Here is a 115,343-nt window from a genome sequence, read left to right on the forward strand (position 1 = left end):
GATGGGTGAGGCCGCCGGACGGGGCGTCCAGTGTCTTGCCGTAGCGCCGCACCAGCCGCTCGGACTCCGCCCGGCCGACCAGTGCCCGTACGGCGAGTTCCTCCGGGTCCGCGGCGCCCGGTGAGCGCAGGCCCGGTCGGGCGGCGACGAGGGGGGCGAGCCGGGGATCGTCGCCGAGCCGTTCGTCGACGGCGTAGGGGTCGGCGTCGAGATCGAAGAGCCGCCGCAGTCGCTGGACGGCGGTGGTCAGGTCGCGGTGGTCGGTGAGGTGCAGACGGGCGTCGAGCCAGCCGCCGGGGTGGGCGGGAGGCGCGGTTCTCAGGGCGCCGGGGCGTTCGTCGACGGCGACGATTCCGGTGCCGTAGGGGAGGCGGAGGGTCCGGCGGTAGGTGCGGCGGCCGGGGGTGCCGACGATCTCCTCTATGCCGGGGACGGCCTCGTGTGCGAGCAGGTCGAAGGCGGCGGCGGACTGGTACGGGCCCCGGTGCGCGAGCCGCAACGGGATGCCGGCGGACGGTCCGGTCCCCTTCGCCGGTGCCTTGGACGCGTGAGGCGTCTTCGCCGTCCGCAGCTCGCTCGGGGTCGACGCGTACACGGCGCGGATCGTGTCGTTGAACTGGCGCACGCTGGCGAACCCGGCGGCGAACGCCACCTCCGTGATCGGCAGGTCGGTGGTCTGTACCAACACCCGTGCGGTGTGCGCCCGTTGGGCCCGCGCGAGGGCGACCGGCCCGGCGCCGAGTTCGGCGGTGAGCTGCCGCTGGACCTGCCGCGCGCTGTATCCGAGCCGTACGGCGAGCCCGGCGACGCCCTCGCGGTCCACCACGCCGTCGCCGATCAGCCGCATGGCGCGGCCCACGACGTCGGCGCGCGCGTTCCACTCGGCCGAGCCCGGCACGGCGTCCGGGCGGCACCGCCGGCAGGCCCGGAACCCCGAGCCCTGCGCGGCGGCGGCCGTCGCGAAGAACCGCACGTTGCGGCGCTTGGGCGTCACGGCCGGGCAGCTGGGCCGGCAGTAGATCCCGGTCGTGGCGACCCCGAAGAAGAACTCCCCGTCGAACCGGGCATCCCGGCTCCGCACGGCTTCGTACCTGGTGTCTTCGTCCATCACGCTGTCCAGTCTCCGCCATCCCCGGGGGTGGGGCTGGCGGAAATCGGACGGGGCGTTCACGCGGTGCCGGGCCGGGCCGCCGGCAGGCGACGCGGCCAAGGCTCTAGGCCCAGCGCCCCCGTTTCGCCTCCATCGCCGCCTTGCCCTCCGCTCCCCTCCGCTTCCAGTCGCGGCGCAGCTCGGCGCGGGCCCGGGCGTCGGTCTTGGCGACGATCCGCTGGTTCTCGCGCATGAGCTTGCGGTAGCTGTCGAGCCGGCGTTCGGGGAGTTCACCGGAATCGACGGCGGCGAGCACCGCGCAGCCCGGTTCGGCGACGTGGGCACAGTCGTGGAACCGGCACCGTCCGGCCAGTTCCTCGATCTCGGCGAAGACCTGTCCGACCCCGGTCTCCGCGTCCCACAGCCCGACACCGCGCAGCCCGGGCGTGTCGATCAGTACCCCGCCGCCGGGCAGGGCGAGCAGGTTGCGCGTGGTGGTCGTATGACGGCCCTTGCCGTCCACGTCACGCGTGGCCTGCACCTCCATCGCGTCCCTGCCGATCAGCGCGTTCGCGAGCGTCGACTTGCCCGCACCGGACTGCCCGAGCAGCACGGACGTACCACCGGCGGCGACCGCCGCGAGCACATCGATCCCGTCCCCGGTGGCAGCACTGACGGCCAGCACCGGCACGCCCGGCGCCGTCGTCTCCACGTCCTTGACGAGATACGACAACGTCACCGCGTCCGGCACGAGATCGGCCTTGGTCAGCACGACCACGGGGCGGGCACCGGACTCCCACGCGAGCGCGAGAAACCGTTCGATACGGCCGAGGTCGAGATCCCCGGTCAGTGGTACGGCGACGATCGCGTGGTCGACGTTGGCCGCGAGGATCTGCCCCTCGGACCGCTTGGAGGAGGTGGAGCGCACGAAGGCGGTACGGCGCGGCAGATACGTCCGTACGTAACGCGGGTTGCCTTCGGGATCGACGGCGGCCCAGTCGCCCGTGCACACGACCTTCATCGGATCGCGCGGGACGACGAACTCGGTGTCGGCACGGACGGTACCGAACGGGGTGATGACGTCGCACAGGCCGCGGTCAACTCGTACGACACGGCCGGGCAGGAGACCCTGCTCGGCGAACGGGACGAACTCGGCCTCCCAGTCCGCGTCCCAGCCGTACGGCACGAGGGGATGCAGGGACGACGAGGACGAACCCGGGAGAGAAGAGAAAGACAAGGGGTGACCCTTCACAAGGGTGGCCCCGGCACCGCACACACAGGCACGGGAAGAAGAGAGAGGTCAGCCGGAGACCACGGGAGTGGACTTGATGAACTTCCGGATGCGGGCAGCGCCCATCTCAACGACAGCCATCGGTCACACCTCCCCTACGCACTCAACCGACAGCGGCGACCTACCGGCCACCACTGGGACGAGAAGAAACCTAGTCTCCGACTCCCCCGGAGCGCCAACCATTATTCGACGAGGATCCCGGCAGCACCTCAAGCCGCGAGGTGGACACTGTCCTTGCCACCTTCCGCCCGTCCGACAACATCGATCACAGGTTTCCGACAGCTGACTTCGATGCCCGAGCCGAGCCCGTGAGCCCCTTCGGAACGCAGCGGCGACGCCTTCCTGCCGGACGTCAGTCCCTGCCCGCCCTGGCCCACCTGCGGTGCGGTGACACTTACGCCCAGCTCGCCGCACCTCAAGTCCTGGCGGATCTTCCGTCACGCCGGCTACAGCTCGAACGCGCGAGCCCTGGACGGGTGGTCCGGGGCTCGTCGTGTGCGGTGGCCGCGTGGCACGAGGCCTCACATCTCGGGTTCGCCCACGGGGTCCAGGGCGTAGGTGACTCTTTCTCCGACCCGCACCGCGGCCTCGATCATTCTCTGGCGCTCGTCCCCCACGTAGAGGTCGGCGCAGGCGCTGATCGCCGGGTACAGCTCCGACAGGAGGAGAGCGACCGATTTCGGGATGCCCTCGGATGTCCGCCACTGATACCCGAACTGGTCGATCTGCCTGCACAGCTCGTCCAGCGCAAGCTGATCAAACCCGTCGTTCAGGCGCAGGGGACCGACGAACGCCTCAGCCGCATCGTCAAGTTGCGACAGGAGTTCCTCATGCACTGGATCATTCCTCACCTTCGACCAATCCGACTATGGCGTTCGGGTTTGTGTATCTCTCAACCGAGGCCTCTTGCGATGATCACGCATTGCTGAGCGAACGAAATCCCTTCAGGGAACTCGCCCTGTTTTCCGGGTTGGTGAGGTCGACCAGCCGCGCCTCGACTTTGTCACCGTCGACGATAGAGACCCGCTGACCGGGCTGGTGCCACATTCTTGGCGAACAGCCCCTCCGCCGGATCCTCGTCGGGGCGCAGATTTCTGGCCCAGATTCCGGCAGCTGCCGCCGAAGGGCCACCACGCAGAACGTCTTTGAATGACTCTCCCGACGAATCCGACCTAGTCATCGGGAAATACCCGAAGTCGGTGGAGTTGTTCGCGTCGGACCGGCTCTCGGGACAGGCGCCGCAGGCCTCGTCGCAGAAGACCTCCCAGAACGCCTCACTCGCCAGGTGGATTCCGTTACGGGCATCCCACATGTCGTTGGAGTCCGTCATCCGGTTCTGCTTGTCGACCATGTGGAGCGCATCGAGCCATGTGCATTTTGCCTCTGCGTCGAACTGGCGCGGCGGGACCGGAGCTATCGTGACCGGATCGCTCGACCGGTGTCAGATCCTCAGCCCGCACGCCTCTCCCCCGTCCCCGAGCCGTGTCGCCCTGTACGTACCCGCGCGGAGGCGGGGGCGAGAACCGAACGGGCGCTACCGGCTCGGGAGTTGAGGTGATCAGTCCCCCTCTACTACGTAACTCCCCTGTGACGCCTACCAGTTGATCCCGGCCAGCAGGAAGGGCTCGTTCTCTGGAGCCTCTTTGCGTGCTCGCAGGGCCCGTTCGGCGGGTGCGCCGGCCGGTACGCGCAGCGGAGGTTCGGGGTGTTCGATCGTGGCGGCCACTGTCGCGGCCACGTCCTCCGGGGTGACGAGTTCACCGCGGAGCGCGGGCAGTGCCTCGTAGAGCGGGGTGTAGGGGTCGTTCTCGCCGAGGAACACCCGGGCACGCTCGCCACCGCCCGAGGAGACCGCGCCGGGCTGCACAATGCTCACCTTGATTCCGAAGTGACCCGTCTCGATGGTGAGCGTCTCGGCGAGCGCCTCCAACGCCCATTTGCTGGCGCCGTAGGGGCCGATCATGGGCAGCACCATGCGTCCCTGGATGCTGGAGACGAAGACGAGACGGCCAGCCTTTCGTTCGCGCATGGCGGGCAGCACGGCCTGGGCCACCCGTAGCGCGCCCAGGGTGTTGACCTGGAAGAGTCGTTCGACCTCCGCGAGCGGGACGCTCTCCAGGGGTGCGCGCACGGTTTCACCGGCGTTGCTGACCAGGACGTCGATCTCGCCGGCGCCCCGGACGGCCCGGTCGACGCTTTCCTGGTCGGTGACGTCGAGGCGAAGGCGCTGATCGACGGGGAGGTCGGCCAGCGTTTCCGGGCGGCGGGCGGTGGCGATCACTCGGTGACCCCGGCCCGCCAGCGCGACGGCGACGGCTCGACCGATGCCTTGGGACGCGCCGGTGATGAGCACGGACGACATGGTGGACCTCGACTTTCGTGGGTGACGGCTTTTGCGAGTGGCGGCTTTTGCGGGCGGCGGAATCGCGGGGCTGGCCTTCTCGGATGCCAGCTTTCGCGGGCGCTGGCTTTCGTGCGTGCCGGTGACGGGGCCGCGCCGATCGCCTGGCGGCCCGGTGGCGGTCGGCTCAGGCGGCGGCTTTGTCGCCGACGAGGTTGCCTCGCATGAGCCACGTCGGGCCTTCGGCATAGGCGCCGGCCTCGGCGAAGAACGCGCCGAAGTACGGGCCGGTGGCGTGCGCGTTGAACGCCTCGACGTCCGCGTAGACCTCGTTCAGGTAGAAGACGTCAGGGTTCTCCTCGTCGGCGATGACCTCGAACCGATGCGAGCCGGGCTCGTTCGCGAGGGAGTCGCGAGCGGTCCGGTGGGCCGCCCGAACGAAGTCGTCGCGGTGTTCCGGCTGGACGGTGAAGGAAACCAGGAACTGGTACATGCGGTGCTCTCCTCAAGATCAAAGGCCGGAAGTCGACACAGTTGGTTCGGTCGACACGACCAGCCCGGTCAGTTCAGTGACTGAACCAGCCCTGGTGGACACCGTAGCACTGGCAGTTCAGTGAGTGAACTGCCACTGGTAGGATCGGTGGCATGACCCTCCCCAACACCTACGCGGACGGGAACTGCCCCCTCGCGCGAACGCTGGAGGTCGTAGGCGAGCGCTGGACGCTGCTGATCGTCCGCGACGCGTTCTACGGCGTACGGAGGTTCGGCGACTTCGCCACCCAGCTCGGGATTCCGCGAGCCGTCCTCACCAACCGACTGAAGGCGCTGACGCAGGAGGGCGTGCTCACCCGCGAGGACGACGGAGCCGGCCGGGTCGAGTACCGGCTGACGGACAAGGGCCTCGCGCTGTGGCCGGCCGTGTACGCCCTGATGAACTGGGGCGAGGCCTTCTATTCGCCGCACGGGGCCAAGCGCGTCCTCCGTCACGACCTGGACGGAGGCCTTCTCGCCCCGGACGGACGCTGCCGGGACTGCGGTTCGGCCGTGCCGGTCCCGGAGATCCGGATCGAACCGGGGCCCGGCTTCCACGCGGCAGGCCACGACGACGATCCCGTCTCCAGCGCGATCAACACACCCCGACGACTCCTCGACCCGATCGTGCCGGCCCACACACCCGGCTGATACGGCGGAGCCGGCGCCGTGCCGGCCAAGACCGGGAGCGCCCGGTCTCGGCGACCACCGTGACCGCGACGACCCTCATCACGGCCGGAACCGGCACCCTGGCCTTCATCGCCCTGCGCCGCCGCCGCACCCGGACCTGACACCCGTGCCCTGACCGCGCTCACCACAACGGCCTGCCCACGCATGCTCCCCGGCCCCCGGCCCCCGTCAAGTCTGCCCCCGACTCTGCCTCCACGGACTTCCCACCCCCGACCACCCATCAGGTAAGAGGGAAGAGCACCCGTAACAGGCAAGGGCACCCGCCGACCAAAGGGGAACCGCACATGCGCATCCAGGGAGAGAACCGCCCGAGCGGTGACCGTACCGGCGGACGCTCCGCGGCTCGGCCCGCGGCCCGGCCCGCCGCCGCCCTGCCCCCGCTCAGCACGCTCCAACAGGCCGCCGGGAACGCCGCGGTGACCCGTGCGATCCAGCGGGCCCGGGACGAGCGGCGCGGCGAGGAGCAGCACGGTGGGCCGGAGGCGCGTGCCGCCGAGAGGGCCGTGCCGGTGCAGCGGCGGGCCTCCGTCGTCGATGCCGTCGGCTCCCCTGGACGTCCCCTGGAGCCCCGCATCCTTCAACGGGCCGAGCAGGCCTACGACATGGACTTCGGTCATGTGCGCGTGCACGACGACCCCGTCGCCCAGCGCTCGGCCGAGGAGCTCGGCGCCCTGGCCTACACCACCGGTTCGCACATCGTGCTCGGTGGCGGCCGCGTCGGGGACGAGGTGATGTACGAAGAGGTCGACCACGTACGGCAGCAGGCGCTGGGGCCCGTGCCCGGCACCGACAACGGGCGGGGCGAGAAGGTCTCCCACCCGGACGACCCGTTCGAGAGGAGCGCCGGCGCCAACGGCCGGAAACTGGCCCGGGGTTCCGCTCCCGACCTGTCGCTGCCCGGGGCCGCCTCACCCGGTGGGGCGGTGCAGCGCAGCACGGCCGGCGACCTCCCCGTCCAGCGGGCGGACCGGCCCGGCCCCTCGACCACGCCCCCGCCCCGCACCGCCACGACCCCGCCCCCGGCCTCGCCCTCACCCCCGATCGCGGCCTCGCCCCCGGCCATCGCCCGGCTCGCGCGGCTGCTCGTCGGCGGTGAGGCGGCGATCCGGAACAAGGACGTACGGGAAGTCATCCACCGGCGGGTACGCGGTGGTCCGAGCTTCACGGACCAGGAGCTGGAGGCGATCAAGGCCGTGGAGTCCGAGGACCCCAAGTGGCTGAAGACCGTGGGGATTTGTACCACCACCGAGGCCGACGCCTACATCAAGGCCGGCGATTTCCACAACTGGCTCCAGCAGCCCGAGGGCAAACGCCTCCTCGTGGCCACCCTGCGCTGGCACCAGAGCGTCGAGGAACGCGGCCAGGGGAACTCACCGGACAAGCCCAGCCGCTCGGACTACCAGCTCGGCCGCCACATGGCCATGCACGGCAAGGACACCCCGCCGTCCGAGAAGGACCGGCTCACGGGGGAACGGAACGACCAGATCTTCGAGACCTTCGTGAAGACCATGCTCCCTCCGGGCATCAGCGACGACGTAGAGGACGCGGGCAAGCACCGGGAGCGGGTCGAGCGCGGCACCGAGGTGCTGACCAAGATCTTCCTGATCCTGAAGGAGGGGCTGAAGGTCTTCAACCCGGAGACCGGCATGCACGAGGACTTCAAGGACGACATCGCCCACGCCCTGGCCTACGGCGGACGCGTCAACATCCGGATTCCCCAACTGGCCGACGGCCAGCACGGATACGAGCTGCCGCAGTGGCTCCACATCACCAAGGAGGACCGGCGGCCCTGGGAGCCCAAGTCGGCGCCCGAGAAGCCGGTGTCGCGGCGCCTGTTCGCCACGCATCACCTGGACATCGGCGCCAACGACCAGGCGGACGGAACGCGGGGCGAGTTCGTGGAGAAGGGCGAGTTCGGGGCCACCCTGCAGAACTGGGTCGATCCCCACACCCACCTCTACGGCCTGCCCTTGGCCACCGGAGGCATGGGCAACACCGACTACCACGGCGACACCATTCTCCCGAACGAGTCGTACGGCCACATGTTCATGGGGTACAAGCCCCCGACCAGCAAGCGCGACGGGGGACTTCAGGTCGGTCTGGAGACCGCCGGGCCCGGCGGCAGGACCCCCGACGGCTACGAACACGGCATCACGAGCAGCGAGAAGAACAACAACCCCGTGAGCCAGTTCGGCGGGCACAAGGACGACAAGCCGGGCGGTAACGCCCCCCTCAGCGCGAGCCAACGCCACGTCGACCTGGAGCAGTTCGGCGACTGGGTACAGAAGCTGAAGAACCTGGAGACGGACTGGAAAGCCGAACTGGCCAAGGCCAAGACGGATGAGGAACGGGCGGCCCTGTACCGGGACTTGATCGGCACGCGTACTAACGCCGGTTCCTGAAGGGGGGGGATTCGCCTGCGGTCGTCACCCGCCCGGAGAACGTGCAGGTGCGGGTGACAGCCCATCCGGAAGGATCGGGGGCGTACCGACCTACTCGCAGGCCGCCCCGTTGAGCGTGAAGCCGTACGGCGCCGAGTTCTTGCTGTTGTCCCATGTCCCGAGGAAGCCGAAGGTGAAGCTGCCGTCCGCGGCGACGTTCTTGTTGTAGTCGGCGGCGGTCGCGGTGACCCGGGAGCCGTCCTGGGCGACGCTCGCGTCCCACATCTGGGTGACCTGCTGGCCGTCGCGGTAGGACCAGGCGACGCGCCAGGTGTCGAGGGCCTTGGTGGTGGTGACGGTGATGGCGGCCTGGAAGCCGTCGGGCCATTGGTTGACGAGGTCGTACGTGACGTCGCAGCTCGCCGGCGTGGTCGTACCCGGACCTGAACCCGAACTCGTCGTCGGGCCAGGTGAGTTGCCCGCCGTGGCGGAGGCGGTGCCCTGGGGTTCCGTGTCGGGGTTCTTGTCCCCGGGGTCGGTCGCCGTACTGCTCGCGGTGGGCCGGGTGGACGGCGAGGGCGTGCCGGACGGATGGGCGCCGACGGACGACAGGGTGGGGGCGGGATCCCCGACCGGCCGGCTGTCCGCGTCGTCGCTGGCCGCGTTGTCGTGCCCGGAGCCGCCCATCGGCATCATCGACACCCCGAGCGCCACCAGCGACAACAGGACGGCCGCGGCGAGCAGTCCGTTGCGCACGAGACGCGCCTTGCTCGCGCCCTCCTTCGGCTCCCCGGCCTCGAGTTCGGCCACGGGACGCCCCGCGCCCAGCCGTACCTCGGCGGCCCGGCGGCGTCGTTCCAGATAGGCGAGGCCGCCCCAGCCGATCACCCCGCCGGCGAGGGCCGCGGGCAGTCCGCCGCCGGCCAGTCGCAGGCAGGCGGCCGCTTCCGCGCACTGCACGCAGGTGGCGAGGTGCCGGGAGAGGTCCTCGGGGGTGTCGGCGGCCGGCGAACGGGTCACCGCGTCCAGCAGCCGGGCGTAGCTGCGGCACTCCGCGGCCATCGGTGTGTCGAGGTGGTTGCGGTGGCAGCGGTCCCTGAACAGGCCCCGTACCTGGGCGAGTTCGCCGGAGACGACCGCCGGGTCGAGGCCGAGCCGGCGGGCCACGACGGGCAGCGGCAGCGCCTCCACCTCGGCCAGCCACAGCAGCGCCGCGTCCGCCTCCTGCAGATCCCGCAGCCCGCGCAGGGCGATCGGACGCTGCAACGGCATGCCGTGGTAGCGGGCCGCCTTCTCCGAGTTGAGCCACAGCCGCAGGTCCGGGTCGAGCCGGTGCCCCCGCCCGGCGAACTCCCACGCGGCCGCCGTGGTCCGTACGGCGGTCAGCAGCAGCGGTATCACCGGCAGCACCCGACGGGCCGGGCCGCGCATCGGGCCGGACCCGGCGGAGCGGGCCTCCTGGATGCCAAGTGCGAAGGCCTCGCCGGCCAGTTCGGTGGCCGGGTCGGCTCCGGACGTGCACAGGTCGGCGTAGGACAGCACAGCGTCCCAGCTCTCGGTGAACAGCGCTGCCTCAGCGGCGTCCTGAGGAGTCGGCAGGTCGGGCATGGGTCTCCTGCATCCACGAATGACGGCCAACTAGCTCTGACAGTAAGCAAGTTGGAGGGGGGCTGCCTCGTGACAGGGCCAGAGCCTTTCACGCGTCCCACACAACTGACAAGCCACGTATTCAATTACGGTGACTGTCAGTCGCCTCTATGCAGTTGTACGTGTCCGAGCCTCTCCCGGCTCACCTGTCACAGGAGTTGGCCACACCGTTACCTTACAAAGGCGCGGGCTCCTCGGCGGGCTCGACGGGGAGACTGTCCATGAAAGAGCTGACGGAGAAGACCGCGCGGCCGGGGCCCGGTTCGCCGTATCCGGGCGGGGACTTGAGGCCGAAGTCCTCCATCGTCGCGCGGTAGGCCTGCAGCAGACGGATGTGGTACTCCAGCGGAGCGCCCTGCGGATTGGCCTTGCCCAGCGGGGTGGTGGGCTCCGGGCACCAGGTGGTGAAGCGGGGCGTGATGCCCTGCGACATGAAGAAGCGCAGCCCCTCGGTCGTCGACGCGATCGCCTCGTCGACGGTCTTGAAGCCGAACGGCTCCGCCATCTCCACGCCGGCCACGAAGTTGGGGATCACGTTGCGCGCGCCGAAGATCTCCGCGGAGTCGAGAATCCGCTTGTGCCACTCGTCGCGGCCGACGTAGCGCTCCTTGCCCGGGCAGTGCAGCTTGAACAGATACTCGTCCCACACCTCGTAGTTGGGGTGGTAGATCTGCACGCCGTAGTCCTTGAACCGCTGCACGTCGTCCTTGGGCAGCGCCTGGGCCACGACCTTGCCGATCCAGCGGCCCGGGAAGCGTTCCTCGATGGCCTTGGCGTAGTGGCCGTAGAAGTCGGCCTCGTCGCGCCCGGCGACCGTCTTGGTGATCGCGCCGCCGGTGAGGGTGTAGGCGGTGGACACCTTCGCGGTGTCGTACCGGTCGATGATCTCCAGGGCTTCGAGGACTTCTTCCACATCCTTGACGCCCGTGTACGGCCGCCCGGCGGCCTTGTGCTGGCGCCAGTTGTGGTTGATGTCGCAGTACTGGCACTCCTCCTTCGCGCCGAAGTACTGGCACACACGGAAGACGGTCAGGTAGATCAGGTAGCCCCACTGGATGGTCGGGGCCACCTCCATGACGGACTTCCCGTTGGCGAGCTTGTGCCGGTAGTACTCCGGCATCGGCGGCACACCGACGTTCGCGATCCGCTTCCCGTCGAGGTACAGCCCGAGGACCCCGTCCTCGTCGGAGGCCACGCGGTACGGCGACGCCGGGTTCACCCGCACGGAGACGACGGTCCGCCGCAGGTCGTACGGCCCACCGGTGAGGATGATCTCCTCGGGCGGACGCCTGAGCGCGGCCTCGCCGAGCTCCGGCAGGGTGCCGTGGTCGAAGGAGAAGATGAAGTACGACTTCGGCTTGACGTCACCGCCCTCGTTGTCGCTGAGCGCGGACGGGTCGAAGGCGACACCCCCGCGCAGCAGGTCCTCCTTGAAGACGGCCTCCCGCGGCACATCCGGAAAGCGCTCCATCAGATCCTCGACCAGCGCGGTACGGCTGCCCATCCCGTATCTCCTCCCGGCTCAGGCGCCCTGCTCAGGCGTACGACTCCTCACGGTATGCCCCCGGCGGTTGAGCGGGGGGAGCGGGGGGTTCGGTGTGGTGCGGGGTGGACGGGCTGGGGGTGGGGTGGACGAGCCGGGGTGGGGTGGACGGGTCGGGGGTGGGAAGCTCGGGTTGTTTGCGGGGTGCGGGTGCGTTGTGGCTGGGTGCGCAGTTCCCCGCGCCCCTGAGGGCATGGGGGTGGGCGGCGTTGGGGCAGGTCAGGCCGGAGCGGTGCAGGCCGGTCAGGTCGGCCCAGGCAAGCAGGCCGAAGCGGGTCGGAGCGGAGCAGTCGAGCCGGGGCGGGGCGCGCCAGGTCGGCCGGGGCCGAGCCGTGAGATCGGGCTGGGTCGGCAATACGTCCCCGGCGGCACCGCCCCGTAGCGGCGCGGGAGAACTACCCGCCCGCGAGCGCCACACGCGCGGAAGCCTCGCACGCCCAGGAGCACCGCACGCGCGGGCAGAGATCACTGCCGGGTCAGCCCTGTCTGGTCCCCTCGCGGTGTGCGATGTGGTTTGGGATCGGGATGCCCGGGGGTAGCACGGGGTCCGGTACGGGGGCGCCCCAGGTCGAGGTCAGCGGTAGCGTTCCCGCCCACACGGCGAGCTCCGCGTCGGGGCCGTCTCCGTCGTCGGGGCCACCGGTGCGGATCTTGACCGACGCCTCGTCGAGGGAGAGGGCGAGCAGGGTGGTGGCCGCGAGTTCCTTGCGGGTCGGCTGCCTGGCGTACGACCACTGCCCCGGCGTCGCGTGTTCGGTGAGGCGGCGCAGGCCGGCCAGCTTCTCCTCCGGGTCGGTGACCTTGCGGGGCACCCCGTGGATCATCGCGCTGCGGTAGTTCACCCCGTGCTCGAAGACCGACCGGGCCAGCACCAGCCCGTCGACATGCGTGACGGTGACGCACACGGGATCACCGCCCGTGAGGCTGCGACTCGCGACGGACCCGTGGAAGTACAGCTGCCGCCCGTCCCTCCCGTACACCGTGGGTACGACGACCGGCCGCCCCTCGATCACGACCCCCAGGTGACAGACGAACCCGGCGTCGAGGATCGCGTCCAGGTCCGCACGGTCGAGGCTGCCCTGTTCGGCGAGGCGACGGTGCCGGGTGCGGTCGGTCTGCGCGAGACGGTCGGTCATATCGCCGGACACTACCGATGTCGCACAAAAAAGGCCACATCTTTGTCGAATACCGCACACGAACGGCATCAGCGCAACGAAATCCGAAATTCTGCGTGACTGGTGGCGCGATGGGCCGGCCTCGGCCGAGCGTCCGCCGGGTGCTGATCGTCACCGTCGGCGGCCGCCGCCATGACACCGATACGCAGGCACAACCGCCGCCGACTTATGCTGCGGCAGCAGCAGGAGTCCTCCGCGTCGGGCTGATCCACGCCCCGCCGTGGCGCACCGACCCCTGGGGCAGGACACGCGAACGCACGCTCCCGGAGGGACGACAGGCATGACGGAGACGGTCACCAACTGGGCCGGCAACATCACCTACGCGGCGAAGGAACTCCACCGCCCGCGCACACTCGACGCCCTCAGGACCCTCGTGGCCGAGAGCGCGCGGGTACGGGTGCTGGGCAGCGGTCACTCCTTCAACGAGATCGCCGAACCGGGCCCCGACGGCACCCTGCTGTCGATCGCCGCCCTGCCGCCCGAGTTCGACGTGGACACGACGGCCCGGACGGTACGGGTGTCGGGCGGCGTCCGGTACGCGGAGCTGGCCCGCCGGGTGGACGAGCACGGGCTCGCGCTGCCCAACATGGCGTCCCTGCCGCACATTTCGGTCGCCGGCTCGGTGGCGACCGGCACGCACGGTTCGGGCGTCGGCAACGGCTCGCTCGCGGCGGCCGTCCGCGAGGTCGAGATCGTGACGGCGGACAGTTCCACGGTCACCATCGCACGCGGCGACGACCGCTTCGACGGCGCCGTGACCTCCCTCGGCGCGCTCGGCGTCGTCACTTCCCTCACCCTCGACCTGGAGCCGGCCTTCGAGGTCGAGCAGCACGTCTTCACCGAACTCCCGCTCGCCGGGCTGGACTTCGAGACGGTGGCGGCGTCGGCGTACAGCGTGAGTCTGTTCACCGACTGGCGGGAGCCGGGCTTTAGGCAGGTGTGGCTGAAGCGGCGTACCGACCAGCCGGCGCCCGACTTCCCGTGGGCCGCGCCCGCGACCGTGGCGCTGCACCCGGTGCCGGGGATGCCCGCGGTCAACACCACCGAGCAACTCGGGGTGGCGGGGCCGTGGCACGAGCGACTGCCGCACTTCCGGGCGGAGTTCACGCCGAGCAGCGGGGCGGAGCTCCAGTCGGAGTACCTGCTGCCGCGGTCGGCCGCGCTCGACGCGCTGCATGCGGTCGACGGCATCCGGGAGACGGTCGCCGGTGTGCTCCAGACCTGCGAGGTGCGGACGGTCGCCGCCGACGCGCAGTGGCTGAGCCCCTCGTACGGGCGGGACACGGTCGCCCTGCACTTCACCTGGATCGAGGACACGGAGACGGTGCTGCCCGTGGTGCGACGGCTGGAGGCGGCGCTGGACGCCTTCGACGCGCGGCCGCACTGGGGCAAGGTGTTCACCACTCCGGCCCAGGTGCTGCGCGGACGCTATCCGCGGCTCGGCGACTTCGCGGCGCTGGCGCGGGACCTCGACCCGGAGGGCACCTTCACCAACGCCTTCGTCCGGGACGTGCTCGGCGACTGAGCGGGGGCCGACCCCGTGACCGAGCGGGTGGCCGACTTTGTACAGCCCCTTTCCTAACCCCTTGTCGAACGTCGCCCGCTGCCCATAGCCTTGCGCCGCGCCGGTGCCGTCGTGCCTCGGCATGACGCAAGGGGGAAGGGATGGCGACCGCTCCGGCCAAGCGCACGTCACGCGACATCCGTACCGCGAACCGCTACGAGGTGCTGCGCCAGATCATCGCCGAATCGCCCACCTCCCGGCAGGAGTTGGCCGCCGCCACCGGGCTGAGCCTGGCCACGGTGGCCACCCTCGTCGGTGAGCTGCTCGACCTCCGCATGATCACCGAGGTCGGTTTCGAGGACTCGGCGGGGGGCCGCCCCCGCGGTCTCGTGGCGGTCAACGCGTCGGGGGGCGCGCTGATCGGCGTCGACATCGCGGAGACCTACGTCCATGTCGAACTCTTCGACCTGGGACTGAACGTGCTGGCCCGCGCCGACGAGGACATGCGCCCCGGCGAGAGCCTGCCGGAGCAGGTGGTCAGCCATGTGGCCGCCGCCGTCGGCGCGGTGGTCGCGCAGGCCGGCATCGAGGGCGCCCGGGTGCTGGGCGTCGGGGTGAGCGTGCCGGGGCAGGTGGACCGCGACACCGGGATCTCGGAGTACGCGCCCAACTGGGACTGGCACGACGTGCCGTTGCTCGCCCTGCTGTCCGAAGTCATCGCCTACCCCTTGTACTTGGACAATCCGTTGCGCGCCTGCGCGGTCGCCGAGATGTGGTTCGGGGCGGCGCGTGGGCGCGGGGACGCGGTGGTGGTCAACCTCGGCACCGGCGTCGGCGCGGGGCTCGCGCTCGGCGGGGCGCTGTACCGGGGGGTGAGCAACAGCGCCGGCGAGTGGGGTCACACGACGCTCGTCCTGGACGGGCGGCTGTGCCGCTGCGGCAACCACGGCTGTGTGGAGGCGTACGTCGGCGCCCCCGGAATCATGCTGAACCTAAGGGAGTTGAGCGCGGACAGCCCGCTGCTGCACCCCGAGGACCAGACGGCCACCATCGACGCCCTGGCCCGCGGCACGGACGCGAACGACCCCGTGGCTCTCAAGGTGGTGCGGGAGACGGCCCGTTACATCGGCGCGGGCATCGCCAACCTGGTCAACATCCTCAACCCCGAAGTCGTCGTGCTCAGCAGCTGGGTCGCCCGCACGCTCGGCGAACCCCTGTTGCACGAGGTGCGCGAGGCCGTCCAACGGCACGCGCTCAGGCGGCCGTTCGCCGCCACCCAGATCGTCCTCTCCCCCATTCTCACCGACCCGGCGTGCCTGGGCGCGGCGACGTTCGCGCTGGAAGGGGCACTCCAGTCGGTCGGGCAGAGGGCAGGCAAGAAGATCACAAGGAGCCGTATCGCACCACCTTCATGACGACGGAAGGGATGCACGTGACTCACCCCCACCCCAGGAGAACGATCCTCGCGACAGCGGCAGCCGCGCTGGCTGTCACCGGGGCCCTCCTCTCCGCGCCGCCCGCGAACGCCGACGGCGTCGCACCGGCCGAAGTCTCCCCCCACGCGGCCCAGACCATCGACAACATCGGCGCGTCCGGCGCCTGGTGGGTCAACGACCTCCAGCACTTCAAGCCCGCCGTCCAGGCCAGGGTGGCCCAACTCCTGTTCTCCTCCAAGGGGTTGGACCTCTCCTCGTACCGCTACAACATCGGCGGTGGCGGTACGGCGGTCACCACCCCGGCCCGCGCGGCCCAGGACTTCCTCAACGCCGACGGCACGTATGACTGGAGCAAGGACAAGGGCGGCCGGACGTTCCTCCGGTACGCCGCGAAGTACGGCGTGCGGGATCTGATCGGCTTCGTCAACAGCGCGCCCGCGCAGTGGACGACCAACGGGCAGAGCTGCGGCGGGCAGTTGAAGCCGGAGAACGAGGGCGACTACGCGAAGTACGTCGCCGACGTCACCGCGCACTTCGCCAGGCAGGGCGCGGCGTTCGACTACATCAGCCCCTTCAACGAGCCGAACAACGATTTCGGCGACTGCGGCCAGGAGGGCATGCAGGTCACCGTCGACCAACGCGACGACATCGTGCGGGCGTTGGGCGCCGAGCAGAAGGCCCGGCACCAGCGGACGAGCATCATCGCCGACGAGTCGAGCAGCACGGTCAGCTTCTCCGCGGAGGTCCCGCAGTGGATCTCGCAGCCGGACACCGCCCAGTACGTGTCGAAGCTGGCGCACCACACGTACAACAACCCGAACGACGGCCAGTTGGGCAACGTCTACGAGACGGCGAAGACGGTCGGCAAGCCCTCCTGGGCCACCGAGATCTGCTGCTTCGGCAAGGGCGGCACGGGCTGGAACCAGGAGTACGACCCGACCATCGACAACGCCCTGCTGATGTCCCGGATCATCTACAAGGACTTCGCGACCTCGCACGACTCGGCGTTCCAGTGGTGGGTGGCCCTCGCGAGCGGCTACGGCACGGACCCGGCCACGCGCAACGACGTCGGCTGGAACGACGGGTTGATCTACTACGACCCCGACTACGCGACGAACGGCAACCAGGCGCTGTACTTCACGAAGCGGTACTACGCGCTCGGCCAGTACAGCAAGTTCGTCACACCGGGCTCGGTCGCGCACAACGTGACGGGCGCGCCGAGCGGTGTCGAGGTGAGCTCGTACGACCGGGACGGCAAGTGGGTCGTCGTGGTCAACAACCAGAACACGACGGACACTTCGCTGAACCTGCACTTCAACAGCAGGGTTCCGGTGCGGGCGGCGCAAGCGGTCCGCACCTCGGCCACGGAGAACTGGGCGAAGGTCGCGAAGCCGGACGTGAGCGGCTCCACGGTGTCCGCGACCCTCGCGGCCCGCTCGATCACGACGTACGTCCTCGACCAGAAGGACCGTAAGGGACACGGGAGTTCGACCGCCGTCACCGGCGCCCTCCAGGGCAAGCAGTCCGGCAAGTGCCTGACGGCGGACGTCTCGGGGGCCGCGCTCGGCACCTGCACCGGCGGGGCCGGACAGGCGTGGTCGTACGACGCGAAGGGCGGCCTGAAGAGTGCCAACGGGTATCTGACGGTGGGGAGTTCGGGGCTGACGACGGCCGCCGACTTCACGGGTGATCCCGGCCAGCGATGGCTGCTGAACGGCAACGGCCAGATCCTCAGCGAGGCGTCGGGCAAGTGCCTCGACGTGAGCGGGCAGGCGACCGCGGACGGCAGCAGGGTGATCCTCTACAGCTGCAACGGCGGGGCCAACGAGGCCTGGTCAAAGGTGTAATGACCACCTGAACGCGTGGTGCGGGCCGCCTCGGCGGCGGTCCGCACCTTCGTCACGTCCGGTATGCCGAACGCCACGCAACGCTTCGAACAGACTTCGTCCAACCCCTTGCCGAAGGCTTAGGCGAAGGTTAACGTCCCGCTCCGCACCTCGATTTGAGCCACCGGCCACCACTCAGCCGTGGAGCCGTGGAGCCGCAGCCGCGCGAGAGACAAGGACGTCACCATGTCGGCAATGAGCAACAGCAACCTGTCCCGCCGATCGATATTCCGGGCAGCCGCGGGGATGGCCGCGGCCGGCACGCTGGCCGCCTGCGGCGGCAACAACGGGCGGGGCGGGGGCTCCGGTTCGGGCACGAACCTCGTCCAGTACTTCCACGCCTACGGCGAGGCCGGGACGGAACAAGCGATCAAGCGGTACGCGAAGGCGTACTCCAAGGCCGACGTGACCACGAACTGGATCACCGGCAACAACTTCGAGGCCAAGCTCTTCTCGTCCCTGCTCACCAAGCAGGCGCCCGACGTCTTCGAGTTCCACCCGCAGCTGCAGTTGGTCAAGAGCGGTCAGGTGGCCGACCTGAGCGACATCATCGACCCGGTCAAGGACGACTTCAACCCGGCCGACATCAAGTCGCACACGGTCGACGGCAAGATCTACGGGATCCGGATGATCGACGACCCGCAGTTCTTCTACTACCGCAAGTCGATGCTGGAGAAGGCCAAGGTCGACGTGCCGACCACGCTCGACGAGCTGCTGGAGGCCGCCGCCAAGCTCACCACCTCCAAGGTCAAGGGCGTCTTCCTCGGCAACGACTTCACCGCGATCCAGAACCCCATCATCTGGTCCGCCGGCGCCGACACCATCGACGCGAACAACAAGATCGCGTACCACACGGACGGGGTCGTCCAGGGCCTCAAGCAGCTCCGCCAGCTCTTCACCAGCGGTCACGTGCTCCTCGACGCCCCGACCGACTTCTGGGACCCGTCCTCGCTCGACCAGGGCCTGTGCGCCATCCAGTGGGGCGGTATGTGGTCCATGCCGGTCATGCAGAAGGCACTCGGCGACGACCTGGGCATCTTCCCCTTCCCCAGCATCGGCAGCAGCGGCAAGCAGTCGGTCTACAACGGCGGCTGGTCGATGTTCGTCAACGCCAAGGGCGAGAACGTCGAGGCGGCCAAGGCGTACGTCAAGTGGCTGTGGATCGAGCAGAAGAAGTACCAGGAGGACTGGGCGACCTCCTACGGCTTCCACATCCCGCCGCGCACCTCGATCGCCAACTCGGCCACCAAGCTCAAGTCCGGCCTGCCCGCGGAGGGCGTGAAGCTCTTCACCGACTACGGCCACTTCGACAACATCGCCTACGACCAGACGATGCAGACCGCGTTCGCCGACGTGATCGCGAACTCCGTCCGCAAGAACGGCAACCCGGAGGCCGCGCTCGACGCCTGCGACAAGAAGGTCGACGTCGAGCTCAAGAAGCTGTTCGGATAGGCCGGCGGACGGAACAGGACATGTCGACCACCACCACGCGCGGGGTCGCCCAGCCCGCCCCGGCCAAGGCCTCCCAGGCCCGGCCGCGGCGGGGCCTGCGGTCCAGCGCCACCCTGAACTTCTGGCTCTTCACCGGCCCGTTCCTCATCGGCCTGGTGATCTTCGTCTTCGTCCCCATCGGATGGAGCATCTGGCTCAGCTTCTTCGACGCCCGCTACACCGTCACGCCGAGCCATTTCATCGGCTTCGACAACTACAAGCAGATCCTGACCAACAGCAACTTCCCTGAATCGCTGCTGACGTTCACGGTGTTCGCCGCGTTCATCGTGCCGACCACGTGGGCGCTGTCGCTGGGTCTGGCCCTGCTGGTGAACCAACTCCGGTTCATGCGGGCGTTCTTCCGGTCGGTGTTCTTCCTGCCGACCGCCGTCTCGTACGTCGCCGCCGCGCTGATCTGGAAGATGTCCATCTTCAGCGGCGTGCGCTTCGGCCTGATGAACACCGTCCTCGGCTGGTTCGGTGTCGACAACATCGCCTATCTGGCGAACCCGAGCCCGCCCTGGTACTGGCTGGTCATCGTGACCCTGCGCCTGTGGATCCAGGCCGGCTTCTACATGATCCTGTTCCTGGCGGCGCTCCAGAACATCCCGGCCGAGCTGTACGAGGCCGCCGCCATCGACGGCGCCAAGCGGGGCTGGCAGACCTTCCGGTACATCACGCTGCCCCAACTCCGCGCCACCTCCACGGCGGTGGTTCTGCTGCTGCTCGTTGCCGCGTACCAGGCGTTCGACGAGTTCTTCAACATCATCGGAACCAAGGCGACTTGGGCCCAGACCCCGCTCATGGAGCTCTACAAGACGGCTCTCGGCAGCAGCCAGGACTACGGCGCCGGCAGCGCGGGCGCGGTCATCCTGTCCCTGCTGATCTGCATCGTCACCCTCGCCCAGGGCAAGATCATGGGCTTCGGAAGGGGGGAGGAGTCCAAGTGACCAGCACCGCACCACAGTTGGACAAGAAGCGGAAGAAGCGCGGCGGCATCCTCGGCAACTCGGGCCTGTACGTCGCCGTCGGCATCGCCGCCCTGCTCTTCCTGCTCCCCTTCTACCTGATCGTCCGCAACGCCCTCTCCACGGACCAGGAGATCACCGGCGAGAACTGGAAGCTGCTCCCCTCCTTCCAGTGGGGCAACATCTCCGAGCTGTTCGACGACCAGACCGTCCAGTTCGGCCGCTCCCTGTGGAACTCGACGGTCGTCGCCGTCCTGATGACCGTCGGCACCCTCCTGGTGTGCTCGCTGGCCGGCTACGGCCTGGCCCGCATCCCGTACAAGCACTCCAACAAGGTCTTCTACGTCGTCCTGGCGACGCTGATGGTCCCCACAGCCGTCACCTTCGTGCCGAGTTTCGTCCTCGTCTCGTCCCTCGGCTGGGTCGACACCTACCGGGGTCTCATCATCCCGGGCCTCTTCAGTGGTTTCACCTGCTTCCTCTTCCGGCAGTACTTCCTGGGGTTCCCCAAGGAGTTGGAGGAGGCGGCACGCGTGGACGGGCTCGGCTACTGGGGCGCGTACTGGCGGATCGTCGTACCCAACTCGCTGAACTTCTTCGCGGCGATCGCCACGATCACCTTCATCAGCGGCTGGAACGCCTTCCTCTGGCCACTGGTCATCGGCCAGGACCCGAACTCCTGGACCGTGCAGATCGCGCTGTCGTCGTTCATGACGAACCAGACCGTCAACTTCCATCTCATCTTCATGGCCACCGCAGTTTCCATCCTGCCCCTGGTCTTCGTGTTCCTCTTCCTCCAGCGCTGGCTGGTCCAGGGCATCGCGCAGACCGGCATCAAGGGTTGACACCCGCATCTCACGACCTGGAGACCGATGACTTCCAGCACCGCCGCCGACTACATCGAGGACGTCTCCCCGGGCAGCGGAGCCCTCCCGCCCCGCGCCCGTTACGCGTCCTCGGACGCGAAGTCACTGTCACTGAACGGCAGTTGGCGCCTCCGTGTGTCGGCGACGGCCGACGCCGAGGACGACTCGTTCGCCGAGGAGGGCTACGACGCCGGGGACTGGGCCGAGGTCACGGTCCCCGGCCACTGGGTCCTCCAGGGGCACGGCTCCCCCATCTACACCAACCACCTCTACCCCTTCCCGGTCGACCCGCCCCGCGTCCCGACCGAGAACCCGACCGGCGACCACCTCCACACCTTCGACCTGCCGTCCGAGTGGCCCTCGGACGGCGGGGCCGTGCTGCGCTTCGACGGGGTCGAGTCCTGCGCCCGCGTCTGGCTGAACGGCACGGACATCGGCGAGTTCAAGGGGTCGAGACTGCCGCACGAGTTCGCCGTCGGGCACCTGCTGAAGCCCTCCGGCAACGTGCTCGCCGTCCGCGTCCACCAGTGGTCCGCGGGCTCGTACCTGGAGGACCAGGACCAGTGGTGGCTGCCCGGCATCTTCCGTGACGTCACCCTGCTGCACCGCCCGCCGGGCAGCGCCCTCGACTTCTTCGTGCACGCCTCCTACGACCACACCAGTGGCGCGGGCACCCTGCGTGTCGACTCCGACGTCGACGGCCGCGTCACCGTGCCCGCCCTGGACATCGATGTCGCGACGGGCGAACCGGTCACCGTGCCGGTGGAGGCGTGGACGGCCGAAACCCCGTACCTGTACGAGGGGTTGCTCACCACCGAGGGCGAACGCGTCCCCCTCCGCGTCGGCTTCCGGACCGTCGAACTCTCCGACGGCCTGATCAAGGTCAACGGGAAGGCGATCCTCTTCAAGGGCGTCAACCGCCACGAATGGCACCCGGAGAAGGGCCGCGCCCTCGACCTGGAGACCATGCGCGAGGACGTGCTGCTGATGAAGCGGCACAACATCAACGCGGTCCGCACCTCGCACTATCCACCGCACCCCGACTTCCTGGATCTGTGCGACGAGTACGGCCTCTGGGTCATCGACGAGTGCGACCTGGAGACCCACGGTTTCACCGAACAGGCCTGGCGCGACAACCCCGTTGACGACGACCGCTGGACCCCCGCCCTGCTGGACCGCGCGGCCCGCATGGTCGAGCGCGACAAGAACCACCCCTCCATCGTCATCTGGTCGCTGGGCAACGAGGCCGGTACCGGTCGCGGTCTGACGGCCATGTCCGAGTGGATCCACGCCCGCGACTCGTCCCGCCTCGTGCACTACGAGGGCGACATCGACTGCCGTGACACGGACGTCTATTCACGGATGTACGCCGACCACGCCGAGGTCGAGCGCATCGCCCAGGGCCTGGACGGCGGCACCCACAAACGCCGCCAACTCCCCTTCATCCTCTGCGAGTACGCCCACGCGATGGGCAACGGCCCCGGCGGACTCGCCGACTACCAGCGCCTCTTCGAGACCTACGACCGGCTCCAGGGCGGTTTCGTCTGGGAGTGGATCGACCACGGCATCAAGGACGAGCGCTTCGGCTTCGCGTACGGCGGCGACTTCGGCGAGGAGCTGCACGACGGGAACTTCGTCTGCGACGGCCTGGTCTTCCCGGACCGCACGCCCTCCCCCGGCCTGATCGAGTACAAGAAGGTGATCGAGCCGGTCCGGATCACCGGCGACGGCGCGGACGGCACCGTGCGCATCACCAACGCGTACGACTTCACCGGCCTGTCCGCCCTGGCCTTCGCCTGGTCGTACCAAGTGGACGGCGAGACGGTCGAGTCGGGCACCCTCACCGTGCCCTCGCTCGCACCCGGCGAGTCGGCCGACGTCAAGCTGCCCGAACCGCCCGTCGGTTCCGACGGCGCCGAGTCCCAGTGGACCGTACGGGCGCTGCTGGCGGCCGACACCGCATGGGGTGCCGTCGGCCATGTCATCGGGTGGGGCCAATTCCCGGTCACCGCACGCCCGTTGCCGTCCGTCTCCGCCGTCGCCGGGCCCTTGCTCGGGGAGCGGCGGATCACGCTCGGCCCGGCCACCTTCGACGCCCGTACGGGTGAGCTGAAGACGATCGGCGCGGTCGACGTCACCGGTCTCCGCCTGGACGTGTGGCGGGCGCCCACCGACAACGACGACGGCGCGTCCTGGCAGACGGACGTCCGATTCGGCCTGCTCTGGCGCAAGTTCGGGCTGCACCGTATGCGACACCGCCTGGACGGGGTGGAGTTGAGCGAGGACGCGCTGACCGTACGCACCCGGGTGGCGCCCGCCGCCTGGGAGATCGGGCTCGCCACGGTGTACCGCTGGACCTCGGACGGTTCACGGCTGCGGCTGACGGTGTCCGTGGCGCCCGAGGGCGACTGGACGTTCCCGCTGCCGAGGCTGGGCATCCGGTTCGGCGTCGACGCGGGCGCCGACCGGGTGCGGTGGTTCGGCGGCGGTCCCGGCGAGGGATACCCCGACACCAAGTCGGCGTCGCTGCTGGGCCGTTGGGAGTCCACGGTCGACGAACTCCAGACGCCCTACGTCCGCCCGCAGGAGAACGGCGCCCGCGCGGACGTCCGTTGGGCGGAACTGGGTGGTCTGCGGATCGACGGCGACCCGGAGTTCTGGTTCACCGCCCGGCGCTGGACCACGGAGCAGTTGGACGCCGCCGCCCACCGCACCGACCTCACCCCCGGTGACACAGTGTGGGTGAACCTCGACCACGGCCAGCACGGCATCGGCTCGCAGTCCTGCGGCCCGGGCCCTCTCCCGCGGTACTTCCTCCATGCCCAACCCACCGAGTTCTCCTTCGTGTTCACGGAAACCCCGGAGACCAGTTGACCGGCACAGTCATGAAATCGTCTGCGGCCGACCGGCTCTTCAGCCGGCCGGCCGCGGTCGCGTCCTGCGTCGGATTCATCCTCATCGGCATGGTCCAGTCCCTCTACGGCCCCGTGATCCCGGGCCTGCGCCACGAGTTCGGCCTCTCCCCCTCGGCCGCCGCCCTCGGCCTGAGCCTGCACTTCACGGGCGGGGTCGCCGGTGTCCTCGCCTTCAACGCGGTCCACTCGCGGATCAGCAACAGGGCACTGCTGGCGTGGAGTTACGGCCTGATGGCGGCGGGCGCGGCCGGTTTCGCACTCGCGCCGAACTGGCCGCTCGCGCTCGCCGCCGCGTTCCTCGGCGGTCTCGGTTTCGGCGGGATCGACTACGGCCTCAACCAGCTCTTCGCCGTCGGCTTCGGCGACCGTTCCACCGCCATGCTGAACGTGCTCAACGCGCACTTCGGCATCGGCGCGGTGCTCGGCCCGGCGATCGTGGCGTGGCTCGGCCCGGACGGCTACCCGTACGCGTTCGGGGCGTGCGCGGTACTGGCGGCCGTGCTGGTAGCGGCGGGCTCAAGTGGCGTACGTACACGTGTATCTGACGCTCCACCAGCATCAGCGGCAGCACCGACGGCGAGCAGGGCCCTGGGCCTGTCCCGCGTCCTCGTCGGCTTCCTGGTCCTCTACATCCTCAACGTGGCGGTGGAGGCGGGTGTCGGCGGCTGGGAGCCCACACATCTGGAGACGGTCGGCTACACCGCGACCGTGGCCGCGTCGGCGACCTCGCTGTACTGGCTGATGATGACGGCGGGCCGCTTCCTCGTCGTACCGATCACGATGCGCCACGCCCCCGAGCGGATCCTCGCGGTGTGCGCGGCGGGGATGACGGTGTGTCTGCTGCTGACGCTGGTTAAAGGAGTGGCACCGGTGGCGTACGCCGGTGTTGGCTTGTTCATCGCTCCGGTCTTTCCGACGGGCCTTGCCTGGCTCAACTCGGCGCTCCCCCAGGCCAGGCGCGCGGGGGCGTGGGTGATCGCGGCCTCGAACGTCGGCGGAGTGGCGGCTCCGCCGCTGCTTGGTGTCGGGATCGAGGCCTCCGGGATCCACGCGGTGCCCTGGCTGTTGACCGTGTTGTCGGGCGCGTCGCTGCTGGCGACGCTCCGGCTGATCCGACTGACGAGGAGGTCCGCATCATGAACGCACTGTTCCGGCTCACCCGAAGGTTGATCCAGTGAGCGCGAGCAGCATCGAGGTGCGAGGGCTCTCCCGTACCTTCCACACGACCGTCCGGCGGCCGGGGCTCCTCGGCGGTCTGCGCTCCCTCGTCAACCCCGAGCGCGTGCCCAAGCACGCCGTCTCCGACGTCACCTTCGACGTCGTACCGGGCGAACTCCTCGCCCTGCTCGGGCCGAACGGCGCCGGCAAGTCCACCACCATCAAGATCCTCACCGGCATCCTCAGGCCCACCTCCGGCGAGGCCCGGGTCGCGGGCGTGGTGCCGTACGAGGAGCGGGAGCGCAACGCCCGTAACATCGGGGCGGTGTTCGGGCAACGGACCCAGTTGTGGTGGGACCTGCCGGTGCGCGAGTCGTTCGCGATCCTCCGGGACATCTACGAGGTGCCGAAGGCCCAGCACGCGGCCCGGCTGCGGGAGTTCGACGACATCCTCGAACTGTCCGCCTTCTGGGACACCCGGGTCCGCCACCTCTCCCTCGGCCAGCGGGTGCGCTGCGACCTGGCCGCCGCCCTGCTGCACGACCCGCCGGTCGTCTTCCTCGACGAGCCGACCATCGGCATGGACGTGGTCGTGAAGGAGCAGGTGCGGGAGTTCCTGCGGCACCAGGTGGAGGAGCGCGGCCGTACGGTCCTGCTCACCACGCACGACATGACCGAGGTCGCCCGGCTCGCCGAGCGGGTCGTCCTCATCAACCACGGCCGGCTGGTCCTGGACGGCACCCTCGACGAGATCCGCCGCAGGTTCGGCTCGACCTGGCAGATCCGCGCGACCCTCGCCGACGCCCACGCCGAGGTCGTACCGCTGCCGGGCATCGCACTCGTACGGCGGGACGGCCCGCAGGTCGTCTTCGGCCCGGACGGAGCCGAGGGGCCGACCGTCCACCAGGCGCTGAAGCAGGTCATCGAGCGGTACGAGGTGACCGAAGTCGCCATGGACGAAGCCGATTTGGAGGACGTGATGCGGGCCGCCTACGTCCAGGCCGGACCGCCCGCCGAGGAGGCCTGACATGGCCGCCCTGCACGCCTGGCGCGCCGCCCGCGTCACCCCGCTCGGCGAACTGCTCGCCCCGCCCCGCATCACGGCCGCCCTGCTCCGCCTCACCGTGCAGGTGGTCCTGGTGGCGTCCCTGTGGCGCGGCCTTTACTCCCACACCGGCGCCACCGCCGGACTCACCCGAGACCAGGCCGTGACGTACGCCGTCCTGGCCGTACTCGCCTCCCGGCTGCGGGAGTTGGACCAGTACGCCGGCCGGGACACGGTCCTGCAGCACATGCACTTCGGCACGATCATCTACTGGTATCTGCGCCCGCTGCCGCCCCAGCGCTACTACGCGCTGCGGGCGTTCGGCGAGCAGATGTACGGACTGGCCTGGGCCCTGACGGGCTACGTCGTCTGCCTCGCGGCCGGGGTGGTGGAGCCGCCCAAGTCGGCTGCCACGGCAGGGGTGTTCGCGCTGAGCATGCTGCTGGGCCAGCTCGTCCTCTACTACGTCATGCTCGTCATCGACCAGTTGTGCTTCTGGACGCTCCGCAACGGCGCGGCGATGCTCATCCTGATCTTCGCGCAGAACCTGCTGTCCGGGGTGTACGCGCCGCTGTGGTTCTTCCCGGACTGGTTCATCACGATGAGCCGCTTCCTGCCGTTCCAGGCGACGCTCAGCGTGCCGCTCTCGATCTACGTGGGCCGCGTCCCGTTGTCCGACGCGCCGGCCCAACTCGCCCTGCAGGCCGCCTGGGTGGTGGCCCTGTCCCTGTTCACCCGGTTCCTGTGGCGGCGCGCCGCCCGCCGGGTCGTCTCGCAAGGAGGTTGATGTCCGTGAAAGCCGTCCGGATCGTGTGGCGTATCACGCGCCTCAACTTCCGCGCCCAACTGGAGTACCGCACCGAATTCTTGCTGATGATCGCGATCGGCGCGATCTGGCAGGTGTCGGTGATCGTGTTCGCGACGGTGCTGCTCACCCGGTTCGCCGGGATGGGCGGCTGGGACAGCTCGGACGTGCTGCTGATCCCGGCGACGCGGATGCTGGCGCACGGCCTGATGGTGCTGTTCCTGGGCCGTATGCACGGCATCGGCCGGTACATCCAGGAGGGCCGTATCGACATCTACTTGGTGCGCCCGATGCCGGTCCACCGCCAGGCCCAGCTGGAGTACTTCCCCACCAACGCGATCGGCGACCTGACGGTGGCGACCGGCCTGATGATCGGCGCGCTCAGCCGCAGCCATCTGGACTGGACGGCCGGCCGCACCGCGTATCTGATCGCCGCGCTGCTCGGCGGCATGCTCCTGGAGGCGGCCCTCTTCACGGCCGTGGCCAGTGCCTCCCTCCGCTTCCCGTCCGCGGACTACTGGAGCCGCTGGCTGGAGGACCTCCTCGGCACCTTCGGCAGCTACCCGCTCAACGTCCTCCCGAGGGCGGTGGGCGGCTTCCTCACCTACGCCCTTCCGCTCGCGTTCGTCGCCTACCTCCCGGCGGCCGTACTGACCGGGCACGGCCACGACACCGGCGTCCCGTACTGGCTGGCGGCGGCCTCACCGCTCGTGGGCGTGCTGGCGTATCTCGGGGCACGGCTGCTGTGGCGGTGGAGCCTGGGGCACTACACGGGGGTGAACGGGTGAGCGCGCCAAGGGAGTTGTGACCCAGGTCTCACAACGGCCGTGCAGCAGATCCGCCCGTTTCCCCGTCGAGGAGGGGTGACAGGAAGGGAGGAGCGTGTGGATCTGGCAGCCAAGTGGGCAACGGGCGCGGGGCGCGGCGGAGTCGGTTCGATGGAGGGTGACTTCCATGGATTCGTCGCCGCTCGGTCGGCCGCGTTGTTCCGGGGCGCACTCGTCCTGACGGGCAGCCGCGACGCGGCGGAGGATCTGGTCCAGGAGACCCTGGAGCGGGCCTGCCGCAAGTGGCGCACGATCAGCGCCAAGGACGCCCCGGACGCGTACGTGCGGCGGATCATGGTCAACCTCGCCAACGACCGCTGGCGACGATTCCGCCGTACGGCTCAGCACCCGGTGGACGGCGAGCCGGCCGATCCGGGCGACGAGTACGGACGGATCGACAGCCGGGACCAGTTGGTGCGCGCTCTTCAGCAACTGCCCATGCGGATGCGGACGGTGGTGGTGCTGCGGTACTTCCACGATCTGTCCGACGCCGAGATAGCGGCCGACCTGAAGATCTCGCAGAGCACCGTCCGTTCCCAACTGGCTCGTGGAATCGACCGGTTGAGAAGCCAGTTTCCCGCACTCTCCGCCCCTTCATCGCAGCAGCTCACGGAAGGAACCCGATGAGTTCGCACGACCCGCGGTCCTCCGGCTGCACACCCTTCGAAGAGGAACTGATCAACGCCATGAACGACTTCGCGCACTCCACCGACTCACCGGCCTTCGACACAACCGGCATGGTCCACCGCACCCGCCGCAGGCGCGCCACCCTCATCGCCGGTGTCGCCACCGCCCTCATCGTGGCCGGCGGCGGCACGGCCCTGGCGTCCATGACGGGCGGCACCTCGCCGACGACGGCGGAGAAGCCCATGGCCACGACGACCACCAAGGGTTCCGACAACAAGAAGGCCATCCTGCTGCTGGACTTCGGCAAGGGGGGAGGCCCCGTCGCGGTCGACTTCACGGGCACGGACCTGCGCACGACCAAGGGGCAACTCCTCAAGGGCGGCGTCAAGCTCGGCACGGTGAGCAGCGTGAACAGCCCGGGCTGCAAGCCGGACTCGGTGGTCGAGGTGACCCCCCATGCCCCGAAGATCGTGAAAACGGGCGACACCGTGAACGTGAAGGTCTGCGCAGGCTGATCGAGCCGACCGGGTAGGACCCCGGTCCTGGGCGTGCGCGCGCGAGCCGCTCAGGACCGGTCGGACGCCGGCTTCAGCACCCGTATCCCCGGTATCGGCGAAGCCACCAACCACAGCGCCGACATCGCACCCCCGACCGCCACGACCGTCAACGTCACTCTCAGGCCCGCCAGTGTGGCCAACTCGCCCCCGATCAGCGCCCCCAGCGGACGCACCCCGTAGTTGACCGTGCTGTACGCGCCCGCCACGCGGCTGCGGAGGCCGTCCGGGACCACCGATGTCTGGAGGGAGTTGAGGTTGACGTCGAAGAGCATGACGCCGAAGGCGGAGAGGAACTCGGCTGCGGCAAGGAACCCGAGACGGGCCCAGGTGGGGCCGGTTGCCGCCGCGGCCAGGGCATAGGGCGCCGGGAACAGGACGGCTCCGGCGACGATGCTGCGGCCGATGCCGATGCGGCGGGCGATCGCGGGGGACACCACCGCGCCCAGGAGGCCGCCCGTCGCGCCCACTCCGAACGCCAACCCGATGACGCCGGGCGACAGTTGGAGGACCCGGTCGGCGAACAGCACCAGCAGGCCCGTGCCCGCCAGGAACGTGAAGAAGTTGACGGTCGTGGCGCAGAGGAGGCCCGCGCGCATCACCGGCTCGTGGATCACGAACGTCAGGCCCTCCCACGCACGCCGTAACAACGAAGGACCGGCCGACACCGTAGGAACTGGGACCGGCTCCTCGACCCTCGTACGCCCGACCAGGATCGCCGACGCCACGAACGACAGCGCGTCCGCGACCACCGCGACCGGTGCCGTCAGCGCCTGGACCAGGCCGCCGCCGATCGCGGGGCCGGCGATGAAGGACACCGATCTGCTCGCGCTGAGCTTGCTGTTCGCCTCGACGTACGACTCGGGCGGCACGAGGTGGGCGAAGAAGGACGAGTACGCCGTGTTGAAGACGACCGCCGCCGTCCCGGTCAGCGCGGCCACCACATACAGCTGCCCGAGCGTCACCGTGCCGAGTGCGTAGGCGATCGGGAGCGACAGCAGGACGGCCGCCCGGATCAGGTCCGCGAGCACCATGAGGCGGCGTTTGGCGGGGCGGTGGTCCACCCAGGCTCCCAGGAACAGGCCCAGGAGGTTCGGCGTCCAGACCAGCGCGGTCAGCAGCGCGACCTGGTTCGCGGAGGCGTGCAGCGCGCCAACGGCCATGAGCGGCAAGGCCAGTTCGGAGATCCGGTCGCCGAACTGGGAGACGGACTGGCCGCACCAGAACCGTACGAAGCGACGGTCCCGCCAGAGCGAGTCCCGCGCGGGCGGAAGAGACTCGGAAGGTCGAGGGGGCCGGGTGATCCGTCGGCCCCTCACTCCGGTATGTCCGTCGTCTCGCCGTCCTCGTGCCCGGGGCCCTCGGGCAGGGCGTACATCAGCAGGCGGACACCCCGGCCGTCCGCCGGTCTCCGGTCCGGTTCGCGGACGACGTACGGCGCGATCAGTTCCTCCAACGCGTCCTCCAGCGCGGCCAGTTCCTCCGCCGTCACCACGATCCGCGTGTTGTTCGCCGTGGCGATCCTGGTCCACTCCGGTTCCAGTTCGGGCGCCGTGTGCATGAGCCAGCGCAGGGGCAGCTCGGCGTTGCGCGCGAACATCTCGCCGGTCAGCACCCGCGCCGCCGACCGGCCCTCCTCGTCCTCCGGCGTCTCAAACCGGAACCCCCGCGCCACCGCCGCCCAGCGCCGCTCCCGCCGGTCCGTCCCGCCCTCGGCGTCGCGGACCAGGCCGAAGCCTGCGAGATGCCGCAGATGCCAGCTGGTGACGGACGGGGTGGCGCCGACGTGGGGTGAGAGCCGGGAGGCGGTGGCGGGGCCGTGGCGCTGGAGGCGTTCGAGGATCGCGAGCCGTACGGGGTGTGCCAGCGCGCGCATGGCCTTCGGGTCGGATATCTCTAGGTCGCCGAAACGGTTGCCGGAATCCATGGTCTGAGAGTGTTCTCTCAGAAAGCCTGAGAGTCAACTCTCAGACTCCCTGAGACAGTTGAGAGCGGGGTTCCTCAAGCGGGCTGCGGCGTCAGGCGCTTGTGTCCCTTCCTGTCGTAGTACTGGACCATCGCGAAACCGAAGAGCAGGCCGATCGCCGTACCGACTCCGATCATGGTCCACGCGCGCGTGAGGCCCGCGTCGCCGCGCGCGTCGAAGTAGAGGATCGCCCTTACGCCGTCGCTGAGTTGGCGCATGGGCTCGAAGTGGGAGAGGAAGCGGTAGAAGCCGGGGACGGCCTGGAGGGGGACGGTGGCGCCGGAGGACGGCAGGCCCAGGACGATGAACACGAACATGGAGACCAGCTGGCCGATCCCGCCGAACGCGGCGTTGATGGCCTGGACGCCGAGGCCGACGGCGAGGGCAGCGCAGTAGGAGTAGATCCACAGGAGCGGGATGTGGGTGGCGTCCATGCCGAGGATGCTGACGCTGGCGAGCATGATCAGGGAGACGCTGAGGAGGGTGATGCCGGCCGTCATGACCATCTTCAGGAGCAGCGTCTGGGTGCGGTCGATGGGGACGGTCGGGCGGCGGGTGTGCCAGGGGCCGATCTCGTTGTCGGCGTAGCCGAGGCCGGTGTCGACACCGTTGCTGATGACGTTGCCGCCCATGAAGCCGGCCAGGACCAGCAGCAGGGTGTAGTAGAAGGCGGTGAGGCCGATGCCGCTGTTGTCGCCGATGGGGTGGCCGACCTGGGTGGCGATCCGCACCGGGTCCGCGAGGAACAGCTTCTGTGTGGAGTCGGCCTTCGTGGCCGCCGCGCCGAGCTGTTTGCCGATGGTGAGCGAGGCCTGCTGGGCCGCCGTGGAGGAGATCTTGGCGGCGAGGGAGGAGCCGAGGCTGCCCTTGCCGGGGTTGGTCAGCACGGTGATGGTCGGGCGGGCGGTGGCGTTCGTGGTGGTCAGCGCGGCGACGGAGTTCGTGAAGTCGGCGGGGATGACCAGGGCGCCGTAGACCTTGCCCGCGTCGAGTTCGTCCTGGGCCTGGGCTCTGGTGAGCTGGCGCCAACCGGCCGCGCGGCTACCGGTGTTGGTCACGATGGAGTGGGCGATCTGGGTACCCAGGTTCTGCTGCTGGCCGGTGAGCGGTTTGCCGGTGTCGCCGTTGACGAGGGCGATGGGCAGGTCGCGCAGTTCGCGGTTGGGGTTGACGATGCCGCCCATGTAGAGCAGGGACAGCAGGAGTGCGAGCAGGCCGGTGAGCACGGTGGGGATGAGCCACAGCTTGGGGCGGCCGAGGAGTGCGGTGGCGCGGAGGCCGGTGGGGGCGGGGGTGCCGGAGTCTTCGTCCATGGTGGGCAGTCTGCTGCCGGAGCCCGGCGGGGCGGGGCGGAAACGCGCCGGACACCCCTGTTGTTATTGACTATCGTCCTAGGGTCTCCAGTTGTCGCAGGTCAGAGGAGAGGTGGTGGGCCATGGCGCGCGCGGGACTGACCGCCGACCGTGTCGTGGCGGCCGCCGCCGACCTCGCCGACGAGGTCGGCTTCGAGAACGTCAGCCTGTCCGCGCTGGCGCGCGGCTTCGGCGTGAAGGACGCGAGCCTGTACTCGCACGTCCGGAACCTCCAGGACCTGCGCACCCGCGTCGCGTTCCTCGCGGGCGGCGAGATGGTCGACCGCATCGCCGTCGCGGTCGCCGGCCGCACGGGCCGGGAGGCGCTGGGCGCCTTCGCCGACGCGTACCGGGCCTACGCCCTGGAGCACCCCGGCCGGTACGCGGCCACCCAGATCCGCGTCGACCAGTCCCTGATCGCCGACTCCCCCGCCCTGCGCCGCACCGCCGAGATCACCTACGGCCTGCTGCGCGCCTACGGCCTGGAGGAACCCGATCTCACCGACGCCGTACGGCTGTTGCGCAGTACGTTCCACGGCTACTGCGCGCTGGAGGCCGGCGGGGGGTTCGGCGCGCCGCGTGACGTACAGCGGTCGTGGGAGCGGGCGGTCGACGCGCTGCACGTGGCGTTGACGCACTGGCCCCGGGGCTGAAGTCGGTTGACGGAGACGCCGGTTCCGGTCCGCGCCCAGTTGGCATGCTCACCACTTAGACTGGAAGCTTCGCGAAGGTCACGTGCCACCCTGGGGGAGGAAGCGCACTGTGTCTCAACAGCGGCTGGGAATAGGTCCCTTGAGAGCATCCGGGCCCGTCCCACCATCCAGGTTCGTAAGCTGGTTGGGCCGGTTCGGGTGTGTAGCCGCCGGATACGCGGTCTTCCAGTTTCTGTTCGCAGTGCTGCCCGACTCGATCGACAAGGAGCCCGCCAAGTATCTGATATCCGGGCTGAGCGGGATAGCCACCGCCGGGATGACCTGGCTGGCGGCAGCACTGCTCCGGGTCCGTACGGCCGCGCCCTCGCCGGTCGCCACCCTTCCTCCCCTGGTTCCGACCGCACCTGGCCCGCTGCCGAAGGTGTTCGCATCCGCATACGACGCCCTCGCCGCCAAGGTCGTTGTGGTCGACGACCCGGTCCGGGGCCGCCTCGTTGGGTGGCAGCACGCCTTCCAGGAACCAGAACCCCAGGCACGTCCCACCGCGTTGGCCACGGCGTACGGGCTGCACACCGTGCTGGATCTGGGTATGCCGGACGGGCGGGTGCACATCGGCGACCTCATCGACACTCTGTGGCGCCTGCGGCTCCAGGGTGGCGGCTGGTCGGCCCAAATGCAGGGATCCGTGGCCCGCCCGGAGATAACAGCCATGGTCCTGGGTGCGCTGGCCCGGGCGGGTGCGTCGCGGGAGCGGCTGGCGGACGAGGTGGCGCGCTGCGAGGCCGGCTTCACCCTTGAACTCGACGGCACGGGACGGGCGTTGACTCATGTCGTCACCACAGTGATACGAGGGCTGCTGCGCGCGGCGCCCGAAGCGCCGACGCTGCCCGTGCTGCGCAGCGTCCTTGTCGACGGTGCGCTCACCGACCCACAACGCCAACACCGGCGTTGCTGGGGCCACCGGCTCACATCACTGCCTTGGGCTCCGCACCCCGCCCAACCCTCCTCACTGCACACGGCGCAGGCCGTAGTCGCCTTGGACCGGGCGACCCGAATCCTGGGCGAGGGACCCGCCGAGCGTTCGGCGCGCGAGGACGGTGTGCGCTGGCTGCTGGCCTGCCCCGCGACCGTCCACGACAACTGCACCGACCTGGCAAACGTGAGGGAGGAGGTGCGGCGGCGGCACTCGGACGATTCCTTGCACACCGAGGTCCTGGGCGTACGGCATTTCACTGCGTCCTGGATCGTGCGCGCACTGCTCACACCGAGCGCCCAGGAGATCGCACGACAGGACGGCCTTGAGGAGGACTGGTTGCAGCGTCTGAACGGTGCCGCGACGGCAGTGTGGGCAGCGCAGAAGGACGGTATCTGGTCCTGGAACCTGGACGGCTCTTCTTTCACGGTGAACGAGGAAATGCGACACCCCATCTGGATGACCTACCAGGGACTTTCGGCACTGCGGGCTCATGCCGCGTGGATGTACCAGCCGGACACTCAGCCAAAGCCTGCGTGAGCCGGAGTCGGAGAGTATGCGCAGGAGTCCACGACACGGTGACCGCGGCCCGCGCCGTCGTCGCCGAACTCGGCTCCCCCGATCGCCTGTTGGAGCTGATCGCCGAACTCGCGTCCGGCGAGGGCGATCCGGCAGCCTGCGCCGAGCTGTCGTACCGTCATGTCCTGGGCTTCGACAAGCTGTTGCTGATCGACGGCGGCCCCCGCCACATGCTGCGCGCGCACATCTGGCATCCCGGCGCGACGGCGATCGGCACGGAGGACATCCACAACCACCGTTCCCCGCTGGCTTCTTACGTGGTCCGGGGCCGGCTCGCCATGGAGTTGTACGAGGCGCGGGGCGACGGCGGGATCACGGCGGACCGGTACGAGGAGTCACTGGCCGAGCGTGGCGCCGACTGGCGGCTGCGGCCGACGGGACCGGCACGGCTGCGGCTGACCCACACCGGGCAGTACGCGGCGGGCAGTGCCTACGCCCTCCCGGCACACACCCTGCACCGGGCCTGGTGCGACACGGACGTACCGACCGTGACGCTGTTCCTGGAGACGGGGGCCGCCCGGCGGCGCCACACCGATGTGTTCACGGCGGCGGGGCCGCATCCGGGGGCGGTGGCGAAGGTGCCGCTCGAAGTGCGGGAGTATCTGGGCGCGTTGAACGGTCTGGCGGAGTCGCTCAGAAGTTCGTGAGGGCCTGTCGTACGACGTCCAGGTTGTACGCGTCGATGTCGATGCCGGCACGGGTGAGCTCGGAGGGCGGGAGCCAGAGGTACGTCTGGTCGGGCTCGGGGAGGGTGATCTCCCAAGTGAGCGGCCTGACAAGGAAGTTGTCCTGCCAGTTCTTGGTCTCGCGGCCCCGGTACTCGCTGACGAAGGACGATTCGCCGATCTTGCGGACGATCTCGCCGAGGAGTCCGGTCTCTTCCTTCAGCTCCCGCAGCGCACCGTCCTCGGCCCGCTCGTCCGGCTCCAGCTTCCCGCACGGGACGCCCCAGACGCACGGCAGGAACCGCTCGGTCACGCTGCGGCGCACCAGAAGCACGCGCCCGTCGTCGTCCATCACGACGGCGGCCGCCAGTCGCTTCTCGCCGGGGTCCATGGCCATGGTTCCTCGGTCCCTCGCCGGTGCTGAGTCCAAAGGGTCTGATACCCAGGAAAGCATCCAACGTACCAAGGATCGGCGTCCTTCGGCTGTGCCACCGGTCTCATACCGGGCGGCTCGTCGGACTGTGTGTCGGGCTGTTCGTCGGTGAGCGTGCAGGTCGCGGAGGCGTGCCGGCGGTCGGGCAACGGCTCACATTGCGCCCGGCACCACGGCAACCTCCCCCGCACCAGCGGCGACTTGGGGACATGACCAACGCAAGACGCACCACGACACACCGTCGCCGTTCCCCCCGCCGCATCGCCCGCAAGCCGCTCGCGGGCTCGCTCGCCGTCGCGGCCCTGCTCGGCGGTGCGTGGTACGCGACCGCGGCGACGAGCGGCTCCGGGAGCGGCGGCTCGGCCGCGGCCGGGACGTCCACGTCCACGTCCGCCTCCGCGTCCACAGGCGCCACCGCCTCCCCCGAGGCCGCCGCCCACAGTGCTACGTCCGCCTCCGGCACGGCGAGCGCGGCGGCCTCGGCGAAGACGTCCCCCAAGGCCGCCGCGAAGACCTCGACGGCCGCCAAGGCCGCGACCGGCACGCTCTCCCCGACCAGCACCACGGTGCCGCTCGCCGCCAAGTTCCCCTATCTGGCTGCCGGTTACAACAACACCCGCGAGTGGACCCGTACGACCACGGCCGTCGCCCCGAACGGAACCCTGCGCGTGGCCTGGCCCGCCGCCGACGGCGTCCACGTGACCCCGCTGAACGCCGCCGGACTGCGCTCGGGCGCCGACACGGTCGTCAAGGGCGCCAAGGAGGTCGGCGGTCTAGTCGCGCACAACGACGGCTTCGCGCTGCTCACCCGAGTCGCCGACACGAACAAGTGGAAGGAGACGGCCGCCGCGATCGTCCGCTACACCAACGGCAGGCAGACCTTCCGCACCAAGCTCACCGGCACCGCCTCGAACGACACCTCCCCCGGTCTCGACGGCCAACTCACCTGGAACGGCACCAAGTACGGCGCGTACTTCGTCGTGCACGGCGCGGGCGGCTTCGCGGACGGCCACTTCGGCGACAAGTTGACGTACATCAGCGCCAAGGGCGCCAAGCTGAGCGGTGGTTGGAGCTGGGGGTGCAGCCACAACGAGGGCATCGCGCTGCACGCGGAGACCTCCGGCGCCTTCACCTCGCTCTGCTTCGACGACTGGCGCTCGGGCCTGTTCGTCTCCACCGGGATCGGCGCCCCGGACGTCGCGCCGGTCGTGCAGCGCGAGCAGTGCTGGGCAGGGTACTGCGGTGGTACCTTCCCCAGCCGCACCGGTGACCTGGTCAAGTCGGCGACCGGCCGCTACGCCACCGCCTTCGCCTCCCGCGGCGCCGCCTCGGCCAAGAAGAACGCCGCCGACTCCAGCGGACGCGGCTGGACGGTGACCCCGAAGACCAGCACCCACCAGGTCGCCGTCGCCTTCATGGCGAACCGCAACTCCGGCCCGGGCAAGGCCATTTACCTCACGAGCGCGGCAGCCACCGAGAACGTCAACGTGCACGTCGCGCCCTACGGCAAGGACCGCCTCCTGGTCTCCTGGGAGTCCCTGAAGGGTGCCAAGTGCAACGCCGGCACCTGCACCGGCACCTTCACGGGCACACACCTGCGGCTCGTCGACTGGAACGGCAGGGTCCAGAGCGCGGACAAGGTGGTGACCGCCCGCATCAGCGGCGACATAGCGGTCCTGAAGAACGGCACGCTGACCTGGGCCTACGCCCCGGTCACCCCGAGCTACGCGACCGCGCTCAACGGGGCTTCACCGACCACGACGAGTCTTCGGATCGCCCGGCTGACTCCGTGAGGCGTCCCGCCGTACACCACACGGATCACGTTTAGCGGAGTTCACACGGTCGGTGTGGTGTGCGGGAGAGGCAAGCGCGGGTCCACCCCGCACCACCTGTCCCTGGCCGCTCTCAGCCACTCCGCCTTCCTCGCATCGCTGCGGCGATCGCCCGCCCTGTCTCCCGTGCGGTGAGATACGGCAGCACATCATGAGCCTTGGCTCCGTTGTGCACGAGGAGGTCGGTGACGCGGTTCCCGAAAGTCGGTGCCAGTTCCTTGGCCAGGGCCACGGCATCGCCCCGGTCGGCGATGTTGGTCCAATACTTGACGGAGGCCGGCCAGCGGGCACGTCCGTCGCGCGGGGCTGGAACCAGACGGTCGAGGACCAGACCACGTACCGCGAGCGGTGAGCCCAGGGTGACCAGGGTGAGGTCAGGCAACTCCGGGTGGGCACACAGCGTCTCGTAGGCGACGACGGAGCCCAGTGAGTGGGCGACGACAACCTCGGTCCGTTCGGTCAGGGCGGCGAGGAAGCGTTCCTGGACGGCGGCGCGCACGTCCGGTTCGGTGAAGTAGCGGCGGACCTGACGGGCATCGGAGATCAGCAGCCGATCGCTGAGACCGGCGAAGAAAGCGGAGTGGCTGAGGGCGTTCAGGGCGCGCTGCACCAGGTGAGGGGTACGGCCTCGCGCTGCCGCGTCCGGTCCCGGTACCCGACTCTCCATCCGGGCCGCAGCCTCCCACCAGGCCAGCAGCAGGTCCCGTTCGAGCCCGTCCTCGACGTCGGAGGCGTCCAGTTCGGGCTCGCCGAGGCCCCGGTGGCCCACGGGTCGGAACACGTCGCCGTAGAACGCCATGGTCACCTCCTGCCGCTCCAGCGTCGCGCCGGCGAGGGTGACGCCGTCGGCGAGGGCGGGGTACCAGTCGGCGAGGAGGGAGTGGGGGCCCTTGTGCTGCTGGGCTATGCCGTGGAGAAGGACGAGGCGGGTCATCGGGCCTCTCCCTCGCCGGGCTCCAGGACTTCGCGGATGTTGAGGCCGAGGACCATCAGGCCCATGTCCGTCGCCAGGCAGACATGTCCGGAAGGGGCCGGGGCCACTGCGTTGATGCCGCCGCCCACGTCGAGTTCGGCGGTCCAGCCCTGGTGTCGGGTGTCCCAGACGCGCACCCGGCCGAAGTCGTCACCGGCGATGAGGAACGGGACTCCTTTGATGTCCGCCGCTCTGAGGGCCCGGGCCCGGGAGGGGAACGGCTCCAGTTCGGGCCCGGTGACGGCCCGGGTCTCCAGGTCCCGGAAGACCAGCCGGCCATCGCCGCAGCCCACGACGAGGAGCCCGCCGTCGTGGCGCACGAAGTCCACGCTGCACGCGCCCCGTTCGTGCCCTGTCAGCGGCTCGCCGACCGGGTCGCCGGTGCGCAGGTCCCACAGCCGTACCGTGCCGTCGAGGGAGGCGCTGGCGAGGAGTTCCCTCTCTCCCACCCGGACCGCGCGCAGATCCAGGACCTGCGCCGTATGGCCGGGCATCGGAGGGCAGACGGGGGCCTGGGTGCGCGGGTTCCAGGCGTGCAGGGTGAAGTCGCCCGCGACGGACACCACGGACGCCGTGCCTTCGATGATGTGCAGGGAAGCCCGCCAGGACGTGCCGAACCGTTTGCCGAGGCGCCTGCGCGGCACCAGGGTCCAAGCGTCCGCTTCCGTCCAACTGCTCGTCACGACCACCGTCTCGTCGGTCAGACGGGCGCCGACGCCGTGGAAGGCCTGGAAGGTGGCGGAGGTGATGTGGGGAGCGACCTGTGTCCCGGTGTCGAGGTCGTGGAAGCGAACGCCTCCGTAGTAGCTTCCGGTCACGACCATCGCTTTGCCATCAGGTGTTGTGACGACGTCCGCGGAGACAAGACCGCGGTCCACCCCACACAGAGGCTCCCCGAGCGGGCTCATGGTGCCGATGTCCCAGACCTGCACCTCACGGGCGAAGGCGGTCAGTACCACCGGTGCCCCGTCGACGGTGCCGAACGCGGGCGACGGGCAGGACCTCATCGCGTCGTTGATTCTCGTCAGGCCTTCCAGCGGCGGGTCCAGGGCTGAGGCCGTGTCGAGGTCCCACACCCGGACGGTGTCGTCGTAGGCGACGGAGGCGATCAGAGTGCGGCCGCCGGTACGGGCGAGAGTGGCGGACAGTACCCCGTTGGTATGTCCGACCAGCGGTCCGCCGGCTGACGCGCGGGTCGCGATGTCGTGGACGTACACGCCGTTTCCCTCGCGGCTGGACAGGACCACCGGGCGGTCGCCGAGGAAGGCGACGCCCAGGGCACGGGCGTACAGCGAGAGGTCCTCCAGATCCAGGTGGGCCTCCAGGGTGCGGGTGCCCTGCGGATCCACGCGCCAGACGTACGCGTGGTGGAACTCGGTCACGACGGCGATCCGGAGCCCACTGCCGGCCGTGCGGACGGCCAGCCCCTCGATACCACCGATGTGGGTGTCCAGGGGTGGGGCCACGGGCTCGCCGGTGGCGTGCCGCCAGATCCGGACCGTTCCGTCCTCGCTGCCGCTCACCAGCACGGCGGCACCGTCGAACATGCCGAGCGCTACGCATCGCACCACGTTCGTGTGCCCGGCCAGCGCGGGTCCTGTGGGCCGACCGGTAACCGGGTCCCAGCATCTGACCCGGGTGTCCTCGCCTCCCGTGACCGCGACGGGCCTACCGCACACGGTGCCCAGGGCCACGGCGAGCACACGCCCCTGATGTCCTTCCATCGTGCGGCCGATCTGTTCACGGGTCCGCAGGTCCCACAGCCGGGCCGTGCCGTCGGCCCCGCCGGTGAGCGCCAGCGGGCTGCCCCGGATCTCCTGGACGGCGACGGCGTGCACCTGCCCGCTGTGCCCCTCGTTCGGCTGGTCGGCGGACAGGTCCCAGACGCGCGCCGTCCGGTCGTTGCTGACGGTCACCGCCAGGGACGTGTCCCCGCGACTGGTCAGGGCCGCGGCGCAGATGTCGTCCATGTGGCCGCGCAGTGGGGGCACGAGCTGACTCAGGCTCGGCAGATCCCACAGCCGAGTCTCCTCCCGGCCGCAGGTCAGCGCGACGGTACGGCCGTCGAAGCTGCCCATCGCGGCGGACAGCACCCCGCTGCGCTCGTAGTAGCGGTGCGCGACGACCGGTTCTCCGATCTGTCGGCGCTCGGCGAGATCCCACAGTGCGAGCGTGCCGGTCATGTCCCCGACCAGCAGGACGGTACGGCCATCCACCTCACCCGTGCACAAGGACCTGACGCCGTCTGCGGGCCCGATCAGCGGGCTGCCGTCGACCCGCGCGTCACCGCCGTTCAGGACGTCGGTGAGGTCCCATATGCGTACGGCCTTGTCGTCCCCGCCGGTGACGGCCAACGCGCGTCCGTCCACCTTCGCCAGGACCGCGTCCCACACCGTGCGCCGATGTCCGGACAGCGGCGCTCCGAGCTGCCTGCGCTCGGCGAGGTCCCACAGTCGCGCCGTCCCGTCACCGCCGGCCGTCAGCGCCACCGTGCGGCCGCCCAGGGTGCAGACGCGGATGACCTGGATCACGTTGGTGTGCCCGGTAAGCGGCGAGCCGTACGGCTGGCCGGCCGAGAGGTCCCAGATCCGCACCGTGCCGTCGACGCCGCCGGCCAGGACCACTGTGTACTCGCCGAGTTCGCTGATGGAGACCGCGCTCACCGCGATATCCATCGCCAGCGGCTCGCCGATCTGTCGCTGGGTCGTGAGGTCCCAGACCCGGACCGTGCCGTCCCGGCTGCCGGTCACGGTGACGGGACGTTCGTCGAGGTGCCCCACAGAGACGCAGGTGACGCTCCTGGTATGACCGCTGAGCAGCCGGTGGGCACCACTCGCCGACCACCATGCCCAGCGCGCGGTCCAAGGCAGGGCAACGCCGAGGCGTTCGACGCGGTAGGCCAGGCCGTCGGCCTCGCAGCGCCGCGCGGACAGTTGGAGGTCGGCCGCGCGGGCGCCGAGCGAGCGGTCGGGGGTCAGGCGGTGCGCCACCTGTTCGTAGGCGGTGCGGATGCGTCGTGAGGCGTCGCCGTCGACCGACGCCAACGCGCGCAGCAGGCCCAGGGGTTCGCAGGCGAGCAGAAAGCCGGGGTCCTCGATGAGCCCGGCGAGCCGACTGGCGGCCGCGGCGTGGATGGCCAGATGCTGACGGACGTAGGGTGCCGCGGCGAGCCAGTCCCGTCTGCCGTCGGCGACGGCCGGGACGACCGACACAAGGGCGTCGACGACGGCACGCTGGATCTCGACCGTCGCCCGCCCGGCCGTCCTGCGCAGATGCTCCGCCAGCGCCTTGTGGTAGAGCCGGTACACCGAGCGCCGGTCGTCGTCGACCACTTCCGCGACGTAGGCCTCCGCCACATCGAGGGCCCAGGAGACGTCCGCCTCCGTGCACTCGACGCCCGAGATCACGCTGCTGAGCCTGGTCCAGATGCGCCCGCGCGGCAGGCCGGTGCCCTCGGAGAAGGCGAGGGCGAGCAGCATGCGGCGGACCCTCGGCTCGTCGGGGCCGAAACGAGCGAGGTAGTCGTCGAAGGCCTCGCCGATCTCGCTGGGCAACTCGTCCGCCCAGCCGGGGCGTTGGGTGTCGACGGCGACGCGGTCCGAGCGCAGGGTGCGGGCCGTGGTCCGGGCGTAGAGGTATACCCCGGCGGCCCTGGCGGCGACTCCCGCGGCGACGGCCCCTGCGAGTTCGGGACGGTCACGGTAGGGGCTGTGGACCTCGGGCTCCTCCGTGGCGAGGAGCATCCTGGTGACGTATCCGGCGACGTCACCCTGCTCCGCCCGGTAGCCGGGGATGTCGAGGTCGATGCAGTGGAAGGTGGGGCCGAGCGGGGTGACCAGTTCGTGGCGGGTACCCACCAGCAGCCGTACGCCCTGGATCTCGGACATGGGCCGCAGCAACTCGCGGGTGATCCGGCGGGGTTCGCCGTGCCCGCCTGCGTCGGCGGCCGTGTCGGAGCCGGCCTCGTCGACCGCGTCGACGACGATGACGACCGGTGGGCCCTTGCGACCGCGCCGGGTGAGTTCCTGGAGGAGGGCGGCGGAGCCGTCGACACTCACCCCCAGGTTGTCCGCGATACGTTCGACGATCTCGTCGAGCCGTTTGTGGCGAGCGTGCACCGCGGCCGTCACGCATCCCTCGGGGACGATCGTCGCGGCGTCGAGCGCGCCGAGGTCGAAGCGGGGGCGGTAGCCGGGATCGGACAGGGCGACGACCCGGCCCAGGACGGCCGACTTGCCGCAGCCCGGCCGGCCAGTGACGACCCGGCCCCGGCCGTCGCCGTCGTCGCCGGTCAGCCACGCGGTGAGTTCGGTCAGGACGCGGGCGCGCCCGCTGAAGTACAGACCGTGCTCGGACTCGAACTCGACCCCTCGTGAGCGCGGCCCGAAGTGCTCGGCGAGGTCCTGCCCGGCCACCCGGCGCTGGATCTCCAGATCGGTGCCGATGGGCGGAAGCGCCTCCCGATAGCCGGAGTTGGGCAGAAAGGGGGCCAGGCCGGTCACCAGTCCGCTGGCGAGTTCGGCACGCTGGCCGAGACCGTCCGCCTCGAAGCGCTCGTTGACGGCCTTCACCAGTTCGGCGAGGTCGAGATACTCCTGCCGCTGCCCGGTTCGCCCGGTGGTGATCTCGACGGCGGAGTTCAGGGCCGTGACGAACCGCCCTTCCTCCGCGATGTCCTTGCGGCGGGCGGAGGCAAGGAACCACAGCCCACTGGAGGTTCCATCACCGCCGTGCCGGTAGGCGATCGACTGAAGCGCGAGCGCGGCGGCCTCCGCTCCGCCGGCCCCGCCGGCGCAGGTGTCCAGAACGAGCAGGAGATGGCGCAGTTCGCCCCGGCACAGGATGCGGACGAGGTCCTCGGTGGCCAGGGCCGTGGTCGCGGCGTCCTCGTCGGCCCGGGAGTCCCAGCACAGCAGGTAGTGCCGGTCACGGTCCTGGACCAGGCCGTGTCCGGCGAAATAGAGGACGACCACGTCGTCGGTGGTGAGGGCGGCGTCGGTGGACCAGTGGCGCAGCTTCTGGCGGATCTGGTCGGCGGTGTCGTACTCCCCGAGGCCGGGCAGGACGGGCTGGTAACCGAGGCCCGCGAACAGATCGCGCACGGCGCGTGTGTCCGCGGGGACCTGCCCCAGCTGTTCGTGCGCCGGGAGGTGGCAATAGCGGCCCACACCCAGCGCAAGGAAGAATCGCCGACCGACCCGCAGCGCCATCGTTCGCCCCCCGCAGCACTCCCATCCACTGTAGCGGCGCGGTCACACTCCGGGACCATCCTTTGCACATGCCCAACGGGCTTGTCCCCGGCCTTTGTTCAGCCGGCGATCGTGACCTGGCCCGACGCCAGCCGCACTTCTTGCACGGGTCCGTCCGTCCAGCGGACGACGAATGTGTCCGGGCCGTCCACCTCGACGGCGACCGCTTCCGTCAGCGGCGTGTCCGCCTCGGCGGTGAGCCTGGCGAGCGCGACGAAGAGGCCTGGCTCGGCGCCGACGGTGCCGGTCAACTCGCCGATGGCTCCGGCCTGTCCACCATCGACGCCGCTCGACGCGGTCTTCACCTCCGCCAGGCCCGCGACAGGCAGGATTTCGGAGCGCAGGCCGGAGCCCGCCGCCCAGCCGGTGGCCCGGATCGTCGTCCCTTCGGACACCTCCGTCACGCGGAACGCCCGTACCTCCACCGCACCCCGCGCCAGCACGACGCTCGTCACCTCGCCGCCGGAACCCGTCCGATGCCGGGAGGCAACCCACCCCTCCCCCACCCCCAACGGCACGATCCCCGTACGGCTCGCATCGCCGCCGACGATCACGCTGTTGTCGTACGACGACGAGGGCTCCGTAGCCGTGGAGTAGGCGAGGCGCGTGTAGTACGGGTCGTAGCGGACGTCCTCGCTGCCGTGGTTGTGGAGGCGGACCAGGCCGTCCGAACGGGTGGACTGGAGAAGCCAGTTGGCCGGGCGGATCGGCGTCACCGCATCCGCCCGCTCGGCCGGGCCGGGTTCCTCAGTGGCCGTCCAGACCTCGTGGTCCGGTGGGAGGAGCAGGCCGAGGAAGCCCTTGCTGGCCCAGTACGGGGACGCTGGGCCCGAATAGCCTTGCAGGACCGCCTCGTTGGGGCCGTGCCAGCCGAGGGTCAGCAGGCCGCGGTCGTCCACCGCGCCCCGGTCGAGGAAGTACCGAAGCGCGCCCGACGCCAGCCGTCGCGTCTCCCCCGGCGACAGCGGCGTACGGCCCGTCAGCGCCCCCAGCCACAGCGGAGCCGTCGTCGCGAAGCGGTAGGTCAACGACCGGCCCTGGTGCATCGGCGCGCCGTCGCCGCCGAACAGGCGGGCGTAGTCGGCGAGATGGCGTTCCAGGCGGCCGCCGTAGAGGTCGAGGAGTCGGGGGTCGTCGGCGAGCCAGGCGTGCAGGACCGGGTAGAGGTGCATCGCCCAGCCGTTGTAGTAGTCGAACTTGCGGCCGTCGCCGTCCGTGTACCAGCCGTCGCCGACGTACCACTCCTCGATGCGCTCCAGGCCCCGGTCGACGGCCTTGCGGGACGCCTCCGCCTCGTAGCCGATCTCCTGGAGGAAGCCGCCGACCGTGACGGGGAACAACTCCCAGTTGCAGGGCCAGGGTTCGGCGGTGAGGGCGTCGGCGAGCCAGGCCGCCGCGCGTTGTCGTACGGGCTCGTCGAGGCGGTCCCAGAGGAGGGGGCGGGTCAGGCGCAGGGCGAGGGCGATCGAGGCCGCCTCGACCAGGGGCTGGCTGCGGTCCTCGATGCTCGGCCAGACGCCCGCGACGCCCGCCGCCAGGCCGTCCGCGTAGCGCTCCAGTGCCGTCTCGTCGCGGCGGAAGGCGGCCAGCAGCAGGGTGCGGGCGTAGCCCTCCAGGCCGTCGGAGAGGCTGCCGGACCAGCTCGTGCGGTTGCCGGGGAGGTGGTAGAGCGCGCGGTCCTCGGTCGCGTACGGCTCCACCGCCGCGAGGAGGCTGCCGGCGGCCGTCTCCCAGTGGGCGCGGGTGTAGCCGGTGCGGGGGCTCAACACGCGGTCGTCGGCAGGCAGTTGCATCGGCTCGCTTTCACACGCACGGCGGGAGAGTGGAACCTGGGGCGCCCCGGTTCCGGTCGGAACGCCCCAGGGGTCTTTCGGGTCTCACCCCACTCGTACCCGGTACTCCGGCAGCAGATGCCGGGCGACGAGTGTGTCGCGGACCAGGCCCGCGTACACCGTGGCACCGTACGCGGAGGTGTGCGTGTTGTCCTTCTTCTCGTTGTAGAGGTAGATGGCCTTGGAGCCTTCCACTCCCAGCGATTCCACCAGCGCCTTGGTCTGCGCCGTGAGGTCGATCAGCGTTACCCCCTCGGCGGCGGCGACCGAGCGGACGACGCCCGGCAGATCCACGCCGAGTCCGTTCACCAGCAGCGCTGTGTTGTTGTTCAGTGTGCCGTCGGCATTGAACCAGCGTCGGACGATCGGTGTCACGAGGACGGGACGACCACCCTTGTCACGGATACCCCCTATCAGGGTTTCCAAATTCGCGCGGTACGTCGCCTCGTCGGTCGTCTTGTCGTTGTGCGCGAGCTGTACGAGCACGAGGTCACCAGGGTGGATCAGCGGCTGAACCGTCCCCCACAGCAGGGGATTCTCCAGATAGGTGACCGTACTCTCCCCGGAATCCGCGTAGTTGGCGACGGAGATGCCCTTCCGCAGGAACTGCGGGAGCTGTTGACCCCAGCCCGAGTACGGGTCGCCCGGTTGGTCGCAGACCGTGGAGTCGCCGATCAGGATGATCTGGCGGGTGTGGTGGGCGGGCGTGACGCGGATGCCGGCGAGTGCGGGGGCCGTGCCGCCGAGGGTGAGGTCGAGGCCGGGGGTGCCGTCGGGGCCGGTGGGTTCGCCCTCGGGCGTACGGACGTCGACGGTGAAGCTGCGGGTCACCGTGCGGCCGGCCGCCGTGGCCGTCTCGGGGAGCAGGGAGCGCCGGGTCTCGCCCGTGATGGCCGTACTCGCGGCCGTCGCGCCGCCGAGGCGGACCGTGACGTCGTAGGTGCCCGGTGGGACGTCGAAGTGGCAGGCGGTCGCGGTGCAGTTGGCGAGGCCGAGCGGGGGCGTGCGGTCGTGTGCCTGGGCGGGTGCGGTCGACAGGGCTGTACTCAGGGTCAGTGCGGCCAGCAGGGCGATGTTGAAACGTCTCATTCGCGGCTCCTCCGTCCGACGACAAGGCCTGGCCGTGGACCGTACCGCTCCGGACAAGCGCTTTCTAGACCTGCGTCAGATTTCACGTCATCGCCAACTCCAAGGATGCGAAAGCCCTTTCGCGAAATCGATTCAACTGCCACCCTCCAAAGCACCCGCACCCCCACCTCCCGAAGGAGGCACCCCCATGTCCGGTTCTGTGAACAGACCGGTTCGCCGCCGCACCTTCGTCCTCGGCGCAGCGGCTACGGCCGGTTCGGCGGCGCTCGCCGGGCCGCTCGCCGAGACCGCGTCCGCCGCGAGCTTCGGCTACACCGACGACGGCTCGAACTACGTCGTCGACACCGGCGCGAGCCTCGTCTTCAAGGTCAGCAAGACGAACGGCGACCTGACCTCGCTGGTCTACAAGGGCACCGAGTACCAGGGCTACGGCGGCAAGAACTCGCACGTCGAGTCCGGCCTCGGCACCTCCACCGTGACGATCGCGCAGTCCGGCACGACGATCCTGATCTCGGTCACGTACGGCACGCTGAAGCACTACTACGCGGCCCGCAGCGGCGAGAACAACGTCTACCTGTGGACGAACAAGGCCGACACCTCGGTCAGCGCGACCCGCTACATCGTGCGCGTCAAGGCCGGCCTGTTCCTCAACGACGAGCCGGATTCCTACACTTACGCGCCGACCACCATCGAGTCCGCGGACGTCTTCGCGAAGTCCGACGGCCAGACCCGCTCCAAGCACTACGCGAAGAAGCGGGTCATCGACTACGACTACGTCGGCTGGACCACCGGCAGCGTCGGCCTGTGGGTCGTGCGCAGCAACCACGAGAAGGCCTCCGGCGGCCCCTTCTACCGCTCCCTGCTGCGCCACCAGAGCGCGGACGGCGGCGGGTTGTACGAGATCCTGTACTACGGCGAGAACCAGACGGAGGCGCAGCGGTTCGGTCTCCAGGGTCCGTACGTCATCGCGCTCACGGACGGCGGCGCGCCCTCCTCCTCGCTCTACCCCGCCAACCTCACCACCACGTGGGCCGATGCGCTCGGCATCTCCGGCTACACGGCGGCGAGTTCGCGGGGCCGGGTCGCGGGCGTGGGCATCACCGGGCGCGACACGGCATACGCGTACACGGTCGGGCTCGCCAACTCCGCTGCCCAGTACTGGGGTTCGGCGCGGGCCTCGGACGGCTACTTCTCCATCACCGGAGTCCTGCCGGGGACCTACACCCTGACCGTCTTCAAGGGTGAACTCGCCGTCCACACCGGGTCGGTGGCGGTCACGGCGGGCGGGACGACGACGCTGAACAGCATCGCGATCCCCTCCTCGAACGACCCGTCCAACGCGAGCGCGATCTGGCGGATCGGCAACTGGGACGGCACGCCTGGCGGGTTCAAGAACGCGGACCTGATGACGTACGCGCATCCCTCGGACGTACGGGCCGCGTCCTGGACCGGCAACGTCGTCGTCGGCAGCGGGACGGAGACCTCGGCGTTCCCCTGCTATCTGTGGAAGGACGTCAACAGCGGCATCATCGTGTACTTCAAGCTGACGGCGGCTCAGCTCGCCGCCGCGCACACCCTGCGCATCGGGGTGACGACGGCGTACGCGAACGGCCGCCCGCAGGTCGTCGTCAACGACACCTGGACCTCGGCCGTCCCCTCGCCGCCCACCCAGCCGAGCACCCGGTCGCTGACCGTGGGCTCGTACCGGGGCAACAACAACACGTTCACGTACAGCGTTCCGGCGTCCGCCTGGCTGACGGACGCCAGTGCGTACAACACGCTGAAGATCTATGTGGCGAGCGGCTCGGGGACGACGTCGTTCCTGAGTGCCGGTACGTCGGTCGACGCGATAGATCTGCTCGCCTAGAGGCGGCAACTCCCGGGCGGGGGACGGCGACTTGTAGGCATGACAGAGCCGAAAACGCACCGCCGCTCCCCCGCCCGGCACCGGGCCGCCGCCATGGCGACCGGTACCGCGGCCGCCCTCGGGCTGGTCGCGGTGTCGCTGGTGACCCAGGCGCGGGCCGCCACCGTCATCACTGTCGCCAAGGACGGCTCGGGCCGCTACACGACCGTGCAGGCCGCCGTGAACGCGGCCACCGCCGGTGACACCATCTCCGTCGCGATGGGCACGTACGCCGAGATCGTCAACGTCCCTTCTGGGAAGACGGGGTTGACCATTCAGGGCGCCACCGGCAACGCCGAGGACGTCGTCATCACCTATGACCGGGCCGCCGGTTACACCGACGCCGGCGGCAACAAGTACGGCACGCTGGGCAGTTCGGTCGCGACGTTCTCGGCGAGCGGCCTCACCGTCACCGGGATCACCGTCCAGAACACCTTCGACAAGTCCGCCCACCCCGAGATCACGGACACGCAGGCCGTCGCGATCACCGCGCAGGGCGACCGGCAGACCTTCACCAACGACCGGTTCGTCAGCCGCCAGGACACCGTCCTCAACTGGTCGCCGTCGTCGACCGGCCAGTACCGGCAGTACTTCTACTCGTCGTTCATCTCCGGCGACGTGGACTTCGTCTTCGGCAACGCGACCGCCGTGTACGACCGGGTGAACATCCAGCTGCGCAACTCGGGCGCCGCTGCGGGCGGTCTCAACGGCTTCCTCTCCGCGCCCAACACCAGTTCCGCGAAGACCTACGGCATCCTCGTCACCGGCAGTTCGGTGAGCAGCTCGGCGGCGGCCAACACGTACTACCTGGGCCGCCCTTGGCACCCGACGGCGGACGCGGTGGGCCAACTGGTCGTCCGGCAGACCTCGTTGCCCGCCGCCGTGAAGGTCGCCGGGCCCTGGACGGACATGAGTGGCTACTCGTGGAAGAACGCCCGGTTCTTCGAGTACAAGAACACGGGCGCGGGCGCGACGGTGAACTCCAACCGCCCGCAGCTCACCGACTCCCAGGCCGCGAGCTACACGGCCCAGAAGTACCTGGCGGGCACGGACGGCTGGAATCCGGTCCGGTAACCGTGCGCTCAACTACCGCGCGTCCACTGCTGGTTGGTCGCCCCGCTGCACGTGTAGGTGATGATCGCGGCGGAGTTGGCGGTGGACGCGCCGGACACGTCCAGGCACTCGCCGCTCGTCCTGGCCTTGACGAGGACGTAGCTGCCCGACGTGGTCAGGCTCCACTGCTGGGCGGTGGCGCCGGTGCAGTTCTCCTGGGTGACGTTCGTCGCGTTCTCCTGGAGGCACAACGAGCTGCCCCGGCCCATGAGTTCGTAGTAGCCGGTGCCGAGGTCCTTGAACCACCACTTCTGGTTGGTGCCGCTGTTGCAGGTGTACTGGCTGATCGCGATGCCCTGCCACAGCGACTGGTTGGCCACGTCCGCGCACTTGCTGCTGTTGCGCGATATGAGCGTGTTGTACGTCGCGCTCGTCCCGCTGATCGTGCCGGCGGCCGTGTCGACCGACACCTCCGGGTACCAGGACGCCATGGACATCGAGGTGGTGGTCGGGAAGGTCAACGGCAGCCAGACGTAACGGGAGTCGTTGACGGTGCCGCCGAAGGAGTTGCCCCAGCGGTCGCCCATGTAGAGGTACGAGGTGCCCGAAGTCCCCGTGACCGGAAGGACGTAGGCGGTCTGCGAGTTGTACGCGGTCGAGTCGCCGACGTTGGTGAAGGCCGTCCACGGACCGGTGATGCTGGTGGCGGTGGCGTACTGCTGCTGGTTGGCGCTCCAGCCGGTCGCGCCCGAAGTCAGCATGAAGTAGACGCCGTTGCGCTTGAAGAGGGCCGGTGCCTCGCGGTGCCCGCCCACCCACGGGTTGGCGACCAGGCTGTCGATGGCGGTGTAGTCGGCGGTGAGCTTGTAGATGTGCAGGTCGTAGTTCTCGTTGGCGGCGGAGACCATGTAGGCGGTGCCGTCGGTGTCGACGAACGTCGTGATGTCCCGGGACATGTTGTCGCCGAGCGGCTGGAAGCTGCCCTGGTAGGTGTAACTGCCGTCCACGGTCGAGGAGACGGCGACGGCGGCCTTCGCCTCGCTGTAGTCGACGCCGTTCTCCTTGTGCATCCACATCACGAACTGCCCGGTGGACGCGTTGTAGATGACCTTCGGCCGCTCGATGTACGCGGTGCCCAGCTCGGAGGCGCTGGACTGGGTCAGGACGTGGTTGCGGAACTCCCAGTTCTTCAGGTCGGTGGAGCGGTACGCGTCCACGTACTTGAAGGTGTTGTCGGAGTTGCGGTCCTCACCGAACCAGTAGTAGTAGCTGCCGACCTTGATCACCCCTCCGCCGTGCGCGTGCACGGCGTTGCCCGAAGTGTCGGTGAACTGCGTGCCGTTGGTGATGGTCTGGGCCGCGGCCTGGGCCGGTCCTGCGGTCACCAGTGCGGCGGCGAGCACGCAGCACAGGGCGACGAGGATTGTGTACACACGTCTCATCTGACGCCTCTCGAAGGTGGGGGGACAGAGCGGGGAACGGTGGGGGGTTCGAGGTACGACTCAGGGTTTGGTTCGGGATCTCGTACGCCATCTGTCATTACGAACGCCGAAAAGGTAAGGGTGTGTTACGGGAAGGTCAACGGGTCGCGCGTGACAAAGATGGACGCGAGATTTCTGTTATCGCCGCCGCCGACACCCGTCTCCAGTGACGTGCGCAGCCATACCTGCAAGACCTCAGCCGCCCTGGGCGCCTTCGCGACCGTCGCCTTCCTGGTCGCGGCTCCCCCGGCCTCCGCGGCCGGCGCCCGTGACGCGACCGCCGACGTCCTCGCGGACCGGGACGTCACGCTCACCGGTGACACGGTGGTCACCGTGCCGTCCGGGACGACGACGTACGACGGGGTGTTCCGCGGCCAGGGCACGCTCACCGTGCGCGGCGGCGGGACGCTGATCCTCACCAAGGACAGCGACTTCACGCTCCCGGCGTCCCGGCAGCGGCAGAAGGTGACCACCCAGGGCGGCAACCACCCGTACACCACCGTCAGCAACCCGGACCCGCCCGCGATCACGGTCGCGAGCGGCACAACTCTCCAGTACGGCACGGGTGGTGGGACGGGCCTGATCGGCCACTTCCCCTACGGCACACCCGGCTACCAGCTCAACGAGCTGAACGTCCGGGTCGACGGCACCCTGCGCCTCTCCCTGACCCGCACCTTCAACATCGGCACCATCAGCGGCTCGGGCCTGGTCACGCAGCCCCGCAACATGTGGGGCACCCTCGACCTCGCCGGAACTCACCCTTTTTCAGGGGTGATCGACAACGGCACCGGCATGGCGGTCGGCCGCCCCGAGTACCCGGTGGCGCTGCCCGACGCCCGCGCGATCCTCAACCAGGGCTCCTGGATCATCGACACCCCGCTGTACCAGACGATCACCCTGCGCCAGAACTTCTACCAGCGGGAGTACGGCAGCGACGTCAACGTCCACTCCCGGCCGGGCAGCAAGGTCGTCCTCACGGGCCAGTACAGCTACAGCGACCAGGGCGGCGACACGAACCCGTCGCTCAGCGACCCGGACCTCAACTGGCGTGCGATCGCCCACCAGTTGAACAAGCGCGGCACCAACATCGAGGGCGCGGACGTCCAGTGGGGCGACGGCACCACCCACCGCATCTTCATGCCCGGCACCAAGGACACCGTCTACATCAACCTCCATGCGGCGAGCGGTGTCCGGTCCCGGCTGACCTTCGACTACGACGGGCCGGTCACTCTGGGCGCGCCGATCGGCGGCGGCAGGTACCACGACACCCTGGCCGCGCCCGGCGCCGGTGACATCGTCATCGCGGGGACGCGCGGGAACAACGTGACCTTCGCCGCGCCGCAGTACTACGACGGGTCGACGACCGTGGAGAAGGGGGCGGTGCTGCGGCTGGGATCCGGGAAGCGGGGCGGTGACGGCGGACTGCTGACCGGCACGGAGGGGCGGCGGATCGTCGACGACGGGACCCTCGTCCTGCGAAACGTGTCACTTCCCACGAAACTGTCACACCTCGGCGGCAAGGGGTCCCTGGTCCAGTCCGCCGCCGCCACGACGACGCTGACGGGCCCGGCGGTGACGTACACCGGGACGACGACGGTCGCCAAGGGCACGCTGGCGCTGCGGTCGGGGGCAACTCTCGCCCGCAGCAAGGCGATCCGGCTCACCTCGGCGGGTGCGCGGCTGGACGTGGGGACGGCGGGGCTGCGGGTGGCGACCACGCTCACCGGCTCGGGCACGGTGAAGGGTGCGGTGACGAACGACGGCGTGGTGACGACCGGGCTCACCGTGACCGGGAACTACACGCAGAGCGCGAAGGGCGAACTGGTCCTGCGCGACAAGCCGTTGAAGGTCGCGGGCAAGGTGGGCCTGGCGGGCGACCTGGACCTTTCGGCCGCCGGGACGCACCCCGCGCGGACGGTCACGATCCTCGACCACACGGGTGACGGCTCAACGACGGGCGCGTTCACCGGACTTCGTGAGGGCGCCAGGCTGAAGCTCGCCGACACGACATACCGCATCAGCTACCGGGGCGGCGACGGCAACGACGTCGTGCTGACCGCCGTCACCGCGAGCAGTGCCTCGGCCACCGCCCACTCCGATCCCAAGTCGTCCTCCGGCACGACGGTCACCGAGGCCCGCACGGCGAACACCGCGCGCGGCGACGGCTTCGGCTGGTGGCCGTACGCGCTCGGACTCGGCCTGCTGGGCGGCCTGCTGGTCCCGGCGACCAGGCGCACGCGGGGTGGCGGCAGGCGCGGGGGCGGGAAGCACGCGGCGTAGGCCCGCGCCGCGTACCGGGGCAGGCTGCCGGCCGGGGCGAACGGCAGGCCCTGGCGTCCCGGAAGGGATTCCCCTGCGGGGTCCACATTCCGGGCATTCCGTTCGCCAGGTGGACGCGGATCCGTCTCCTCGGCCGTATCGACTAGCGTCGTGACATGACCAGCTATACCTCCGCCCCGTTCACCGACGCCCTCGCCGCCGGGACGCTCGCCCTCGACGGTGGGCTGTCCAACCAGCTCGGGGCGGCCGGGCACGACCTGAGTGACGAGCTGTGGTCGGCGCGACTGCTCGCGGACCGGCCCGAGGCGATCACCGAGGCGCACCTCGCGTATTTCGAGGCGGGCGCCAACGTGGCGATCACCGCCAGCTACCAGGCCAGCTTCGAGGGCTTCGCGAAGCGCGGGGTCAAGCGCGACAGGGCGACCGAACTCATCGCCCTGAGCGTGGAGTTGGCCCTGGACGCGGCCGTGGAGGCGTGGCGGCGGGGCGTCGAGCGGCGCCTCTACGTGGCGGCCTCGGTCGGGCCGTACGGCGCGATGCTCGCGGACGGCTCCGAGTACCGCGGCCGGTACGGGCTGAGCGTGGCCGAGCTGGAGGCCTTCCACCGGCCCCGCATGGAGGTGCTGGCCGCCGTCGGCCCGGACGTGCTGGCCCTGGAGACGATCCCCGACGCCGTCGAGGCCGAGGCGCTGCTGCGGGCGGTGCGCGGGCTGGGCGTGCCCGCCTGGCTGTCGTACTCGATCGCCGGTGACCGCACCCGTGCCGGCCAGCCGCTGGAGGAGGCGTTCGCGCTGGCCGCCGACGTGGACGAGGTCGTCGCGGTGGGCGTCAACTGCTGCGCGCCCGAGGACGTCGACGCCGCGGTCGAGACCGCGGCCTGCGTCACCGGCAAGCCCGTCGTCGTCTACCCCAACAGCGGCGAGACCTGGGACGCCGAGGCGCGCGGCTGGACGGGCCGGTCCACGTTCACCGCCGAGCAGGTCGAGGGCTGGCTGGCCTCCGGCGCGCGGCTGGTCGGCGGGTGCTGCCGGGTGGGACCGGAGGCGATCACGTCGATCGCGCGGACACTGGACGGGGCCGCCTGAGCGCCCTGCCTAGGACAGGGCCGCGATCGAGTCCCGCACCACCACGTGCGTGCCCAGCAGCAGGTGCTCGTCCGGTGACTCCCGCGTGCGGCCCAGCGCGGTGCGTACGGCGAGGCGGCCGAGTTCCTCGTAGGGGACGTGGACGGTGGTCAGGGCCGGGTACAGGTCGCGGGCGAACGGGATGTCGTCGTAACCGGCCAGCGAGACATCGCCGGGGACGTCCAGGCCCGCCTCGTGCAGCGCGGTCAGCGCGCCCGCCGCGACCATGTCGGTGGCGGCGACCACGGCCGTGAACTCCAGTTTCCGGCTCAGGGCGAGCCGCATCAGCCGGTGGCCCGAGTCGCGGGTGAAGTCGCTGTGGAGCAGGAGTTCCGGGTCGGGTTCGAGGCCCCGGGCGCGGTGGGCGGCGAGGTAACCGCGTTCGCGGCCCTGCGCGGTCGCGTGGTCCGGCTTGCCGCCGAGGAACAGGACGCGCTGGTGGCCCTGGGCCAGGACGTGCGCGACAAGGGCGTAGGCGCCGCCCTCGTTGTCGTACTCGATGACCGTGACCGGTGCGCCCGGGCCGAGCGGCGGTCGCCCGCAGAGCACCAGCCGCGAGCCCGCCGCCGCGAGCGAGTCGGCGATACGACGGGTGCGCTCGCGGTACTCGGGGGTGTCCGCGGTGCCGCCGACGAGGATCACGGCGGCGGTGCGCTGGGCGCGCATCGTCTCGATGAAGTCCAGTTCGCGCTGGACGTCGCCCTCCGTGCTGCACACCAGGCAGAGGTGACCGAGCCGGGTCGCCTCGCGCTCCACGCCGTGCGCCATCAGCGCGAACGACGGTCCCGTGATGTCCTCCAGGACGAAGGCGAGGGTCGGCGTCCCGACGCCCGCCACGGCCTTGGCGCGGGCGTCTGCGACGTAGTCCAGATCGCGCACCGCCCGCAGCACGCGCGTGCGGGTCGCCGTGCTCACCGGGTAGTCCCCGCCGAGCACCCGCGACACCGTGGACGCGGACACCCCGGCTCGGGCCGCCACGTCCCGGATGGTGCTCCCGTTCGCGTCCTGGCTCTTCCTGGTCATGTACCGCCCCGCCCCTCCCCGGCCTGTGGCAACACTCCGGCAACCGGTTCCCTGCGCGGAGAGTAGCAGCGGGTGAGCGGCACGAGGAGAGGTGTGCGTCGACCAATTCGCTTACGTCAGCGGGCGGTTGTCGGCACCCCGCGTTGGGCAACCGGTTTCCGTCCCGCACCCGCGCCCACCCTCACGACGAGCGCCGCACATCCCCCGTCCGCCGCAACCGCCGTACCACCGACCGCAGTTCGGTGGCGCTCCGCACGGGCGGCGCGTCCTCGGCCGGATCGACCGTCTCCTTCGCCACGGCGTCGGCCGCCCACAGGGCGAACTCGGGGTCGCGCGGCCCGTGCGCGACGTACGGCGCGCCCTCGCCGAAGATCCGTACCGGATGCGTGTCGTCCCAGGTCCGCCAGCCGGGGTCGCCGTCCACGGCGAACCGCACCCAGGCCCCGTGCATGGCGTCGGCCAGGTCCTGGGGCGCGCCCTGGCCCGCGAGTTTGGCGGACTCGGGGATGTCGCCGGTGTCGAAGACGAAGCCGAGTTCGAGGGCGTGGCAGGAGCCCAGGTCGGGGAGGTTGGAGGGCCAGGCGAACTCGTACACGTGGGAGTTCCCGGGGCGGGCGTCGGCGAGGCGGTGCAGCGGGTAGCGGAGGAGGTGGTCGGTGACGAGCTGGCCGACGGTCTCGGCGGTGCCGGCCGCGGGGTGCAGGGCGCGGTAGCCGCGCGGGACCTCGACGCCGCAGTGGCAGCGGGCCATCGCACCGGCCAGGGCGACCGCGCCGAGCCGGTCGACGCGCTCGTGCAGACCGCCGGGGACCAGCCACAGCCGGTACTCGTCGCGGGTCCAGCCCAGCATCAGGTCGACGCCCCGGGCCGCCTCGCCGTCGACAAGGGCCTCCAGCGGATCGCGGGGGACGAGATCACCGTCGATGACGATCCCGAACGTGGGGCCGCCGAGCACCGGGCTGCTGAGTCTGCCCACGTCGGCCTGGGTGCGGAGCAGCAGTTCGCGGTCGACGGCGGCGAAGGCCTCGGCGGTGGCGGGGATCTTCAGCCGGGTCGCCATCCGGCGCACCATCCGCCGTACCTTGTCGCGGTCGAAGGCCTCCGGAGGCCCGCTCTGGAGCACGGCCCGGCGGATCAGCCCCTGGGCCTGCGGGGCGGCGAGCAGCGCGCCGATGCTGATCGCTCCGGCGGACTGCCCGAAGAGGGTGATCCGGTCGGGGTCGCCGCCGAACGCCGCGATGGACTCGTGCACCCAGCGCAGCGCGGCGAGCTGGTCGCGCAGGCCGGGGTTGGCGGGGGCGTCCGGGAAGAGGCCGTAACCCTCCACGCCCAGGCGGTAGTTGACCGAGACTAGGACGACACCGTCGCGGGCGAAGGCGTGTCCGTCGTAGACCGGCACGGCCGACGAACCCCGGGTGAGCGCGCCGCCGTGCAGCCACACCATCACCGGCAGCCGGGCGCCTGGGCCGGGGTCCGGGGTCCACACGTTGAGGTTGAGACAGTCGTCGCCGGGCACGACGGGGTCGGAGAGCAGTTTGGCGAAGGCTTCGGAGTACGGCGGTTTCGGCGCGGTCGGTCCGAAGGCGAGCGCGTCGCGCACCCCGGTCCAGGGCTCGGGCGGGACGGGCGGGCGGAATCGCCGGGGGCCGATGGGAGGGGCCGCGTAGGGGATGCCCCGGAAGACCGCGATCCCGTTCTCGTACCGGCCGCGCACCGACCCGTAGGGGGTGCCGACCACGGGGTTCGTCCGCTCTGCCGTCTGCGTCGTCGTCGCTGTCATCCGCCCACCAGCTCCTCACCACGCTCGTGAACCGCACTGCTCATCAGAGCATCACACCAGGCCCGGCTATTCCGGCGGACGAGCGCGGCTGGACGGGTCATGGCGGGTCACCCGGGGGCGGACTACGTCTCCTCGGGCCGGGCGGCGATCGAAAGGTTTCCGCGTGCCGCACCCTCTCTCACCGATTGACCCCCGCTCCACAGCAGATCTACGGTAGAAGACGCTTTCAGAAAACGTTTCCGACATCATTCCCACGTCGTACTCACGCCGCACTACTGGAGGGTCATGCCCAGCGCCCAGCTGCCGAGGGCCGTGTTCGCCATGGATCCGGTGCACCTGCCCCTGCTCTTCCCCCCGCCCCTGATGGCACGGCTCCGGCAGACGGCCGAGATCGAACCAGGGCTCGTCGTACGGGACTTCGGCGCCCCCGAGGCCGCCGAGGCCTTGGCGAGGGCCGAGGTGCTGATCACCGGCTGGGGCTGCCCGCACCTCGACGCCGACGCCCTGGCGACGGCACCCCGGCTGCGTGCCGTGCTGCACGCGGCGGGATCGGTGCGTTCGCTGGTCGGCGAGGCCCTGTGGGAACGCGGGGTGACCGTCTCCAGCGCGGTCACCGGCAACGCGCTCCCGGTCGCCGAGTACACCCTCGCGATGATCCTGCTCGCCGGGAAGGACGCCTTCGCCCAGCGGGAACGCTTCCGGCACGCGCACGCGTACCCGACGCCCGCCGAGACCGCGCCGATCGGCAACCTCGGCCGCCGCATCGGCGTCATCGGCGCCTCCCGCGTGGGCCGCCGCCTGCTGGAACTGCTGCGGCCGTACGACTTCGAGGTCCTCCTGCACGACCCCTACGTCAGCGTCACCGAGGCCGCCGCGCTGGGAGCCGAACTCCTGCCGCTGGACCATCTGTTGAGCGGCAGCGACATCGTCAGCCTGCACGCCCCCGACATCCCCGAGACGCAGCGCATGCTGGACCGCGGGCGGCTCGCCCTCATCCGGGACGGCGGGGTGCTGATCAACACCTCGCGGGGCGCCCTGATCGACCACGACGCCCTCACCGACGAGTTGCTGTCCGGCCGGCTGACCGCGATCCTCGACGTCACCGAACCGGAGCCACTGCCCCCCACCTCTCCCCTGTACAAGCTGCCGAACGTCTTCCTCACGCCGCACATCGCGGGTTCCCTAGGCAACGAGCTGGCGCGGCTCGGCGGCATCGTCGTCGACGAGCTGGAGCGCCTCGCCGCGGGTCTGCCACCGGCCCACGAGGTACGGCACGCGGACCTGGCCCGTGTCGCCTGATCCGCGCCGTCCACAGGCCCGCGCACCGGGAACGACCGTGGGATACGGTTTCCGGACCGGCGCGGGAGCAGGTCCCCGGGCGCCCGGTGGAAACGTGGTCATGGTGAAGGAGTCGCTACGGTGAGTCAGCGCAAGGCGTCGGGCGACGTCGGCCGGGCGACGATCCGGGACGTGGCGGAGCGGGCCGGCGTCTCCGTGGCGAGCGTCTCGCGCGTGCTGTCCGGCAACTACCCGGTGTCGGAGGAGCTGCGCCGCCGGGTGATGAAGGTCGTCGGCGACCTGGACTACGTCACGAACGCGCACGCCCGTTCCCTGGCCGGCGGCGGTACGCCCACGGTGGCGATCCTCATCAACAACATCACCGGCGCGGCGTTCGCCCACGTGGCCAAGGGAGTTGAGGGCGCGGCCACGCTGCGCGGCTGGCTCTCCCTGGTCGGCACGACCGGCGACGACCCGGAGCGCGAGCTGGCGCTGGTCAACCTCATGCGCCAGCAGGGCGTCGCCGCCGTGGTGTTGCTGGGTGGCGCGTACGACGTCGACGAGTACCAGCTGCGGATGGCCCGCTTCGCCCGCTCCCTCGACGCGGCGGGCTCGCACCTCGTCCTCGTCGGCCGCCCGCCGCTGGAGGGCGACGTCCCGGCGACGACGGTCGACTACGACAACGAGGGCGGCGCGTACGCCATGGCCAGCCACCTCCTCTCGGCCGGTCACCGCCGGGTCCTGGTACTGCCCGGACATGCCGAACTGACCACGGCCCAGGGACGGTTGAGGGGGGCGCAACGGGCCTTCGAGGCGTACGGCGTGCCGTTCGACCCGGGGATGGTGCGGCACGGTCCGTACGACTACGAGCACGGGTACGAGGCGGTGGAGGACACCCTGAAGGAGGGCGTGGACTTCACCGCGGTGCTGGCGGGGACCGACGTGGTCGCCGCGGGCGCCATGCAGGCACTGCGCGCGGCGGGCCTGCGGGTGCCCGAGGACGTGTCGATCGTCGGCTACGACGACATCCCGCTGGCCTCCCAGCTCACCCCTCAACTCACCACCGTGCACGTCCCGTACGAGGAGATGGGCCGGGTCGCGCTGCGCGCGGTGGCGGACCGGCGCGAGGGCGGCGGCACGGGCCGGCGCAGGGGCGGCGACGGCGACCATCTGGTCCTGGGCACGCATGTCGTCGTACGGAACTCGGTACGTCCGCCGGCCCTGCGGGACTAGCGCAGGGACTGCCGCACAGGCCGGCACAGAACACGGAACCAGGGCGTTACGTAACCGGTTTCTCTTCAAATCCCCTGGCCAGACGGGGTCTGTTCTGGGCGATCGCAACAACTTGCTGCACACCTCTTGCTCCGAACAGGCCATCCTGCCTACCTTCACAGCAACCGGTTTCTACCTCTTCTCTTCCGAAGGAACACGGTCTGATGAACTTCACCAGCCCCCGGAGAAGGTTCGCTCGTGCAGCCGTCGCGGGCCTCGCACTGACAGGTCTGCTCTCCGCCTGCGGCGGATCCGGTTCCGGGGACAAAGCGTCCTCGGGACCGGTCACCCTCCCCTTCTGGGGCTGGGCCAACGGGCAGGACGCGGTCGTGAAGGCGTTCAACGCCGCTCACCAGGACATCAAGCTCAAGTACACCAAGGTCACCGACCAGTTGACGATGCAGAAGCAGCTGACCAACGCGGTCAAGGCCGGCAACGCGCCCTGCCTGGTGCAGAACACGGCGGAGTACGTGACCACCTGGGTCTCGCAGGGCGCGCTCGCCGACATCTCGAAATACGTCTCGGCCGACAAGGCCAAGTTCAACGCGGGCTCCTGGGCGAGCGCGCAGGTGCAGGGCAAGTCCTATGGCGTGCCGACCAGTTCGGCCCCCGCGTTCACGATCTACCGCACCGACGTCTTCAAGAAGTACGGCCTGAAGGCACCCACGACCTGGGACGAGTTCATCGCCGCGGGCAAGGTCCTGAAGAAGCACGGCATCAAGATCACGAACTTCGCCGGTGAGGACCCGAGCACCCTGGAGGTGCTCTCCATGCAGGCCGGGGCGCACTGGTACGCCATCGACGGCAACTCCTGGAAGGTCGACTTCCAGGACGCGGGCAGCCTCAAGGCCGCCCAGGTGATCCAGGCGATCATCGACAACGACCTCAACTCCAAGCTCTCCTTCGCGGACTACGCGGCCGTGCAGCGCAACTACGACAACGGCGGCACCGCGACCCGGCAGATCTCCACCTGGCAGATGGCGGGCATGGTGCAGAACTTCACCAAGTCCGACGGCAAGTGGGCGCTGTCGCCCTGGCCGGCGTTCGCGGGCGAGGCCGCCAAGACGCCCGCCGGGACCAACCAGAGCGGTGGCGTCACGCTGGTGACCAAGCAGTGCGCGCACCAACAGCAGGCCGCCGAGGCCGCGTTGTGGATGTCGACGAACACCGGTGCGGTGAAGACGATGGCGAGCCCGACCACCGGCAACGGTGTGATGCCGGCGCTGGCCGACAGCAACGCGTACGTGGACGAGGCGATCTCCGACAAGCTGCTCGGCACGAACTACGAGCCGGCGAAGAAGGTCGTCACCGACAGCCTGGACACCATCACCTCGGACTGGGTGTTCGGTCCCGACTGGACCGCGATGTTCACCGAGTTGCAGACCGGCTGGGCGAAGGTGATGAACAAGCAGGAGAAGGTCACCGATCTGCTGGCGCACATGCAGGAATGGACGGTCAAGGACCTGAAGTCCCGCGGTATCAGCGTCAAGGGCTGAGGCAGCGCCGATGATCCGCTCCCAGCGCTGGAAGGGTGCCGCGTTCACGGTGCCCTTCCAACTCGGCTTTGTCTTCCTGTACTTGATACCGATCGGGTACGCCGTCTACGAGTCGCTGTTCGTGGAGCACCAGTCGGGGCTCGGCCTCGGCGGCTCCACGCAGCGGTTCTCCGGCCTGGACAACTACCAACAGGGCCTGACCGACTCGGCGTTCATGAACTCGGTACTGCGCGTGGTGCTGTTCGCGTGCGTGCAGATCCCGGTGATGCTGCTCGTCAGCCTGCTGCTGGCACTGTTCCTGGACGCGCTGTCCTCGAAGGCCGCGGGCCGGTTCCGGATCTTCCTCCTCGTGCCGTACATGATCCCCGGCGTGGTCGCGGCGATCGTGTGGATCAACCTGTACAGCCCGGACGTCGGTCCGTTGACGCCGCTGGGCAAGGTGTTCGGGCTGTCCTGGAACTTCTTCGCGCCCTCGATGGTGTGGCCGTCCATCGGCAACCTGCTGACCTGGCACGGCATCGGCTACAACATGGTGATCATCTACGCCGCGCTCCAGGGCGTCCCCCGCGACCTGTTCGAGGCGGCCCGGCTGGACGGCGCCTCCGAGTTCCGGGTCGCGACGAGCATCAAAATCCCTTACGTGCGCGGGGCGTTGGTGCTCACCGGGATGCTCTCGATCATCCAGATGCTGCAGATCTTCAACGAGCCGGCGCTGTTCCGGAACGTCACCCCCCAGACGGTCGACGACAGCTTCACACCCATCATGATCATCTACAACCAGGCGTTCAACGCGGGCAACTACCACTACGCGGCGGCCCTTTCGGTCCTCCTCGCCCTCATCCTCGGCCTCGCCTCCTTCCTCTTCTACCGGCTCACCGCGAAGGAGGCCGACTGATGACCCTCACCGAAGAACGCCGGAACGCCCATCAGGTCCGGCGCCTCAACAAGCCCGATCCGGCGGCCCGTTCACGCGGCGGCCAGCGTTTCCTGCTCGTCGGTCTGGTCCTGGCCAGTGCCTACAGCCTGTTCCCGGTGTGGTGGCTGATCGTCGCCGCGACCAAGGACCGCACGGGCCTGTACCAGAGCAACGGTCTCTGGTTCTCCGGCCTGCACCTGTGGGCGAACGTGCGTCAGGTCTTCACCTACGAGAACGGCATTTTCCTGCGCTGGACCGCCAACTCGTTCCTGTACGCGGGCGTCGGCTCCCTCGGCGGCACACTCATCGCCCTAGCGACGGGCTACGGCCTGGCGCGCTTCGAATTCCCGGGCCGCAGCGCGGTGTTCGCGTGCGTGGTGGGTTCGTTCCTGATCCCGATCGCGCTGCTCACGCTCCCGCTGTACCTGATGTTCTCGAAGATCGGCCTGGTCGACACCCCCTGGGCGATGCTGATCCCCTGCCTGATCAACCCGTTCAGCGTCTACCTCGCCAAGGTCTACACGGAGGCCACGGTCCCCTTCGAACTCCTGGAAGCCGCACGCCTCGACGGCGCGGGCGAGCTCCGTATCTTCTTCAGCATCGTGCTGCGGATGATGACGACGGGCGGAGCGACAGTCTTCCTCCTGGCCTTCGTGAACACCTGGAACGCCTTCTTCCTCCCGCTGACCGTGCTGCGCGGCGAGGAGAACTGGACGCTCAACCTCGGCCTCTACAACTGGTCCGGCAAACGCATGGAGTCGGGCGTCGACCTCACCAGCCTGGTCCTCACCGGCGCACTCCTCTCCATCGTCCCGATGGCCGTGATGATGGTCGCGATGCGCCGCTACTGGCGCACCGGGGTCACCCTGGGAGCCCTCAAGTGACCTTGCTGCACAACCCTGTTGTCCGTGGTTTCGCCCCCGACCCGTCGATGGTCAGGGTCGGCGCCTGGTACTACGTGGCGACCAGTTCCTTCGAGTGGTTCCCCACGATCCCGATCCACCGCTCCCACGACCTGGCCGACTGGCAGTACGCGGGCCACGTCCGGGGCGCGGTCCCCGGCGACTCCCTGGCCGGGGTCCCCGACTCGGGCGGTGTCTGGGCGCCTTCGCTGAGCTGGGACGGCGAGCGGTTCTGGATGACGTACTCGATCGTCCGCTCGGTCGGCACGCCGTACTTCGACCTGGACACCTACGTGACGACGGCGACGGACGTGGCCGGGAAGTGGACGGCCCCGCGGCGGGTGGCGAGCCACGGTTTCGACCCGGCGCTGTTCCACGACGAGGGCCGGTTGTGGCTGCTCAACCTCCAGAACGACTGTCGCCCCGGCGGCCGCCGCTTCGCGGGCATCGTCGCCACCGAGCTGGACCGCGACACGCTCGCCCCGATCGGCGTCACCCATCTGCTGCTCCAGCACGAACGGCTCGTCGAGGGGCCGAAGTTGGTGCGGCGGGGCGGCTGGTACCACCTGCTGCTCGCGGAGGGTGGCACGGGTTACGAGCACGGGGTGCGGGTGGCGCGCAGCCGTACGGTCACCGGTCCGTACGAGCTCGACGACCGCCCCTTGTTGACGTCACGGGACGACCCGTCGGTGCCGTTACAGAAGGCGGGCCACGGCGAGCTGGTCCAACTGCCGGGCGGGGAGTGGGTGTTGAGCCATCTGGCGGCGCGGCCGGTGCAGACTCCGGACGGGCCGCGGTGCACCCTGGGCCGGGAGACCGCGATCCAGGCCGTGACCTGGGACGCGGACGGCTGGCCGAGACTGCGGCAGGGCGGCTGGCAGCCGGCGGTCGAGGTGGACGTACCGTCGAGCCTCGCCCCATCCGACCAAGTCGCGCCCGTCGACGGGCCGTTGGGCTGGCCGTGGAGCAGTCCGCGCGCGTACCCGGACCCGTCCTGGGCGGACACGACCACCCGCCCCGGCTGGATCAGGCTGCGCGGGCGGCACGGGCCGGAGTCGCGGTGGGCGCACAGTCTGCTCGCCCAGCGGATCACGGAGCATCGCGCGGAGGCCGAAGTCACGCTCGACGCACGGCCGTTGACGTTCACGCAGGCGGCGGGGCTGGTGCTCTGGTACGGCGCCGAGGCGTATCTGAGCCTGCATCTGACCTGGGCCGAACCCGAGGGTGAGGGGCAGCGGGGGCAGCAGTGGCGGGGTGGTGGCCGTACGGTGCTGAGTCTGGTGGAGCGGGACGAGGACGGCACCCGGCAGGTGGCCGTCGTAGAGGTGGATGTCCGTGCTCCCGTGGTGCTGGGGGTGACGGTCGAGGGGGCCGACGCGCGGTTCTGGTATGTGCGGGAGGGGGTGCGGACGGCGGTCGGGCCGGGGCTGGACTTCAGCCGGCTGTCCGACGACCACGGGTCGCGGCTGCGGTTCACCGGTGCGACGGCGGGCATCCACGCGTGGGATCTGGTCGAGGGCGCGTTCGCGGCGGACTTCGCGGGTTTCCGGCTGACGTGCACAGCGGAGTGACCCGAAGGTGACGCTTTCTCCCCTGTTCGGGGTTTCGAAAGATCGGGTCGGCGCCATCGTGTGAATCCCCTGGTCTTCCCGACGTGTTGACGCGCACCTATCGTAGGAAGCGCTTTCTGGATGACTGGTGATCGAGTCGGGGAAGCAGCGCTGGTCGAAACTTTCGATGGCCCTCGGGCGGGCCGGAGAGGCGGTACCCGATGGTCCGTACGGGGAGCGCGAGCGTGACGGCAGGGCCGACGCTGGCGGTCGTGGCCCGGGAGGCGGGGGTGTCCGTGCCGACGGCGTCCAAGGTGGTCAACGGCCGGGAGGACGTGGCACCGGAGACGCGGCGGCGGGTGACGGAGGCGCTGGAGCGGCTCGGGTATGTGCGCCGGCCGCGGTTCGACGCGGGCAAGGCGCCGCGGATGGTCGATCTGGTGGTCCACTCGCTGGAGAGTTCGTGGTCGGGGGCGGTGCTGCACGGGGCGGAAGAGGCGGCGTACGAGGCCGGTCTGGAGGTCGTGGTCTCGGCCGGGCTCACCCGGACGCGGGCCGACCGGCCCGAACGGGGCTGGCTGGACAAGCTGGTCGGGCGGGGTTCGGCCGGAGTCCTGTTCAATCTCGCGGAGTTGACGTCGTCCCAGTACTCGTGGCTCGACCAGCACCGCATCCCGTTCGTGATGATCGACCCCGTGCACGAACCGCCGCCGGGCGTGGTGTCGGTCGGCGCGGCCAACTGGCAGGGCGGGGTGACGGCGACCGAGCACCTGCTCTCCCTGGGACACGAACGCGTCGCCGTCATCGCCGGCCACCGCCACAAGATGTGCAGCAGTGCCCGCGTCTCCGGCTACCGCTCCGCGCTCGCCGCCGCCGGTGTGCGTGTCCGCCCCGAGTACATCCGCCACGGCGGCTTTGACCAGGCCATGGCCCGCACCCGGATGCACGAACTCCTCGACCTGCCCGAACCGCCCACGGCCGTCTTCGTCTGCTCCGACCGCATGGCTCTGGGGGTCTACGAGGCCCTGGCGGAAAGGGAGTTGAGCATCCCGGACGACATCAGCGTGGTCGGCTTCGACGACCTTCCGGAGGCCCGCTGGGTCACCCCGGCCCTGACCACGATCCGCCAGCCGCTCTCCGAGATGGCCGCCACGGCACTGCGGTTGCTGCTCCGGCTGATGGACGGGGACCGGCCGGAGGGGACCCGGACGGAGTTGTCGACACGGCTGGTGGAACGGGCGAGTACGGGGGCGCCGGCCGGCCGTAGATCGTGACCGTGACTGCGGGGGCCGCCGGTCAGTAGCCTGCCGGTATGGCCATGTCATGGGACAAGCAGCAGTTGGTCGCGGACGGCTTCGAGCCCACGTACGTGGACTTGGAGTGGTACGACGGGCCGCGTAAGGGACTCGCGCTCGTCGGCGGTGTCCCGCACTACTACGAGGGACGGGAGTACGACCGCGCCGACGAGGCCGACGAGTACCTCGTGTGGCCCGCGAGCGAGGCGGCGGTGGCGTTGGAGCGCGAGCAGTGGGCGATCTTCATCAGGTACCAGCTTTCCGATGCCGGGCTGGAGCAGTATCCGGCGGACGGAGGGGTCGACGCCCGCTACGACGAACTACAGTTGCTCCTCGCGCCGCACCGTCAGGCGCCGGACGGTGCCCGTCGGCTCGTGGGTGAGGTGCGGTTCGACGACGGGGACGACCGCTACCGGTTCGACGGGGTCGACCACTGGTTCCGGTGGCGCCCGGCCGGCTGAGCAGGGCCGCTGCCCCGTCACGGCGTGCGCTCAACCGCCCTTGCCCACCTCGTTGTCGGGCGCCCCGTCCCCGTTCGCGGGCAGGTCGCCGCGTTGCACGGGGGCGGTGGCCGTGCGGGCCGGCGGGAGGACGACCGGGAGTTCGCTCTTGTACGGACGGCGGAGGGACTGGGCCGCCTGGTGCAGGACCGCGCGGGTCACCCTGCCCTGCTGGGCGCCGACGTGCACGAGGTGGCCCTTCTGCGCCAGCACGTACTCGATCTCCCCGCCCCCGGTGCGGTACCAGGCGTTCCCGTCGCGTACGCAGGTCATGGGCACGCTGATCGCCGCCTGCGTCGCGCAGTTCGCGTCGGTCATCGCGCCCGGCTCCACGCGCAGGGTGATCACGGCGCCGGTCTTCAGCTGTGTGTACGCGATGGAGAGACCGACGTCCGATACGCCGACCGACTGCTCGGCGAGAGTGAACCCGGGAGGGTCGATGACGTAGACGAGGTCGGGGTCGAAGCCCAACGACCCTGCCCGGGACGCGATTTCGGCGGACGTGGCGGTGACATCGGCCGTGGTGGACGAGGCCTCGGGGGTTCCCGCACCCGCGCCCGCCTGCTCCGTGCCGCAGCCCGCGAGCAGCAGGGGCAGCACCGACAGCAACAGCAGCGGCAGGGGGCGCGCAGTGCGGATCATGTGCCCATCCTGCCGTACAGGTGTTCCGCGGCCGGGGGACTTTTCCCTCCTGTGGCGCGGGCCCGCCGCGTAGCCTCGGTGGGGATGAACGCCCTTCCCGCACGCCTCGACCACCTCGTCCTCGCGACCCCCGAACTGGCGGCGACGGTCGCCGAGTTCACCGAGCGCACGGGCATCGCGCCGGTCGTGGGCGGTGCCCATGTCGGGCTCGGTACCCGCAACCACCTTGTCTCGCTGGGTGGTTCCCGGTATCTGGAGATCATCGGTCCTGACCCGGAGCAGTCCGAGCCGTCGGGTCCGCGTCCCTTCGGTGTCGACGGGCTGACCGTCGCCCGAACGGTGACCTGGGCGATCGCCCCGCCCGACCTGGACGCGGCGGTCGCGGCGGCCCGAGCCCAGGGGTACGACCCCGGGCCGGTGCGGGCGATGAGCCGCCGCCGGCCCGACGGCACGCTGCTGGAGTGGCGGCTCACCGACGGGGACACGGCACACCCTTCCGGCCTGGTGCCGTTCCTCATCGACTGGAGTTCCTCGCCCCATCCGACCGCCTCGGGCCTGCCCGTCGCACCCCTGCTGGAGCTGACCGCGACGGCCCCGGTCCCGGACGAGATCCGCCCGTTGCTGTCGGCGGTGGGCGCGGAGCTGGTGGTGGCAACCGGGCCGGTGGGCCTCTCCTTCACGCTGGACACTCCGCGCGGACCGGTGGCCTTCCGCTGAGCGGCCGCCCCGACACGACCACCGTGTCCGATTCCTGCAAGACCGGCCGGCCCACCCCGCCTACCGTTGCCCCATGACTCCACGATTCGACGCGATCGGCCTGGTCGTCTCCGACATGGCCGCCTCTGTCGCCTTCTACCGTCGGCTCGGGTTCGGGTTCCCCGAGGATGCCGAGAGCCAGCCGCACGCCGAGGCCCAACTCCCCGGTGGGCTACGGCTGTTGCTGGACACGGAGGACACCGTCCGCTCGTTCCACCCGGGTTGGCGGTCACCCAGCGGCAGCGGTCGGGCCGCGCTCGCCCTGCTCTGCGACGACCCCGCCGAAGTCGACCGGGTCTACGAGGAGTTGACCGGCGCCGGGCACCACGGCGAACTCAAGCCGTGGGACGCCTTCTGGGGCCAGCGGTACGCCGTCGTGCACGACCCCGACGGCAACGGCGTGGACCTCTTCGCCGCGCTGCCGTCCGCCTGAAGCCGATACGGCTGCTTCAGTCGGCCCGGCCGAGCAGCCGCCCCAGCGGCATCCCCGCCAACTCCTTGACGTCCCGGGCGAGATGGGCCTGGTCCGCGTAACCGGACCGGGCCGCCGTCTCCGCGAACGGCACTCCGGCGCGGGCCAGTGCGAGGGCGCGTTGCAGGCGCAGGACCCGGGCGAGGGTCTTGGGGCCGTAGCCGAAGGCGGTGAGCGAGCGGCGGTGCAACTGGCGGGCGCCGAGGCCGAGTTCGTCGGCGGTGGCGGCGACGGGGCGACCGGTGTCGAGGGCCGCCACGAGGTGTCGTAGGAGCGGGTCGGGTGGGGGTGTCTCGGTGGCGCGGTGCAGGGCCAGTTCCTCCAACGCGGTGGCCGGGTCGGGGGAGTTGGCGATGCGGGCGGTCAGCCGGCGTACCGTCGCGGCGGGCCAGAGGTCGGTGAGGTCGACCCGGCGGTCGCGGAGTTCGTGTGCGGGGACGCCCAGGTAGGCGGGGGCGGTGCCGGGGCCGAAGCGGATGCCCGCCCAGTGCGCGGGGGCGCTCCCGGGGACGTACGCGCGGGTGTCGGGGCCCGCGACCAGCAGGCGGCCCTCGTTCCAGAGGAGGTCCATGCAGCCGTCGGGCAGGACGGGGTGGACCGGGTCGACGGCGGTGGCCTCGATGGTTCGGCTCCAGACCACCGCGCCCGGCAGCCGGGACGCCCTCTCCACGTACACGGTCGAAAGGCTACGCCCACCGGCGCTGCTGTCCCGCCCGCGTCCGGTGTTCCTGCGGGCTCACGCCGTAGACCCGTTTGAAGGCGCTGGACAGGGCGAACGCGCTGCCGTAGCCGACCTGTCGCGCGATCGCGCCGATGGTGTCCTCGGTGTCGCGGAGGCGGTCGGCGGTGAGGGCGAGGCGCCAGGCGGTGAGGTAGGACATCGGGGGTTCGCCGACCAGGTCGGTGAAGCGGCGGGCCAGGGCCGCGCGGGAGACGCCCGCCTTGGCGGCCAGGGAGGCGACCGTCCAGGGGTGGGCGGGGTCGTCCTGGAGGAGGCGCAGGACCCTGCCGACGACGGGGTCGGCCAGTGCGCGGTACCAGGCCGGGGCGTCCGCCTCCGGGCGGGAGAACCAGGCCCTCAGGGCGGCGATGACGAGGAGGTCGAGGAGGCGGTCCAGGACGACCTCCTGGGCGGGTTCGTCGCGGACGATCTCCTCCATGAGAAGCGGGGTCAGCGGGCACTCCCACACCTCGGAGGGGAGCGAGAGGAGGGGTGGGAGGGCGTCCAGGAGGCGGCCGTTGATCTCGCCGCGCATGAGGTAGGTGCCGATGAGCATCACCGTGGAGCCGTCGAGGCGGTCGCCCCAGGTGCGGACGCCGAGGTCCATGGAGCCCTTGAGGGGGGTGCCGTCGGGGTAGTGGCACTCTCCGCCGGGCAGGATCACGGCCTGCGGGGTGGTGCCGGGGGCGTCGCCGCAGGTGTACGGGTCGGGGCCGCGGGCGATGGCGAGGTCGCCGGCCCGCAGTCGTATCCGCTCCCCCGTGTCCGGGGTGATCCAGCCGTCGCCGCGGACCATGAGCATGACCGTCAGCGGGGCGCGGTCCTCGACGCGTACCGCCCACGGCGGGTCGAAGCACGCGCGGATCATGAAGGCGCCACGCGCGCGTGGACCCTCCAGAAGGCCTGCAAGGGCGTCCATGTGGCCAGCGTAGACGGGCGATTATGGGAATGAGCCGTTCAGCGATGGTCCGTGCTCGCGCGGGGGCGTTGACTGGATGGCATGACACAGAATGCACAGAACATGACGATTGTGGTGACCGGCGCTTCGGGGCGTACCGGGCGCCGGGTGGCGGAGTCCGCGCGGGCCGCGGGGCTGACCGTGCGGGCGGCCTCGCGGGCCCAGGGGTTCGACTGGGCGGACCGGTCCACGTGGGCGGAGACCCTGCGGGGCGCCGACGCGGCGTATCTCGTCTACCCGTCGGACGTCGGGGCGCCGGAAGCGGGACTCGCGGTGGGACTGCTCGCTCAGGAGGCGGTCGGGCTGGGCGTACGGCGGCTGGTGCTGCTGTCGTCCCGGGGTGAGGAGCGGGCGCGGCCGACCGAGGAGGCACTGCGGGGGTCGGGGGCGGACTGGACGGTCGTGCGGGCGTCGTGGTTCGCGCAGAACTTCAGCGAGGGGCCGCTGGTGGAGGGGTTGCGGGAGAGTGGGGAACTGGTGTTCCCCGGTGGTTCGGTGCGGGAGCCGTTCGTCGATGTGCGGGACATCGCGGACGTGGTCGTCGCGGCGGTGACGGCCGGGGACCGGTACGTGGGGCAGGCGCTCACGTTGTCCGGGCCGCGGCTGCTGACCTTCGGGGAGGCGGTCGCCGAGATTGCCGCGGTGACCGGTCGTGAGCTGACGTATCGAGCGGTTTCGGCCCGTCAGTACGGGGAGATGCTCGCGGGGTTCGGGGTGCCGGCGGAGGAGGTCGAGTTTCTGGTGGAGTTGTTCGAGTCGCTGCTGGATGGGCGGAACTCGTATCTCTCCGAGGGGGTTCAGGAGGTGCTGGGGCGGGAGCCGCGGGACTTCTCGGAGTTCGTGCGGGAGGCTGCGGCGGCGGGGGTCTGGAAGCCCGGTTCGTAGGCTGCGGGTTGGCTGCGGCTGGCCGGCCGGTACGTAGTCCGCGAGTCCGTCGTGGCTGGTCGCGCCCGCGCGGCGGAGCCGCAAATCGATACAGCCCCGCGCCCCTTTCAGGGACGCTTCACTTGTCCGGTGACTGAGAGTCCCCGTTCCCCTTGTGAGTGCTCTTGGCGTGGGTACGGAGCCGTGACGTCACGTCTTCCGGAGGCAGGAAGCGGGACCAGCGTTCCGGGAACTCGGAGGGCATGTAGGAGTCGTCGGGGTCGTCGTCGTCCTCGCCGTCGCGGGAGCGGACGGCGGCCATGCGGGCGACGTACTCGGCGACCTGCTCGTCCTGGCGGCGTTCGTTGGCGGCGCGGGCGGCGGCGGTCGCGGCGGCGGGCCAGACGCGGTCGATGGCCGCGTTGACGGCGGCGCCGACGAGGACGGCGAACGCGGAGACGCCGATCCACAGCAGGACGGCGACGGGCGCGGCGAGGGAGCCGTAGATGGTGGGGCCCTCGACCGTGCTGGTGAGGTAGATGCGCAGCAGGTAGCTGCCGAGGACCCACATGGCGAGGGCGACCAGGGCGCCGGGCACGTCCTCGATCCACGGGGAGCGGACGGGCACGGACACGTGGTACAGCGTCGTCAGGAAGACGATGGACAGGACGATGACAACCGGCCAGTACAGGACCTGGACGACCGTCTCCGACCACGGCACCACGTTCACCACGGCGTCCGGCCCGGCCACCATGAGCGGCAGCGCGACCGAACCGATCAGCAGGGCCGCGACGAACAGGGCGAAGGACACGATCCGGGTCTTGACGATGCCGCGCACGCCGTCGAGGCCGTACATGACGGTGATGGTGTCGATGAAGACGTTGACCGCGCGGGAGCCCGACCACAGGGCGAACAGGAAGCCGATGGAGATGACGTCGGGCCGGCCGCCCTTCATCACGTCGTGCAGGATCGGCTGGGCGATCTCGTGCACGCCCTTGTCGGACAGGACCGTGCGGGACGCCTCCAGGATGTTGTTCTCCAGGCCGGCGATGCTGTCGGCGCCGGTCCAGCTGTCGACGTAGCCGAGCAGGCCGATGAGGCTCAGCAGGAGCGGCGGCACGGACAGCAGCGTGAAGAACGCGGCCTCGGCCGCGAGGCCCAGGATGCGGTACTCCATGCAGGAGTTGACGGTGTCCTTGACCAGCAGCCAGGCGGTCCTGCGCTTGGAGACGTTCCGGTAGAGGGCACGCGCCCGGTGGAACCGGCTGGAGGGCCGCTCGGGGGGTTCACTTGCTGACTGCACGCCCTAAAGGTATCCGCCGCGCCGGGATGCGCTCGTCCCCCGGGGGCGTCGGCCGGGCGGGAGGCCCTCGGGGGCGGTCGTGTCATGCTCGCGATGGCCGAAAATAATCACACCGAAAATCGAAGCCGCATTCGATACTTCGACGGCCGTTTCGGAGAGTGTCCCGGTGAGGACTTCGACCGTCAATTCATGTTGACCCGCACCCCGGCCGGCGAAGACGAAAAAGCGCCATTGACCGAAACAGTCTTGACCCGTCCTAGAATGTCCAGAAATAATCCGGACTGCATTCGTTGCGCGCGTTGGGGCGACGTCAGCGCACACGACTCGGGGGAATCAAAAGGCTCAGGACCAGAGCCTCGTACAAATGGCAACTCTGTACACAATGCGGAACTCCATTCTCACGAATTCCCATTCACCTCACCCGTTTCGCGTGCTTATTGATATTCCCCTGCCGTGAACATCGGGCGCGACTCCACCGTATTCGTCTTTGACAATTCAAAGGCGACGATCAGCACCAAGGAGCCACGTGGTGGGAAAACCCGGCACCGTCACCGAGACCGTCCTCGCGGAGGTCCTGGCCGGTGTCGTACGCAAGGAAGCCATACCCCTCGACAGTCACTTCTTCGACGACCTGGGCGCCAACTCGCTCGTGATGGCGCACTTCTGCGCCCGGGTCAGGAAACGCGAGGATCTGCCGTCGGTGTCGATGCGGGACGTCTACGGATATCCGACGATCCGCAGTCTGGCGGCGGCGCTCGCCGACACACCCGAGCCCGTCGCACCGGTCGAGGCGGAGCCGCCGCCGGCCGGGAGCACGGCCCGCTATCTGCTGTGCGGGGCACTTCAGTTCATCATTTTCGCCGTCTATTGCGTGCTCACCGGGATGGTCACGGGGCAGGGCTACGAATGGGTGTCCGGCGGGGACGGGGTGATCCAGGTATATCTGCGGTCCGCGATATTCGGCGGCGCGGTGTTCGTCGGTGTTTGCACGGTGCCGGTGGTGGCCAAGTGGGTTCTCGTGGGCCGCTGGAAGGAGACCGAATTCCCGGTCTGGGGACTCGCCTACGTCCGGTTCTGGACCGTCAAGGCCCTCCTGCACGCCAACCCGATGATCCTGTTCGCCGGCAACCCGGTCTACGTCCTGTATCTGCGCGCTCTCGGCGCCCGGATCGGCAAGGGCGTCACGATCCTGTCCCATTCCGTACCGGTCTGCACCGACCTGCTGACCATCGGAGACGGAACGGTCATCCGCAAGGACACCTTCTTCCTCTGCTACCAGGCGCGCGCCGGCCGTATCCGCACCGGCCGGGTCACCCTCGGCAGCGAGGTGTACGTCGGTGAGAAGACCGTCCTCGACATCGGCACGGTCATGGGCGACGGGTCCCAACTCGGCCATTCCTCCGCCCTGTACGACGGCGCCGAGGTCCCGGCGGGGCAGCGCGTGCACGGCTCCCCGGCGCAGGCCACGGACGTCGACTACGTCCGGGTCCCGCACGCGGACTGCTCGACACCGCGCCGCTTCGGCTACGGCCTGGGCGCCGTCCTGCAGATGCTGCTGCTCTACGTCCCGCTCGGGCTCGGCGGCACCTACATGCTGCTGACCGTGGTCCCGGCCCTCGACCACCTGCTGGATCCGAACACCAAGGACCTCGACTCCGCCCGGTTCTACGGCGAGGCGCTGGCCCTGTCGCTGGTGGCGTTCGTGGGGTTCGTCGTGCTCGGCTTCACCGCCGTGTCCCTGGTACCGAGGCTGCTGCGTCCGCTGCTGCGCCCCGACCGGGTGTATCCGCTGTACGGCTTCCACTACTCGGTGCAGCGCGCGGTGGCGCGGATGACCAACCTGAAGTTCTTCAAGTGGCTGCTCGGGGACAGTTCGTACATCGTCGGCTATCTGAAGGCCATCGGTTACGACCTCGGCGAGGTGGAGCAGACCGGCTCCAACTTCGGTACGGAGGTGCAGCACGAGACGCCGTATCTGGCCACCGTGGGCAGCGGGACGATGGTCGCGGACGGTCTGTCGATCGTCAACGCGGACTTCTCCAGCACGTCGTTCAGGCTGTCGCGCGCTTCGATCGGACCGCGCAACTTCCTTGGCAACAACATCGCGTACCCCTCGGGGGGCCGCACCGGCGACAACTGTCTGCTCGCCACGAAGGTGATGGTGCCGCTCGACGGCGAACTCCGTGAGGGCGTCGGACTGTTGGGCTCGCCGTGCTTCGAGATCCCGCGCTCGGTGGAACGCGACAGCCGCTTCGACCATCTGCGCGAGGGCGACGAGCTGAAGCGCCGGCTGGCCGCGAAGAACCGCTCCAACCTGCGCTCGATGGGCCTGTACCTGTTCGTGCGCTGGCTGCACTGGTTCGTGCTCACCGTCTTCGGCTTCGCCGCCATCGACCTGTACGGGGGCGAGGGCATCGGCGGGGGGCTGCTGATCGGCGCGTCCCTGATGCTCGGGCTCGGTTTCACCGCCGGGTACTACGTGCTGGTGGAGCGCCTGGTCGGCGGATTCCGGCCGCTGGAGCCCAAGTTGTGCTCGATCTACGACCCGTACTTCTGGTGGCACGAGCGGCTGTGGAAGGTGCCGGACACCTATATGCAGGTGTTCAACGGCACGCCGTTCAAGAACCTGATCTGGCGGCTGCTGGGCGTGCGGATCGGCAAGCGCGTCTTCGACGACGGCGCCTACATCACCGAGCGCACCCTGACCGCGATCGGCGACGACTGCACGCTGTCGGCGCACACCAAGGTGCAGTCGCACTCGCAGGAGGACGGCACCTTCAAGTCCGAGATGATCACCATCGGCGCCGGCTGCACCCTCGGGGTGGGTGCGCTCGTGCACTACGGCGTGTCGATGGGCGACGGGGCCGAACTGGCCCCCGACTCCTTCCTGATGAAGGGCGAGGAGATGCCCGCGCGGTCCCGGTGGGGCGGGAATCCGGCGGTGGCGCCACGGCGCGCCGGACAGCACATGACTCCCTGACGGCTCGTGCCGTAGGGGGAAGGAAACAGGGGGAAGAGAACGATGGAGATCATTCCGCGGTGGACGCTCGCTCCGGTGCCCGGTGTGGCGGAGTACGAAGTGTCCCTGCCCGACGGGCTGTCGATCGAGCCCGCCGCACTGGAAGTCGCCCACGCCAAGGTCCTCGGGGCGCTGTCCGGCGAACCCGCCGAGGAGGACCCGGCGTTGGAGGTGAGCGTCACCGGCCGCACGCTGCGGCTGCGCTACCGCACCGACGTCCTCGACGCCGGGGCCGCCGCCCGCATCGCGGGCTATCACCTGACCGCGCTGACCGAGCCGGACCGGCCGGTGCTGCTGTCGGACGCCGAACTCCGCTTCCAGCTCGACGAGTTGGCGGGTCCACGGCGCGAGCTGCCCGAGCGGCGGGTGCACGAGCTGTTCGAGGAACGGGTGTCGGCGCATCCGGACGCGGTCGCCGCCGTCCAGGGGGACCGGCGGTGGACGTACCGGGAGCTCAACTCCCGGGCGAACCAGCTGAGTCGGGCGCTGCTCTCCCGGGGGCTGACCCGCGAGGGTGTCGTCGCCGTGGTGCTGGAGCGGAACCTGGACTGGATGGCCGCCGTGCTCGCCGTGTTCAAGGCGGGCGGGGTGTACCTGCCCGTCGAGCCGCACTTCCCGGCCGACCGGGTGGCGAGGGTCCTCGAACGTGCCGGATGCGAGCTGGTGCTGACCGAGCGCGGCAGCGACGGCGCGCTGGGCGACCCGACCGACCGGACGCTCTACGTCGACGAGGCGTACGCCGAGGGCCACTCGGACGGCGATCTCGGTATCGCGGTGTCACCGGGTCAACTCGCCTACATCTACTTCACGTCCGGCTCCACGGGTGAGCCCAAGGGCGCGATGTGCGAGCACGCGGGTTTCCTCAACCACGTGTTCGCGAAGCTCGACGACCTGGGGATCGGTGCCGGGCAGGTGGTGGCGCAGACCGCGCCGCAGTGCTTCGACATCTCCCTGTGGCAGCTGGTCTGCGCGCCGCTCGTGGGCGGGCGGACGCTGCTGGTGGAGCAGGACGTGATCCTGGACGTGGCGCGGTTCGTCGACACGATCGAGGCGGGGCGCGTGAACGTGCTCCAGGTCGTGCCGTCGTATCTGGAGGCCGTGCTGGCCGAGTTGGAGCGGCAGCCGCGTGAACTCCCCGATCTGCGCTGTGTGTCGGTCACCGGGGAGGCCGTGAAGAAGGAGCTCGTGGAGCGCTGGTTCACCGCTCGGCCCGGGGTGCGGCTCGTCAACGCCTATGGCCTGACGGAGACTTCGGACGACACCAACCACGAGGTCATGGACCGGGCACCGGACGGGGACCGCGTCCCGCTGGGGCGGCCCGTCTCCAACGTGCGGGTCTACGTCGTCGACGAGGATCTGGTGCCCGTGCCGCTGGGGGCGCCCGGCGAGATCGTGTTCTCCGGTGTGTGCGTCGGCCGGGGGTACGTCAACGATCCCGAGCGGACGCGGGCGGCGTTCACCGACGACCCGTACCGGCCCGGTGAGCGGCTGTACCGCAGCGGTGACCACGGGCGCTGGCGGCCGGACGGCAAGCTGGAGTTCCTGGGGCGCCGGGACAGCCAGGTGAAGATCCGCGGCTTCCGCATCGAGATCGGCGAGATCGAGAACGCGCTGCTGCGGGTGGACGGGGTGCGGGACGGCGCGGTGGTCGTCGTGCGCGGGACGCAGCTGGTGGCGTTCTGCACGGGTGCGCGGCCGGTCGAGGCCGCGGCCGTGCGCGAACGGCTCGCCGAGTCGCTGCCCGCGTACATGGTGCCGTCGGTCGTGCACTGGCGGGCGTCGCTGCCGCTGACCGCCAACGGCAAGACCGACCGCCGGACGCTCACCGCGCTCGCCGGCGACCTGGACGCGGTCGGCGACGGGCCCGACACACCGGCCGAGCGCCGGCTCGCGGCGGCCTGGGCGGTGGTGCTGGGCATCCCGGCCGAACGGATCGGCCGCCAGGACCACTTCTTCGACCGCGGCGGCACCTCGCTGGCCGCGGTGAAGCTGGCGGTCGCCCTCGACCGGGCGATCAGCCTCAAGGACGTCACCCGTCACCCGGTCCTCGCGGACCTGGCCGGACTGCTGGACCCGCCCGTCTCCTCCTGAGACCCGCCGCACCCCCGGCCGAACGAACGACAGCACCACCGAAAGGAACACCGAGATGTCGCTCTCTTCCGCGACGCTGCTCAACTCCGTGGCCCTGAGCCCGGACAGTCCACCGCTGCTGCACGCCGACGTCGGCGCGGACCCGGTCGGCTGGGCCGCCGGGCACCGTGACGGGCTGCGGTCCGTCGTCGCCGAGCACGGCTGCGTCCTGGTCCGCGGACTCGGCCTCGCCGACCCGGCCGGGGCCGAGACCGTCTTCCGGCGGCTCACCGACTCCCTGATGGCGGACCGGGAGCCGTTCGCGCCCCGCCGTACGTACGCGGAGGGCGTGTACTCCGCCACGAAGTGGCCGACCGACCAACCGATGTGCCAGCACCACGAGTTGAGCTACGCCCTGGAGTTCCCCGGCCTGCTGCTCTTCGCCTGCCTGGAGGCACCGACACAGGGCGGCGCGACCCCGGTCGCCGACGCCGAGGCCGTGCTCCAGTCGCTGCCCGCGCCGCTCGTCGAGCGGTTCGAGCGGGAGGGCTGGCTGCTGACGCGGACGTACCACGAGGAGATCGGGGCGTCGGTCGCCGAGGCCTTCGGCACCGACGACCGGGCCGTCGTGGAGCGCTACTGCCGCACCCAGGGCATCGAGTTCGCCTGGCAGCACGACGGTTCGCTGCGCACCCGCCAGCGCCGCGCCGCCGTGCTCCGCCACCCGGTCACCGGCCGCCGCTGCTGGTTCAACCAGATCGCCTTCCTGAACGAGTGGACGATGGAGCCCGAGGTGCGCGAATACCTGGTCGACGTCTACGGCGCCGACGCACTGCCCTTCAACACCCGCTTCGGGAACGGCGATCCGATCGACGCGGACATCGTGACGACCATCAACGAGGCCTACGACCGGCACGTGCGGCGCGAGCCGTGGCGCTCCGGGGATCTGCTGCTGGTGGACAACATCCGTACCGCGCACGGCAGGGAGCCTTTCGAGGGGCCGCGCGAGGTGCTCGCCGGGCTCGGCGATCCGGTGCGCCTGACGGACCTCGCCCCGTCGGCCGGCGGGAGGGCGGCATGAGCATCGACACACCGTCGTTCTCGGTCATCAGCGGCGAACAGGTCCAACAGGCCCTGACCGGGCGGGAGTCGGAGATCGCCGCCCTCGTGGAGGCCACCTACCGGCTGCACGGCGCGGGCGAGTCGGTGAACCCGCCGTCGTACTTCCTGCGCTTCCCGGACCGTCCGTCGTCCCGGATCATCGCGCTGCCCGCGTCGCTCGGGGGGCCGTCGCGGGTGGACGGGCTGAAGTGGATCTCCAGTTTCCCCGGGAACACCGGGTCCGGGCTGCCCAGGGCCTCGGCGGTACTGATCCTCAACGACCCGGACACCGGCTATCCGTACGCCTGCCTGGAGAGTTCGGTGATCAGCGCGACCCGTACGGCGAGTTCGGCGGCCCTCGCGGCCGACAAGCTCAGCCAGGGGCGGACGCGGCCGTTGCGGGTCGGGTTCGTGGGGACGGGCCTGATCGCCCGCTACATCCACACCCATCTCCGGGCCACCGGCTGGGAGTTCGAGGAGACGGGTGTGTACGACCTGTCCGCGGACAGCGCGGAGGGGTTCCGGGGCTATCTGGAGCGGTCGGGCGCGCCGGGGCGGGTCGCGGTGCACGACAAGATCGAAGGCCTCGTCCGCTCCAGCGACCTGCTGGTGTTCGCGACGATCGCCGGCTCGCCGCATGTGCACGATCCGGCCTGGTTCGACCATCATCCGCTGGTCCTGCACGTGTCGTTGCGGGATCTCGACCCGGCGATCCTGCTCGCGTCCGCGAACTTCGTGGACGACGTCGAGCACTGCCTGAAGGCCGACACGTCACCGCACCTGGCCGAACAGGTCACCGGGGGGCGGGAGTTCATCGACGGCACGCTGGACGACGTACTGACAGGTCGCGTGAGCGTACCGACCGACCGGACGGTGGTGTTCTCGCCCTTCGGGCTGGGGGTGCTCGACCTCGCGGTCGGCAGGTTCGTCCATGACGAAGTGGTTCGACGGGGCGAACTCCACGTCGTCGACGGGTTCTTCCACGAGCTGCGCCGGTACGGCTGACGGCGATCGTGGCGCACCACTAGGGGGAAAACATGGCTGTTATTTCCGATCCCGCGGAGTTCAACGAGGACGACCTCTTCGTCGACCTGCGGGCAGCGCTGGAACTGCCGCTCTATCTGAAGTGCGAGGGGTTCAACTTCGCCGGCTCGGTGAAACTGAAGGCCGCCACCGAGATGGTGGACGCCGCCGAGCGGGCCGGCATCCTGCGGCCCGGCTCGGTGCTGGTCGAGTCGTCGTCCGGCAACCTGGGGGTGGCGCTGAGCGTGCTCGCGGCGAGCCGCGGCTACGGGTTTCTCTGCATCACCGACAGACGGTGCAACGTACCGACGGTGCAGCTGATGGAGGCGCTCGGCAGCCGGGTCCACGTCATCGACCAACCCGACGCGCACGGCGGTTTCCTGGGCGCCAGGATCGCGTACGTGCGGGCGCTGTGCGCCTCCGACGACCGGTACGTGTGGCTCAACCAGTACACGAACCAAGGGAACTGGCGGGCGCACTACCGCACCACGGCACCCGCCATCGCCCGCCGGTTCCCGCAGCTGGACGTGCTGTTCGTCGGCGCCGGCACCACCGGGACGCTGATGGGCTGCGCGCGCTGGTTCTGGCAGTGGCGGCGCCGGGTGCGGATCGTCGCCGTGGACGCCGTCGGCTCGGTCACCTTCGGCGGGGAGGCGAGGCCCCGGATGATCCCCGGGCTCGGCACCAGCGTGGGGGCGGCCTTCCTCGACACGTCGTACATCGACGACGTGATCCATGTCGAGGAGCCGGACACCGTGCAGGCCTGCCGTCGGCTGGCCGCGCGGGGCTTCCTGTTCGGCGGGTCCACCGGCACGGTCGTCAGCGGGGCCGAGCAGTGGCTCGCCCGCAACGGCCGGCACGGCACCACGGCCGTGGCGATCGCCCCTGACCTGGGCGAACGCTATCTGGACACCGTCTACCGCACCGGCTGGCTGGAGGAGGAGGCGCCCGAGACCGCGATGCTGGCGGCCATGTCCCGCTCGGCCTGACGGCTGCGGCGGTTGTGCCAGGGTGGAGATCCACCGCACCGCAGGGTGGAGATCCAGACCACCGCCGTCCCCACGGGTAGGTTCCAGCCATGGCACGCACCACCCACACCGTGACGAACCAGACTCCCCCGCTGGTCGGTCACGACGTCTTCACCGCCGACCGTGTCCTGACGGCGGCGGTGGAGCGGCACACGGCTCCCGGACTGCTGGACGAGGTCCGCGACGACCTGTCCGCGCTGGGCCGCGCCGCCGGCTCGGCCCAGGTCCAGGAGTGGGGTGCGCAGGCCAACGACAACCCCCCGGGTCTGCGCACCCACGACCGCTACGGCCACCGGATCGACGAGGTCGAGTTCCATCCGGCCTGGCACCGGCTGCTCGGCAAGGGAGTGGCGGCCGGGCTGACCGCCGCCTGGAACCGCCCGGCGGGACATGTCCGCCGGGCCGCCGGGCTGCTGGTCTGGACCCAGGTCGAGGCGGGCAACGTCTGCCCGCTGTCGATGACCCACGCGGCGGTGCCCGCGCTGCGTGCCGACCCCGCGCTCGCCGCCGAGTGGGAGCCCCGGCTGACGTCCATGGTCTACGACCGTGAGCTGCGGCCCGCCCACCTCAAGGCCGGGGTGGTCTTCGGGATGGGCATGACGGAGAAGCAGGGCGGCAGCGACGTCCGCGCGAACACGACGGCCGCGCACCCGCTCGCCGAGGACGGGACGTACGAGCTGACCGGCCACAAGTGGTTCTGCTCGGCGCCCATGTCCGACGGTTTCCTGGTGCTGGCGCGGGCTCCGGGCGGGCTGACCTGTTTCCTGGTGCCCCGGGTGCTGGCGGACGGCACCCGCAACGTGTTCCTCCTCCAGCGGCTCAAGGACAAGCTGGGCAACCGGTCGAACGCCTCCGCCGAGGTCGAGTTCGACGGCACCTGGGCGCGCCGGGTCGGCGACGAGGGGGCCGGGGTGCGGACCATCATCGGGATGGTCGCGGCGACCCGGCTCGACTGTGTGCTCGGCTCGGCCGGTCTGATGCGGCAGGCCGTCGCGCAGGCGGTCCATCACGCCGCCCACCGCGAGGCGTTCGGCGGCAAGCTCCTCGACAAACCGCTGATGCGGAACGTGCTGGCCGACCTCGCCCTGGAGTCGGAGGCGGCCACCACGCTCGCGCTGCGGCTCGCGGCGGCCTACGACGACGGTGGCGAACAGGAGCTGGCGTTCCTGCGGTTGGCGGTACCGGCCGCCAAGTACTGGGTGACCAAGCGCTGTTCGCCGGTCGCGGTCGAGGCGGCGGAGTGCCTGGGCGGCAACGGATACGTCGAGGAGTCCGGACTGCCGCGCCTGGTACGGGAGTCGCCGCTCAACTCGATCTGGGAGGGTGCAGGGAACATCCAGGCCCTCGACGTCCTGCGGGCGTTGCAACGTGAACCGCAGGCCCTCGACGCCTTCTTGGTCGAGGTCGGCCGGGTGCGCGGCGCCGATCACCGGCTGGACGGGGCGATGAAGAACCTGCTCACCGAGTTCGCCGACCTGGAGGGCATCGAGGGCCGCGCCCGGCGCGTGGTCGAGCGGATGGCGCTGGTGCTGCAAGGGGCGCTGCTCGTCCGGTACGCGCCGACGGAGGTCGCCGACGCGTTCTGCGCCTCCAGGCTGGGCGGCGACTGGGGCTCCGCCTTCGGCACCCTGCCGCCGAGCCTGGACCTGACCTCGATCGCGGAACGGGCCCGCCCGGCGGTCTGAACCGCACCGGCACAACGCGAGGGTGGTGCTGCGCCGACACGGCACCACCCTCGCAGCTGGGACAAGTTTCAGACACCGTACGGCTGTTCACCAGGGTTGCAGAGGGTTGCAACTTGGCCGCTTCTGTGTCCGGACTGTCTCCCTCCGTCACCGCGGAGCGGCACTATGAGACCAACAGTCGATAACGGGACCGGAGAGAAGGACCCATGGCGAACCCGCCGGCCGGACTGCCGCAGCGCACCACCCTCGAAGCGGCGCGGACGGCCCGGATGTTGAGCGACGCCCGGCACGCCACGCCCTTCGGACAGCGCGCCCGCACCGCTCCGCGCCCGGTGATCGAGGAGTCCTGGGAGCGCGCGTTACGCGGCGGGACCCGCCCCGACCGTGATCTGCGGACCGGGCTGCTCTCCCGCGAGGAGGTCGAACGGCGGCGCGGCACAAGCCCGTTGAGGCACGTCCTGCCGGTGCTGCGGGAGGGTCTGGTGTCGGTCGCGGACGCCGCCCACCACATCGTGCTGGTCGCCGACGACGAGGGCCGCACGCTGTGGCGGGAGGGCAGCGCCGCCGTACTGCGCAAGGCCGACGAGGTCGGCATCGAGGTCGGCACCGACTGGCGCGAGGACGTCATCGGCACCAACGGCGTGGGCACCCCGGCGGTCGTACGACGGCCCGTGCAGGTCTTCGCCGGCGAGCATCTCTCGCGTGCGCTGGCCGCGTTCACCTGCGCGGGCGCCCCGATCACCGATCCCAGGGACGGCCGGCTGATCGGGGTCGTCGACGTCAGCGGCCCGCTGGAGACCATGCACCCGGCCACCCTCGCCTGGGTCGACTCGGTGGCCAAGCTCGCCGAGGCCCGGCTGCGCGAGCTGCACATGACCTCGCTGGAGCGGCTGCGCGCGGTGGCGGCGCCGATCCTGCCCCGCATCGGCGGCCGGGCCCTGGTGGTGGACCGGGACGGCTGGACCGCCGCGGTCACCGGGATGCCGTACGTGAAGCGGATCGCGCTGCCCAAGTCGCCCTCCGGAGGCCGCCGTTGGCTGCCGTCGCTCGGGCTGTGCTCCCTGGAGCCGCTGGCCGGGGGCTGGTTGATCCGCGCCGCCGACGAACCGGGGCCCTGCGCGGCCACCCGCATCGCCCTCGACCTGGCACTGCCGCGCCGCTGGTCGGTGACGGTCTCCGGCAGCGCGGGCGCCTGGACCCATGAACTGAGCCCCCGGCACGCCGAATTGCTCTACCTCCTCGCCCTGCACCGCACCGGCCGCAGCGCCGCGGCCCTGGCCGAGGACATGTTCGGCGACCCCGGCCGCACGGTGACGGTGCGTGCCGAGATGTCGCGGGTACGGCGCTATCTCGGGGCGTTCCTGGAGCACCGGCCGTACCGCTTCCGCGAGGACGCGGAGGTCGAGGTGCTGCTGCCGGACGACCCGCGCGAGTTGCTGCCGCACTCGACGGCACCCGGGGTGACCAGGGGCCGGACGTCGGTCCAAGTGCCGTAGCGGGGAAGTCGGTTTATGTGCCGCGGCCCGGCCGGCGGGACCCCGCCGGCGGCGGAGGCGCGGGTCAGGGGCTGCTGCGGACAGGTGGCGCAAAAGGCGCGTCCGGCTGCATCTTCCGCATATTTGCGGGGTCTTAGCCATGAGGGGGCCGTGACTGCCGTAGCATCCCCCTACGGGCCACCCCACCTGCTCCCTGGTCAACGCACGGATCACCAGGCGCAGTTGGCTCGCCTCGGGAGGACACTATGAGTGCACGTGGGCGACATCGCCGGCGCAGGCGGGGCAGGGCGCTGCGCGCCGTGCTGGCCGGGGCCGCGCTCGGCCTCACCGCGGCCGCGACGATGATCAGCGCCTCGCAGGCGACGGTCGGTTCGGATCCCGGGGCGCTGAAGCAGCTCACCTCGGCCTCCGATCTGAGCGCGTTGCAGCTGCGGGAGAGACTGGAGCCACAGCGGTCCCTGGACCGGCTCGCCTCGGCGATGGGCCGCCCGGTGGGCGTCGACACCGTTCTGAAGAGCGCCGACCACACCCTGCGGGACGCCGCGGACTGCACGGCCGACGAGAAGTCGGCGCTGCCCGTCGAACCGGCGGCCACCCGCGCGTACTGCTGGGACAGCGGCGACGCTGCCGACCCGGCCTGGACGCCCCGCGCGGTCACCACCTCGGGCGACGCCGACGAGGACGGCTGGTGGGGCTCGAACCGCGTGATCCTCTCCGGCTGGAGCGCGAACAGCCGCGGCCTGGCCAAGGTCGCCTTCGTGAACGCCGCCGACACCGCGCATCTCACCTACACCTGGGCCCTCCTGACCGTACCGACGGACGGCGGCCGCGACTATCGCGGGCTCGCCTCCAAGGTCTCCGGCATGGTCTGGTACCAGGACAAACTCCTGGTCACCACCACGAGCGGGAACCGTGACGCCCTGTACGTGTACGACATGAACCGCATCCAGCGCACCACGGTGACGGCCTCCGCGGTCGGCCGGGTGCGGGAGGGCTGGTCGGCCGCCGGGTACCGGTACGTGCTGCCCGCGGTCGGGTCGTACCGACTGGCCGGCGGCAAGGAGGCCGTACGGCCCGTGGGTCTCTCGCTGGACCGGAGCACGGTGCCGGACAGTCTGGTCGCGAGCGGGGCGAAGCATCTGTGGCGCTATCCCTTCAGCCGGGATCCCGCGCGTGCGGGGCTGCTCGCCACCGATTCGGCGGGGCGCGCGAGTGCCGAGGAGGCGTACACGACGAAGATCGACGGCGCCGGGGGCGTGCTCGCGATCGGGTCCGCCTGGTACGTGGGCGGCGCGGCCAGGACGGACGGCGACCGGGGCTCGATGTGGCGCCAGGACGAGCACGGCGCCAAGGCCACCGAGTGCGGGGCGGACGAGACGCACCAGTGCTGGAGCCCGCAGACCGACTCCCTCTCCTACTGGCAGGAGACCGGCGAGGTCTGGTCGGTGTCCGGGCGGATGCTGTTCGCACTGCCGCTGAACTCGATCGACAGCTCGCTCGGTTGATCACCTGATCGACAGATCCCCCGGCCGGATGATTCCCTGACGGGCATGACGAACATCCCGGTGACCACCTGGTCCCTGGAGCAGACCGACCCGCACGACCTCCTCCCGGCCATCGCGCCGGACGGGGACGTGCGGATCGCCCGCTCCGAGGTGCCCTCCCCCGAGTTCAGCCGCTTTCTGTACGCGTCCGTGGGCGGGGACATCCTCTGGATCGACCGGCTGCACTGGACGTTCGCGCAGTGGCAGGAGCACCTGGACCGGCCGGGCGTGGAGACCTGGGTCGTGTACGACCGTGGCACGCCCGGCGGGTACCTGGAACTGGAGCCGCAGGACGACGGGGCCGTCGAGATCGTCTACTTCGGCCTGGTCCCCGCCTTCCGCGGCCGCCGCCTCGGCGGCCACCTCCTCTCCTACGGCGCCGCCCGCGCCTGGGACCTCGCGGACCGCTGGCCGGGGCGGACCCCCACGAAGCGGGTCTGGCTGCATACGTGCAGCCTGGACGGTGTGCACGCGATGGACAACTATCAGCGCCGGGGCTTCAAGCTCTTCGACACGCAGGTCGAGGAGATGACGCAGGCGCCCACCCCAGGCCCCTGGCCGGGCGCCTACCGCGTCTGACCTGCGCCGACAAGACGCCGTGCACGCCTTGTGACCGACGACACCCTCGTCTCACATAGCGGGACCATGGTGTCCGCATGGCGGACGAAGCTGGACTGTGTCCAGAATGCCGTGACACGCTTCCGTCATGTCCGGAACTGGAATTGCCTTGGTGAGTCGGCGGCACGTCGACCTCGGCCGCATGTCCAGCGCCATCTGTCCGGCGGGCTAGCCGAGCCGCAGCACCGCCGGATTTCCCCGTATCTGCCTCATACTGCGCAAAGACGCGCGCGTATGCCCGCATGCGCCCGTACACGCAGGTCAGAGCCGATCACCCGCCTGTCCCGGAGGACGTAGAAACATGGCCGCCACCCCCGAGAACCCTGCATCCGCAGCGCCCCGCCGCAAGGTGAGCCGTCACCGCGGTGAGGGTCAGTGGGCCGCCGGACACTTCACCCCCCTCAACGGCAACGAGCAGTTCAAGAAGGACGACGACGGTCTCAATGTGCGGACACGCATTGAGACGATCTACTCCAAGCGCGGCTTCGACTCGATCGACCCGAACGACCTCCGCGGCCGTATGCGCTGGTGGGGGCTGTACACCCAGCGCAAGCCCGGGATCGACGGCGGCAAGACCGCGATCCTGGAGCCGGAGGAGCTGGACGACAAGTACTTCATGCTGCGCGTCCGGATCGACGGCGGCCGGCTGACCACGGACCAGCTGCGGGTGATCGGCGAGATCTCGCAGGAGTTCGCGCGCGGCACGGCCGACCTCACCGACCGGCAGAACGTGCAGTACCACTGGATCCGCATCGAGGACGTGCCCGAGATCTGGAACCGCCTGGAGGCGGTCGGTCTCTCCACCACCGAGGCCTGCGGTGACACGCCCCGCACCATCCTCGGCTCGCCCGTCGCCGGGATTGCCGAGGACGAGATCATCGACGGTTCCTCGGCGATCGACGAGATCCACGCCCGCTACATCGGCACCAAGGAATTCTCCAACCTGCCGCGCAAGTTCAAGACGGCGATCTCCGGCTCCCCGCTCCTCGACGTCGCCCACGAGATCAACGACATCGCGTTCGTCGGCGTGAACCACCCCGAGCACGGCCCCGGTTTCGACCTGTGGGTCGGCGGCGGTCTGTCCACCAACCCGAAGATCGGCGTCCGGCTCGGCGCCTGGGTCCCGCTGGACGAGGTCCCGGACGTCTGGGCCGGCGTGATCGGCATCTTCCGCGACTACGGCTACCGCCGGCTGCGCACCCGCGCCCGCCTGAAGTTCCTCGTCGCCGACTGGGGCCAGGAGAAGTTCCGCCAGGTCCTGGAGGACGAGTACCTCAAGCGCAAGCTCGTCGACGGCCCGGCGCCCGCCCAGCCGGTGGCCCGCTGGCGCGACCACGTCGGCGTCCACCGCCAGCAGGACGGCCTGTTCTACGTCGGTTTCGCACCGCGCGTCGGCCGTGTCGACGGCACCACGCTCACGAAGATCGCCGAACTGGCGCAGGCGCACGGCTCGGGCCGGCTGCGCACGACGGTCGAGCAGAAGATGATCGTGCTCGATGTCGAGGAAGGGCAGATCGATTCCCTGGTGGAGGGCCTGGAGGCACTGGGTCTCACCGCCAAGCCGTCCCCCTTCCGGCGCGGCACCATGGCCTGCACCGGCATCGAGTACTGCAAGCTCGCGATCGTCGAGACGAAGCAGCGCGGCATCACGCTCATCGACGAACTGGAGCGCCGCATCCCGGAGTTCGACGAGCCGATCACCATCAACATCAACGGGTGCCCGAACGCCTGCGCCCGTATCCAGGTCGCGGACATCGGTCTCAAGGGCCAGTTGGTCCTCAACGACCAGGGCGAGCAGGTCGAGGGCTTCCAGGTGCACCTCGGCGGCGCGCTCGGCCTGGAAGCCGGTTTCGGCCGCAAGGTCCGTGGCCTGAAGGTCACTTCGGAGGAACTGCCCGACTACGTCGAGCGGGTCCTCACCCGGTTCCAGGAGGAGCGCGAGGACGGCGAGCGCTTCGCCGCCTGGGCCACGCGTGCCAGCGAGGAGTCCCTCACGTGAGCGAGCGAGCGGCTCCCTTCTACTGCCCCTACTGCGGCGACGAGGACCTGCGTCCCAACGAGCAGGGCCATGGCGCGTGGGAATGCGCGGCATGCAATCGGGCCTTTCAGCTGAAGTTCCTCGGGCTCCTCGCCCGGGGGCTCCGGCAGACCGACGCAGGGGGAGACGAGATATGACGACGACTCAGAAAGCGCGCCCCACCGACGACTTGAAAGCCCTGGCCGAGCAGGCGGGCCGTGACCTGGAGGACGCCTCCGCGCTGGAGATCCTCCAGTGGGCGGTCGCCACCTTCGGCAAACAGTTCTGCGTGACCTCCTCGATGGAGGACGCGGTGGTCGCCCACCTCGCCTCCCGCGCGATGCCCGGCGTCGACGTGGTGTTCCTCGACACCGGCTACCACTTCCCCGAGACCATCGGCACCCGCGACGCCGTCGAGGCCGTGATGGACGTCAACGTCATCACGCTCACCCCGCGCCAGTCCGTCGCCGAGCAGGACGCCGAGTACGGCCCGCAACTCCACGACCGGGACCCGGACTTGTGCTGCAAGCTCCGCAAGGTGCAGCCGCTGGAGCAGGGCCTCACCAAGTACGCGGCCTGGGCGACCGGACTGCGCCGCGACGAGTCCCCGACCCGGGCGAACACCCCGGTCGTCGGCTGGGACGAGAAGCGCCGGAAGGTCAAGGTCTCCCCCATCGCCCGCTGGACCCAGGACGACGTGGACGCGTACGTCGCCGAACACGGCGTCCTCACCAACCCGTTGCTGATGGACGGCTACGCGTCCGTCGGCTGCGCGCCCTGCACCCGCCGGGTCCTGGAGGGCGAGGACGCACGCGCCGGCCGCTGGGCGGGGCGCGGGAAGACCGAGTGCGGGCTGCACGAGTGACCGCGGCCACGCCTTCGACGCGGGTGCCTTCGACACCGACGCATGTGCTTTCTACGGATCAGGAGAACCAAGTGACGACCGGAGCCACCGTCTGGCTCACGGGTCTGCCGAGTGCCGGCAAGACCACCATCGCGTACGAGCTGGCAGACCGGCTGCGCGAGGAGGGCCACCTCGTCGAGGTGCTCGACGGCGACGAGATCCGCGAGTTCATCTCGGCGGGCCTCGGCTTCTCCCGCGAGGACCGGCACACCAACGTGCAGCGCATCGGCTTCCTCGCCGAGCTGCTCGCCCGCAACGGCGTCAAGGCGCTCGTCCCGGTCATCGCCCCGTACACCGACAGCCGCGAGGCCGTCCGCAAGCGGCACCAGGAGAGCGGCGCCGCCTATGTCGAGGTGCATGTGGCGACCCCGGTCGACGTGTGCTCCGTACGCGATGTGAAGGGTCTCTACGCCAAGCAGGCCGCCGGTGAACTGACCGGGCTCACCGGGGTCGACGACCCGTACGAGGAGCCCGAGTCGCCCGACCTGCGGATCGAGTCGCAGCACCAGACCGTGCAGGAGTCGGCGGCGGCTGTCCACGCGCTGCTCACCGAGAGGGGACTGGCATGACGACGACCGTTGCCAAGACCGACGGGGATACGGACACGCCGTACGCCCTCTCGCACCTGGACGCTCTCGAGTCCGAGGCGGTGCACATCTTCCGTGAGGTGGCGGGCGAGTTCGAGCGGCCGGTGATCCTCTTCTCCGGCGGCAAGGACTCGATCGTCATGCTGCACCTGGCGCTGAAGGCGTTCGCGCCCGCGCCGGTGCCCTTCTCGCTCTTGCATGTGGACACCGGACACAACTTCCCCGAAGTCCTTGAGTACCGGGACCGTGTGGTCGCCGCACATGGACTCCGCCTCCATGTGGCCTCCGTACAGGACTACATCGACCGCGGTGTGCTGCGCGAACGCCCCGACGGGACACGCAACCCGCTCCAGACCGTCCCGTTGACCGAGAAGATCCAGAGCGAGAAGTTCGACGCGGTCTTCGGCGGCGGACGCAGGGACGAGGAGAAGGCCCGGGCGAAGGAGCGGGTGTTCTCGCTGCGCGACGAGTTCTCGCAGTGGGACCCGCGCCGGCAGCGGCCCGAGCTGTGGAACCTCTACAACGGCCGGCACGCCCCCGGCGAACACGTCCGCGTGTTCCCCCTCTCCAACTGGACCGAGCTGGACGTCTGGCAGTACATCGCCCGCGAGGGCATCGAACTGCCCCAGATCTACTTCGCGCACGAGCGTGAGGTGTTCGCGCGGGACGGCATGTGGCTGACCGCCGGTGAGTGGGGCGGGCCGAAGGCGGAGGAGACCGTGGAGAAGCGGCTCGTCCGGTACCGGACCGTGGGCGACATGTCGTGCACCGGTGCCGTGGACTCCGACGCGGTGACCCTGGAGCAGGTCATCACCGAGATCGCCGCCTCCCGGCTGACCGAGCGGGGCGCCACGCGCGCCGACGACAAGATGTCCGAGGCCGCGATGGAAGACCGCAAGCGCGAGGGGTACTTCTAGACATGAGCACCATCACGACCGAGGAGCTCTCGGCCACCACGCTGCTGCGGTTCGCCACGGCGGGCTCCGTCGACGACGGCAAGTCCACGCTCGTAGGACGGCTGTTGCACGACTCCAAGTCGGTGCTCACCGACCAGATGGAGGCCGTGCAGCGGGTGTCGGCCGACCGCGGCCAGGACGGTCCCGACCTCGCGCTGCTCACCGACGGTCTGCGGGCCGAGCGGGAGCAGGGCATCACCATCGACGTGGCGTACCGCTACTTCGCCACGCCCCGGCGCCGGTTCATCCTCGCCGACACGCCCGGTCACGTGCAGTACACCCGCAACATGGTGACGGGTGCCTCCACGGCCGAGCTGACGGTGATCCTCGTCGACGCCCGCAACGGTGTCGTCGAGCAGACCCGACGCCACGCGGCGATCGCCGCGCTGCTGCGTGTCCCGCACGTGGTGCTCGCGGTCAACAAGATGGACCTGGTCGAGTACAAGGAGTCCGTGTTCGCCGCGATCGCCGAGGAATTCACCGCGTACGCCAGCGAGTTGGGCGTCCCGGAGATCACCGCGATCCCGATCTCGGCACTGGCCGGGGACAACGTGGTGGACCCGTCCGCGAACATGGACTGGTACGGCGGGCCGACCTTCCTGGAGCACCTGGAGTCGGTGCCGGTCGCCCACGACCTGACCCACTGCCACGCGCGGCTGCCCGTGCAGTACGTGATCCGCCCGCAGAGCGCCGACCTCCCGGACTACCGGGGGTACGCGGGTCAGATCGCGGCCGGTACCTTCCGCGTCGGCGAGGCCGTGACGGTCCTGCCGTCCGGGCGGGCCACGAAGATCTCCGCCATCGACCTGCTCGGCAAGCCGGTCAGGACCGCCTGGACCACACAGTCGGTGACCCTCCTGCTGGAGGACGACATCGACATCTCGCGCGGCGACCTCATCGTGCCCAGCAAGGACGCCCCGGCGACCACGCAGGACATCGAGGCGACCGTCTGCCATGTCGCCGACGCGCCGCTGACCGTGGGCCACCGGGTTCTCCTCAAGCACGGCACCCGCACGGTGAAGGCGATCGTCAAGGACATCCCGTCCCGGCTCACGCTCGACGACCTGTCCCTGCACCCGCATCCGGGACAGCTCGTCGCCAACGACATCGGCCGGGTGAAGATCCGCACCGCGGAGCCGCTGCCGGTCGACTCGTACGCCGACTCTCGGCGCACGGGCTCGTTCATCCTGATCGACCCGGCGGACGGCACCACGCTCACCGCCGGCATGGTCGGCGAGTCGTTCGCGGCGCCGGAGCCGGTCAAGGACCCGTCCGACGACGACGGTTGGGACTTCTGACATGACGTCCATGGACTTCTACTCCACGTTCGCGAAGGAGGGCGGCCGCGTCGGCAGCGGCGCCCTCGGCAGCGGGCAGGGCGGGGTGGCGCGATGTGCGTGCTGACGTACGCGCACCGCTTGCGCGCCCAGTCCCCCCACCCGCCGTCCCGGACGCGACGAAAACGAAGACCTGCCGACCTCCCGGCCACGAGCTGAGACCGTGACCGCCGGGCCAACGAGAGGAACACCTCCCGTGCCTGCCAACCGCTCGACATACCTGCGTCGCGGCATAGCCGTGATCGCCGCGCTCCCTCTGCTCACCCTCGCCGCCTGCGGTTACGGGTCGGACTCCAAGAGCACCAACTCCAAGGAGAAGGTCGCCGCCGGGTCCTCGAAGATCGAGGGCCTCGACACCGTGAAGATCGGCTACTTCGGCAACCTGACCCACGGAACCGCGCTGGTCGGCCGTGAACAGGGCTTCTTCCAGAAGGCGTTGGGCGCCACCAAGGCGTCCTATGCGACCTTCAACGCCGGACCGTCCGAGATCGAGGCGCTCAACTCGAACTCCATCGACATCGGCTGGATCGGCCCCTCCCCGGCGATCAACGGCTACACCAAGTCCGACGGCAAGAGCCTGAAGATCATCGGCGGTTCGGCGTCCGGCGGCGTGAAGCTGGTCGTCAACCCGAAGAAGATCAAGTCCCTGAAGGACGTCAAGGGCAAGAAGATCGCGACGCCTCAGCTGGGCAACACGCAGGACGTGGCGTTCCTCAACTGGATCGCGGACCAGGGCTGGAAGGTCGACGCGCAGAGCGGCAAGGGCGATGTGACCGTCGTCCGCACCGACAACAAGATCACCCCGGACGCCTTCAAGGCCGGTTCGATCGACGGCGCCTGGGTGCCGGAGCCGACCGCGTCGAAGCTGGTCGCCGAGGGCGGCAAGGTGCTGCTCGACGAGTCGACGCTGTGGCCCGACAAGAAGTTCGTGATCACGAACATCATCGTGTCGCAGAAGTTCCTGAAGGCGCACCCGAAGGTCGTCGAGGCCGTCCTGAAGGGCTCGGTCGCGGCCAACAAGTGGATCAACGCCAACCCGACGGAGGCGAAGGCCGCGGCGAACAAGCAGCTGGAGGCCGACTCCGGCAAGGCGCTGCCCGCCAACGTGCTCGACCCGGCGTGGAGTTCGATCCAGTTCACCAACGACCCGCTGGCCGCCACCCTCAGCTCCGAGGCGGAGCACGCGGTGAAGGCCGGTCTGCTGGAGAAGCCCGATCTGAACGGCATCTACGACCTCACGCTGCTCAACAAGGTCCTCAAGGCGGACGGCGACAGCACGGTCGACGCCGCCGGCCTCGGCACGAGCTGACCGAGGGATCCCGATGACTTCCCAGGAGGTGACGACCATGGCCACGACGTTCGCCAAGGAGACCACCGCGTCGGTCGAGTACGCGGCACGCCTTGAGCATGTCTCGAAGTCCTTCGCGACACCGGGTGGGCAGCAGCTCGTCCTGGACGACATCACCATCGATGTCGCGCCCGGCGAGTTCGTCACCCTCCTGGGGGCCTCGGGCTGCGGCAAGTCCACCCTGCTGAACCTGGTGGCGGGCCTCGACAGGCCCAGCACCGGGTCCATCACGACGGACGGCCGCCCCGCGCTGATGTTCCAGGAGCACGCCCTGTTCCCCTGGCTCACCGCGGGCAAGAACATCGAACTCGCCCTGAAACTCAGGGGAGTTCCGAAGGAGGAGCGGCGCGGCAGGACCGAGGAGCTGCTCGAACTGGTCCGGTTGCAGGGCTCGTACGGCAAGCGCGTGCACGAACTGTCCGGCGGTATGCGCCAGCGGGTCGCCATGGCCCGCGCGCTCGCGCAGGAGAGCCGCATCCTGCTGATGGACGAGCCGTTCGCGGCGCTGGACGCCATCACGCGGGACGTCCTGCACGACGAACTGACCCGTATCTGGGGCGAGACGGGACTCTCCGTCCTGTTCGTCACGCACAACGTGCGGGAAGCGGTGCGGCTCGCCCAGCGGGTGATCCTGCTGTCCTCCCGGCCCGGCCGGATCGCCCGCGAGTGGACGGTCGACATCCCGCAGCCGCGCCGCATCGAGGACGCGCCCGTGGCCGAACTGTCCCTTGAGATCACCGATGTACTGCGTGGGGAGATCCGCCGTCATGGCCAGCAGTGAGACGAAGACGACGGACCCGACCGGAGAGGCGGCGGGCACCCTCGGACAGAACATCTCCGTGGAAGCCGGTCTGGACGCCCTGGACCGCGTCGTCACCAGCCGTCCGACCTTCCGGCAGACGTTCGTCAGCAAGATCTTCCCGCCGATCGTCGCCCTCGCGGTGGTCATGGTCGTCTGGTTCGTCCTGACCCCGATCGTCGACGACCCGAGCAAGCTGCCCTCACCGGGCGCCGTGGGAGGCGAGTTCAAGGACGCCTGGCTGAAGGGCGATCTCCTCGGCTACATCTGGACCAGCGTCTCGCGCGGTCTGCTGGGCTTCTTCTTCGCGCTGCTGATCGGCACCCCGCTGGGTCTGGTGGTGGCGCGGGTGAAGTTCATCCGCGCGGCGATCGGCCCGATCCTGTCCGGGCTCCAGTCGCTGCCGTCGGTGGCCTGGGTGCCGCCGGCCGTGATCTGGCTGGGTCTGAACAACTCGATGATGTACACGGTGATCCTGCTCGGCGCGGTCCCCTCGATCGCCAACGGCCTGGTGTCCGGCGTCGACCAGGTGCCGCCGCTGTTCCTGCGGGCGGGCCGCACGATGGGCGCGACCGGCGTCAAGGGCATCTGGCATGTCACGCTGCCGGCGGCGCTCCCCGGCTATGTGGCGGGCCTGAAGCAGGGCTGGGCGTTCTCGTGGCGCTCCCTGATGGCGGCGGAGATCATCGCGAACTTCCCCGATCTCGGCGTGGGTCTGGGCCAGTTGCTGGAGAACGGCCGCACCGCCAGCGACATGGCGATGGTGTTCGAGGCGATCGTCCTGATCCTGTTCGTCGGTATCGCCATCGACCTGCTGCTCTTCAGCCCGGTGGAGCGGTGGGTGCTGCGCAGCCGGGGTCTGCTGGTGAAGAGCTGAGCTGAGTCCCATGCAGCAGAGGCCGGTCCTCCTCGTCATCGCCCACGGCAGCCGTGATCCGCGGCACGCCGCGACCGTCCACGCCCTCGTGCGCCGGGTACGGTCGCGGCGGCCCGGGCTGCGCGTGGAGGTCGGCTTCCTGGATTTCAACACCCCTTCCGTGCAAGGGGTGTTGGAGTCACTCGCGGCGGAGGGCGTGCGGGACGTCATAGCCCTCCCCCTGCTCCTGACCCGCGCGTTCCACGCGAAGGCCGACATCCCCGCGGTCCTGCGGGACGCGCCGCCGCGGCTGCGGATCAGGCAGGCGGAGGTCCTGGGCCCGTCCCCGCTCCTCCTCCACGCCCTCGAACGACGGCTCTACGAGGCCGGGTTGACGCCCGCCGACAGGTCCTCGACCGGGATCGTGCTGGCCTCGGCGGGGTCCACCGACCCGGAGGCGATGGCGGTGATCACGGACATCGCGCGGACGTGGGAGCGTTCCGGCTGGTGCGTCGTGCGGCCCGCGTTCGCCTCCGCCGCCCTTCCGCGCACTCAGGACGCGGTACGTGAGCTGCGCGCGCGGGGGGTGCGCCGGGTGGCCGTCGCCCCGTACGTCATCGCGCCCGGGCGGCTGCCGGACCGTATCGCGGCGGGCGCGGCCGAAGCGGGCGCGGACGTGCTGGCCGATGTGCTCGGCCCCGCCCCGGAACTGGCCGCTCTCCTCCTGGACCGCTACGCGGCCGCGGCGCGCGACCGGTACCCGGCCATGGCCTGACGGTTCCACCGGCCGGCCGGACGGCCCGCGTCACCAGACGTGAGCACCTGAGCCGGGACGCTTCCCGTGAGCCGTATGCACATGGCTGCCCCGACCTGCCCCGATTCCTGAAAAACCGTCTCCCCGGGGCCCCGGATCTGCTGGGATGGTTCCTCGCGGAGCTAGCGGGGGAGCAGTACACGTGGCGGGTCGTGACTTCGGGCATCATCTGGGGCTGCCCCGGGCACTGTCCGGGCTGCCGCTGAGCCCCTTCGTCGCGGCCTACGGCGACCTCGTCGCCGCCCAACACGGCCTGGGCTTACGGCACTTGGGCGAGGTGCTGCTGCCGCCCGGTGTCGGTGGGCTCGGCGTCCTCGACGGGGTGTACGTGCCGTCCGGCGGGCGCGGTCGCCGTCGGGTGGACGTTCCGTTCCTGGAGGACCTCGCCCGCGCCCCGGCCCCGGCCGCCGGACTCGCCGGACTGCTCGCCGAGGCGCAGCGGCGTGATCCGCAGGCGGTCCGCAGGGTCGTGCTGTACCAGCTGATAGGACTGCTTCAGGACCGGCCGGTGAAGGAACGCCCGCACACGGCTGCCCAGTTGGGGGTGCACCCCGACGAGGTCGCCGGGCTCGTGGCGGCGGCCCGCCTGCGGCCCGCCCTCGACCGGCGGGAACGCCAGGCCGCCGAGTCCCTCGCCGGAGCGTGGGAACAGCACCGGCTGCACCGGGTCCGCACCCTGCTGGAACGGCTGCCGCACGGCACCGACGACCCTGCCTTACGGTCGCTGCGGACCGAGTCGGCCGCACGGTTCGCCGTGGTCGACGGGGCGTTGCTCGCGGCGCGGCGGGCCGAGGACGACCGGGACGCGGAAACCGCCGGTGCGGAGTATCTGCGCGCGCTGCGTGAAGTCACCGACGACCGGCGGGCGTTGCGCGGACTGGTGCGGGTGCACCGGCCGCGGGCCGGTGAGCCGGCCGCCCTGGACGCCGAACTCGGCCTGGACCACGTGCGGTTGGCCTGGGACGAGGCGGGCTCGGACGGTGACTGGCGGCTGCTGTGTCTGTACCGCGACGAGCGGGGTGCGCCGACCGTGCGTGAAGTGGCCGCGCGTGACGAGGCGTTGGTGCTCGGGAGTGCCGTCCGCTACGCCGCCCTTCCCCTGCGGGACGGGCTCGTGGACGGCCCGCCCCTCGTCTCGCACCGGCTGCTCGTCACCCCGGAGGTGGAAGGGCTCACCCTGACCGACGGGCCGGAGCGGATCGAGGGCACCTGGAAGCGCCCGCCGGGGGCCGCGGACGTGACGGTCGAGCGCACCGGACCGGACGCCACGGCCGAGCAACTCACCCTCCACGCCGAGGGGTTCACCGCGACGGGCCTGCCGCCCGGCCGCCACACCGTCCGCGTCGTCTGCCACTACCGCTCCCCCGGCCGACAGCCGGTCGCCTCCCCCGGCGTCCGCACCACCCGTACCGTCCACCCCTGGCCCTCTCCCGTACGCACGCTCACCGCCCGACCCGAGGGCGAGACCGTCCGGTTCGCCTGGAGCGGCGCCGAGGACACGGACGTACGGCTGGTGGAGTGGCCCGGTGAGCCCCCGGCCCCCGGCACCGAACTGCACACGCGGGACCTGCCGGCCGGGATCGGCTGGCCCGAGCGGGACGGCGCGCTGTGTCCGCCGCCCGGCGTGAGTGTCCGGGTCGCCGCCGTCGCCGTCCTCGGGGAGCGGGCGCTGGCCGGTCCCGGGGTCGATGTCGAGGTGCTGCGTCCGGTGACCGGGCTCGCCGCGCGGCGGCTGCCGGGCGGCGAGGCGGAGGTCTCCCTGGACTGGCCCGGTGACACCCCTCATCTCAGGGTGAGTTGGGACACCGGTGAGCGCAGTCTCACCGCGCACGCCTACCGGCGGGGCGGGCTGCGGCTGCCGGTGGGGCCGCGGGCCGTACGCGTCCGGGTCGCCGCCGCTCCCCATGTGCCCGGCGCCGTCGTCGTCGTACCGGATTCGGCCGAGGTGCTGCTGCCGCCCGACACGGCCATCGGCTATCAGCTGGTGCGTGCTCCGCGCCGGTTGCTCGGCCGGGGGCGGCCGCCGCTGCTGCGGGTCACGCTGTCCACGCCGGAGGGCGGGGACCACGACGACGCCCCGGAGTTCGTGTGCGTCGCGCGCAGCGGCACACTCCGGCCGCGCAGCGCGGCCGACGGCACGACCCTGTTGCGCATCCCCGGCACCGACCTGCTGCGACTCGGCACGGTGGAGCAGGAGTTGCCGGCCGCGCCCTGCCCGGCGCCGTACACCTTGCGCGGCTTTCTGCTGGGCGAGCACGCGGCCTCGGTACGACTCGAAGAACCCTCCCCCGCGACCCTGGTGGTGCGCTGAGCCATGACGACCGTCATCTGCCCCTACTGCTTCGCCCGTACCTCGGCGGCCAAGCTGCCCTACCGGTGCCTGATGACCCCGAGCGGGGTGCGCGGGGGCACGCCCTGCGGGCCCGAACGGGACGACGTCTGGGCCGGGTTCGTGGGTCCCGGCGTGAATCCGGCGGCCCTGATGCGGGGTCCGGTGTTCGCCCCGGCGCGCGGGATGGCCGCGCTGGCGTCCGGGCTGCGCGGCGGCTCCGGCAGCAGCGTGCCGTGCCCGGACTGCGGGGTGACCACCACGGTCCGCGTCTGCGCTTCCTGCCACAGCGACCTGCCCAGTGACTACTGCGACCAGGACAGCCGCATCATCGCGCTGGTCGGCGCGAAGGCCTCCGGCAAGAGCACCTATGTGTCCGTGCTGGTCAACGAGTTGAACCAGCGGGTCGGGCAGGCCTATCACGCCTCGCTGGCGGCGATGGGGCAGTCCACGCAGCAGCGGGACAGGGAGATGGCGGAGGATCTGTACGAGCGGCTGCGGCTGCCCGACGCGACCCGTCCGGCGGCGCTCGGCTTCAACGACCCGCTGCTGTACCGGCTCAGCGTGCCCCGCCGCAGCAGACTCGGCAACGGCACCCGGCACACCACCCTGGTCTTCTTCGACGCGGCGGGCGAGGACCTCGCGGGCGCCGAGGCCATGGACCGGTACACGCGCTATCTGAGCGCGGCCGACGGCATCGTCCTGCTGGTCGATCCGCTGCAACTCGGTTCCGTGCGCGACCGGTTGCCGCTCCAGGACAGTCCGCCGCTGCCCATGGTGGAGACACCGCCGCAGCAGATCGCCGCCGATCTGGCGGCCCAGTTGCGCGCCCACGGCAAGGGCGGTTCACGCGGCCGGGTGACCACGCCGATCGCGGTGGCCGTGACGAAGACGGACATGCTGAAGCCGCTGCTCGACCCGCACTCGCCGGTGCTGCGCAACGCCCCGCATCCGGAGGGAACGTACGACCAGGACGACCGGCTCGCCGTGCACGAGGAGATCCGGTCCCTGATGGCGGACTGGGACTCGGGGGCGCTGATGCGCCAACTGGAGCTGGACTTCGCGCAGTTGTCGATGTTCGGGCTGTCGGCGCTGGGTGCGCCGCCGCCCGCCGACGCGCCCGCGGACGTACCGAAGTCGGGGCCGCAGCCGGTGCGGGTGGAGGATCCGCTGCTGTGGCTGCTGGCGCTGCGCGGGGTGCTGCCGGTCCGTACCGCCGAGAAGGGGCGAGCCAAGTGACCCTGGCCCAGCTGCACTACACCTCGGCGCCGCCCGGCCCGGACGGCTCGGGCTTCCGGTTCACGGCGGTCAGCGCGGGCGTTCCGCAGGGGCTGCTGCGGGAGGCCGAGCAGCTCATCGGGTACGAGCCGCCGCGCGACTGTCCGGCCCGGCCCGACGCCGAACAGCTCAAGGGCTTCCCGAAGGCCTTCAGCTTCAGCGAACTCGCCGACGGCGGGCGGCTGTTGAGCCGCTCGGTGTACATCGGCGCCGACTACAGCGGGCGGTGGGGCAACTTCCACGCGCACGCCGTCCATCTGCCGTCCGGTACCCGGCTGCCGGACGGTGTGCTGCCCATCACCGCCTGGGAGTCCCCACGTTGGGCGGACGCGACGCCCCCGGACGGCAGGCCCGCGCCGGTCGACCGGATCGAGCCGTCCGGGCTGCTCCGCAAGGACTCGCTGGTCGCGTTCGCGGTGTCCCGGGCCGGGTGGCTCGCGCCGTTCTTCGCCGATCTGCGGGCGGTCGCCGCGGATCCGGGTGCCGGGCAGATCGTGCTCGTGGAGCACGACAGCGCCGACGTGGCCCAGTGGATCGCGCTCGCCTGCGCGGTCCTGCCCCGCGAACAGGCGCACCGGCTCACCTTCACGACGTACACCCGCCGCCCCCAACAGGCCCGCCAGCAGCTCGTCGGCGCGCTGCCGTCGTCCGAGTCGGTCGCCCACGACCACCGCTACCGCGTCCACGACTGCACGGGACAGCAGCAGCCGTCCGGGCCGGTCACGGACACCTGGGCCGAGGTGTGCGCCCGGATCTGGCGCGCGGGCCGGCCCGACCTGTTCCACAACACCCCGGACGACGTGGGCCAGTTGGCGGCCACCGCGCTGATCGCGGGTGTCGGCCTGCGCCCGGACGCCCGTGCGGCGGCGGCCCGTTGGGCGGCCGACAACGCGGGCGCGCTGCCGGACGAGACACTGACGGCGCTGGTCGCGGGGCTGTGCGCGGTACCGCCGGCGGGCTCGGGGGCAGCGGGCTACGAACGGTCCTCGTCGGCCGTCTGGGAGCCGCCGCAGAGCACACAGGCGGCACCGGGCGCCCGGGGTCCGGCGCACGACGAACAGGCGAGGCAGGGCCCCGGAGGCTCGGCGCGCGACGAACACGCCTCGTTGTCCGCCCTGGGTCCGGTCGGCGACGAACAGGCCGCGCTGGCCGCCCTGTTGGTCCGGTTGGACGGTCAGGTGCCGGCCGTCGTGTCGGCGCCGCTCGCCGCGCGCGTACTGGTGTCGGGAGTGCTCGGCAAGGGCCCGCTGCCCATGCTGCGGGCCGGCTCCCTGACCCCGCGCGCCCATGACGACCTGGCCCGCGATCTCGCCCCCGCCCTGCGGGCCGGCCTCGCCGACCCGGCACAACCGCCCGCCGGACGGCCGCTCGCGCTGCTCCGGGTGGCCGATCTGCTCGACATCGACTGCCACGATCAACTCCCCGAGCTCGCGGGGCGGTTGGCGCGGGAGCTGGTGAGCGACCCTTCGGACGGTCCGGCGGGCGCGTCCGAGCCGGACGGTGACCGCGGCCCCCTGCCCACCCCACCGGCACCCGGACAGCCCGCGCCCGAAGCCCGGCACGGCGGTGCCCGTCCCGCCGTGGGCTGCCCGCCCGCGCTGCTCGACGCGGTGCATGCCCACCCCGGGTTGCGGGTGGCGCTGTTCGCGTCGCTCAACGCGCTCGCCGCGGCCGAACCGCCGGCCGTGGCACGGGCGTTGACGGGGTCCGGGCTTCCCGTCGGTCTCCAGCCCGGTTTTCCGCATCTGCGGATGTGTGTGACGCCCGTCGGTCCGGGCGACCGGCTCGCGCGGTTCCGCGAGGTGCACCGCATCGCGGGCGTCTCGCCGCTCGCCGACCCCGCGGTCCTGCGTACCGCCCTGCATCTGACCTGGCCCGGCGAGTTGCCGACCGGCCTGGAGGCGAGCCTGCTGCTGAACGAGCTGGGGTCCGACACCCACCGCGCGGCCGGTACCCGGGACCTGCTGATCGACGCGGCCCTCGCCGCGCCGCCGGACGACCGTGACGTACCGGCGCTCGCGGTCGACCTGCTGCGCTGCTTCAGCACGGAGCTGCGGCCCGGGCAGCGGGCGGCGCTGCTTCTCCTGGAGTTCGCCGGGCTGTTGGGCACCTCGGGTGAGGGCGAGGAGTGGGTCACGAGGGCGCTGAACCTGAAGAACGGTGCCGCCGAGCCGGTGCCGGACACGGTCGTCGACCGGGTCTTCCAGGTCCTCGCGTGGCGGCTCCTCGAAGCGCAGGTGCCGACCACCGAGCTGTACGCCCTCGCTCGTTCGGGTGAATCCCAGCTCCTCGCGGCGTACGAACGGGCGGGCCGCTCGGACCGGGTGGGCGACCGGCTGCGCACTTCACCGGCGTATGTCGCCGCCCGGTTCTCCGACTGGAGCGCGTTCCCCGGAACCCATCCGGCCTGGGACGACATCCGGAACGCCCTGCTCACCAAGGTGCTGCGTCCGGTCGTACGGGCGCTGCCCGCCGAGGACCAGACCGAGGTCGAGACGGTGCTCGGACGCGCGGGCCGGGGCCGGCTCGACGCCTACCGCGCCTGGAACCGGCCCGGCGCCCTGGGGCGTCTCGCGGGACGGCTGTCCGGGCGCGGACGGCGCGCCGACCAGGCCGAGGTGTGGCCCGGAGACGTGGAACCGCCGACCGAGGGAGGCCGCCGATGAGCGCCGCCTCACCGGTGCTGATCCTGGCCGTCTGGACCGGGATCATCGCGGTCGGGCTGTGCCTGGGCCGGGTGCTGTGGGCGTTCCTCTGGATCGGCGCGCGGTCCGTGTGGCGCGGCCTCGGACCGTGGCAGCCGGGCCGCACCGACCAGCGGGTCCCGCTCGTCGGCGCGGGCGCGGAACCCGCCCATCTGGGCTACTACTGGCGGCAGTTGTGGGTGGACGCGTGGTCGGCCGCCGGCTACGGCATACGGGTCGTGTGGACGGCGTTCTCCGATCCGTGGCTGAACCGGATCGTACGGAACCTGTTCCTGGGACGTCACTCGTCCGGTATCCGCGGCCGGGCGCCGATCCACCGCTTCTGGTACAGGTTCCTCCTGGCGCCCGGCACCTTCGTGGGCGCCCTGCTCGGCGCGGTCCTCGCCACCGTCCTGCTCGGCGTGTCCCTGATGTTCTTCGGCCTGCTGGTCGGCCTGGTGTGGCTGGGCTGCGCGACGGCGGTCCCGGTGCTGCGCGGAGTGGAACGCGGCTGGGCGCTGACCCGCGGCATCCGCGTCAAGTGCCCCTACCCGGGCTGCTACCGCCCGGTCCCGCTGGCCGTGCACCGCTGCCCTGGCTGCCGCACGTCGCACGGTTCGCTACGGCCCGGACGGTACGGCGTGCTGGGGCACGGCTGTGTGTGCGGGCAGCGGCTGCCCACGACCCGGCTCGCGGGGCGCGGCAAGCTCACCGCGCTGTGCCCGCACTGCGACCGGGTGCTGCCCGCGACGGTCGGCACCACCCGCGTCGTGCACGCCCCGCTCGTCGGCGGCACCTCCTCCGGCAAGACGATGCTGATGGCGGCCATGGTCGAGGGCCTGCATGCCTGGGCCCGGCGCGGCGACCTGAGTGTCGAGTACGCCTCGGCCGACGACCGCCGTACGTTCAACGACCTCAACCAGGAGCTGAACAGCACCGGTTGGGCCCACGCCACGACCGGCGGCCAGCCGCGCGCCCTGATGCTGACGGTGTCCCGCGGCCGACGGCGCCGACTGCTCTATCTCTACGACCCGATGGGCGAGTCGGTGAGCGACGCCGAACGGGTGCGCGCCCAGCAGTACTTGGCGCACACGGACGGCGTCGTCCTGGTCGCCGACGTGCTGGCCGACCTGAAGGTGCGCGGGCGGCTCGGCGCCGAGGACGCCCGACGGGCGGGAGCGGCACGCCCGTCCACGCAGGGCCCGTGGGAGACGTACCAGCGGCTCACCGGCGAGCTCAACGCGCTGACCGGGCGGCGGCGCGGGCGGCTGTCCGTGGCCACCGTCGTCACCAAGCGGGATGTCCTGGACCAGTTGGTCACCCTGCCGGTGCCGGGGGCGCGGGTCGATTCCTGGCTGGCGGAGATCGGCCTCGGCGGACTCGTCCGGGCCCTCGGGCACGACTTCAAGGAGGCCCGCTACTGGGCGGTGAGCGCCCACGCGGCCACCGGCACCGCTCCGCTGGAGAGCGAGCAACGCCGGGCCGCGGAGCCGGTGTTGTGGCTGCTCGCGGCCTCGGGCCTGAAGACCGCGGCACTCAGCGGGGCATCCGCCGCCGAACCGGAGAAGAGGTACACCCCGGCATGACGAAGGTGACCCCGCCCATCGCGCACGGACGCCGGCTGCTGGCGGGCCTGTTCCTGGCCTCCCTGCTGCTCACGGCGGTCACCCTGGCCTACGTGGCCTATCTGTTCCTCCCCATCTCATAGAAAGGACACGGAGTGAGCGACATTCCCGGCGGGCCCATGGCGAACCGGCCGGTCCACTTCATCTGGCTGCTCGACTGCTCGTACTCGATGCAGGGTGACAAGATCGCCCAGCTCAACTACGCGATCAGAGAAGCGATTCCGGAGATGCGGTCGGTGGCCCACGACAATCCGGCGGCCCAACTGCTGTTGCGGACCGTCACGTTCTCCACCACGGCCCAGTGGCTCCATCAGACCCCGGTCCCGGTCGACGACTTCACCTGGCAGGACGTCGAGGTGGACGGCATGACCAACCTCGGCGAGGCCCTGCACGTGGTCTCGCGCGAGCTGCAGAGCCCGCCGATGCCGCAGCGCGCGCTGAAACCGGTGCTGGCGCTGGTGTCGGACGGCGGGCCCACGGACGACTGGCGGGCGGGCCTGAAGGCGATCGACGCGACACCGTGGGGCCGCAAGGCGGTACGGGTCGCGATCGCCATCGGCGGCGACGCGGACCGCAGTGTGCTCCAGGAGTTCCTGGGCAACCCCGAGTTGCAGCCGTTGGACGCCAACAACCCCAAACAGCTCGCGGCTGCGATCCGTTGGGCGTCGACGGCGGCGGTGAAGGCGGCCTCGCAGCCGGTCGCGGGCGACTCGTCCGGGCCGACCCTCACCAAGCAGCCGTACGCGCCGCCGGTCGTCGACGACGACGATGACGACGTGTGGTGACGCTCGGGGTGCGACGGTGGGAGACGCTGGCCGAGAGCGTGCAGGGCGTCGGAAAGAAGCGCAACCAGGACTGGTTCACGTGTCAGGGCAGCGGTTCCGGCGAGGACCCGCTGCTGCTGGCGGTGGCCGACGGACACGGCTCGGCCGCCCACGCCCGCAGTGAGATCGGCGCGCGCATCGCCGTGGACCGCTTCGTCGGCCGCGCCGAGCTGTTCGCCCGGGCGGCCCTCGACTGCCATGAACCGGGCCGCCTCGCCCGCCTGATGACCTACGCCCGCGACGACTTCCCGCGCGCCCTCGTGCAGGACTGGCGCGAGGCGGCCCTGCGCCACTGGGACCGCCACCGCCCGGTCGCCGACGCGGGCACACCGGAACCACGGCAGAGCGAGAAACTCCTGCTCTACGGCACCACGTTGATCGGCGCCGTCCTCACGCCGTGGCTGTTCGTGGCCTGGCAGATCGGCGACGGCGACCTCGCGGTGGTCGAGCACGACGGCACACTGACCCGGCCGCTGGCCCCCGCCGAGGAGGATCTCGGCGACGAGACGGAGTCGCTGTGCGGCCGGGAGGCGTGGAGCGCGGTGCGGATGCACTGGGCACCGGTGTTCGACCAGGCCCGCACACCGCGCCTGGTGGTGCTGTCGACGGACGGCCTGTCGAAGAGCTTCGCCTCGGCGGACGGCTACCGGCAGTTCGTGGCGGGCCTGGACGACCGGCTGGCGTCGGAGGGCACCGAGGGGGTACGCGACGTACTCCCCCAGTGGCTGGAGCAGGCCTCGAAGTACTCGGGCGACGACACGACCCTGGCGGCGGCGCTGCGGCACATGTCGACGGTGACGGGCGGCCCGCCGGACGTCCCTTCGGACATCCCCTCGGACGTCTCGCGGGACACCCCGACGGACATCCTGCCGGACACCCCGACGGACACCCCGCCCATGGACACGGAACGGAAGACGGAGACATAGATGAGCGGCATGCTCGACAGCGGTACGCGGCTGGCCGCGCAGAACGGCGATGAGATCCAGATCGTCGACATGCTGGGCGCGGGCGGCCAGGGCGAGGTCTACCGGGCCAGGACACCGAGCGGGGACAGGGCCCTCAAGTGGTACTACCCGACGTGCGCGACCATGGAACAGGAGGCGATCGTACGGGAGTTGGTGGACCGGGACTTCGACGACGACCGGTTCCTGTGGCCCGAGGCGTATGTGCCCGCGCACAAGAGCTCGTTCGGGTATCTGATGGGGCTGCGCCCGGACCACTTCAAGGGGCTGCCCGCGCTGTTCCGGCGTCAACTGCGCACCACACCGCGGGCGTTGCTTACGGCGTGCCTGTACACGGTGGAGGCGTACCAGGCGCTGCACTCGCGGGGCATCGCCTACCGGGACATCTCCTGGGGCAACATCTTCTTCGACCCGGACACGGGTGACGTGCTGGTCTGCGACAACGACAACGCGGTGGTGGAGGGGGACGTCAGCGGCATCTCCGGAACCATGGAGTTCATGGCCCCGGAACTGGTCCGCGCCGAGCCGGGCGCCCGCCCCGGCACCCAGTCCGACCTGCACTCCCTCGCCGTACTCCTGTTCATGTTCCTGATGAACCATCACCCGCTCAAGGGCAGGCGGGAGTTGGGCATCCACTGCCTCGACGAGGCGGCGGAGCGCAAGCTGTACGGCAAGAGCCCGCTGTTCGTCTTCGACCCGGCCGACGACTCCAACGCGCCCGACCCGATGGAGCACGCGACCGTGCTGGCGACCTGGAGCGCGGCGGCCGGGAAGCTCCAGGACCTGTTCCGGCGCGGGTTCACGGTCGGGCTGCACGACCCGTCGGCCCGGGTCCGCGAGTCGGAGTGGCGGGACGCACTGCGGGCCGTACTGGACTCGGTCGTGGAGTGCGCCTCGTGCGGCCGGCAGAACATGACGGAGCCGGGCGAGAAGCCGCCGCCCCGCGTCTGCTGGGGCTGCCGCACCCAACTCGTCCTGCCGCCCCGCCTGGTGGTGACCACTCCCCCGCCGCGCGCCGAGCACCACATCCGGCTGGGCCGGGCCGCCCGGGTACAGGCCCACCACCTCCAGCCTGAGCCGACCCGGCACGACTGCTCGGACGCGAGCCTGGTCGCCGAACTGGTCGAACACCCCTCGAAACCGGGCCGGTTCGGCATCGCCAACCGCTCCCGGCAGACCTGGACGGGGACCCGCTCCGACGGCACCTCGCAGCAGGTAGGCCCCGGCCAGACGGTGCCGCTGCGGTCGGGTCTCGAGCTGGACCTCGGAGGCGGGGCGCGGGCGGTGGTCAAGGCTAAGTGAGGCCCCGGGGCGCCCTGTTGAAGCGGGGCGCCCCTACGGCCTCACAGGCCGAGCGCGTGCTTCAGCTGCTCGACGAGGGCGAGCCCGCCGCTGCCGGCCCCGACGCCGATGGTGATGGTCTCCAGCGCGGCCCGGATACGGCCCCGGTTGGCGGCCCGTCCCTCCTCGCCCGCCTGGACCAACTCGCCCTGGATGACCTGTGCTTGAGGGACGAGGACCGGGTTCTCGCCGCGCATCCGGTCGACGAGCTGTTCGGCGAGGCGCAGGACGGTCGCGGAGTCCGTGCCGTTGTTCACGACGTGACCGTGGTCGCCGATGTGGCTGTTGGTGATGTTGCCGCCGCCGTTGAAGTTGAACGTGCTCATGTCCCGCTCCCCGTCCGTGTTCAGGGCTGTGGTGCCCCGCTCTGGCCCGAAGGCCCTTGGCCCTGTGGCCCGTTGTTGGTGACGTGGCCCTGGTTGCCCACGGCACTGTTGTGGATGTCCCCGGAGATGTTGTAGGTCTGCGTGCTGATGTTGGCCTGTGCCTTGTCGAAGGAACTGGTGTCGACGTGGTGGGCCTTGAGGAACTTCTCGGTGGCGACGAGCACACCGCCCTGGAGCCTGAAGAGGAAGTCCTGCGAGTCGATGCGCTCCGCGTAGCCCGCCTCGCCCCAGTCCCCGATCCGTTCGCGCAGGCTGTCGGTCGCACCGACGTCCTGGACGATGTGGTGGTCCAGGATCTCCCGCCGCCGCTCGGCCATGAACCTCGCGCGGTTCCGCCGCGCCCTGCGCAGCGCCCGCAACCGCCCGACGGCTCCCCTGAGTTCGGGCCAGGTACGCGAGTTGGCGTACCGGAAAAGGCTCCACCAGCGCTTGGAAGGCGTCACGGGCAGGTGGTCCACCAGATGGAAACGCCCGCTCAGCGGCGGGATCGCGTACGCGGCGACCTCCCAGGTGAGGCTGGGCCCGCTGAGGATCGCCCGCAGGTACATGGAGACGATGATCCGCCCGCCGTCACCGACCCGCTCCAGGCACAGATGGGTCCGCATCCCCGCACCCGGGCTCTGCACGCCCGCCTGCACCAGCTGGCTGGGGATCTTCGGAAGGGGGCGCGCGGTGCGGTCGGGCAGCAGGTCGGGAAGCATGTAGGCGTTGCTGCCGAGGACGTAGAGCCGGTTCTTGGTCCGCAGTCCGTCGAGCCCGGAGAGGGCCTCCATCTCCTTGGCCACATAGGTGTGGAGCTCGACGGCGTCGAAGGCCTGGATGGTGAGTTTGCCGCCCTGCGGCGCGTCGGCAGGCTTGCTGACGTCGATCGGCTGCCAGACGACTTCCTTGATCTTGCTGCCGCTGCCGACGAACGGGTTGGTGAGGGCCGCCGCGTCGGCGTACGGCAGCACGTTGGCCCGCTTGTTCGAGTGCTCCTGCAACCAGGTCTCCACCGCCGCGTCCACCGGTGGGGCCAGCGTCTCCACCTTGTCGGGGTTGCGGAACACCTCCTGTGCCGCCTCGCGGGCCCGAGCCTCCGCATGGTGGACCAGCCACCACGAGGCGCCGAGGACGATGACGGGCCCGTAGACGCCCACCAGGACGACCGAGCCGAGGCCCTTGGCGAGTCCCCAGACCGCCACCAGCAGTGAGGCGCCGAACGCCGCGCTCAGCCAGGCGAGTTGGCGGTCCAGGGCCGCGCGGCGCAGCAGGGCGGCGCGGGCGTGCCGGGCGAGCGCGACCAGGTTGACGCCGAGCGTGAGGCCCAGGGCGTTGAACCGGTCCCCGGTGAGCTCCTCGTCGACCTCGCGGGCGAACGCCTCGTCCAGATGGACCGAAGCGCACAGCCGTCGGGTGACCCCGTCCTTGCGGTACTGCGGCAACGACGGTAGGACTCTGCCCGCCACGGTGACCTGCCCTTCCGTCCGAACTCGCGCACTTCACCCTAGGGACAACAAGCCTGTTTTGTCCCGGAGTTCGGCGAGTCGGCGGGAACGTCAGCCGCCCATGGCCTGTTGCCCCGGGTTCCGTCCGCTGGACGCGAGGGCGCGTTCGAAGACGGGGGCGTCGTCCGGTACGGGTACCTGGTCGGCGAAGCCGTCGTACTGGCGGTAGAGGTCGCCGTGCTTCTCGACCACGGCGAGGACCAGGCGGGCCGCGCCGTCCGAGACCGTGTACCGCTGGCCGGTGGCGGTGGCGACGTCCCAGCCGTGGACGGCCAGTTCCTTGATGATCATCGAGGCGATTTCGTCGGCCGGCATCTTCGCCATGCCGAGGTCGACCTCGCCCTCCCACACCGCCGGGTCGGCCCAGGCGGCGACGGCCCGGTCCAGCTGGGCGGCGTACGCCTGTGCCCAGTCCGGGTCGGCGGTGAAGTCGCGCGCGGTCAGCTCCTCGGAGAGCTGTTCGCGCAGGGCGCGGTGCTCCAGGCCGTGCGAGGTGTAGAGGACCCAGTGGTTGACCATCGCGCGGACGTCCCAGTCGGGACAGTGCGTGGGGTCGTCGAGCTGGTCCGAGGTGACACCGCGCGCGACGCGGGCCGCCTCGGCAGCGCATTCGATCATGTACGGGTGCAGGTCGTGGTTGCTCATGCGTCCCACGCTAGGGAGCGCGCCGTCAGGACTCTTGAACAAACGCGACAGCGTCGTCGGCGAGACGGACCAGCTCGTCGAACGGCAGCGAACCGGGTGCCCGGCGCTCGCGCGCGAACTCGTTCGCGAGCCGTTGCAGCAGGTCGTTGAGCGGTGTCGGTACGCCGTGCAGCCGCCCCAGCAGCGCGATCTCGCCGTTGAGGTAGTCGGCCTCGATGGTGCCGGTGCCCCGGTTCAGGGACTGCCAGGAGGAGCCGCCGCCACGCGGGGCGCCGTCGATCTCCACGAGCTGGATCCTGTCGCCGCGCGCCGCCTTCTCCTCCTCGGCGCTCGCGTACGCGATTCCGGCCGCGTCGAGCACGGCCGCGCCCTCGGCCCGCACCCGCCGGTACAGCGCCAGGTTCTCCTCGGTGCCGCGGACCTCGGCGACCGCCTCGATCGCGTTGACGAGGTTGCCGAGCAGCTTGGCGTACTGCCAGCGCGTCACGTCCGCGACGACCGGCGCCTCGAACCGCGACTTCTCCAGGTCGGCGGCGATCAGCCGGGCGGTCTCGTCCGTGCCGTGCGGGTAACGGCCGAGGTGCAGGATGCCGGTGAGCGGGGCGCCCTCAGCGGCGACCACACCCGGTTCGACGAAGGTCGCGGGCAGCCAGACGCAGACGCCGTAGACCCGTCGGAAGCGGCGCAGCGCGAGCCGTTGGCTCTCCACCCCGTTCTGCGCGCAGACGACGGGGAGTCGCTCGGCGGCCGTGCCGCCGTCGGCGACCGGTGCCGGGCCCCAGAGCGCGAGCGCGGCCTCGCTGTCCTGTGTCTTGACGGCGAGCACGAGTACGTCGTCGGTCCTCAACTCGCCCAGTCCGGCAGGCCCTTCGACGACCGGCAGGCGATACGTCGACTCCCCGTCCGGCACCTTGAGCCGCAGCCCGTGCTCGGCCAAGGCCGTCCGCTGCGCACCCCGTGCGACCAGCACGACCTCGCGCCCCGCCCCGGCCAGCCGACCGCCGATGGCCCCGCCGACCGCCCCTGCTCCGATGATGATGTAGCGCATACCCAGGAGCCTCGCACAGCCGCGTGTAGCCGCCATTGACAATCTCGTGAACTCTCCACGGGGCCGATCGCGGGCGCCGCGCCGAGATCGCGCTCAACTACCGGTCAGCTCCACGAGTTTGAGGACCGTGTTCCAGTTGCGGCTCGTCGCGATCAGTCCCTTGTTCCGCCGCGGCCGGGACAGTTCCACGGCGAGCTTGGAGCGGCCGAGGCCGTCGGGGGCGTAGAGATACAGGGCGCGGTCGCCGAGGCGGAACTCCTCGGGGAGGTGGGCGGCTTGGTCGAGTTCCGCGAAGCGGTCCTCGGCGACCGGCTCCGAGAAGTAGGTGACGTGGAGTTGCTTGGCCTCCAACTCGGCGGCCGGGAAAGGGCAGTTGTCGGCGATCGCCTTGAGGTAGGCGTGGTCGCGGACGATGACGTCGACCGGGAAGCCGAACCGCTGCTCGATCGCCCGCGCGAGTTCCGCCGCGAGGGACTCCTCGTCGCCGTGCCCGCTCGTGAACACGGCCTGGCCGCTCTGCAGATAGGTGCGGACACCGTCGTGTCCGAGGCCTTCGAGGAGCGTGCGCAGCTCGGCCATCGGGAGCTTCTTGTTGCCGCCCACGTTGATTCCGCGCAGGAGCGCCGCATACGTCGTCGTCATCCGCACACCATAAAGCGGCCTTCGTGCCCCGTGGGGGTGGGCACGACGGCCGCTCCATGTGGTGTGCGGGTGTGCGGAAACTCTGGCGGATGAGGTGGCTCCGGATCAACACCTTCAGGCACACCTACCGACACCTGTGACTTGTTCAACAAGGTTTCGTAATAACAAAGCGGACCCCGGCCGACGCATCGGACACCCTGATCACCACCCCCGAGCCGCCCCGATAGATGTAAGGGGCCGCCGTCCTCCCCAGTGGTGAGGACCCGGGGTCCGTGCGGAGGAGCCGCTCGGCCGATACCTCACCGGTCAGCACGAGGGGACGTTCTTATTCCGCGCATACCTTCGAACCATGAGGTGGCGGCAGGGGGCTGGCACCGTGCACAAGGGGGCAAGCCCGTCATGGGGAACGGAGATTCGCGGGTACGGGGGCTCGCCGCCCGAGCCGGCGGCTGGAGCGCCCGGCACCGGTGGGCAGCGGTCGGCATCTGGATGCTGTTCGTGGTGCTGGCGATGGGAATCGGTTCGGCGGCGGGCCGCGTCGACGTCGACGAGAGCGACCAGCTGAAGGGCGAGACGCACACCGCCGCCACGATCATCGACGACGCCGGGATCAAGGAACCGGCCGGTGAGACCATCCTGATCCAGTCGAAGGACGCGTCGGTCACGTCCACCGACAGCGAGTTCCGCTCCACGGTCACCGCCGTCGTCAAGGCCGTCGAGGGGACCGGCCGGGTCACCGACGTGACCTCGCCGTACGACACGAAGACGATCTCCAAGGACGGCCGGAGCGCGCTCGTCCAGTTCGACATGCGCGGCGACGCGGACACCGCAGGCGACCGGGTGGAGCCGGTGCTGAAGGCCGTCGCCGGGGTGCAGGAGGACCATGGCTCGCTGCGGATCGAGGAGATCGGCAGCGCGAGCATGGCGAAGCAGTACAAGGACGCCTTCGGCAACGACTTCAAGAAGGCCGAGTACTCCGCCGTCCCCGTCGCCTTCGGCATCCTGCTGATCGCCTTCGGCGCGCTGGTGGCGGCACTGCTGCCGGTGGCTCTGGCCATGACCGCGATCGTGGCGACGATGGGCCTGATGGGCCTCGTCAGCCACGTCCAGCCGATGAGCGACACCGCCAACTCGGTCATGCTGCTTGTGGGGTTGGCGGTCGGCGTCGACTACTGCCTGTTCTATCTGCGCCGCGAACGCGAGGAGCGCGAGGCCGGCCGCGACGCCGGGGCCGCGCTGCGCATCGCCGCCGCGACCAGTGGCCGCGCCATCATCGTCTCCGGTGTCACGGTGTGCGTCGCGATGGCGGGGATGCTGTTCACCGGGCTCGCCGAGTTCGAGGCGATGGGCCTGGCCTCGCTGATGGTCGTCGCGGTCGCCATGGTCGGCTCGGTGACCGTACTGCCCGCGCTGCTCTCGCTGTTGGGCGAGCGGGTCGAGAAGGGCCGTATCCCGTTCCTGCGCCGGCGCGGCCGCCGGGGCAACGGGGAGAGCCGGTTCTGGACCGCCGTCCTGCGACGCGTGCTCGCCAAGCCCTTGGTCTCCGTCCTCGTGGCGACCGGCGCGCTGCTCGCGATCGCCGCTCCCGCGGTCGGCATGAAGACCGAGAACCTCACCCTGGACCAGGAGTTCGGCAACTCCCTGCCGATCGTGGGGACTTACAACCGCGTCAACGACGCCTTCCCGGGCGGCTCCGATCCGGCCGAGGTGATCGTCAAGGCGAAGGACATCAACGCACCCGAGGTCAAGCAGGCGTTGGCCGACTTCAAGGCGCGGGCGGTCAGTTCGGGTGCCTCGCGCGGCCCGGTCGACATCAAGCTGCACGACGCGCAGAACGTCGCCTTCGTCTACGTCCCGCTCGTCGGCGGCTCCGACCAGGACAAGGCCTCGAAGAGCCTGGTGAAACTGCGCGACGAGGTGCGCCCCGCCACCCTCGGCAAGGTCGACGGCGTCCAGGCCCCGATCACCGGGAACGTCGCGGGATCGAAGGACTTCAACGACCAGCTCCTCGGATCCGTCGTCCCGGTCTTCGCGTTCGTCGTGGTCTTCGCCTTCCTGCTGATGCTGCTCTCGTTCCGCTCGCTGACGGTCGCGATCACCTCGATCGTCCTCAACCTCCTTTCCGTGGGCGCCGCCTACGGCATCCTCGTCGCCGTGTTCCAACACGGCTGGGGCGCCTCGCTGGTGGGCGCGGAGGGCGTCGGCGCGATCGTCACCTGGCTGCCGCTGTTCCTCTTCGTCATCCTGTTCGGCCTGTCGATGGACTACCACGTGTTCGTCGTCTCCCGTATCCGCGAGGCGCGGCTGCGCGGCCGTACGACACAGGACGCGATCCAGCACGGCGTGGTCACCACGGCGGGTGTCGTCACCAGTGCCGCGGTCATCATGGTCGCCGTCTTCGCGATCTTCGGCACGCTGTCCATGCAGTCCATGAAGCAGATGGGCGTCGGCCTCGCCGCCGCGGTCCTCATCGACGCCACGGTCATCCGGGGCGTCCTGCTCCCCGCGGTGATGGCCCTGCTCGGCGAGCGCAACTGGTACTTCCCGAAGTGGCTCCACCGCCTTCCCGACCTCACGCACGACGAGTCCCCGGAGCCGGTCACCACGGCGGTACCGAACGAGGGAGAGCGACTGCGGGTCTGACTCCGCACCCTGAACTCCCCATGACTGAGGGCCTGTTGGTATCCCGGGGGAACCAACAGGCCCTCACCCATGTCCTACGACACCTCTTCTACGACGTCAGCTCCCCGTGCAGCCGTAGCCAGCGGTCCGGCGACACCTCGCCCACCAGGACGCGCGGATCGAGGCGCGCCGCCCTGAACGCGGCGTCCACGCGCCGTCTCGGGTGGGCCCGGCGCAGGGAGGCGTGCAGTGAGCCGCCCACCCCGGAGAAACCCAGCTCGACCAGGTGCCGCCAGGCGGACAGCGCGGCCGGTTCGAGGAGCGGGGTCCGGCGCCGTTCGATCCGTACGATCCCGGCGTCGACGCGCGGCACGGGGCTGAACCGGCGCCGGTCGACCCGCCCGGCCAGCCGCCACTCGTAGCGGGGCCAGCTGCGGACCGTCAGCAGGGTCCAACTGCCGTAGTCCCCGGTGCGTTTGCGGGCGTACTCGAGCTGGGTGAGCAGGGTGGCGTCGGTGAGGGCGGGGGCGCGCAGGCACCAGTCGACGATGTCGGCGGTGCGGGAGAAGGGCACGTTCCCGGCGACGGCGAACGGGGTGCGTGGGGGCCGGGCATCCATGAAGTCCCCGGCGACGACCCGTACTTGGGGTGTGGTGGAGAAGCGGGTGCGGAGCTTCGGTACGAGCCGGGGGTCGATCTCGTGGGCGTGGAGTTCCTGGCAGTGGGGTGCGAGCTTCGCGGTCAACGCGCCTTTTCCCGCGCCTACTTCGAGGAGGAGAGGTACCTGTCGTCCGTGCGGGACGGCGAGGCGGGCGACGTATTCGGCGGTGGCGCGGTCGGCGAGGAAGTTCTGCGAGAGCGCGCGGGAAACGTGGGTGGGGCGGGCCATGGCCTGCGGTCCTTGTCTTCCGTGAAGGGCATACGGGCAGACGAAGGCCCTGACCGGAAGAGCGGACGCGCGTGGCGGGTCGGCGGGAGTGTCAGCGGGCGTGTGCGCCCGGGCCGGTCAGGGCACCGGGGCTGCGGCGGATGCGGATCGCATGCGTGCAGCTCCGGTTGAGACCGGAGTTCACGATCGCGTTCGCGGCTGACATGTGGGGAACGCTAGGGGGTTCGGGTGGGGTGGGGCAACGGGGTTTTCGTGGTGGGGAGCGCCGTCCGGGGAGGGGGTGCGGTTTGGTGGCGTGTGCGGGTGCGTTGTGGCTTGTCGCGCAGTTCCCCGCGCCCCTGAAGGGGCGTCACCTCATCGTTGGTATCTCGCTAGCACCAAGTTGCCATCCTTCTGCAGGCGTTGGCGTAGTTCGGCGAGGGTGATTGCTCCGCTGTAGTACTCCTGGAACGCCGGGGTTGCCACCTTGTCCTTCCACTCCGGGTAGCCGCGTACGGACTTGGCGGGTGCGGAGACGAGGTCGGTGGCCAGTGCGGTGCCGGTGGACCAGTCGTCCTTGGTGGCGTGCAGGGCCGGGGCCTTGAGGGCCTGCGTGCCGGTGGGGAGCATCCAGTCGCCCAGGGCCAGTCGGACCATGTTCTTGGGCTGGAGGAGGAAGGCGATGAACTCGGCGGCCTCCTTCTTGCGCGGGCTGTCCTCGGCGATGGACAGGGTCTGCGGGCTGACGCCCTGAGTGAGGCCGTCGGCGCCGGCCGGGGCGGGCAGCACCTGCCAGTCGAAGCCCTTGGGCGCCTGCTGGGCGATCTGCTGCCGGTAGGAGAAGCCGAGCGGGATCATCGCGTACTTCCCGCCGAAGAACCCGGGGAGCGTGTCCGAGCCGCCGCTGCCGAGGGTGGTGGGTGAGGCGCTGCGGTCCACGTTCGCCTGGTCGTGGATCGTGCGCGGGACGACCTGGTCGGCCTTGTCGAAGCGGACGGTCACCTTGCCGTCCGTACCCCGGTGGAACAGCTCGCCGCCCGCCGACAGCGACAGGTTGAGCGTCGCGGACACCGGCTCCTTGAGCGGCCAGGCCACGCCGTACTTGCCGTCGCCGCTGAGCCGTCGGGTGATGTCCCTGAACTCGGGCCAGCTCCAGGGGTGTTCGGGGGTGGGGATGCGGACGCGGGCCTTCTTCAGCCAGGTCGCGTTGGCGATCAGCACCCTCGGTTCCTGGAGGAACGGCACGCCGTAGATCCCGTCCCCGAAGGTCGCCGTGTTCCAACTGCGCTGCGGGATATCGGACTTGAGCCGGGCGGGCAGCAGGTCCTGGAGGTCGGCGAGGTAGCCGCCGTAGGCGAAGTCCGCGAGGTCGTCGGAGGCGTCGTGGATGATGTCCGGCGCCTCACCGCCCTCGAAGGAGGTGAGCAGCTGGTCGTGGACGCTGTCCCAACTGCCCTGTAC

The 115,343-nt window shown here is 70.5% G+C and carries 95 protein-coding genes and 1 pseudogene (2 of these 96 cut by a window edge); 64 read left to right on the forward strand and 32 right to left on the reverse strand.

Annotated elements, in window-relative coordinates:
• Together OG714_RS12785 and rsgA are read right to left on the reverse strand one after the other, a co-directional pair.
• A protein-coding gene (locus OG714_RS12785) for a DNA-3-methyladenine glycosylase 2 family protein (protein WP_406131802.1) crosses the window boundary here: on the reverse strand, window positions 1-1,108 show its 5' portion. The gene continues 299 nt to the left of window position 1, outside the view; the window shows 1,108 of its 1,407 coding nt (coding positions 1-1,108); it begins with the start codon at window positions 1,106-1,108; its stop codon lies beyond the left edge, outside the window.
• Window positions 1,109-1,214: 106 nt separating this feature from the next.
• Window positions 1,215-2,327 carry a ribosome small subunit-dependent GTPase A gene (gene rsgA / locus OG714_RS12790; protein WP_406120611.1) on the reverse strand — a complete coding sequence of 371 codons (1,113 nt, stop codon included), beginning with the start codon at window positions 2,325-2,327 and terminating at the stop codon, window positions 1,215-1,217.
• Window positions 2,328-2,701: 374 nt separating this feature from the next.
• Here rsgA and OG714_RS12795 point away from each other — a divergent pair.
• A pseudogene (locus OG714_RS12795) lies at window positions 2,702-2,794 on the forward strand (IS5/IS1182 family transposase); the annotation flags it as partial.
• Between the two features lie 108 nt (window positions 2,795-2,902).
• Here the strand turns inward: OG714_RS12795 and OG714_RS12800 are convergent.
• The 4 genes from OG714_RS12800 to OG714_RS12815 all read right to left on the reverse strand — a co-directional run bounded on the left by OG714_RS12800 (window position 2,903) and on the right by OG714_RS12815 (window position 5,215).
• Entirely contained in the window at window positions 2,903-3,217 is a 315-nt protein-coding gene (locus OG714_RS12800) for a hypothetical protein (protein WP_406132246.1), read from the reverse strand.
• Between the two features lie 167 nt (window positions 3,218-3,384).
• The gene (locus tag OG714_RS12805) at window positions 3,385-3,732 is read right to left on the reverse strand and encodes a hypothetical protein (RefSeq protein ID WP_406120613.1); all 348 of its coding nucleotides are present in this window, start codon (window positions 3,730-3,732) and stop codon (window positions 3,385-3,387) included.
• A gap of 243 nt (window positions 3,733-3,975) precedes the next feature.
• On the reverse strand, window positions 3,976-4,743 hold the full coding sequence (locus OG714_RS12810) for an SDR family oxidoreductase (RefSeq protein WP_406120615.1): 768 nt from the start codon (window positions 4,741-4,743) through the stop codon (window positions 3,976-3,978).
• A gap of 166 nt (window positions 4,744-4,909) precedes the next feature.
• Window positions 4,910-5,215: a putative quinol monooxygenase gene (locus OG714_RS12815; protein WP_406120616.1), complete on the reverse strand. Its 306-nt coding sequence runs from the start codon at window positions 5,213-5,215 to the stop codon at window positions 4,910-4,912.
• Between the two features lie 152 nt (window positions 5,216-5,367).
• Here OG714_RS12815 and OG714_RS12820 point away from each other — a divergent pair, with 152 nt between their 5' ends.
• Both OG714_RS12820 and OG714_RS12825 read left to right on the forward strand, forming a co-directional pair.
• Complete coding sequence (locus tag OG714_RS12820) at window positions 5,368-5,904, forward strand: winged helix-turn-helix transcriptional regulator (RefSeq protein WP_406120618.1); 537 nt, start codon at window positions 5,368-5,370, stop codon at window positions 5,902-5,904.
• A gap of 323 nt (window positions 5,905-6,227) precedes the next feature.
• Complete coding sequence (locus OG714_RS12825; RefSeq protein WP_406120620.1) at window positions 6,228-8,345, forward strand: DUF4157 domain-containing protein; 2,118 nt, start codon at window positions 6,228-6,230, stop codon at window positions 8,343-8,345.
• Window positions 8,346-8,435: 90 nt separating this feature from the next.
• Here the strand turns inward: OG714_RS12825 and OG714_RS12830 are convergent, their stop codons facing one another.
• The 4 genes from OG714_RS12830 to OG714_RS12845 form a co-directional block, all read right to left on the reverse strand.
• The gene (locus tag OG714_RS12830) at window positions 8,436-9,932 is read right to left on the reverse strand and encodes a cellulose binding domain-containing protein (protein ID WP_406120622.1); all 1,497 of its coding nucleotides are present in this window, start codon (window positions 9,930-9,932) and stop codon (window positions 8,436-8,438) included.
• A 214-nt stretch (window positions 9,933-10,146) separates the two neighbouring features.
• Window positions 10,147-11,475, reverse strand: coding sequence for a radical SAM protein (locus tag OG714_RS12835; RefSeq protein ID WP_406120624.1), 1,329 nt, complete (start codon window positions 11,473-11,475; stop codon window positions 10,147-10,149).
• A 31-nt stretch (window positions 11,476-11,506) separates the two neighbouring features.
• Entirely contained in the window at window positions 11,507-11,869 is a 363-nt protein-coding gene (locus OG714_RS12840; RefSeq protein WP_406120625.1) for a hypothetical protein, read from the reverse strand.
• 121 nt (window positions 11,870-11,990) lie between these two features.
• Entirely contained in the window at window positions 11,991-12,650 is a 660-nt protein-coding gene (locus OG714_RS12845) for a pyridoxamine 5'-phosphate oxidase family protein (protein WP_406120626.1), read from the reverse strand.
• Window positions 12,651-12,969: 319 nt separating this feature from the next.
• Between OG714_RS12845 and OG714_RS12850 the strand changes: the two genes are divergently transcribed.
• The 13 genes from OG714_RS12850 (at window position 12,970) to OG714_RS12910 (ending at window position 28,732) form a co-directional block, all read left to right on the forward strand.
• A complete protein-coding gene (locus OG714_RS12850; protein WP_406120628.1) occupies window positions 12,970-14,214 on the forward strand; it encodes a D-arabinono-1,4-lactone oxidase in 1,245 nt (414 codons plus the stop codon).
• A 140-nt stretch (window positions 14,215-14,354) separates the two neighbouring features.
• Window positions 14,355-15,608, forward strand: a complete 1,254-nt coding sequence (locus OG714_RS12855; RefSeq protein WP_406120630.1) for an ROK family transcriptional regulator — start codon at window positions 14,355-14,357, stop codon at window positions 15,606-15,608.
• A gap of 11 nt (window positions 15,609-15,619) precedes the next feature.
• The gene (locus tag OG714_RS12860; RefSeq protein WP_406120632.1) at window positions 15,620-17,476 is read left to right on the forward strand and encodes a glycoside hydrolase; all 1,857 of its coding nucleotides are present in this window, start codon (window positions 15,620-15,622) and stop codon (window positions 17,474-17,476) included.
• A gap of 225 nt (window positions 17,477-17,701) precedes the next feature.
• Entirely contained in the window at window positions 17,702-18,967 is a 1,266-nt protein-coding gene (locus OG714_RS12865) for an ABC transporter substrate-binding protein (protein WP_406120633.1), read from the forward strand.
• Window positions 18,968-18,987: 20 nt separating this feature from the next.
• Window positions 18,988-19,956, forward strand: a complete 969-nt coding sequence (locus OG714_RS12870; RefSeq protein ID WP_406120635.1) for a carbohydrate ABC transporter permease — start codon at window positions 18,988-18,990, stop codon at window positions 19,954-19,956.
• Window positions 19,953-20,819 (forward strand): carbohydrate ABC transporter permease, encoded by an 867-nt coding sequence (locus OG714_RS12875; RefSeq protein ID WP_406120637.1) that lies wholly within the window; start codon window positions 19,953-19,955, stop codon window positions 20,817-20,819. Before OG714_RS12870 ends, OG714_RS12875 begins: the two co-directional genes overlap by 4 nt.
• A gap of 27 nt (window positions 20,820-20,846) precedes the next feature.
• On the forward strand, window positions 20,847-23,714 hold the full coding sequence (locus tag OG714_RS12880; protein WP_406120639.1) for a glycoside hydrolase family 2 TIM barrel-domain containing protein: 2,868 nt from the start codon (window positions 20,847-20,849) through the stop codon (window positions 23,712-23,714).
• 11 nt (window positions 23,715-23,725) lie between these two features.
• A complete protein-coding gene (locus tag OG714_RS12885) occupies window positions 23,726-24,895 on the forward strand; it encodes an MFS transporter (RefSeq protein ID WP_406120641.1) in 1,170 nt (389 codons plus the stop codon).
• A gap of 34 nt (window positions 24,896-24,929) precedes the next feature.
• A complete protein-coding gene (locus tag OG714_RS12890) occupies window positions 24,930-25,940 on the forward strand; it encodes an ATP-binding cassette domain-containing protein (protein ID WP_406120643.1) in 1,011 nt (336 codons plus the stop codon).
• A 1-nt stretch (window position 25,941) separates the two neighbouring features.
• Window positions 25,942-26,745, forward strand: a complete 804-nt coding sequence (locus OG714_RS12895) for an ABC transporter permease (protein ID WP_406120645.1) — start codon at window positions 25,942-25,944, stop codon at window positions 26,743-26,745.
• Complete coding sequence (locus OG714_RS12900; RefSeq protein ID WP_406120647.1) at window positions 26,745-27,551, forward strand: ABC transporter permease; 807 nt, start codon at window positions 26,745-26,747, stop codon at window positions 27,549-27,551. The genes OG714_RS12895 and OG714_RS12900 overlap by 1 nt, the downstream gene beginning before the upstream one ends.
• A gap of 96 nt (window positions 27,552-27,647) precedes the next feature.
• The gene (locus OG714_RS12905; RefSeq protein ID WP_406120648.1) at window positions 27,648-28,217 is read left to right on the forward strand and encodes a SigE family RNA polymerase sigma factor; all 570 of its coding nucleotides are present in this window, start codon (window positions 27,648-27,650) and stop codon (window positions 28,215-28,217) included.
• Window positions 28,214-28,732 carry a hypothetical protein gene (locus tag OG714_RS12910; RefSeq protein ID WP_406120650.1) on the forward strand — a complete coding sequence of 173 codons (519 nt, stop codon included), beginning with the start codon at window positions 28,214-28,216 and terminating at the stop codon, window positions 28,730-28,732. Before OG714_RS12905 ends, OG714_RS12910 begins: the two co-directional genes overlap by 4 nt.
• A 50-nt stretch (window positions 28,733-28,782) precedes the next feature.
• Here the strand turns inward: OG714_RS12910 and OG714_RS12915 are convergent, their stop codons facing one another.
• The 3 genes from OG714_RS12915 to OG714_RS12925 all read right to left on the reverse strand — a co-directional run bounded on the left by OG714_RS12915 (window position 28,783) and on the right by OG714_RS12925 (window position 32,050).
• The gene (locus OG714_RS12915; RefSeq protein ID WP_406120652.1) at window positions 28,783-30,090 is read right to left on the reverse strand and encodes an MFS transporter; all 1,308 of its coding nucleotides are present in this window, start codon (window positions 30,088-30,090) and stop codon (window positions 28,783-28,785) included.
• Window positions 30,087-30,698: an ArsR/SmtB family transcription factor gene (locus tag OG714_RS12920; protein WP_406120654.1), complete on the reverse strand. Its 612-nt coding sequence runs from the start codon at window positions 30,696-30,698 to the stop codon at window positions 30,087-30,089. The genes OG714_RS12915 and OG714_RS12920 overlap by 4 nt, the downstream gene beginning before the upstream one ends.
• A gap of 74 nt (window positions 30,699-30,772) precedes the next feature.
• Complete coding sequence (locus tag OG714_RS12925) at window positions 30,773-32,050, reverse strand: YhgE/Pip domain-containing protein (RefSeq protein WP_406120656.1); 1,278 nt, start codon at window positions 32,048-32,050, stop codon at window positions 30,773-30,775.
• A gap of 122 nt (window positions 32,051-32,172) precedes the next feature.
• On the opposite strand from OG714_RS12925, the gene OG714_RS12930 reads away from it, so the two are divergent.
• The 3 genes from OG714_RS12930 (at window position 32,173) to OG714_RS12940 (ending at window position 34,941) form a co-directional block, all read left to right on the forward strand.
• On the forward strand, window positions 32,173-32,742 hold the full coding sequence (locus OG714_RS12930; RefSeq protein WP_406120658.1) for a TetR-like C-terminal domain-containing protein: 570 nt from the start codon (window positions 32,173-32,175) through the stop codon (window positions 32,740-32,742).
• Window positions 32,743-32,983: 241 nt separating this feature from the next.
• The gene (locus tag OG714_RS12935; protein WP_406120660.1) at window positions 32,984-34,255 is read left to right on the forward strand and encodes a hypothetical protein; all 1,272 of its coding nucleotides are present in this window, start codon (window positions 32,984-32,986) and stop codon (window positions 34,253-34,255) included.
• A complete protein-coding gene (locus OG714_RS12940; RefSeq protein WP_406120661.1) occupies window positions 34,252-34,941 on the forward strand; it encodes a hypothetical protein in 690 nt (229 codons plus the stop codon). Before OG714_RS12935 ends, OG714_RS12940 begins: the two co-directional genes overlap by 4 nt.
• Here OG714_RS12940 and OG714_RS12945 read toward each other — a convergent pair.
• The gene (locus tag OG714_RS12945; RefSeq protein ID WP_406131803.1) at window positions 34,928-35,350 is read right to left on the reverse strand and encodes an NUDIX hydrolase; all 423 of its coding nucleotides are present in this window, start codon (window positions 35,348-35,350) and stop codon (window positions 34,928-34,930) included. The genes OG714_RS12940 and OG714_RS12945 overlap by 14 nt on opposite strands.
• Window positions 35,351-35,601: 251 nt before the next feature.
• Between OG714_RS12945 and OG714_RS12950 the strand changes: the two genes are divergently transcribed.
• Window positions 35,602-37,185 (forward strand): hypothetical protein, encoded by a 1,584-nt coding sequence (locus OG714_RS12950; protein WP_406120662.1) that lies wholly within the window; start codon window positions 35,602-35,604, stop codon window positions 37,183-37,185.
• Between the two features lie 112 nt (window positions 37,186-37,297).
• Here OG714_RS12950 and OG714_RS12955 read toward each other — a convergent pair whose 3' ends face one another.
• From OG714_RS12955 to OG714_RS12970, 4 genes are all read right to left on the reverse strand, one after another.
• Window positions 37,298-38,158, reverse strand: coding sequence for a hypothetical protein (locus OG714_RS12955; protein ID WP_406120664.1), 861 nt, complete (start codon window positions 38,156-38,158; stop codon window positions 37,298-37,300).
• Window positions 38,155-43,407, reverse strand: coding sequence for a caspase family protein (locus tag OG714_RS12960; protein ID WP_406120666.1), 5,253 nt, complete (start codon window positions 43,405-43,407; stop codon window positions 38,155-38,157). The genes OG714_RS12955 and OG714_RS12960 overlap by 4 nt, the downstream gene beginning before the upstream one ends.
• A gap of 98 nt (window positions 43,408-43,505) precedes the next feature.
• Complete coding sequence (locus tag OG714_RS12965; RefSeq protein ID WP_406120668.1) at window positions 43,506-45,239, reverse strand: DUF2264 domain-containing protein; 1,734 nt, start codon at window positions 45,237-45,239, stop codon at window positions 43,506-43,508.
• An 84-nt stretch (window positions 45,240-45,323) separates the two neighbouring features.
• Window positions 45,324-46,367, reverse strand: coding sequence for a rhamnogalacturonan acetylesterase (locus OG714_RS12970; protein ID WP_406120670.1), 1,044 nt, complete (start codon window positions 46,365-46,367; stop codon window positions 45,324-45,326).
• Window positions 46,368-46,554: 187 nt separating this feature from the next.
• On the opposite strand from OG714_RS12970, the gene OG714_RS12975 reads away from it, so the two are divergent.
• Together OG714_RS12975 and OG714_RS12980 are read left to right on the forward strand one after the other, a co-directional pair.
• Window positions 46,555-48,234, forward strand: a complete 1,680-nt coding sequence (locus OG714_RS12975; protein ID WP_406120672.1) for a rhamnogalacturonan lyase B N-terminal domain-containing protein — start codon at window positions 46,555-46,557, stop codon at window positions 48,232-48,234.
• A 39-nt stretch (window positions 48,235-48,273) separates the two neighbouring features.
• Window positions 48,274-49,347: a pectinesterase family protein gene (locus OG714_RS12980; protein WP_406120674.1), complete on the forward strand. Its 1,074-nt coding sequence runs from the start codon at window positions 48,274-48,276 to the stop codon at window positions 49,345-49,347.
• Window positions 49,348-49,355: 8 nt separating this feature from the next.
• On the opposite strand, the gene OG714_RS12985 is transcribed toward OG714_RS12980, so the two are convergent.
• Window positions 49,356-50,768, reverse strand: a complete 1,413-nt coding sequence (locus tag OG714_RS12985) for an RICIN domain-containing protein (protein ID WP_406120675.1) — start codon at window positions 50,766-50,768, stop codon at window positions 49,356-49,358.
• Window positions 50,769-50,978: 210 nt separating this feature from the next.
• Between OG714_RS12985 and OG714_RS12990 the strand changes: the two genes are divergently transcribed.
• Window positions 50,979-53,087, forward strand: a complete 2,109-nt coding sequence (locus OG714_RS12990; RefSeq protein WP_406120677.1) for an autotransporter — start codon at window positions 50,979-50,981, stop codon at window positions 53,085-53,087.
• 155 nt (window positions 53,088-53,242) lie between these two features.
• Window positions 53,243-54,172 (forward strand): homocysteine S-methyltransferase, encoded by a 930-nt coding sequence (gene mmuM / locus OG714_RS12995; RefSeq protein ID WP_406120679.1) that lies wholly within the window; start codon window positions 53,243-53,245, stop codon window positions 54,170-54,172.
• A gap of 9 nt (window positions 54,173-54,181) precedes the next feature.
• Here mmuM and OG714_RS13000 read toward each other — a convergent pair whose 3' ends face one another.
• On the reverse strand, window positions 54,182-55,234 hold the full coding sequence (locus OG714_RS13000; RefSeq protein WP_406120681.1) for a LacI family DNA-binding transcriptional regulator: 1,053 nt from the start codon (window positions 55,232-55,234) through the stop codon (window positions 54,182-54,184).
• A gap of 181 nt (window positions 55,235-55,415) precedes the next feature.
• On the reverse strand, window positions 55,416-57,014 hold the full coding sequence (locus OG714_RS13005; RefSeq protein ID WP_406120682.1) for a carboxylesterase/lipase family protein: 1,599 nt from the start codon (window positions 57,012-57,014) through the stop codon (window positions 55,416-55,418).
• Window positions 57,015-57,299: 285 nt separating this feature from the next.
• Here OG714_RS13005 and OG714_RS13010 point away from each other — a divergent pair, with 285 nt between their 5' ends.
• The 8 genes from OG714_RS13010 to OG714_RS13045 all read left to right on the forward strand — a co-directional run bounded on the left by OG714_RS13010 (window position 57,300) and on the right by OG714_RS13045 (window position 66,184).
• The gene (locus tag OG714_RS13010; RefSeq protein ID WP_406120684.1) at window positions 57,300-58,313 is read left to right on the forward strand and encodes a hydroxyacid dehydrogenase; all 1,014 of its coding nucleotides are present in this window, start codon (window positions 57,300-57,302) and stop codon (window positions 58,311-58,313) included.
• A 120-nt stretch (window positions 58,314-58,433) separates the two neighbouring features.
• Entirely contained in the window at window positions 58,434-59,525 is a 1,092-nt protein-coding gene (locus OG714_RS13015; protein WP_406120686.1) for a LacI family DNA-binding transcriptional regulator, read from the forward strand.
• 203 nt (window positions 59,526-59,728) lie between these two features.
• A complete protein-coding gene (locus OG714_RS13020; RefSeq protein ID WP_406120688.1) occupies window positions 59,729-61,060 on the forward strand; it encodes an ABC transporter substrate-binding protein in 1,332 nt (443 codons plus the stop codon).
• Window positions 61,061-61,070: 10 nt separating this feature from the next.
• The gene (locus OG714_RS13025) at window positions 61,071-61,955 is read left to right on the forward strand and encodes a sugar ABC transporter permease (RefSeq protein WP_329349048.1); all 885 of its coding nucleotides are present in this window, start codon (window positions 61,071-61,073) and stop codon (window positions 61,953-61,955) included.
• On the forward strand, window positions 61,955-62,860 hold the full coding sequence (locus tag OG714_RS13030; RefSeq protein WP_406120691.1) for a carbohydrate ABC transporter permease: 906 nt from the start codon (window positions 61,955-61,957) through the stop codon (window positions 62,858-62,860). The genes OG714_RS13025 and OG714_RS13030 overlap by 1 nt, the downstream gene beginning before the upstream one ends.
• On the forward strand, window positions 62,857-64,449 hold the full coding sequence (locus OG714_RS13035; protein WP_406120693.1) for a family 43 glycosylhydrolase: 1,593 nt from the start codon (window positions 62,857-62,859) through the stop codon (window positions 64,447-64,449). The genes OG714_RS13030 and OG714_RS13035 overlap by 4 nt, the downstream gene beginning before the upstream one ends.
• 200 nt (window positions 64,450-64,649) lie before the next feature.
• A complete protein-coding gene (locus OG714_RS13040) occupies window positions 64,650-65,702 on the forward strand; it encodes a LacI family DNA-binding transcriptional regulator (protein WP_406120695.1) in 1,053 nt (350 codons plus the stop codon).
• Between the two features lie 38 nt (window positions 65,703-65,740).
• Window positions 65,741-66,184: a hypothetical protein gene (locus OG714_RS13045; RefSeq protein WP_406120697.1), complete on the forward strand. Its 444-nt coding sequence runs from the start codon at window positions 65,741-65,743 to the stop codon at window positions 66,182-66,184.
• Between the two features lie 30 nt (window positions 66,185-66,214).
• Here the strand turns inward: OG714_RS13045 and OG714_RS13050 are convergent, their stop codons facing one another.
• Complete coding sequence (locus tag OG714_RS13050) at window positions 66,215-66,865, reverse strand: hypothetical protein (RefSeq protein WP_406120698.1); 651 nt, start codon at window positions 66,863-66,865, stop codon at window positions 66,215-66,217.
• A gap of 84 nt (window positions 66,866-66,949) precedes the next feature.
• Between OG714_RS13050 and OG714_RS13055 the strand changes: the two genes are divergently transcribed.
• Complete coding sequence (locus tag OG714_RS13055) at window positions 66,950-67,582, forward strand: VOC family protein (protein ID WP_406120700.1); 633 nt, start codon at window positions 66,950-66,952, stop codon at window positions 67,580-67,582.
• A gap of 73 nt (window positions 67,583-67,655) precedes the next feature.
• Window positions 67,656-68,054: a VOC family protein gene (locus OG714_RS13060; RefSeq protein WP_406120702.1), complete on the forward strand. Its 399-nt coding sequence runs from the start codon at window positions 67,656-67,658 to the stop codon at window positions 68,052-68,054.
• A gap of 16 nt (window positions 68,055-68,070) precedes the next feature.
• Here OG714_RS13060 and OG714_RS13065 read toward each other — a convergent pair whose 3' ends face one another.
• Together OG714_RS13065 and OG714_RS13070 are read right to left on the reverse strand one after the other, a co-directional pair.
• The gene (locus OG714_RS13065) at window positions 68,071-68,769 is read right to left on the reverse strand and encodes a helix-turn-helix domain-containing protein (protein WP_406120704.1); all 699 of its coding nucleotides are present in this window, start codon (window positions 68,767-68,769) and stop codon (window positions 68,071-68,073) included.
• 10 nt (window positions 68,770-68,779) lie between these two features.
• On the reverse strand, window positions 68,780-69,733 hold the full coding sequence (locus tag OG714_RS13070) for an AraC family transcriptional regulator (protein ID WP_406120706.1): 954 nt from the start codon (window positions 69,731-69,733) through the stop codon (window positions 68,780-68,782).
• 81 nt (window positions 69,734-69,814) lie between these two features.
• Here OG714_RS13070 and OG714_RS13075 point away from each other — a divergent pair, with 81 nt between their 5' ends.
• Entirely contained in the window at window positions 69,815-70,657 is an 843-nt protein-coding gene (locus tag OG714_RS13075) for an NmrA family transcriptional regulator (RefSeq protein WP_406120708.1), read from the forward strand.
• A 118-nt stretch (window positions 70,658-70,775) separates the two neighbouring features.
• Here the strand turns inward: OG714_RS13075 and OG714_RS13080 are convergent, their stop codons facing one another.
• Complete coding sequence (locus OG714_RS13080) at window positions 70,776-71,939, reverse strand: YihY/virulence factor BrkB family protein (RefSeq protein ID WP_406120710.1); 1,164 nt, start codon at window positions 71,937-71,939, stop codon at window positions 70,776-70,778.
• Between the two features lie 529 nt (window positions 71,940-72,468).
• On the opposite strand from OG714_RS13080, the gene OG714_RS13085 reads away from it, so the two are divergent.
• The 28 genes from OG714_RS13085 to OG714_RS13220 all read left to right on the forward strand — a co-directional run bounded on the left by OG714_RS13085 (window position 72,469) and on the right by OG714_RS13220 (window position 106,145).
• Window positions 72,469-74,919 (forward strand): Pls/PosA family non-ribosomal peptide synthetase, encoded by a 2,451-nt coding sequence (locus OG714_RS13085; RefSeq protein ID WP_406131804.1) that lies wholly within the window; start codon window positions 72,469-72,471, stop codon window positions 74,917-74,919.
• Between the two features lie 42 nt (window positions 74,920-74,961).
• Window positions 74,962-77,049: a non-ribosomal peptide synthetase gene (locus OG714_RS13090; RefSeq protein WP_406120711.1), complete on the forward strand. Its 2,088-nt coding sequence runs from the start codon at window positions 74,962-74,964 to the stop codon at window positions 77,047-77,049.
• 55 nt (window positions 77,050-77,104) lie between these two features.
• Window positions 77,105-78,109 (forward strand): TauD/TfdA family dioxygenase, encoded by a 1,005-nt coding sequence (locus OG714_RS13095; protein WP_406120712.1) that lies wholly within the window; start codon window positions 77,105-77,107, stop codon window positions 78,107-78,109.
• Complete coding sequence (gene sbnB, locus OG714_RS13100; protein ID WP_406120713.1) at window positions 78,106-79,134, forward strand: 2,3-diaminopropionate biosynthesis protein SbnB; 1,029 nt, start codon at window positions 78,106-78,108, stop codon at window positions 79,132-79,134. The genes OG714_RS13095 and sbnB overlap by 4 nt, the downstream gene beginning before the upstream one ends.
• A gap of 32 nt (window positions 79,135-79,166) precedes the next feature.
• Window positions 79,167-80,141, forward strand: coding sequence for a 2,3-diaminopropionate biosynthesis protein SbnA (gene sbnA / locus OG714_RS13105; RefSeq protein ID WP_406120715.1), 975 nt, complete (start codon window positions 79,167-79,169; stop codon window positions 80,139-80,141).
• 89 nt (window positions 80,142-80,230) lie between these two features.
• Window positions 80,231-81,865: an acyl-CoA dehydrogenase family protein gene (locus OG714_RS13110; protein WP_406120717.1), complete on the forward strand. Its 1,635-nt coding sequence runs from the start codon at window positions 80,231-80,233 to the stop codon at window positions 81,863-81,865.
• A gap of 206 nt (window positions 81,866-82,071) precedes the next feature.
• Entirely contained in the window at window positions 82,072-83,361 is a 1,290-nt protein-coding gene (locus OG714_RS13115) for a GAF domain-containing protein (protein WP_406120718.1), read from the forward strand.
• 245 nt (window positions 83,362-83,606) lie between these two features.
• Entirely contained in the window at window positions 83,607-84,866 is a 1,260-nt protein-coding gene (locus tag OG714_RS13120) for a hypothetical protein (protein WP_406120720.1), read from the forward strand.
• A 45-nt stretch (window positions 84,867-84,911) separates the two neighbouring features.
• Window positions 84,912-85,484: a GNAT family N-acetyltransferase gene (locus tag OG714_RS13125; protein WP_406120722.1), complete on the forward strand. Its 573-nt coding sequence runs from the start codon at window positions 84,912-84,914 to the stop codon at window positions 85,482-85,484.
• Window positions 85,485-85,611: 127 nt separating this feature from the next.
• On the forward strand, window positions 85,612-85,695 hold the full coding sequence (locus tag OG714_RS13130) for a putative leader peptide (RefSeq protein WP_309500612.1): 84 nt from the start codon (window positions 85,612-85,614) through the stop codon (window positions 85,693-85,695).
• A gap of 129 nt (window positions 85,696-85,824) precedes the next feature.
• Window positions 85,825-87,522: a nitrite/sulfite reductase gene (locus tag OG714_RS13135; RefSeq protein ID WP_406120723.1), complete on the forward strand. Its 1,698-nt coding sequence runs from the start codon at window positions 85,825-85,827 to the stop codon at window positions 87,520-87,522.
• Entirely contained in the window at window positions 87,519-87,698 is a 180-nt protein-coding gene (locus tag OG714_RS13140) for a hypothetical protein (protein WP_328677244.1), read from the forward strand. Before OG714_RS13135 ends, OG714_RS13140 begins: the two co-directional genes overlap by 4 nt.
• On the forward strand, window positions 87,695-88,405 hold the full coding sequence (locus OG714_RS13145; RefSeq protein WP_365303642.1) for a phosphoadenylyl-sulfate reductase: 711 nt from the start codon (window positions 87,695-87,697) through the stop codon (window positions 88,403-88,405). Before OG714_RS13140 ends, OG714_RS13145 begins: the two co-directional genes overlap by 4 nt.
• A gap of 23 nt (window positions 88,406-88,428) precedes the next feature.
• A complete protein-coding gene (gene cysC / locus OG714_RS13150; protein ID WP_406120725.1) occupies window positions 88,429-89,013 on the forward strand; it encodes an adenylyl-sulfate kinase in 585 nt (194 codons plus the stop codon).
• Window positions 89,010-89,948, forward strand: a complete 939-nt coding sequence (cysD, locus tag OG714_RS13155) for a sulfate adenylyltransferase subunit CysD (protein WP_406120727.1) — start codon at window positions 89,010-89,012, stop codon at window positions 89,946-89,948. Before cysC ends, cysD begins: the two co-directional genes overlap by 4 nt.
• Before the next feature lie 2 nt (window positions 89,949-89,950).
• The gene (locus tag OG714_RS13160; protein ID WP_406120729.1) at window positions 89,951-91,285 is read left to right on the forward strand and encodes a sulfate adenylyltransferase subunit 1; all 1,335 of its coding nucleotides are present in this window, start codon (window positions 89,951-89,953) and stop codon (window positions 91,283-91,285) included.
• Between the two features lie 235 nt (window positions 91,286-91,520).
• Window positions 91,521-92,633: an aliphatic sulfonate ABC transporter substrate-binding protein gene (locus tag OG714_RS13165; RefSeq protein ID WP_406120731.1), complete on the forward strand. Its 1,113-nt coding sequence runs from the start codon at window positions 91,521-91,523 to the stop codon at window positions 92,631-92,633.
• A gap of 37 nt (window positions 92,634-92,670) precedes the next feature.
• A complete protein-coding gene (locus OG714_RS13170; protein WP_406131805.1) occupies window positions 92,671-93,453 on the forward strand; it encodes an ABC transporter ATP-binding protein in 783 nt (260 codons plus the stop codon).
• Window positions 93,440-94,348, forward strand: a complete 909-nt coding sequence (locus OG714_RS13175; RefSeq protein WP_406120733.1) for an ABC transporter permease — start codon at window positions 93,440-93,442, stop codon at window positions 94,346-94,348. The genes OG714_RS13170 and OG714_RS13175 overlap by 14 nt, the downstream gene beginning before the upstream one ends.
• A 10-nt stretch (window positions 94,349-94,358) precedes the next feature.
• Window positions 94,359-95,102: a sirohydrochlorin chelatase gene (locus OG714_RS13180; RefSeq protein WP_406120735.1), complete on the forward strand. Its 744-nt coding sequence runs from the start codon at window positions 94,359-94,361 to the stop codon at window positions 95,100-95,102.
• 181 nt (window positions 95,103-95,283) lie between these two features.
• Window positions 95,284-97,452 (forward strand): hypothetical protein, encoded by a 2,169-nt coding sequence (locus OG714_RS13185; protein ID WP_406120737.1) that lies wholly within the window; start codon window positions 95,284-95,286, stop codon window positions 97,450-97,452.
• A gap of 3 nt (window positions 97,453-97,455) precedes the next feature.
• Window positions 97,456-98,709 carry a hypothetical protein gene (locus tag OG714_RS13190; RefSeq protein WP_406120739.1) on the forward strand — a complete coding sequence of 418 codons (1,254 nt, stop codon included), beginning with the start codon at window positions 97,456-97,458 and terminating at the stop codon, window positions 98,707-98,709.
• Window positions 98,706-101,414, forward strand: coding sequence for a GTPase-associated protein 1-related protein (locus tag OG714_RS13195; protein WP_406120741.1), 2,709 nt, complete (start codon window positions 98,706-98,708; stop codon window positions 101,412-101,414). Before OG714_RS13190 ends, OG714_RS13195 begins: the two co-directional genes overlap by 4 nt.
• Window positions 101,411-103,018 (forward strand): hypothetical protein, encoded by a 1,608-nt coding sequence (locus tag OG714_RS13200; RefSeq protein WP_406120743.1) that lies wholly within the window; start codon window positions 101,411-101,413, stop codon window positions 103,016-103,018. Before OG714_RS13195 ends, OG714_RS13200 begins: the two co-directional genes overlap by 4 nt.
• Window positions 103,015-103,140 (forward strand): hypothetical protein, encoded by a 126-nt coding sequence (locus OG714_RS13205; protein WP_406120745.1) that lies wholly within the window; start codon window positions 103,015-103,017, stop codon window positions 103,138-103,140. Before OG714_RS13200 ends, OG714_RS13205 begins: the two co-directional genes overlap by 4 nt.
• 36 nt (window positions 103,141-103,176) lie before the next feature.
• Window positions 103,177-103,842 (forward strand): vWA domain-containing protein, encoded by a 666-nt coding sequence (locus OG714_RS13210; RefSeq protein ID WP_406131807.1) that lies wholly within the window; start codon window positions 103,177-103,179, stop codon window positions 103,840-103,842.
• Complete coding sequence (locus OG714_RS13215) at window positions 103,836-104,807, forward strand: PP2C family serine/threonine-protein phosphatase (protein ID WP_406120747.1); 972 nt, start codon at window positions 103,836-103,838, stop codon at window positions 104,805-104,807. Before OG714_RS13210 ends, OG714_RS13215 begins: the two co-directional genes overlap by 7 nt.
• Window positions 104,808-106,145 (forward strand): protein kinase domain-containing protein, encoded by a 1,338-nt coding sequence (locus tag OG714_RS13220; protein ID WP_406120749.1) that lies wholly within the window; start codon window positions 104,808-104,810, stop codon window positions 106,143-106,145.
• A gap of 41 nt (window positions 106,146-106,186) precedes the next feature.
• Here the strand turns inward: OG714_RS13220 and OG714_RS13225 are convergent, their stop codons facing one another.
• The 5 genes from OG714_RS13225 to OG714_RS13245 all read right to left on the reverse strand — a co-directional run bounded on the left by OG714_RS13225 (window position 106,187) and on the right by OG714_RS13245 (window position 110,392).
• Window positions 106,187-106,510, reverse strand: coding sequence for a hypothetical protein (locus OG714_RS13225; RefSeq protein ID WP_406120751.1), 324 nt, complete (start codon window positions 106,508-106,510; stop codon window positions 106,187-106,189).
• A 20-nt stretch (window positions 106,511-106,530) separates the two neighbouring features.
• Window positions 106,531-108,018 carry a hypothetical protein gene (locus OG714_RS13230; RefSeq protein ID WP_406120752.1) on the reverse strand — a complete coding sequence of 496 codons (1,488 nt, stop codon included), beginning with the start codon at window positions 108,016-108,018 and terminating at the stop codon, window positions 106,531-106,533.
• A 90-nt stretch (window positions 108,019-108,108) separates the two neighbouring features.
• On the reverse strand, window positions 108,109-108,702 hold the full coding sequence (locus OG714_RS13235) for a TIGR03086 family metal-binding protein (protein ID WP_406120754.1): 594 nt from the start codon (window positions 108,700-108,702) through the stop codon (window positions 108,109-108,111).
• 25 nt (window positions 108,703-108,727) lie between these two features.
• On the reverse strand, window positions 108,728-109,750 hold the full coding sequence (locus OG714_RS13240; RefSeq protein ID WP_406120755.1) for a ketopantoate reductase family protein: 1,023 nt from the start codon (window positions 109,748-109,750) through the stop codon (window positions 108,728-108,730).
• Window positions 109,751-109,843: 93 nt separating this feature from the next.
• Window positions 109,844-110,392: a DUF1697 domain-containing protein gene (locus tag OG714_RS13245; protein ID WP_406120757.1), complete on the reverse strand. Its 549-nt coding sequence runs from the start codon at window positions 110,390-110,392 to the stop codon at window positions 109,844-109,846.
• A 399-nt stretch (window positions 110,393-110,791) separates the two neighbouring features.
• Between OG714_RS13245 and OG714_RS13250 the strand changes: the two genes are divergently transcribed.
• Entirely contained in the window at window positions 110,792-113,035 is a 2,244-nt protein-coding gene (locus OG714_RS13250; RefSeq protein ID WP_406120759.1) for an MMPL family transporter, read from the forward strand.
• 88 nt (window positions 113,036-113,123) lie between these two features.
• Here OG714_RS13250 and erm read toward each other — a convergent pair whose 3' ends face one another.
• Together erm and OG714_RS13260 are read right to left on the reverse strand one after the other, a co-directional pair.
• A complete protein-coding gene (erm, locus tag OG714_RS13255) occupies window positions 113,124-113,903 on the reverse strand; it encodes an ErmE/ErmH/ErmO/ErmR family 23S rRNA (adenine(2058)-N(6))-methyltransferase (protein ID WP_406120761.1) in 780 nt (259 codons plus the stop codon).
• Window positions 113,904-114,257: 354 nt separating this feature from the next.
• On the reverse strand, window positions 114,258-115,343 hold the 3' portion of the coding sequence (locus OG714_RS13260; RefSeq protein WP_406120763.1) for an ABC transporter substrate-binding protein. The gene runs 198 nt beyond the window's last position; the window shows 1,086 of its 1,284 coding nt (coding positions 199-1,284); its start codon lies off the right edge, out of view — the gene reads right to left on this strand; the stop codon is at window positions 114,258-114,260.

Origin of the sequence: Streptomyces sp. NBC_00989 (assembly GCF_045162655.1) — a bacterium.
Taxonomy (GTDB): domain Bacteria; phylum Actinomycetota; class Actinomycetes; order Streptomycetales; family Streptomycetaceae; genus Streptomyces.

Excerpts from the sequence above, each read along its gene's own strand:
- OG714_RS13000 (WP_406120681.1), bottom strand. The coding sequence starts at position 55,234 with ATGACCAGGAAGAGCCAGGACGCGAACGGGAGCACCATCCGGGACGTG.
- OG714_RS13235 (WP_406120754.1), bottom strand. The coding sequence starts at position 108,702 with ATGAGCAACCACGACCTGCACCCGTACATGATCGAATGCGCTGCCGAG.
- OG714_RS12925 (WP_406120656.1), bottom strand. The coding sequence starts at position 32,050 with ATGGACGAAGACTCCGGCACCCCCGCCCCCACCGGCCTCCGCGCCACC.
- OG714_RS12895 (WP_406120645.1), top strand. The coding sequence starts at position 25,942 with ATGGCCGCCCTGCACGCCTGGCGCGCCGCCCGCGTCACCCCGCTCGGC.
- OG714_RS12830 (WP_406120622.1), bottom strand. The coding sequence starts at position 9,932 with ATGCCCGACCTGCCGACTCCTCAGGACGCCGCTGAGGCAGCGCTGTTC.
- OG714_RS12910 (WP_406120650.1), top strand. The coding sequence starts at position 28,214 with ATGAGTTCGCACGACCCGCGGTCCTCCGGCTGCACACCCTTCGAAGAG.
- OG714_RS12960 (WP_406120666.1), bottom strand. The coding sequence starts at position 43,407 with ATGGCGCTGCGGGTCGGTCGGCGATTCTTCCTTGCGCTGGGTGTGGGC.
- OG714_RS13245 (WP_406120757.1), bottom strand. The coding sequence starts at position 110,392 with ATGACGACGACGTATGCGGCGCTCCTGCGCGGAATCAACGTGGGCGGC.
- OG714_RS13025 (WP_329349048.1), top strand. The coding sequence starts at position 61,071 with ATGATCCGCTCCCAGCGCTGGAAGGGTGCCGCGTTCACGGTGCCCTTC.
- OG714_RS13010 (WP_406120684.1), top strand. The coding sequence starts at position 57,300 with ATGCCCAGCGCCCAGCTGCCGAGGGCCGTGTTCGCCATGGATCCGGTG.
- OG714_RS13220 (WP_406120749.1), top strand. The coding sequence starts at position 104,808 with ATGAGCGGCATGCTCGACAGCGGTACGCGGCTGGCCGCGCAGAACGGC.
- OG714_RS12880 (WP_406120639.1), top strand. The coding sequence starts at position 20,847 with ATGACTTCCAGCACCGCCGCCGACTACATCGAGGACGTCTCCCCGGGC.
- OG714_RS12845 (WP_406120626.1), bottom strand. The coding sequence starts at position 12,650 with ATGACCGACCGTCTCGCGCAGACCGACCGCACCCGGCACCGTCGCCTC.
- OG714_RS12825 (WP_406120620.1), top strand. The coding sequence starts at position 6,228 with ATGCGCATCCAGGGAGAGAACCGCCCGAGCGGTGACCGTACCGGCGGA.
- mmuM (WP_406120679.1), top strand. The coding sequence starts at position 53,243 with ATGACCAGCTATACCTCCGCCCCGTTCACCGACGCCCTCGCCGCCGGG.
- OG714_RS12955 (WP_406120664.1), bottom strand. The coding sequence starts at position 38,158 with ATGACCCGCCTCGTCCTTCTCCACGGCATAGCCCAGCAGCACAAGGGC.
- OG714_RS12835 (WP_406120624.1), bottom strand. The coding sequence starts at position 11,475 with ATGGGCAGCCGTACCGCGCTGGTCGAGGATCTGATGGAGCGCTTTCCG.
- OG714_RS13190 (WP_406120739.1), top strand. The coding sequence starts at position 97,456 with ATGACGACCGTCATCTGCCCCTACTGCTTCGCCCGTACCTCGGCGGCC.
- OG714_RS13095 (WP_406120712.1), top strand. The coding sequence starts at position 77,105 with ATGTCGCTCTCTTCCGCGACGCTGCTCAACTCCGTGGCCCTGAGCCCG.
- OG714_RS12805 (WP_406120613.1), bottom strand. The coding sequence starts at position 3,732 with ATGGTCGACAAGCAGAACCGGATGACGGACTCCAACGACATGTGGGAT.
- OG714_RS12900 (WP_406120647.1), top strand. The coding sequence starts at position 26,745 with ATGTCCGTGAAAGCCGTCCGGATCGTGTGGCGTATCACGCGCCTCAAC.
- OG714_RS13145 (WP_365303642.1), top strand. The coding sequence starts at position 87,695 with ATGACGACGACTCAGAAAGCGCGCCCCACCGACGACTTGAAAGCCCTG.
- OG714_RS13110 (WP_406120717.1), top strand. The coding sequence starts at position 80,231 with ATGGCACGCACCACCCACACCGTGACGAACCAGACTCCCCCGCTGGTC.
- OG714_RS13020 (WP_406120688.1), top strand. The coding sequence starts at position 59,729 with ATGAACTTCACCAGCCCCCGGAGAAGGTTCGCTCGTGCAGCCGTCGCG.
- OG714_RS13070 (WP_406120706.1), bottom strand. The coding sequence starts at position 69,733 with ATGGACGCCCTTGCAGGCCTTCTGGAGGGTCCACGCGCGCGTGGCGCC.
- OG714_RS13225 (WP_406120751.1), bottom strand. The coding sequence starts at position 106,510 with ATGAGCACGTTCAACTTCAACGGCGGCGGCAACATCACCAACAGCCAC.
- OG714_RS13210 (WP_406131807.1), top strand. The coding sequence starts at position 103,177 with ATGGCGAACCGGCCGGTCCACTTCATCTGGCTGCTCGACTGCTCGTAC.
- sbnB (WP_406120713.1), top strand. The coding sequence starts at position 78,106 with ATGAGCATCGACACACCGTCGTTCTCGGTCATCAGCGGCGAACAGGTC.
- OG714_RS12950 (WP_406120662.1), top strand. The coding sequence starts at position 35,602 with ATGACCAACGCAAGACGCACCACGACACACCGTCGCCGTTCCCCCCGC.
- OG714_RS12930 (WP_406120658.1), top strand. The coding sequence starts at position 32,173 with ATGGCGCGCGCGGGACTGACCGCCGACCGTGTCGTGGCGGCCGCCGCC.
- OG714_RS13180 (WP_406120735.1), top strand. The coding sequence starts at position 94,359 with ATGCAGCAGAGGCCGGTCCTCCTCGTCATCGCCCACGGCAGCCGTGAT.
- OG714_RS12970 (WP_406120670.1), bottom strand. The coding sequence starts at position 46,367 with ATGAGACGTTTCAACATCGCCCTGCTGGCCGCACTGACCCTGAGTACA.
- OG714_RS13030 (WP_406120691.1), top strand. The coding sequence starts at position 61,955 with ATGACCCTCACCGAAGAACGCCGGAACGCCCATCAGGTCCGGCGCCTC.
- OG714_RS12865 (WP_406120633.1), top strand. The coding sequence starts at position 17,702 with ATGTCGGCAATGAGCAACAGCAACCTGTCCCGCCGATCGATATTCCGG.
- OG714_RS13240 (WP_406120755.1), bottom strand. The coding sequence starts at position 109,750 with ATGCGCTACATCATCATCGGAGCAGGGGCGGTCGGCGGGGCCATCGGC.
- OG714_RS12860 (WP_406120632.1), top strand. The coding sequence starts at position 15,620 with ATGCACGTGACTCACCCCCACCCCAGGAGAACGATCCTCGCGACAGCG.
- OG714_RS12815 (WP_406120616.1), bottom strand. The coding sequence starts at position 5,215 with ATGTACCAGTTCCTGGTTTCCTTCACCGTCCAGCCGGAACACCGCGAC.
- OG714_RS12965 (WP_406120668.1), bottom strand. The coding sequence starts at position 45,239 with ATGCAACTGCCTGCCGACGACCGCGTGTTGAGCCCCCGCACCGGCTAC.
- OG714_RS13075 (WP_406120708.1), top strand. The coding sequence starts at position 69,815 with ATGACACAGAATGCACAGAACATGACGATTGTGGTGACCGGCGCTTCG.
- OG714_RS12985 (WP_406120675.1), bottom strand. The coding sequence starts at position 50,768 with ATGAGACGTGTGTACACAATCCTCGTCGCCCTGTGCTGCGTGCTCGCC.
- OG714_RS12850 (WP_406120628.1), top strand. The coding sequence starts at position 12,970 with ATGACGGAGACGGTCACCAACTGGGCCGGCAACATCACCTACGCGGCG.
- OG714_RS12980 (WP_406120674.1), top strand. The coding sequence starts at position 48,274 with ATGACAGAGCCGAAAACGCACCGCCGCTCCCCCGCCCGGCACCGGGCC.
- OG714_RS13200 (WP_406120743.1), top strand. The coding sequence starts at position 101,411 with ATGAGCGCCGCCTCACCGGTGCTGATCCTGGCCGTCTGGACCGGGATC.
- OG714_RS12855 (WP_406120630.1), top strand. The coding sequence starts at position 14,355 with ATGGCGACCGCTCCGGCCAAGCGCACGTCACGCGACATCCGTACCGCG.
- OG714_RS13115 (WP_406120718.1), top strand. The coding sequence starts at position 82,072 with ATGGCGAACCCGCCGGCCGGACTGCCGCAGCGCACCACCCTCGAAGCG.
- cysD (WP_406120727.1), top strand. The coding sequence starts at position 89,010 with ATGACGACGACCGTTGCCAAGACCGACGGGGATACGGACACGCCGTAC.
- OG714_RS13055 (WP_406120700.1), top strand. The coding sequence starts at position 66,950 with ATGAACGCCCTTCCCGCACGCCTCGACCACCTCGTCCTCGCGACCCCC.
- OG714_RS12975 (WP_406120672.1), top strand. The coding sequence starts at position 46,555 with ATGTCCGGTTCTGTGAACAGACCGGTTCGCCGCCGCACCTTCGTCCTC.
- OG714_RS13040 (WP_406120695.1), top strand. The coding sequence starts at position 64,650 with ATGGTCCGTACGGGGAGCGCGAGCGTGACGGCAGGGCCGACGCTGGCG.
- OG714_RS12885 (WP_406120641.1), top strand. The coding sequence starts at position 23,726 with ATGAAATCGTCTGCGGCCGACCGGCTCTTCAGCCGGCCGGCCGCGGTC.
- OG714_RS12820 (WP_406120618.1), top strand. The coding sequence starts at position 5,368 with ATGACCCTCCCCAACACCTACGCGGACGGGAACTGCCCCCTCGCGCGA.
- OG714_RS13120 (WP_406120720.1), top strand. The coding sequence starts at position 83,607 with ATGAGTGCACGTGGGCGACATCGCCGGCGCAGGCGGGGCAGGGCGCTG.
- OG714_RS13045 (WP_406120697.1), top strand. The coding sequence starts at position 65,741 with ATGGCCATGTCATGGGACAAGCAGCAGTTGGTCGCGGACGGCTTCGAG.
- OG714_RS13005 (WP_406120682.1), bottom strand. The coding sequence starts at position 57,014 with ATGACAGCGACGACGACGCAGACGGCAGAGCGGACGAACCCCGTGGTC.
- sbnA (WP_406120715.1), top strand. The coding sequence starts at position 79,167 with ATGGCTGTTATTTCCGATCCCGCGGAGTTCAACGAGGACGACCTCTTC.
- OG714_RS13050 (WP_406120698.1), bottom strand. The coding sequence starts at position 66,865 with ATGATCCGCACTGCGCGCCCCCTGCCGCTGCTGTTGCTGTCGGTGCTG.
- OG714_RS13250 (WP_406120759.1), top strand. The coding sequence starts at position 110,792 with ATGGGGAACGGAGATTCGCGGGTACGGGGGCTCGCCGCCCGAGCCGGC.
- OG714_RS12870 (WP_406120635.1), top strand. The coding sequence starts at position 18,988 with ATGTCGACCACCACCACGCGCGGGGTCGCCCAGCCCGCCCCGGCCAAG.
- OG714_RS13090 (WP_406120711.1), top strand. The coding sequence starts at position 74,962 with ATGGAGATCATTCCGCGGTGGACGCTCGCTCCGGTGCCCGGTGTGGCG.
- OG714_RS12920 (WP_406120654.1), bottom strand. The coding sequence starts at position 30,698 with ATGGATTCCGGCAACCGTTTCGGCGACCTAGAGATATCCGACCCGAAG.
- OG714_RS13160 (WP_406120729.1), top strand. The coding sequence starts at position 89,951 with ATGAGCACCATCACGACCGAGGAGCTCTCGGCCACCACGCTGCTGCGG.
- OG714_RS13205 (WP_406120745.1), top strand. The coding sequence starts at position 103,015 with ATGACGAAGGTGACCCCGCCCATCGCGCACGGACGCCGGCTGCTGGCG.
- OG714_RS13175 (WP_406120733.1), top strand. The coding sequence starts at position 93,440 with ATGGCCAGCAGTGAGACGAAGACGACGGACCCGACCGGAGAGGCGGCG.
- OG714_RS13125 (WP_406120722.1), top strand. The coding sequence starts at position 84,912 with ATGACGAACATCCCGGTGACCACCTGGTCCCTGGAGCAGACCGACCCG.
- OG714_RS13130 (WP_309500612.1), top strand. The coding sequence starts at position 85,612 with ATGTCCGGAACTGGAATTGCCTTGGTGAGTCGGCGGCACGTCGACCTC.
- OG714_RS13135 (WP_406120723.1), top strand. The coding sequence starts at position 85,825 with ATGGCCGCCACCCCCGAGAACCCTGCATCCGCAGCGCCCCGCCGCAAG.
- OG714_RS12945 (WP_406131803.1), bottom strand. The coding sequence starts at position 35,350 with ATGGACCCCGGCGAGAAGCGACTGGCGGCCGCCGTCGTGATGGACGAC.
- OG714_RS12810 (WP_406120615.1), bottom strand. The coding sequence starts at position 4,743 with ATGTCGTCCGTGCTCATCACCGGCGCGTCCCAAGGCATCGGTCGAGCC.
- erm (WP_406120761.1), bottom strand. The coding sequence starts at position 113,903 with ATGGCCCGCCCCACCCACGTTTCCCGCGCGCTCTCGCAGAACTTCCTC.
- OG714_RS13060 (WP_406120702.1), top strand. The coding sequence starts at position 67,656 with ATGACTCCACGATTCGACGCGATCGGCCTGGTCGTCTCCGACATGGCC.
- OG714_RS13170 (WP_406131805.1), top strand. The coding sequence starts at position 92,671 with ATGGCCACGACGTTCGCCAAGGAGACCACCGCGTCGGTCGAGTACGCG.